General features: G+C 62.2%; 101 protein-coding genes and 1 pseudogene (2 of these 102 running past the window's edge). 49 read left to right on the top strand and 53 right to left on the bottom strand.

Translation table 11 applies throughout. The annotated features are described in order from the left end of the window. From NCS02_RS25165 to NCS02_RS25140, 6 genes are all read left to right on the top strand, one after another. Positions 1-364, top strand: the 3' portion of a protein-coding gene (locus NCS02_RS25165; RefSeq protein ID WP_250503613.1) for a sigma-54-dependent Fis family transcriptional regulator. 1,580 nt of this gene lie to the left of the window's left edge; 364 of the gene's 1,944 nt are visible here — the last part of the coding sequence; its start codon lies off the left edge, out of view; it ends in the stop codon at positions 362-364. A gap of 206 nt (positions 365-570) precedes the next feature. Further along, a complete protein-coding gene (gene pqqA, locus NCS02_RS25160; protein ID WP_008347847.1) occupies positions 571-645 on the top strand; it encodes a pyrroloquinoline quinone precursor peptide PqqA in 75 nt (24 codons plus the stop codon). A 66-nt stretch (positions 646-711) separates the two neighbouring features. Further along, positions 712-993: a pyrroloquinoline quinone biosynthesis peptide chaperone PqqD gene (pqqD, locus tag NCS02_RS25155; protein WP_175980691.1), complete on the top strand. Its 282-nt coding sequence runs from the start codon at positions 712-714 to the stop codon at positions 991-993. Between the two features lie 240 nt (positions 994-1,233). Next, positions 1,234-2,973: a methanol/ethanol family PQQ-dependent dehydrogenase gene (locus tag NCS02_RS25150; RefSeq protein ID WP_250457230.1), complete on the top strand. Its 1,740-nt coding sequence runs from the start codon at positions 1,234-1,236 to the stop codon at positions 2,971-2,973. A gap of 74 nt (positions 2,974-3,047) precedes the next feature. Continuing rightward, positions 3,048-4,244: a c-type cytochrome gene (locus tag NCS02_RS25145; protein ID WP_250503612.1), complete on the top strand. Its 1,197-nt coding sequence runs from the start codon at positions 3,048-3,050 to the stop codon at positions 4,242-4,244. Positions 4,245-4,489: 245 nt separating this feature from the next. Next, on the top strand, positions 4,490-5,539 hold the full coding sequence (locus NCS02_RS25140) for an FUSC family protein (RefSeq protein WP_250436432.1): 1,050 nt from the start codon (positions 4,490-4,492) through the stop codon (positions 5,537-5,539). Here NCS02_RS25140 and NCS02_RS25135 read toward each other — a convergent pair. The 7 genes from NCS02_RS25135 to NCS02_RS25105 all read right to left on the bottom strand — a co-directional run bounded on the left by NCS02_RS25135 (position 5,536) and on the right by NCS02_RS25105 (position 15,510). Then, positions 5,536-6,684, bottom strand: coding sequence for a DSD1 family PLP-dependent enzyme (locus tag NCS02_RS25135; protein ID WP_250503611.1), 1,149 nt, complete (start codon positions 6,682-6,684; stop codon positions 5,536-5,538). The genes NCS02_RS25140 and NCS02_RS25135 overlap by 4 nt on opposite strands. 93 nt (positions 6,685-6,777) lie before the next feature. After that, complete coding sequence (locus NCS02_RS25130) at positions 6,778-8,016, bottom strand: CaiB/BaiF CoA transferase family protein (RefSeq protein WP_250503610.1); 1,239 nt, start codon at positions 8,014-8,016, stop codon at positions 6,778-6,780. Between the two features lies 1 nt (position 8,017). Further along, entirely contained in the window at positions 8,018-8,827 is an 810-nt protein-coding gene (locus NCS02_RS25125; protein ID WP_284504388.1) for an enoyl-CoA hydratase/isomerase family protein, read from the bottom strand. A 65-nt stretch (positions 8,828-8,892) separates the two neighbouring features. Next, positions 8,893-10,182, bottom strand: coding sequence for an MFS transporter (locus NCS02_RS25120; RefSeq protein ID WP_008347831.1), 1,290 nt, complete (start codon positions 10,180-10,182; stop codon positions 8,893-8,895). Between the two features lie 253 nt (positions 10,183-10,435). Next, a complete protein-coding gene (locus NCS02_RS25115; protein WP_250503608.1) occupies positions 10,436-13,474 on the bottom strand; it encodes an FAD-binding and (Fe-S)-binding domain-containing protein in 3,039 nt (1,012 codons plus the stop codon). Between the two features lie 54 nt (positions 13,475-13,528). Then, positions 13,529-14,293, bottom strand: coding sequence for a 2-keto-4-pentenoate hydratase (locus NCS02_RS25110; RefSeq protein ID WP_250503607.1), 765 nt, complete (start codon positions 14,291-14,293; stop codon positions 13,529-13,531). After that, positions 14,290-15,510, bottom strand: coding sequence for a pyridoxal-phosphate-dependent aminotransferase family protein (locus tag NCS02_RS25105; RefSeq protein ID WP_008347825.1), 1,221 nt, complete (start codon positions 15,508-15,510; stop codon positions 14,290-14,292). The genes NCS02_RS25110 and NCS02_RS25105 overlap by 4 nt, the downstream gene beginning before the upstream one ends. 164 nt (positions 15,511-15,674) lie before the next feature. On the opposite strand from NCS02_RS25105, the gene NCS02_RS25100 reads away from it, so the two are divergent. Continuing rightward, on the top strand, positions 15,675-16,430 hold the full coding sequence (locus NCS02_RS25100; RefSeq protein ID WP_250503606.1) for a GntR family transcriptional regulator: 756 nt from the start codon (positions 15,675-15,677) through the stop codon (positions 16,428-16,430). A gap of 78 nt (positions 16,431-16,508) precedes the next feature. Continuing rightward, a complete protein-coding gene (locus tag NCS02_RS25095) occupies positions 16,509-16,871 on the top strand; it encodes a hypothetical protein (RefSeq protein ID WP_250503605.1) in 363 nt (120 codons plus the stop codon). A gap of 12 nt (positions 16,872-16,883) precedes the next feature. Here NCS02_RS25095 and NCS02_RS25090 read toward each other — a convergent pair whose 3' ends face one another. Continuing rightward, positions 16,884-17,051 carry a hypothetical protein gene (locus NCS02_RS25090; RefSeq protein ID WP_167561845.1) on the bottom strand — a complete coding sequence of 56 codons (168 nt, stop codon included), beginning with the start codon at positions 17,049-17,051 and terminating at the stop codon, positions 16,884-16,886. Between the two features lie 160 nt (positions 17,052-17,211). Between NCS02_RS25090 and NCS02_RS25085 the strand changes: the two genes are divergently transcribed. Beyond that, positions 17,212-18,135 (top strand): DNA-3-methyladenine glycosylase family protein, encoded by a 924-nt coding sequence (locus NCS02_RS25085; protein WP_250523323.1) that lies wholly within the window; start codon positions 17,212-17,214, stop codon positions 18,133-18,135. A gap of 193 nt (positions 18,136-18,328) precedes the next feature. Further along, positions 18,329-20,299 carry an MFS transporter gene (locus tag NCS02_RS25080; protein WP_250503603.1) on the top strand — a complete coding sequence of 657 codons (1,971 nt, stop codon included), beginning with the start codon at positions 18,329-18,331 and terminating at the stop codon, positions 20,297-20,299. Between the two features lie 5 nt (positions 20,300-20,304). Here NCS02_RS25080 and NCS02_RS25075 read toward each other — a convergent pair whose 3' ends face one another. Then, positions 20,305-21,414 (bottom strand): peptidyl-alpha-hydroxyglycine alpha-amidating lyase family protein, encoded by a 1,110-nt coding sequence (locus NCS02_RS25075; protein WP_284504395.1) that lies wholly within the window; start codon positions 21,412-21,414, stop codon positions 20,305-20,307. Between the two features lie 145 nt (positions 21,415-21,559). Between NCS02_RS25075 and NCS02_RS25070 the strand changes: the two genes are divergently transcribed. Both NCS02_RS25070 and NCS02_RS25065 read left to right on the top strand, forming a co-directional pair. Next, the gene (locus tag NCS02_RS25070) at positions 21,560-21,985 is read left to right on the top strand and encodes a hypothetical protein (protein ID WP_250503601.1); all 426 of its coding nucleotides are present in this window, start codon (positions 21,560-21,562) and stop codon (positions 21,983-21,985) included. A gap of 63 nt (positions 21,986-22,048) precedes the next feature. After that, a complete protein-coding gene (locus tag NCS02_RS25065) occupies positions 22,049-22,603 on the top strand; it encodes a TetR/AcrR family transcriptional regulator (RefSeq protein WP_250440893.1) in 555 nt (184 codons plus the stop codon). A gap of 1 nt (position 22,604) precedes the next feature. Here NCS02_RS25065 and NCS02_RS25060 read toward each other — a convergent pair whose 3' ends face one another. Then, entirely contained in the window at positions 22,605-23,558 is a 954-nt protein-coding gene (locus NCS02_RS25060) for a D-2-hydroxyacid dehydrogenase family protein (protein ID WP_250503600.1), read from the bottom strand. Positions 23,559-23,816: 258 nt separating this feature from the next. On the opposite strand from NCS02_RS25060, the gene NCS02_RS25055 reads away from it, so the two are divergent. The 3 genes from NCS02_RS25055 to NCS02_RS25045 all read left to right on the top strand — a co-directional run bounded on the left by NCS02_RS25055 (position 23,817) and on the right by NCS02_RS25045 (position 27,977). Further along, complete coding sequence (locus NCS02_RS25055) at positions 23,817-24,881, top strand: hypothetical protein (protein ID WP_250503599.1); 1,065 nt, start codon at positions 23,817-23,819, stop codon at positions 24,879-24,881. A gap of 171 nt (positions 24,882-25,052) precedes the next feature. Further along, on the top strand, positions 25,053-26,393 hold the full coding sequence (locus NCS02_RS25050; protein WP_502800898.1) for a TAXI family TRAP transporter solute-binding subunit: 1,341 nt from the start codon (positions 25,053-25,055) through the stop codon (positions 26,391-26,393). 69 nt (positions 26,394-26,462) lie between these two features. Next, positions 26,463-27,977, top strand: a complete 1,515-nt coding sequence (locus tag NCS02_RS25045) for a phospholipase D family protein (RefSeq protein ID WP_250503662.1) — start codon at positions 26,463-26,465, stop codon at positions 27,975-27,977. A gap of 6 nt (positions 27,978-27,983) precedes the next feature. Here the strand turns inward: NCS02_RS25045 and NCS02_RS25040 are convergent, their stop codons facing one another. From NCS02_RS25040 to NCS02_RS25025, 4 genes are all read right to left on the bottom strand, one after another. Then, the gene (locus NCS02_RS25040; protein ID WP_250503597.1) at positions 27,984-28,961 is read right to left on the bottom strand and encodes an aldo/keto reductase; all 978 of its coding nucleotides are present in this window, start codon (positions 28,959-28,961) and stop codon (positions 27,984-27,986) included. A 115-nt stretch (positions 28,962-29,076) separates the two neighbouring features. Continuing rightward, a complete protein-coding gene (locus tag NCS02_RS25035) occupies positions 29,077-29,973 on the bottom strand; it encodes a transglutaminase family protein (protein WP_008347810.1) in 897 nt (298 codons plus the stop codon). Beyond that, positions 29,970-32,594 (bottom strand): circularly permuted type 2 ATP-grasp protein, encoded by a 2,625-nt coding sequence (locus NCS02_RS25030; protein ID WP_250520036.1) that lies wholly within the window; start codon positions 32,592-32,594, stop codon positions 29,970-29,972. Before NCS02_RS25030 ends, NCS02_RS25035 begins: the two co-directional genes overlap by 4 nt. 37 nt (positions 32,595-32,631) lie before the next feature. After that, positions 32,632-36,066 (bottom strand): transglutaminase family protein, encoded by a 3,435-nt coding sequence (locus tag NCS02_RS25025; RefSeq protein WP_250523322.1) that lies wholly within the window; start codon positions 36,064-36,066, stop codon positions 32,632-32,634. 165 nt (positions 36,067-36,231) lie between these two features. On the opposite strand from NCS02_RS25025, the gene NCS02_RS25020 reads away from it, so the two are divergent. Beyond that, positions 36,232-37,302 (top strand): zinc-binding metallopeptidase family protein, encoded by a 1,071-nt coding sequence (locus NCS02_RS25020; protein WP_250503594.1) that lies wholly within the window; start codon positions 36,232-36,234, stop codon positions 37,300-37,302. Between the two features lie 10 nt (positions 37,303-37,312). On the opposite strand, the gene NCS02_RS25015 is transcribed toward NCS02_RS25020, so the two are convergent. Both NCS02_RS25015 and NCS02_RS25010 read right to left on the bottom strand, forming a co-directional pair. Continuing rightward, on the bottom strand, positions 37,313-38,308 hold the full coding sequence (locus NCS02_RS25015) for an alpha-E domain-containing protein (RefSeq protein ID WP_250436408.1): 996 nt from the start codon (positions 38,306-38,308) through the stop codon (positions 37,313-37,315). Between the two features lie 60 nt (positions 38,309-38,368). Beyond that, the gene (locus NCS02_RS25010; RefSeq protein ID WP_250440888.1) at positions 38,369-39,841 is read right to left on the bottom strand and encodes a circularly permuted type 2 ATP-grasp protein; all 1,473 of its coding nucleotides are present in this window, start codon (positions 39,839-39,841) and stop codon (positions 38,369-38,371) included. Between the two features lie 433 nt (positions 39,842-40,274). Here NCS02_RS25010 and NCS02_RS25005 point away from each other — a divergent pair, with 433 nt between their 5' ends. From NCS02_RS25005 to NCS02_RS24980, 6 genes and pseudogenes are all read left to right on the top strand, one after another. Continuing rightward, positions 40,275-40,982: a YceH family protein gene (locus NCS02_RS25005; RefSeq protein ID WP_250457206.1), complete on the top strand. Its 708-nt coding sequence runs from the start codon at positions 40,275-40,277 to the stop codon at positions 40,980-40,982. Positions 40,983-40,985: 3 nt separating this feature from the next. Beyond that, positions 40,986-41,714, top strand: a pseudogene (mnmC2, locus tag NCS02_RS25000) (tRNA (5-methylaminomethyl-2-thiouridine)(34)-methyltransferase MnmC2); the annotation flags it as partial. A gap of 269 nt (positions 41,715-41,983) precedes the next feature. Continuing rightward, on the top strand, positions 41,984-42,184 hold the full coding sequence (locus NCS02_RS24995) for a DUF3311 domain-containing protein (RefSeq protein WP_309780095.1): 201 nt from the start codon (positions 41,984-41,986) through the stop codon (positions 42,182-42,184). After that, positions 42,181-43,662 carry a monocarboxylate uptake permease MctP gene (gene mctP / locus NCS02_RS24990; protein WP_175980636.1) on the top strand — a complete coding sequence of 494 codons (1,482 nt, stop codon included), beginning with the start codon at positions 42,181-42,183 and terminating at the stop codon, positions 43,660-43,662. The genes NCS02_RS24995 and mctP overlap by 4 nt, the downstream gene beginning before the upstream one ends. Before the next feature lie 128 nt (positions 43,663-43,790). Then, a complete protein-coding gene (locus tag NCS02_RS24985; RefSeq protein ID WP_250503593.1) occupies positions 43,791-44,726 on the top strand; it encodes an LLM class oxidoreductase in 936 nt (311 codons plus the stop codon). A 26-nt stretch (positions 44,727-44,752) separates the two neighbouring features. Then, positions 44,753-46,225 carry an amidase gene (locus tag NCS02_RS24980; protein ID WP_250503661.1) on the top strand — a complete coding sequence of 491 codons (1,473 nt, stop codon included), beginning with the start codon at positions 44,753-44,755 and terminating at the stop codon, positions 46,223-46,225. Between the two features lie 14 nt (positions 46,226-46,239). Here the strand turns inward: NCS02_RS24980 and NCS02_RS24975 are convergent, their stop codons facing one another. Together NCS02_RS24975 and NCS02_RS24970 are read right to left on the bottom strand one after the other, a co-directional pair. After that, complete coding sequence (locus NCS02_RS24975; protein WP_250440886.1) at positions 46,240-46,641, bottom strand: H-NS histone family protein; 402 nt, start codon at positions 46,639-46,641, stop codon at positions 46,240-46,242. 296 nt (positions 46,642-46,937) lie between these two features. Further along, the gene (locus tag NCS02_RS24970) at positions 46,938-47,378 is read right to left on the bottom strand and encodes a DUF3331 domain-containing protein (protein ID WP_250503592.1); all 441 of its coding nucleotides are present in this window, start codon (positions 47,376-47,378) and stop codon (positions 46,938-46,940) included. 460 nt (positions 47,379-47,838) lie between these two features. Here NCS02_RS24970 and NCS02_RS24965 point away from each other — a divergent pair, with 460 nt between their 5' ends. Continuing rightward, positions 47,839-48,108, top strand: coding sequence for a DUF1488 family protein (locus tag NCS02_RS24965; protein WP_008347794.1), 270 nt, complete (start codon positions 47,839-47,841; stop codon positions 48,106-48,108). A gap of 9 nt (positions 48,109-48,117) precedes the next feature. On the opposite strand, the gene NCS02_RS24960 is transcribed toward NCS02_RS24965, so the two are convergent. The 3 genes from NCS02_RS24960 to NCS02_RS24950 are packed head-to-tail and all read right to left on the bottom strand — an operon-like array spanning position 48,118 to position 52,079. Then, positions 48,118-49,377 (bottom strand): c-type cytochrome, encoded by a 1,260-nt coding sequence (locus NCS02_RS24960; RefSeq protein WP_008347792.1) that lies wholly within the window; start codon positions 49,375-49,377, stop codon positions 48,118-48,120. A 10-nt stretch (positions 49,378-49,387) separates the two neighbouring features. Beyond that, complete coding sequence (locus NCS02_RS24955) at positions 49,388-51,622, bottom strand: xanthine dehydrogenase family protein molybdopterin-binding subunit (protein WP_250523321.1); 2,235 nt, start codon at positions 51,620-51,622, stop codon at positions 49,388-49,390. Position 51,623: 1 nt separating this feature from the next. Continuing rightward, positions 51,624-52,079, bottom strand: coding sequence for a (2Fe-2S)-binding protein (locus NCS02_RS24950; protein WP_008347788.1), 456 nt, complete (start codon positions 52,077-52,079; stop codon positions 51,624-51,626). Positions 52,080-52,849: 770 nt separating this feature from the next. Between NCS02_RS24950 and NCS02_RS24945 the strand changes: the two genes are divergently transcribed. After that, complete coding sequence (locus tag NCS02_RS24945) at positions 52,850-53,974, top strand: VIT1/CCC1 transporter family protein (protein ID WP_008347784.1); 1,125 nt, start codon at positions 52,850-52,852, stop codon at positions 53,972-53,974. Positions 53,975-54,094: 120 nt separating this feature from the next. Here NCS02_RS24945 and NCS02_RS24940 read toward each other — a convergent pair whose 3' ends face one another. Genes NCS02_RS24940 through NCS02_RS24915 form a run of 6 tightly spaced genes read right to left on the bottom strand, consistent with a single transcriptional unit; the run spans position 54,095 to position 60,170 of the window. Then, positions 54,095-55,165 carry an alcohol dehydrogenase catalytic domain-containing protein gene (locus tag NCS02_RS24940; RefSeq protein WP_250440884.1) on the bottom strand — a complete coding sequence of 357 codons (1,071 nt, stop codon included), beginning with the start codon at positions 55,163-55,165 and terminating at the stop codon, positions 54,095-54,097. A 41-nt stretch (positions 55,166-55,206) separates the two neighbouring features. Beyond that, positions 55,207-55,953: an SDR family oxidoreductase gene (locus tag NCS02_RS24935; RefSeq protein WP_008347780.1), complete on the bottom strand. Its 747-nt coding sequence runs from the start codon at positions 55,951-55,953 to the stop codon at positions 55,207-55,209. A 10-nt stretch (positions 55,954-55,963) separates the two neighbouring features. Next, positions 55,964-56,944, bottom strand: a complete 981-nt coding sequence (locus NCS02_RS24930) for a sugar-binding transcriptional regulator (protein WP_008347778.1) — start codon at positions 56,942-56,944, stop codon at positions 55,964-55,966. Between the two features lie 34 nt (positions 56,945-56,978). Further along, positions 56,979-57,830, bottom strand: a complete 852-nt coding sequence (locus tag NCS02_RS24925; protein ID WP_008347776.1) for a carbohydrate ABC transporter permease — start codon at positions 57,828-57,830, stop codon at positions 56,979-56,981. Positions 57,831-57,841: 11 nt separating this feature from the next. After that, positions 57,842-58,771, bottom strand: a complete 930-nt coding sequence (locus tag NCS02_RS24920; RefSeq protein ID WP_235366216.1) for a carbohydrate ABC transporter permease — start codon at positions 58,769-58,771, stop codon at positions 57,842-57,844. Between the two features lie 28 nt (positions 58,772-58,799). Continuing rightward, positions 58,800-60,170 carry an ABC transporter substrate-binding protein gene (locus NCS02_RS24915; RefSeq protein WP_008347772.1) on the bottom strand — a complete coding sequence of 457 codons (1,371 nt, stop codon included), beginning with the start codon at positions 60,168-60,170 and terminating at the stop codon, positions 58,800-58,802. A gap of 190 nt (positions 60,171-60,360) precedes the next feature. Here NCS02_RS24915 and NCS02_RS24910 point away from each other — a divergent pair, with 190 nt between their 5' ends. Both NCS02_RS24910 and NCS02_RS24905 read left to right on the top strand, forming a co-directional pair. Continuing rightward, positions 60,361-61,482, top strand: a complete 1,122-nt coding sequence (locus tag NCS02_RS24910; RefSeq protein ID WP_250457200.1) for an ABC transporter ATP-binding protein — start codon at positions 60,361-60,363, stop codon at positions 61,480-61,482. A 454-nt stretch (positions 61,483-61,936) separates the two neighbouring features. Continuing rightward, positions 61,937-62,806 (top strand): EAL domain-containing protein, encoded by an 870-nt coding sequence (locus NCS02_RS24905; protein ID WP_008347768.1) that lies wholly within the window; start codon positions 61,937-61,939, stop codon positions 62,804-62,806. 77 nt (positions 62,807-62,883) lie between these two features. On the opposite strand, the gene NCS02_RS24900 is transcribed toward NCS02_RS24905, so the two are convergent. Beyond that, the gene (locus NCS02_RS24900) at positions 62,884-64,791 is read right to left on the bottom strand and encodes a M60 family metallopeptidase (protein ID WP_250503590.1); all 1,908 of its coding nucleotides are present in this window, start codon (positions 64,789-64,791) and stop codon (positions 62,884-62,886) included. Between NCS02_RS24900 and NCS02_RS24895 the strand changes: the two genes are divergently transcribed. Beyond that, on the top strand, positions 64,790-64,972 hold the full coding sequence (locus NCS02_RS24895; protein ID WP_008347765.1) for a hypothetical protein: 183 nt from the start codon (positions 64,790-64,792) through the stop codon (positions 64,970-64,972). The genes NCS02_RS24900 and NCS02_RS24895 overlap by 2 nt on opposite strands. A 45-nt stretch (positions 64,973-65,017) precedes the next feature. On the opposite strand, the gene NCS02_RS24890 is transcribed toward NCS02_RS24895, so the two are convergent. Then, complete coding sequence (locus NCS02_RS24890; RefSeq protein ID WP_008347763.1) at positions 65,018-65,305, bottom strand: DUF4148 domain-containing protein; 288 nt, start codon at positions 65,303-65,305, stop codon at positions 65,018-65,020. An 87-nt stretch (positions 65,306-65,392) separates the two neighbouring features. Beyond that, positions 65,393-65,836: a MarR family winged helix-turn-helix transcriptional regulator gene (locus tag NCS02_RS24885; protein ID WP_008347760.1), complete on the bottom strand. Its 444-nt coding sequence runs from the start codon at positions 65,834-65,836 to the stop codon at positions 65,393-65,395. A gap of 145 nt (positions 65,837-65,981) precedes the next feature. Between NCS02_RS24885 and NCS02_RS24880 the strand changes: the two genes are divergently transcribed. After that, positions 65,982-67,523, top strand: coding sequence for a DHA2 family efflux MFS transporter permease subunit (locus tag NCS02_RS24880; RefSeq protein WP_250523320.1), 1,542 nt, complete (start codon positions 65,982-65,984; stop codon positions 67,521-67,523). Positions 67,524-67,606: 83 nt separating this feature from the next. On the opposite strand, the gene NCS02_RS24875 is transcribed toward NCS02_RS24880, so the two are convergent. From NCS02_RS24875 to NCS02_RS24865, 3 genes are all read right to left on the bottom strand, one after another. Further along, positions 67,607-69,676 (bottom strand): putative bifunctional diguanylate cyclase/phosphodiesterase, encoded by a 2,070-nt coding sequence (locus NCS02_RS24875; protein WP_008347756.1) that lies wholly within the window; start codon positions 69,674-69,676, stop codon positions 67,607-67,609. A 106-nt stretch (positions 69,677-69,782) separates the two neighbouring features. Then, a complete protein-coding gene (cls, locus tag NCS02_RS24870) occupies positions 69,783-71,054 on the bottom strand; it encodes a cardiolipin synthase (RefSeq protein WP_250503588.1) in 1,272 nt (423 codons plus the stop codon). 78 nt (positions 71,055-71,132) lie between these two features. Further along, complete coding sequence (locus NCS02_RS24865; protein ID WP_250503587.1) at positions 71,133-71,912, bottom strand: DUF4410 domain-containing protein; 780 nt, start codon at positions 71,910-71,912, stop codon at positions 71,133-71,135. 258 nt (positions 71,913-72,170) lie between these two features. Between NCS02_RS24865 and NCS02_RS24860 the strand changes: the two genes are divergently transcribed. Beyond that, positions 72,171-72,959: an SDR family NAD(P)-dependent oxidoreductase gene (locus NCS02_RS24860; RefSeq protein ID WP_008347750.1), complete on the top strand. Its 789-nt coding sequence runs from the start codon at positions 72,171-72,173 to the stop codon at positions 72,957-72,959. Between the two features lie 5 nt (positions 72,960-72,964). Here the strand turns inward: NCS02_RS24860 and NCS02_RS24855 are convergent, their stop codons facing one another. Beyond that, positions 72,965-74,386, bottom strand: a complete 1,422-nt coding sequence (locus NCS02_RS24855; protein ID WP_250520035.1) for a UdgX family uracil-DNA binding protein — start codon at positions 74,384-74,386, stop codon at positions 72,965-72,967. Next, a complete protein-coding gene (locus tag NCS02_RS24850) occupies positions 74,386-75,597 on the bottom strand; it encodes a putative DNA modification/repair radical SAM protein (RefSeq protein ID WP_250440877.1) in 1,212 nt (403 codons plus the stop codon). The genes NCS02_RS24855 and NCS02_RS24850 overlap by 1 nt, the downstream gene beginning before the upstream one ends. Before the next feature lie 113 nt (positions 75,598-75,710). Between NCS02_RS24850 and NCS02_RS24845 the strand changes: the two genes are divergently transcribed. From NCS02_RS24845 to NCS02_RS24835, 3 genes are all read left to right on the top strand, one after another. After that, the gene (locus NCS02_RS24845) at positions 75,711-75,932 is read left to right on the top strand and encodes a hypothetical protein (protein WP_008347744.1); all 222 of its coding nucleotides are present in this window, start codon (positions 75,711-75,713) and stop codon (positions 75,930-75,932) included. 107 nt (positions 75,933-76,039) lie between these two features. Continuing rightward, on the top strand, positions 76,040-76,345 hold the full coding sequence (locus NCS02_RS24840; protein ID WP_250503586.1) for a hypothetical protein: 306 nt from the start codon (positions 76,040-76,042) through the stop codon (positions 76,343-76,345). 308 nt (positions 76,346-76,653) lie between these two features. Continuing rightward, the gene (locus NCS02_RS24835) at positions 76,654-76,953 is read left to right on the top strand and encodes a hypothetical protein (protein WP_008347741.1); all 300 of its coding nucleotides are present in this window, start codon (positions 76,654-76,656) and stop codon (positions 76,951-76,953) included. A gap of 10 nt (positions 76,954-76,963) precedes the next feature. On the opposite strand, the gene NCS02_RS24830 is transcribed toward NCS02_RS24835, so the two are convergent. Both NCS02_RS24830 and NCS02_RS24825 read right to left on the bottom strand, forming a co-directional pair. Then, complete coding sequence (locus tag NCS02_RS24830) at positions 76,964-77,896, bottom strand: aldose 1-epimerase (RefSeq protein WP_250503585.1); 933 nt, start codon at positions 77,894-77,896, stop codon at positions 76,964-76,966. Beyond that, complete coding sequence (locus NCS02_RS24825) at positions 77,893-78,693, bottom strand: phytanoyl-CoA dioxygenase family protein (RefSeq protein ID WP_008347737.1); 801 nt, start codon at positions 78,691-78,693, stop codon at positions 77,893-77,895. The genes NCS02_RS24830 and NCS02_RS24825 overlap by 4 nt, the downstream gene beginning before the upstream one ends. Positions 78,694-78,904: 211 nt before the next feature. Between NCS02_RS24825 and NCS02_RS24820 the strand changes: the two genes are divergently transcribed. The 5 genes from NCS02_RS24820 to NCS02_RS24800 all read left to right on the top strand — a co-directional run bounded on the left by NCS02_RS24820 (position 78,905) and on the right by NCS02_RS24800 (position 84,714). Continuing rightward, entirely contained in the window at positions 78,905-79,993 is a 1,089-nt protein-coding gene (locus NCS02_RS24820; RefSeq protein ID WP_008347735.1) for a LacI family DNA-binding transcriptional regulator, read from the top strand. Positions 79,994-80,131: 138 nt separating this feature from the next. After that, positions 80,132-81,148 (top strand): ABC transporter substrate-binding protein, encoded by a 1,017-nt coding sequence (locus tag NCS02_RS24815; RefSeq protein ID WP_008347733.1) that lies wholly within the window; start codon positions 80,132-80,134, stop codon positions 81,146-81,148. A 71-nt stretch (positions 81,149-81,219) separates the two neighbouring features. Further along, positions 81,220-82,782 carry a sugar ABC transporter ATP-binding protein gene (locus tag NCS02_RS24810; RefSeq protein ID WP_250503584.1) on the top strand — a complete coding sequence of 521 codons (1,563 nt, stop codon included), beginning with the start codon at positions 81,220-81,222 and terminating at the stop codon, positions 82,780-82,782. Further along, positions 82,772-83,752 carry an ABC transporter permease gene (locus NCS02_RS24805; protein ID WP_008347730.1) on the top strand — a complete coding sequence of 327 codons (981 nt, stop codon included), beginning with the start codon at positions 82,772-82,774 and terminating at the stop codon, positions 83,750-83,752. The genes NCS02_RS24810 and NCS02_RS24805 overlap by 11 nt, the downstream gene beginning before the upstream one ends. A gap of 8 nt (positions 83,753-83,760) precedes the next feature. Beyond that, positions 83,761-84,714, top strand: coding sequence for an ABC transporter permease (locus tag NCS02_RS24800; RefSeq protein WP_250503583.1), 954 nt, complete (start codon positions 83,761-83,763; stop codon positions 84,712-84,714). 111 nt (positions 84,715-84,825) lie between these two features. Here NCS02_RS24800 and NCS02_RS24795 read toward each other — a convergent pair whose 3' ends face one another. Then, positions 84,826-86,247: an MFS transporter gene (locus tag NCS02_RS24795; RefSeq protein WP_250503582.1), complete on the bottom strand. Its 1,422-nt coding sequence runs from the start codon at positions 86,245-86,247 to the stop codon at positions 84,826-84,828. A 278-nt stretch (positions 86,248-86,525) separates the two neighbouring features. Further along, positions 86,526-86,780 carry a DUF6723 family protein gene (locus tag NCS02_RS24790; RefSeq protein ID WP_008347724.1) on the bottom strand — a complete coding sequence of 85 codons (255 nt, stop codon included), beginning with the start codon at positions 86,778-86,780 and terminating at the stop codon, positions 86,526-86,528. Positions 86,781-87,074: 294 nt separating this feature from the next. On the opposite strand from NCS02_RS24790, the gene NCS02_RS24785 reads away from it, so the two are divergent. Next, on the top strand, positions 87,075-91,946 hold the full coding sequence (locus NCS02_RS24785) for a response regulator (RefSeq protein ID WP_250520034.1): 4,872 nt from the start codon (positions 87,075-87,077) through the stop codon (positions 91,944-91,946). Positions 91,947-92,051: 105 nt separating this feature from the next. Here NCS02_RS24785 and NCS02_RS24780 read toward each other — a convergent pair whose 3' ends face one another. Then, the gene (locus tag NCS02_RS24780; protein ID WP_008347720.1) at positions 92,052-93,170 is read right to left on the bottom strand and encodes a 3-deoxy-7-phosphoheptulonate synthase; all 1,119 of its coding nucleotides are present in this window, start codon (positions 93,168-93,170) and stop codon (positions 92,052-92,054) included. A gap of 176 nt (positions 93,171-93,346) precedes the next feature. Here NCS02_RS24780 and NCS02_RS24775 point away from each other — a divergent pair, with 176 nt between their 5' ends. Together NCS02_RS24775 and NCS02_RS24770 are read left to right on the top strand one after the other, a co-directional pair. Then, entirely contained in the window at positions 93,347-94,021 is a 675-nt protein-coding gene (locus NCS02_RS24775) for an HAD family hydrolase (RefSeq protein ID WP_250523335.1), read from the top strand. A 13-nt stretch (positions 94,022-94,034) separates the two neighbouring features. Beyond that, entirely contained in the window at positions 94,035-95,063 is a 1,029-nt protein-coding gene (locus NCS02_RS24770; protein WP_250503581.1) for an aldose epimerase family protein, read from the top strand. A gap of 7 nt (positions 95,064-95,070) precedes the next feature. Here NCS02_RS24770 and NCS02_RS24765 read toward each other — a convergent pair whose 3' ends face one another. The 6 genes from NCS02_RS24765 to NCS02_RS24740 all read right to left on the bottom strand — a co-directional run bounded on the left by NCS02_RS24765 (position 95,071) and on the right by NCS02_RS24740 (position 102,175). After that, entirely contained in the window at positions 95,071-96,207 is a 1,137-nt protein-coding gene (locus tag NCS02_RS24765) for a porin (protein WP_008347714.1), read from the bottom strand. A gap of 207 nt (positions 96,208-96,414) precedes the next feature. Further along, positions 96,415-97,929 (bottom strand): ATP-binding cassette domain-containing protein, encoded by a 1,515-nt coding sequence (locus tag NCS02_RS24760; protein ID WP_175980604.1) that lies wholly within the window; start codon positions 97,927-97,929, stop codon positions 96,415-96,417. After that, positions 97,926-98,852: a branched-chain amino acid ABC transporter permease gene (locus NCS02_RS24755; RefSeq protein ID WP_250437188.1), complete on the bottom strand. Its 927-nt coding sequence runs from the start codon at positions 98,850-98,852 to the stop codon at positions 97,926-97,928. Before NCS02_RS24755 ends, NCS02_RS24760 begins: the two co-directional genes overlap by 4 nt. A 2-nt stretch (positions 98,853-98,854) precedes the next feature. Next, the gene (locus NCS02_RS24750) at positions 98,855-99,730 is read right to left on the bottom strand and encodes a branched-chain amino acid ABC transporter permease (RefSeq protein ID WP_008347709.1); all 876 of its coding nucleotides are present in this window, start codon (positions 99,728-99,730) and stop codon (positions 98,855-98,857) included. Positions 99,731-99,843: 113 nt separating this feature from the next. Continuing rightward, entirely contained in the window at positions 99,844-101,082 is a 1,239-nt protein-coding gene (locus NCS02_RS24745; protein ID WP_372492505.1) for an ABC transporter substrate-binding protein, read from the bottom strand. A gap of 196 nt (positions 101,083-101,278) precedes the next feature. Further along, entirely contained in the window at positions 101,279-102,175 is an 897-nt protein-coding gene (locus NCS02_RS24740; protein WP_008347704.1) for a LysR family transcriptional regulator, read from the bottom strand. Between the two features lie 92 nt (positions 102,176-102,267). Here NCS02_RS24740 and NCS02_RS24735 point away from each other — a divergent pair, with 92 nt between their 5' ends. The 5 genes from NCS02_RS24735 to NCS02_RS24715 all read left to right on the top strand — a co-directional run bounded on the left by NCS02_RS24735 (position 102,268) and on the right by NCS02_RS24715 (position 106,939). Beyond that, positions 102,268-103,044: an NAD(P)H-dependent oxidoreductase gene (locus NCS02_RS24735; protein ID WP_250457183.1), complete on the top strand. Its 777-nt coding sequence runs from the start codon at positions 102,268-102,270 to the stop codon at positions 103,042-103,044. Positions 103,045-103,103: 59 nt separating this feature from the next. Beyond that, entirely contained in the window at positions 103,104-103,730 is a 627-nt protein-coding gene (locus tag NCS02_RS24730; protein WP_008347701.1) for a glutathione S-transferase family protein, read from the top strand. Between the two features lie 15 nt (positions 103,731-103,745). Beyond that, entirely contained in the window at positions 103,746-104,381 is a 636-nt protein-coding gene (locus tag NCS02_RS24725) for a glutathione S-transferase family protein (RefSeq protein WP_175980593.1), read from the top strand. A 120-nt stretch (positions 104,382-104,501) separates the two neighbouring features. Continuing rightward, on the top strand, positions 104,502-106,145 hold the full coding sequence (locus NCS02_RS24720) for an acyl-CoA synthetase (RefSeq protein WP_250503580.1): 1,644 nt from the start codon (positions 104,502-104,504) through the stop codon (positions 106,143-106,145). A gap of 14 nt (positions 106,146-106,159) precedes the next feature. Continuing rightward, a complete protein-coding gene (locus NCS02_RS24715) occupies positions 106,160-106,939 on the top strand; it encodes an enoyl-CoA hydratase (RefSeq protein WP_175980589.1) in 780 nt (259 codons plus the stop codon). A gap of 3 nt (positions 106,940-106,942) precedes the next feature. On the opposite strand, the gene NCS02_RS24710 is transcribed toward NCS02_RS24715, so the two are convergent. Beyond that, positions 106,943-107,332 carry a DUF779 domain-containing protein gene (locus NCS02_RS24710; RefSeq protein WP_033536247.1) on the bottom strand — a complete coding sequence of 130 codons (390 nt, stop codon included), beginning with the start codon at positions 107,330-107,332 and terminating at the stop codon, positions 106,943-106,945. A 56-nt stretch (positions 107,333-107,388) separates the two neighbouring features. Further along, positions 107,389-108,909, bottom strand: coding sequence for an aldehyde dehydrogenase (gene adh, locus NCS02_RS24705; protein ID WP_250457182.1), 1,521 nt, complete (start codon positions 108,907-108,909; stop codon positions 107,389-107,391). 552 nt (positions 108,910-109,461) lie between these two features. On the opposite strand from adh, the gene NCS02_RS24700 reads away from it, so the two are divergent. Both NCS02_RS24700 and NCS02_RS24695 read left to right on the top strand, forming a co-directional pair. Further along, positions 109,462-110,859 (top strand): L-lactate MFS transporter, encoded by a 1,398-nt coding sequence (locus tag NCS02_RS24700; protein WP_008347689.1) that lies wholly within the window; start codon positions 109,462-109,464, stop codon positions 110,857-110,859. Positions 110,860-110,880: 21 nt separating this feature from the next. Further along, positions 110,881-111,018, top strand: coding sequence for an MFS transporter small subunit (locus NCS02_RS24695; RefSeq protein WP_250503579.1), 138 nt, complete (start codon positions 110,881-110,883; stop codon positions 111,016-111,018). Positions 111,019-111,100: 82 nt separating this feature from the next. Here the strand turns inward: NCS02_RS24695 and NCS02_RS24690 are convergent, their stop codons facing one another. Further along, complete coding sequence (locus tag NCS02_RS24690) at positions 111,101-111,400, bottom strand: type II toxin-antitoxin system RelE/ParE family toxin (protein WP_250437176.1); 300 nt, start codon at positions 111,398-111,400, stop codon at positions 111,101-111,103. Further along, entirely contained in the window at positions 111,397-111,540 is a 144-nt protein-coding gene (locus NCS02_RS24685; protein ID WP_250437175.1) for a type II toxin-antitoxin system ParD family antitoxin, read from the bottom strand. Before NCS02_RS24685 ends, NCS02_RS24690 begins: the two co-directional genes overlap by 4 nt. A 384-nt stretch (positions 111,541-111,924) precedes the next feature. On the opposite strand from NCS02_RS24685, the gene NCS02_RS24680 reads away from it, so the two are divergent. Further along, positions 111,925-112,230 (top strand): high-potential iron-sulfur protein, encoded by a 306-nt coding sequence (locus NCS02_RS24680; RefSeq protein ID WP_034471001.1) that lies wholly within the window; start codon positions 111,925-111,927, stop codon positions 112,228-112,230. 7 nt (positions 112,231-112,237) lie between these two features. Here NCS02_RS24680 and NCS02_RS24675 read toward each other — a convergent pair whose 3' ends face one another. Continuing rightward, on the bottom strand, positions 112,238-112,723 hold the full coding sequence (locus NCS02_RS24675) for a DUF4019 domain-containing protein (protein ID WP_175980585.1): 486 nt from the start codon (positions 112,721-112,723) through the stop codon (positions 112,238-112,240). A 173-nt stretch (positions 112,724-112,896) separates the two neighbouring features. Here NCS02_RS24675 and NCS02_RS24670 point away from each other — a divergent pair, with 173 nt between their 5' ends. Next, complete coding sequence (locus tag NCS02_RS24670) at positions 112,897-113,769, top strand: endonuclease/exonuclease/phosphatase family protein (RefSeq protein WP_250503578.1); 873 nt, start codon at positions 112,897-112,899, stop codon at positions 113,767-113,769. Here NCS02_RS24670 and NCS02_RS24665 read toward each other — a convergent pair. Continuing rightward, positions 113,766-114,833 carry a M14 family metallopeptidase gene (locus tag NCS02_RS24665; protein WP_250503577.1) on the bottom strand — a complete coding sequence of 356 codons (1,068 nt, stop codon included), beginning with the start codon at positions 114,831-114,833 and terminating at the stop codon, positions 113,766-113,768. The genes NCS02_RS24670 and NCS02_RS24665 overlap by 4 nt on opposite strands. A 9-nt stretch (positions 114,834-114,842) precedes the next feature. Beyond that, positions 114,843-115,343, bottom strand: the end of a protein-coding gene (locus tag NCS02_RS24660; protein ID WP_008347674.1) for a M20 aminoacylase family protein. It continues 693 nt past the right edge of the window; only the last 501 of its 1,194 coding nucleotides appear in the window; the start codon falls outside the window, past its right edge; it ends in the stop codon at positions 114,843-114,845.

The following is a 115,343-nucleotide window of genomic DNA, read 5'->3' as shown; positions in this document are numbered from 1 at the left end:
GCGCCTGTCCATCGACGATGACGTAATGGCGCTCTTCGAGCGCTATGCGTGGCCCGGCAACTTCAGGCAACTGTGCAACCTGCTACGCACTGCTGCAGCGATGGTCGACGACGACGGCTGCATTCGCCGGCAACATCTACCGGAAGACTTCTTCGATGAACCTCGCGCCAACGTGCATCGCGTGTCCGAAGCATGCGCTCCATCGGCGCTCGCTTCGGGACGCCTGCAGGAAGTCACGGCATCCGTGATCGCGGCGGCGCTCGCGCAACATCGTGGCAATGTCTCCGCCGCCGCGCGCGCCTTGGGCATATCGCGCAACACCATCTATCGAAAGATGCCCGCATGTTCATCGATGGAGCAATGAGTTGTTCAGTGCAGTGTTTCACTTCGGTACACCCTTGTTGCGAAGCGGAACAACATCGTCACATCCATTGCGCGTCATCGAAATCGAATTGAAAGGCAAAGAGCGTGCATATGCACTGTCGATGATCGAAGGCATGGACCTTGCATTTCGAGGACCGGTCGCGAAACGGCTCGCGATCCAACTCGAACATCATCAAGGAGATGAACATGCAATGGACGACACCCGCCTTCACCGACCTGCGCTTCGGCTTCGAGATCACGATGTACATCGCTACACGTTGATCCTTCGATGACGGCAAGCCTGGGGCGAATCTGCCCCGGGCCTGCACCCTTCCCTTTCCGTCCCACATGAACTCTACGACCGCGCATGCGGACGCATGCACGCGCCCGCGCCTGCGTGCGTCATTCAAGCTGCATTGGCATGCGGACATGCAAACGTGCGAGATCGTTCATCGGCACGGCAGCGTCGAACTGAACCGCAGCGCGGGCGAGATACTCGCACGCTGCGATGGCACGCGCGCGCTCGACGAGATCATCGGCGAACTGGAGACGCGCTTCGGCATCGCAGGTCTCGCCGCGGATGTCTATCGCTTCGTCGATGCAGCACGTCGACTAGGTTGGCTCGACTGAGCTCGCGTTGTCACATCGGGCAACACGTCAAACGTCCCACTGCTCCACGATGCAACACCTCTTCAATAACGCCTCAATGCGCCCGCATTGAGCGCTTTGGACGCGACAACCGCGTACAGCAAGGCGATTGCGCGTATCGGTCGTCGATGGCACATGACTTGCCTTGATGACGTCGCAACTGCTTCGCATCGCTATCGAGTTTCAATAAGACGTTGCATCGACAATATCCAGGAGACAACGATGAACATTCGCTTCAGTCCGGCCCTGCGCGTCGCGGCCCTTGCAGCAGGTGCCGTCGCTGCGTTCGGCGTGGCGCAGCATCTTGCCATCGCGGCGGAAGGCACACCGGCGCAGTACCCGGACGTCAGCTATGAACGCCTCGCGAACGCGCAAGACGACCCCGGCTGGCTCACGTATTACCGCACGTATAACGGTCATGGGCATTCGCCGCTCAAGCAGATCGATACGAGCAACGTGAAGAACCTGAAGCAGGTGTGGAGCTACAAGTTTCCAAAGGACTTGCAGCAAGGCTTCGAGGCCACGCCCATCGTCAACGGTCGCTTTCTCTTCGTGACGACGCCCAAGGACAACGTCTATGCATTCGATGCCGCAACGGGCAAACAACTCTGGAAATACGAGCCGAATCTCGATGCGAAATCGTTCAAGACCGCATGTTGCGATGTGGTCAATCGCGGAGTCGCGTTATACGGCAAGAACGTTTATGTCGCGATGTTGAACGGCGAAGTGGCCGCGCTCGATGCGCAAACGGGCTCGCTCGTGTGGAAGAAGGCGATGTTCGATCCGGGCGTCGGATATGCGTTCTCGCTCGCACCGCTCGCACTCGATGGCGCGCTCGTCGTCGGCAGCTCGGGCGGCGAGTATGGCGCGCGCGGCTTCATCGCAGCACTCGATCCCAACGACGGCAAGGTGCTGTGGAAACGCTATACGGTGCCCGGCGCGAAGGAGCCCGGCGGCAACACATGGCCCGATGGCATGCAGGAGCATGGCGGCGCCCCCGCGTGGCTCACCGGCACCTATGATGCGGCGAGCAAGACGCTTTATTGGGGCGTCGGAAATCCGGGACCGTGGCTCGCCGATCTTCGTCCTGGCGACAACCTCTATTCCGACTCGTTGCTCGCGCTCGATCCGAAGACGGGCGACCTCAAGTGGCACTATCAATACACGACGAATGACACGTGGGACTATGACGGCGTCAATACGCCGGTACTCGCGAACATCAAGTATCAGGGCAAGGACTACGACGCGATCATTCACGCAGACCGCAATGGCTTTTTCCATGCGATCGATCGCAGCAACGGCAAGCTAATCTATGCGCGGCCCTTCGTCACCGCGACATCGGTCACGGGCTATACGGACGATGGCAAGCCGATTCAGGATCCCGCCAAGTATCCGAAGACCGGCACGACCATCGAAACGTGTCCGAGCTTCCTCGGAGGCAAGAACTGGTGGTCCGTTTCATACGATCCGCAGAAACATATAGCCTTCGTGCCGGCGCTGCATGCGTGCATGTCCCTGTCCGGCAAATCGGTGAACTACATGGAAGGCCTGCCCTATCTCGGCGAAGGCTTCGAGATCAAGCCGGAACCGAACAGCAAGGGCTACGGCGAACTGCAGGCGATCGATGTCGACACCGGCAAGAAGATCTGGAGCCACTGGACCAAGCTGCCTTGGAACGGCGGCGTCGCGACGACGGCGGGCGGCCTCGCATTCAGCGGCTCGCTCGACGGCCATCTCTACGCGTTCGATGAAAAGACCGGCAAGGTCTTGTGGCAAAGCCCCAAACTCGCGAGCGGCATCATCGCCCAGCCTTCGGTGTACGAGATCGACGGCAAGGAATACGTTGCCATTCTCGCGGGATACGGTGGCGCCAATCCGATCTGGGGCGGACCGATGGCGAAGGCCGCGGACAAGGTGCCGCGCGGCGGCACGCTCTATGTGTTCGCGCTCAATCGCGCCTGACCCATGCTGATCGAACCGCGAGCGCGCATCGCCGCGCGCTTGCGGTGCTCACCGACATCACCGGACGCTTCGACATGAATCATTCGCTCAACTCCATTCGCGCAGCAGGCATGCTGGCCGCATGCATCGCGCTCGCACCATCGGCTTCCGACGCGGCCGTGAAGATCTGCACGTTTCCCGGCAGTCCTTCGGCCGCGCTGGACCGCAGCGTCGCGCAAGCGGTCTTCGCCCGCGCCAACATCGCAGCAACGTTCGTATCGCACGGTATCGGCGAAGGCGACGACGACGGCGTGTCGCTTCACGAACTCGACAAGACGCTCGCGCGCGATTGCGATGTGATCGCTGGCTTTCCCCGTTCCACCGTCGCCGATGCATCGGGTGGCAAGATGCAATTCTCGCGCGGCTATCTGCGTGCGGGCTATGTCAGCATCGAAGCGCCTGACGTGGTCCTGAACGATGCCGCAAAGCGCACGGTCGCCGCGACCTATGCAAGCCCCGCACAACTGATCGCCGTGCAGCAGCGCGACGTGACGCTCGATCTGGAGAACACGTCGGCATCGACGGTCGATGCAGTCGCGAACGGACGCGCTTATCGTGCGATCGTGTGGTATCCCGCTGTCGTGGCTTATCGCATTGCGCATCCGCAACAGAGCTTCACCGTCGCAGCCGCGAATTCGCCCTACGCGGACTGGCATCTGGCATTCGCATTCGGCGACAGGAGCGCTGCGTTGCGTCCGCGCATCGACGATGCGCTCAAATCGATGATCGACGAAGGCCGCCTTCAGGCGCTCACGAAACAGTGGACGTTTCCCGTGCAAACTGCATCGTCTTCTGCAGCACCGTCGAAGCACTCGGGCATCATGCTCGCCGACATGAATGGCGCGCGCGCCGGCCGCTTCATCAAGGTCGCGAATGAGGGAACCGTCGAGCCGCCGACGTTCGAACAAGCGCAAACGACGCACGGCAAGGCGCTTTATTCGAGCTCGTGCGCGAAGTGCCATGGGGCACAGTTGCAAGGCATCACAGCGCCCGCGTTGCAAGGTCCGTCGTTCGCACCGCCGTCGAATTCGCATCTCACCGTGGGCGGCATCTTCACCTACATGGCCACCAACATGCCCGCGGACCGTCCAGGCAAGATGAAGGACCAGGACTATGCCGACATCATGGCCTACCTGCTGATGTCGAACGGCTACAAGCCCGGCGGTGCAAAGATGACAGCCGACAGTGCCCGCGCGTCGAAACTCCCGCTCAACGCCGGGCCGGCCCGATAAGGTCGCCATGCCAGCACCGGCCACTCAGGCTCATATAGCGACGCTGGTGGAAGCCGTGCCGATGCTTACGTCGCGACACGAAGGCGGCACATGTGCCCCGGAAACATCGGGCATATGTGCCGCCTTGTCTTTCCCTTCCTGAACAGCTTCATTTTTTCGCACCGTGCACATTGGCATAATGCAGCACGGGCGCGCATGCTTCGCGTCTCCTTCGCTTGTCCCGTTTCGTCAACGACCGAGACCGCATGACTTCGATCACTCGTACTCGAGTTCAGGTGCGCGCCTTCTTCGGCGCACCCGAAGCAAGACGCCTTCTTCGCACACTGATGAGTTGCGCGATCAGCTATGCCGCCGCACGACTGGCCGCACTGCCCGAAGGTTACTGGGCACTTATCACGACGCTCGTCATCGTGACGCAACCGAGCCTCTCGCAGGCGGTCGATATTGCTCGCGACCAGATCATCGGCGCATTCATCGGCGCGATCGCGGGCGTGCTCGGCATTGTCGCGATGAACCGCGGCGCGCCGCCGCTCGCGGTGTTTTCGGTCGCGCTCGTGCCGCTTGCCGCGTTGAGCGCGAAGCGGCCTGCGTTCAGGCTTGCGTGCGTGACGCTCGTGATCGTCGTGCTGATTCCGGCGGGACCGGGATCGCCTTTCGAGCGGCCGATGCATCGCGTGCTCGAGATTCTGATCGGCGCGGCTTCGTCGTTCGTCGTGTCGGCGCTCTGGCCCAATCGTGCGCTTACGGCCGCGCATCGCAGCGTCGCCGATACGTTGAAGAGCCTCGGCCAGTTGATCGCGCTCCATCTTTCGGGCGAGCGGGATGATGCTCGCGCGACGCGCCTCGAAACGCAAAGCACCGAGGCGCAAAAAGCCTTCGACGATGCGTTGAAGGAAGCCGAACGCGAACACATCATCGTGCTCGTGCAGAACCGCCGCTCGGATGCCATCGACAAGGCCGCACCGTTTCTGCGGCGTCTCCATAGCGATGCGCTCTTTCTCGCGAAAGCTGTATCGCGCCTCGATCGCGATACTTGCGCGGCTCGGCTCGGCGCGGCCGGCCGCGAATTGCAGGCTTTGTTCGAGACGCTCGCGAGCGTGCTTGCAGCGAATCGTCAGGACGATGAGAAGCTCGCGCGCGCACGTTCCGCCGTGAACGAACTCAAGGCCATGCTCGAGCAACAGGAAGCGACGCACGGCGCGCAGGAAGTGGCGCAGTTCGTGATCGGACTGATCGTTGCCGACGTCGATGCGCTGATCGCCACGATCTATCCGCCGAAGGAGTCACGGGCTTAGCGCGAAAGACCGCGCGCGTCGATCGGCCATATGTCGGTCACGCGTTCGTCCCGATAGCAGACGTATTCATCGTAGAGATTCACGGTCGGATCGCAATGACCCGGCGGCAACAGCACACGCTTGCCGACGAGATCTGCGAAATCGCCTTCAGCATCGTGCTGGGCTTGCAGCATGCCGTGCTCATCGTTCGCGGAGATATAACTGAACGTGGGCTTGGCGCCCGCACCGAGCCAGTTCACGCTGCGCGGCAAGCCCGAATCGACCGCGAGCCCTTTCAGGCCGACATCGCATACGGCCATGCCGGGGCGCGTGGCGCTCATGACCGTCGACAGCACGAAGAGACTGTGACGCCAGCGCAATTCGCCGCCCCAACCGATGCCGCCATAGTCGCCGTCCATGAACAGATACGAGCCCGGCTGCAATTCGGTGAAGACGCCACTCGCAGCATCGAACTCGACAGTGCCTGTGCCGCCGCCCGTCACGATGCCGCAACGCACGCCGCGAACATCGAGCGCGCGGACGTAGCGCGCGGCGATATCGGCGGCGCGGCTTGCTTCGGCCTTGCGTGCAATCCAATCCGCGACGTGCTGGATGCCGCCGTGATACGCCTGCAATCCTGCGAAGCGCAGCGCGCTCTGCGCTGCGATGCCGTCGACGAGCGCGAGCAGCGCATCTTCGCTCGTCACGCCGCAGCGATGCCGACCTGCATCGACTTCCGGCAGCACGTCGATCGTGACGCCCGCGCGTGCCGCTGCGTCGCCGAGGGCCTGAACTTGCGGCAACGCATCCACGCATACCGAAAGATGCACATGCGATGCGAGTTCGACGGCCATCGCGAGTTTGTCCGCGCCGACGAACTCATTGCTGACATGAACGCTCGCGATGCCCGTCGCCGCGAACGGATACGCCTCCGACAGCTTCTGACAACACACGCCGACCGCACCCGCGCCGACCTGACGCTTCGCGATCTCGCTGCACTTGTGCGCCTTCGCATGCGGACGCAACGCGACGCCATGACGCGCGGCGAACGCCGACATCGCCGCGAGATTGGCGTCGAAGGCATCGAGATCGATCATCAGGGAAGGCGTGGCGACCGAAGCGAGCGAATCGCCCGCGCGAGCGGCGGGAGGAGGTGCGAGCGTCATGGCAGAGGGTGTCGATGAAGTTGGATCAGACATCGATCATAGCGCTGCATACTGCATGATGAATGCATAAAACCATTTGCTCGCCCGTCGCTTTCACGCGGGAACCTCCGTTTCCAGAATCGCGCCTTCGTCCTTGAGCGCCTGAATGCGCGCCTCGTCGAAACCGTATTCGTCGAGCACTTCGCCGGTGTGCTGACCGAGCAGCGGCGCGGGACGCGAAGCCTTCGTGCAGCCTTCGGAGAAGTGAATCGGCAAGCCGATGCCGCGCATCGGGCCGGCAAGCGGATGCTCCGTTTCGATGATCATCCCGCGCGCCATGGCCTGCTCGTGCGACGACGCTTCCGGCACGCCCAACACCGCGCCGCTCGGCAATCCGATGGCATCGAAGGAAACGAGCCACTCGTCGGTCGTGCGTTCGATGAGACGCGCCGTCAGGATATCGACGAGCGCCTCGCGATGCTTCAGACGTCCCGCGTTGGTCTGGAAGCGCTCGTCCTCAGCGAGTCCCGGAATATTCAACACGCCGACGAGACGCTCGTAGTTGCTCTGATTCGCCGCGCCGATGTTCACCCAGCCGTCGCGCGTGCGAAACGCCTGATACGGCGCGCTCGTGGGGTTGGCCGAGCCGGCTTTAGGCAGGACGGTGCCATCGGCGAAGTAGTTGGCGAAGGCCCAGTACATCTGCTGCAGGCCGGCTTCGAAGAGCGACGTATCGACCATCTGCCCGAGACCGGTCGCCTGCTTGCGCGCATAAGCCGCACTGATGCCGAGCGCCGCAAGGATGCCCGCGTTGATGTCGGTGACGGGCGAGCCCGCCTTGATCGGCGCCTGCCCCGGCTCGCCCGTCATGCTCATCAAACCGCTCAGCCCTTGCGCGATGAGATCGAAGCCGCCCTTGTCGGCCATCGGCCCGCTGCGGCCATAGCCCGATATCGCGCAGTAGATGAGTCCCGGATTCACGGCCTTCAGCGTTTCGTAGCCCATGCCGAGCTTTTCCATCGTGCCGCGCCGATAGTTCTCCGTCACGACGTCCGCGCTCGCGAGCATCTTCCTCAGCACTTCCTTGCCGCCCTCGGTCTTGAGATTGAGGGCGATGCCGCGCTTGTTGCGGTTCACGATCATGAACGACGCGGATTCGCCGCTCGCAAGAATGGGTGCGAAACGACGGCAATCGTCGCCGCCGGGGATCTTCTCCACTTTGATGACATCGGCGCCCATGTCCGCGAGCATCATCCCGCAGATGGGCCCCGACATGATGTGCGCGAGTTCGATCACGCGCATCCCCGCAAGCGGTCCCGAGCCGGGCGCTGCTGTCGATTTCGTGTCTGCCATGTCAACGTCCCTTGAATTGCGGTTTGATCTTGTCGAGGAAGGCCTGATAGCCGATGCGAAAATCCTCAGTGCCGAAGCATGCGAAGCCTTCATCGCGCTCTTCGTCGGTAAGCGGCTGAGGCTCCATCACGCGGCGCACGAACTGCTTGTGCCAGCGCGCGACGAGCGGTGCGCCGGCCGCGATGCGCCGCGCGGTTTCATACGCGTTCGCCGTCACCTCCCCATCCGCGACGACACGCGTGACGAGTCCTTTTGCAAGCGCTTCCTTTGCATCGAAGATGCGTCCTTCGAGAAGAATCTCGAGCGCGACGGCAGGCCCCGCAAGACGCACGAGCCCTTCCATTTCCGCATGCGCCATCACGAGGCCGAGATTCTTGATGGGGACGCCGAAGCGGCTCGATTCGCCGCAAATGCGCAGATCGGACATCGCCGCGATCTCGAGACCGCCGCCGACGCAGATGCCATGAATCATCGCGACGATAGGATGCCGGCACTCGCGTAATGCATGCAAAGTGCGATGCATGATCGCGCCGTACGTACGCGCCTGTTCGACGTTCGAGCGATCCGTGCGGAACTCCGCGATGTCGTTGCCCGGCGAGAACGCTTTCTCGCCCGCGCCGCGCAGCACGATGCAGCGCAGCGTGTCGTCGCCGGAAAGCGTCTCGATGGTCTCTCCGAGCGAGCGCCACAAGTGCTTGGTCATTGCGTTGAGCTTCTCGGGCCGGTCGATCACGACTGTCGCGATATCGCCGTCACGCTCGATCAGGATGGATGGTTCCGCCACGTCGCCTCCAAGAATTGAATGCTGCATGCTGAATGCTTTATTCGATGCGGTTCAATGCATGCAAAATGCACCGAACCGCCGCGTGCGCAGAGTCAGACGAACTTGCGGGTGTCTGCCGCGTCGCTCTTTTCCTCCTCGACTTCCAGAGCACGGTCCGGGCGCATCATGAACGAAAGGACGATGCCGGCCGCCATCAGGATCATCGACACGGTGAACGGCAGGTTCCAGTTGCCTGTGCGGTCGATCAGCCAGCCGCCCACGACCGGGCTGATGATCGCCGCAAGCGCCGAACCGGAATTCATGATGCCGGCCGCGGTGCCCGAATGCTTGGGCGCGATATCCATGGGCACGGACCACATCGGGCCGATCGTCATTTCGTTGAAGAAGAAGCCGGCCGAGAGGCACACCGCCGCGAGCGTGATGGAGATATTGGAGATCAGCATGATCGGCGCGAGCGAGAGCAGCGTCAGCAGCATGCACACGCCGACCATCACGTTGCGCGCAAGCCGCACGTTGCCGCTCTTTCTCAGGATGCGATCGGTGAGCGAGCCGCCGAGCCAGTCGCCGAGTACGCCAGCGAAGAACACGCCCGAGGCGAACAGCGCCGATTTGCCGAGCTGCATGTGATAGCTGTGCAGAAAGTATTGCGGAATCCAGCCGAGAAAGAGCCACAGGACCCAGCCATAGCAGAAATACACGGCCGTGACGGGCGCCATGCGGCCGAGCAGCGTGCGCCACGGCACAGGCGTGCGTTGCTTCACACCCGAATACGTCGCGAGCGTCGCGCATTCTGTTTCCGTGATGCGCGGATGATCGCGTGGGTTATCGCGGAAATAGAAGACCCATGCGAGCGCCCAAAGGAAACTGATGACGCCGGTGATGATGAACGCGCCGCGCCAGCTCGTCGCGACCATCAGCCAGACGATGAGCGGCGGCGCCACTGCATTGCCGATGCGTGATGCTGCATGCGTAATGCCTTGTGCAAAACCACGCTGATCGGCGGGCATCCAGTTCGACATTGCGCGCGTCGCGGTCGGAAAGGTCGCGCCCTCACCGAGGCCGAGCAGCACGCGAGCCACGATCAGCGACACGAAGCCGCCCGCGAGACCGGAGAGGACGGTGGCTCCCGCCCAGATGATCGCGCATAGCGTGAGCGTTCGCCGCGGTCCGAACCGGTCGCCGACCCATCCGCCGATGATCTGAAACACGAGATACGGATACGCAAAGGCGGAAAACACGAAACCGACTTGCGTGTGCGAGAGGCCAAGCTCCGCGCCGAACTGGGCCGCCGCCGTGCTGACATTGACCCGGTCGATATAGGTGATGAAATACATCGCGCATAGCAATAGTAGAACGCGCGTCGTGGCTCGACGGAACATCATCGTCTCCTTGTTGGCCGCGTGCGTGCGCGAGCCACCTTCGAATGTCGAAAGGCGCCCGATGTCACGGCATGCGGAACTTCACGTGAATACGTCGGATGAGGACTGCAGCTCGGTATGAGCCTGCCTATTGCGTTCTGCGGCGCAGTTTGCGAATGCGTGGTTTGCGCGGTGATGTCATGGTTCGTCTCCTGATCGCGGCTCGTCGATGTCCGCTTTCTTTGCTTCGGTGAATGAAACGCTTGTCCTGCTCTTTTCAATCCATCGCATCGAGCGCCATGGCGAGAACTCGCGCGACATGAAGCGCCTCACGTTGTGCACCATCCGCGATCTGGTGACGGCAACTCGTGCCGTCCGCCACGATCAGCGCATCGTGTGCGGCGCGAACAGCCGGCAGCAGCGACAACTCCGCCATCGCCTGCGATGCGTCGTAATGTTCCGCTTCATATCCGAAGCTGCCCGCCATGCCGCAGCATGATGATTCGATCGTTCTCACATCGAGCCCCGGAATCCAGCCGAGCACTTTCTCGATGGGACGCACGGCATCGAATGCCTTCTGGTGACAATGTCCGTGCAACAGAGCCTTGGATCGACCGAGCGGTTTGAGCTTCAGTTGCAATCGCCCTTCCGCTTCTTCGCGCACGAGAAATTCCTCGAACAGAAACGACGCTTGCGACAGCTTGCGCGCGGCATCGCCATAGCCGTACCCGAGAAACTCGTCACGCAGCGAGAGCAGACATGAAGGCTCCAGGCCGACGATCATCACGCCGCGCTCGACATAAGGCATGAGTGCGTCGAGCGTGCGGCGTGCTTCGACCTTCGCTTCATCGACGAGACCGGCGGAAAGAAACGTGCGCCCGCAACAGAGCGGCCGCTCGGCCGCCTTCACGTTCAGATGAACCGCATAGCCTGCCGCTTCGAGCACGCGCTTGGCTGCGCGCGCGTTCTCGGGTTCGATGTAGTTGTTGAACGTGTCGACGAAGAGCAGGACTTCGTTAGTTACAGACGCAACCGGTTTGTCCGTGGCATTCGCGAGAAACGGTTTTTCGAAACGTGGAAACGCACGTTGCCGCGCGAGACCGAGTTTCGACTTCAGCCAGCGCGCCACGCCCGGCATGTTCGATTCGAAAACATGCGACAGCGCAGGCATGCGGCTCGCATACGGCGCATAGCGCGGCAGGAACGCAATCAGGCGCTCACGCAATCGAACGCCATGACGCTGCGTCCATGCGGCGCGTGCCTCGATCTTGATGCGCGCCATGTCGACACCGGTCGGGCAATCGCGCTTGCAACCCTTGCACGAGACGCATAGATCGAGCACGTCCTTCACATCCTGACTCGCGAGGCCGTCATCGCCCAATTGTCCCGACAATGCGAGCCGCAACGTGTTCGCACGGCCGCGCGTGAGATGCTGCTCGTCCTTCGTGATGCGATAGCTCGGGCACATCGTGCCTGCATCGAATTTGCGGCAATGGCCGTTGTTGTTGCACATCTCGACCGCTTTCGCGAGCCCGCCGGACAGATCGCCGCCCGATCCCGGCACGCCGTGCTCGCCCGTCAATGGATCGCGGGTGACGTTCCATGCCGACCAGTCGAGACGAGGGGTCAATCCACGCTCGCGATAAGAAGGCGGAAAGCGGAAGTTGCGCGCATCATCCATCTTCGGCGGCGCCACGATGCGATCAGGGCTCAGCCGGTTCTCCGGATCGAAGAGCCGCTTGATCTCGCGAAATGCCTCGTTGATGCGCGGGCCGTATTGCCACGCCACCCATTCGCCGCGGCACAGACCATCGCCGTGCTCACCCGAGAACGCGCCCTTGTATTCGCGCACCATCGCCGCGGCTTCTTCGGCGATCGCGCGCATCTTGATGGCCCCGTCGCGGCGCATGTCGAGAATCGGCCTTACATGCAGCGTGCCGACGCTCGCATGCGCGTACCACGTTCCTTCGGTTCCGTGCTTCCTGAATACATCGGTCAATCGACTGGTGTATTCGGCGAGATGTCCGAGCGGCACCGCGCAGTCTTCGATGAAGGACACCGGCTTGCCATCGCCCTTCATGCTCATCATGATGTTGAGACCGGCCTTGCGCACTTCCCACAGGGCCTTCTGCGGCCCCGCATCGGGCATTTGCACGACCGATCCCGGCAGGCCGAGATCGCTCATCAACGCGACGAGCTGCGCAAGCTTTGCTACTTGCGTATCGCGATCCGCGCCCGCGAACTCGACGAGCAGAATGGCTTCCGGCTCGCCGACCAGAGCCTTCGCGATGACGGGACGAAACGCCGGATTCGACATCGCGAGGTTGATCATCGTGCGATCGACCAACTCGACCGCCACCGGCCCCAGCTTCACGATGTGCTGCGTCATGTCCATCGCATCGTAGAAGCTCGGGAAGTTCACGACGCCGAGCGTTTTGTGCGCGGGCAACGGCGCGAGCGTCAATGTCAGTTGACGGCTGAACGCGAGCGTGCCTTCGGAGCCGACCAGAAGGTTTGCAAGATTCGGCTCGCCGTCGTTGGTGAATGCAAGCGGGCTCTGACAATCGAAGAGATCGAGGTTGTAACCCGCGACGCGTCGCAGCACCTTCGGGATGCGTTCGCGCATCTCCTGTTGCTCGCGCATGGCGATGCCCCGCACGCCATCGACGAGATCGCGCGTGCGTGCATCGGTCGTCATCGACGACAGCTTGCCGAAGCGCGCTTCGTGACCGTCGGCGAGGATCGCGTCGATCGCGTCGACGTTATGCACCATGATCCCGTATTCCATCGATCGCGAGCCGCACGAGTTGTTGCCCGCCATGCCGCCGATCGTGCATTGCGCGCTCGTCGATACGTCCACCGGAAACCAGAGGCCATGCGGCCTGAGCCACGCATTCAGGTGATCGAGCACGACGCCCGGTTCGACCGTGACCGTGCGCGCGTCCTTGTCGAAGTGAATGATGTTGTTGAGCCACTTCGTCGTGTCGATGACGAGCGCTTCGCCCACTGTCTGCCCGCATTGGCTCGTGCCTGCGCCGCGCGCCAGCACGCTCGCGCGGCTGTCGCGGGCAATCTGCAGCGCAACGCGCAAGTCGTCCTGATCCTTCGGCACGACGACGCCGAGCGGCACGATCTGATAGATCGACGCATCGGTCGCATAGCGTCCGCGCGATGCGCGATCGAACAACACATCGCCTTTCAGCTCGCGCTGCAATCGCGCCTGCAGCGGTGTCGCCGTTGACGCGACCCGCGCACGCGCGGAAGCGGGCATCAGATGAATCGGCTTGACGAGCCGGTCTGTGGGGGAATTGAGCATCGTCGCTGTCGGTGAGTGCCGGAGTGCCTTGCGGTTCCTGGCCTTATGAATGCGTTATGCGAAATGCAATTCGACGGCGGGCAAGCCTTCGATCGCGCCGATGGCCGTGCCGGGCACATCCGGAAACGCCATGCCGGTGTAAGAACCCGCCGTGAGCACGGTCCCGCGTTCGACCGCGAGCCCGCGCGCCACGCTGTGATTGACCGTCCACGCGAGCAGGCGCCGCGGGTCGCCCGCAGGATTCGCCGGAACGCCGTCGAAAAGCGACGCGCCGTCGAACGTGAACGCCATCGCGGGCGATACGAACGGGAACGCCGCGTCGTAAGGCACGCCCTCGCCCACGATCAACGCGCCGTGATTCTGCAAATCGGCGAGTTGCCACGGCTTTTCGACATCGGGCCACGCGGCGAAACGGCTCGCGACCACTTCGATGGCCGCATGCACGGACTCGATCGCAGCGACCACGTCTTCATCGCTATACGGTCCGCTGTTCGGTTCGAAGCGCCGGCCGATCCTGAATGCCACTTCGAGTTCGAGACCGGCCTTGCCGAACGCGAGCATCGAGAGACGCGCACCGGTTTTATGCATGCCATCGGCGGGAAGCGGTGCACCCTGGATCGGCCCGTCGTGCGTCTTCGCGCCGACCTTCCATCCGCCGATGTCTGCGTTCAGCGCACGCAGCGTCGCGTCCTGCGCCGCGTAGGCATCGTCGGCGTCGGACGGACGTGCGCCCAAGGGCAGCGCGTCGACCTTCGCCCGATGCGCGCGCGCGTCGACGAGAAGCCGCGCGAGCGCATCGGCGTCGAACGCGGCGCTCATGCGGCCGCCTTCAACGCGGGCTTCGCGACGTGGCTCGTCAGATAGTCCATCGCCGCCGCCACGCCGCTGTCCTTCAACGCGATACCCGAGAGCTTCAGTCCCATCTCGCAACCGGTGAGCGCGGCCATCAGCGTGAGGTCGTTGCAATCGCCGAGATGACCGATGCGGAACATGCGGCCCTTCGCCTTGCCGAGCCCCGTACCGAGCGACAGATCGAAATGCTCGTAGATGAGCTTGCGCACCGCATCGGCATCGACGCCTTCGGGTGTCATCACGCCCGTCAGCACCGGCGAGTACACGGCGGGATCGGCGCATTGAATCTCCAGTCCCCACGCGTTCACCGCCGCGCGGCACGCGGCCGCGAGCCGTTGATGGCGCGCGAACACGTTGTCGAGCCCTTCGCCAAGGATCATGTCGAGCGCTTCCGAGAGGCCGTAGAGCAGGTTCGTGTTCGGCGTGTAAGGCCAGTAGCCTTGCTTGTTCATCTCGATGATGTCGGTCCAATCCCAGAATGCGCGCGGCAACGTGGCGCGCTTCGACGCCTCGCGCGCCTTCTCCGATACCGCATTGAAGCTGATCCCCGGCGGCAGCATCAAACCTTTCTGCGAACCGGAAACGGTCACGTCGACGCCCCATTCATCGTGACGATAGTCAGCCGATGCCAAACCCGAGATCGTGTCCACCATCAACAGCGCGGGATGCTTCGCGGCGTCGATCGCGCGCCGCACGGCGGCGATATCCGATGTCACGCCCGTCGACGTTTCGTTATGGACGACACACACGGCCTTGATAGCGTGATTCGTGTCGTCACGCAGACGCTTCTCGATCATGTCGGCCTGTACGCCGCGCCGCCAGCCTTCGATGCCGGGCAGACCGAGAAACTCCGGCTTCAGCCCGAGGCTCTCGGCCATCTTCTTCCATAGCGTTGCGAAGTGGCCCGTCTCATACATCAGCACCGTGTCGCCGGAACTAAGCGTGTTGCAAAGCGCCGCTTCCCATGCGCCCGTGCCCGATGCCGGATAGATCACCACCGGTTGGCTCGTCTTGAAGATCTTCTTGATGCCATCGAGCACTTTGAGACCCAGCGCGCCGAACTCCGGCCCACGGTGATCGATTGTCGGATAGCTCATCGCGCGCAGGATGCGATCGGGCACAGGGCTCGGCCCCGGGATCTGCAGGAAGTGACGGCCAGCAGGATGGAAATCGAGCTTCAACATGGGTCCGCGTCCTTATAAATGTAATTTTGCATGCAAAATACAATAACGCAGCGACAACCGCAGGTAAAGGAATACATAGACCGAACGGCCTAGGGATAACCCGCTGGCGGTTTTTTCCGCTGGCACTGCGTTAAAATTGCCGCAAATAGATTGCGAGGTATTGAATGCAAAATCCCGATTTACCAGACGTGCACGTTTCGTCCTCGCTTCCGAAGCTAGAGCGCCTGCGTCTGCACGACACCGTCGTCGATCACTTGCGCGGCTTCATCGTCGAAGGCTTGCTTGCTCCCGGCGTCAAGCTCAACGAGCGCAAGCTGTGTGAGACGCTCGGCATTTCGCGCACGCCGCTGCGCGAGGCGTTGAAGGTGCTCGCGGCCGAAGGACTGATCGAGATTTCGCCGAACCGGGGCGCGTCGGTATCGCAGATGAGCGAGTTCGAAATTCGCGAGATGTTCGAATTGATGAGCGGGCTGGAGGCGTTCTCAGGCGAACTCGCGTGCGAGCGCATCACGCCGCTGGAGATCGCCGAGATCAAGGCGCTGCATTACGCGATGCTCTCGTGCCGCGCGCAGAACGATCTCTCCGGCTACTACAGCCGCAACCAGGCCATCCACGACAAGATCAACGAAGCGGCGCGCAATACGGCCTTGCGTCAGACCTACGTATCGATCAACCGGCGTCTCATGGCATTGCGCTTTCGTTCGAATTTCCAGACACCGAAGTGGGACAGCGCGATTCGCGATCACGAAGAAATGATCGAAGCGCTCGAAACGCGCGATAGCCGACGCATGGGCGAGATCCTGCGCAAGCATTTGCTCTCCAAGCGCGATGCGGTGCTCGCGGAGCGCACGTTGACGACGGTGAAGCCGGCGCCATCGAGAAAGCGCTCAACGGCCAAGCCGACGCCGGACGGGCGGTAGCGAATAGAACGGTCGCGTGATTTCGCGGAAGGTAAGGTATGGCGCGAAGGGCGTCAGAGCCTACCATCGGGGAAAACGATGACCAAGATTCGAGGGGCATGCATCGCACTCGGCGCGGCGTTCGTCATCACGGGCATTACTTTCTATCACTCGACGGACTTCGACACTGCCCAAGCGGGAATGGACCGCGAGACCGTCGACTGTCTAACACGCGGACTCACGCGTGACGAGAAAGTCCGCATCGCCCGACTCACCACGGCGCACGACCGCGAAGGGCTTGATGCGATCTACGGCGATGTGCTCGCGCGCTGCGTCGTGCGCTCCGATCAGTGGGAGCGTCGCCCGCAACTGCTCACGAGCGCGCGCCAGATTCTTTCCCACGATCCCGAATTCAGACAGATGCTCAACGCGAGCACGATGGAACTGGCGACGCGCCGCTGATCGGCGCATCGATCACGCCGTCAGTCCGCTACCCGAGCCGATTTGGACTTCGGCGCGCGTGTTCGCGGCATGGGCGCTCAGCACGGCGATCTCACGCTGCGTGAAGTGCGTGACCGGCGCGATGGCCGCGAGCGCAGCGGTGATGACGATGGCGACGATGCTGATCGAGATGGCGTTCATGTTCGGCTCCTTCGGTTGGCTGAGATGGACTAGCTGCTGTCGATGTGAGGCATTGTCGTCGCCGAGGGTTAGCGAAGAATGAGCTTGGCGCCGCGACGGGCATCCGGTTCGCCGGAGTAACATTCGCATTCATTCGACCATCGCGCATTCGGCATTCAAAATGCATTCGACCATCAGCACATCGACCGCCACGCTCGAGCTGCCCTTCAAGCGGCCTTTCGACTGGACGCGGATGCTGGAATTTATCGGCGGTCGCGCGTCGGCGGGCGTCGAGTCGGTCGAGGACGGCGTGTATCGGCGCGCGATCGAATGGCAAGGCGCCGAGGGCACCGTCGAAGTCCGGCCGCATGAACGCAGGCATCGGCTCGTCGTGAATGTCGAGGGTGCGGTGGCGCAGCACGGCGGCGACCTCGCCGCGCCGCTCGCGCGCATGTTCGATCTGCACGCCGATCCGCACGAAATCGCTCGCTGTCTCGCCGGCGATCCGGTGCTCGCGCCGCTCGTCGAAGCCGCGCCCGGCCTGCGCGTGCCGGGTGCGTGGTCCGGCTTCGAACTTGTGGTGCGGACCATCGTCGGGCAGCAGGTGAGCGTCAAAGGCGCGTCGACGATCATGAACCGCATCGTGCAGCGCGCGGGCAAAAAGATCGAAGGCCATCCGCATGAGGGCACCGCGTGGCGCTTTCCGACGCCCGCCGAACTCGCCGCAGCGGATCTGGAGAAGATCGGCATGCCGACCAAGCGCATCGAGACCGTGCAGCGTTTCGCGCACGCGGTCGCAACCGGCGCGCTTCCTCTCGATGAACCCGGCGCCGATCCCGAACGCGTGAAGCGCGACATGCTCGCCATGCCAGGCATCGGGCCGTGGACCGTCGGCTATGTCGCGATGCGTGCGCTGCGCGATCCCGACGCCTGGCCCGAAGCCGATCTCGTCCTGATGCAGGCGATCGCGCGCCGCGACCCATCGCTTGTGAAGCCCGCCCAGCAGCGCGCGCGTACCGAACGCTGGCGGCCCTGGAGAGCGTATGCGGCGATGCATCTGTGGAACGGCGTGGCAATGGAAACAGGACTTGCACACGGCGGCTGAACTCTCGGGCATGCAATCGACCGCTGTTGCATCCTGCATTCGGCATCACGCATGCAAAGTGCAAACACGGCGCCGATCATTTCGCACTATTGTCTAAAAAATGAACTAATCTGCTTCGAGCGGCCGGGCCGCTGCCGAAGCCGCAAAGCCGTGTACGTGAAAAGCGCTGACGAACCGCCATCGGGAGACGCTCATGGACGCATCATCGCAAACGACGCCCGCGCCCGAACTGCCGACAGCGCCGCGCGTGCAGAAGATCGTCGTCGCGATACACGGCATCGGCAATCAGTTGCACAGTGACACGGTGCGCTCGGTCGCGAGCCAGTTCGGCGCGCGTTATGACCCGCCGCTTCCCGTGATGCCGCTCGGCTACTTCGATATCGCGGGCGTCGGCGAAGTCGACGTGCGCCAGCTCGATCTGCCGCCGGGCGGTCCCTATACCGCGGAACAACGCGACTTCTATTCGGCGCTCGGTTTCGCGGAAGTGTATTGGGCCGACATTCCGCGCGAAGTCGTGAAGCAGGACGACACGCTCGAAGAGAGCAAGGCGTGGGGACTGTCGATCGTGAGTCGCGCGCAAGCGACCTACATGCTCAACGTCGATGAACGCAAGCTCGAACCCGCGGACTTTTCGCTCGCGTCGGGCGTCGTCGAAGAGATCGTCGAAACGGTGGCCGTCATGCAAAGCCTGCTCGCGGTGACGGAGAAAGCCGGCATTTTCAAGTTCGATCTCGCGCCGATGCTGCGCGATTATGTCGGCGACGTGCAGCTCGTCGCGGATTTCAGGCAGCATCGAGAGACCATCGTCTTTCGCTTTCATCGTGTGATGGAGCGGCTTGTCGCGCTCGCCACCGCGCGTTGTCAGTGTGCGCCCGAGGTGTATATCGTCGCGCATAGCGAAGGGACCGTGATCAGTTTTCTCGGCATTCTGCAGGCGCTATCGAGACCGACCGTCACCGACCCGAAGGACGGCAAGCAGATCATCGGTACTGACTGGGTGCAGAGTCTGCGTGGCTTCATGACCATCGGCTCGCCGATCGACAAGCACATCCTTTTATGGCCGAAGCTATGGGAAGGCATGGCGCTAAAGAGCGAACGCAAGGGCGATGCCGTCACGCAGATCGAGCGTCCCGGCGGCCCGATCACGCTGCCTTCACGCATCAGGTGGCGCAACTATTATGACTTCGGCGATCCCGTCGGCTTCGCACTCGATACGGCGCGCGCCTATCTCGGTCGTCATGGTTGTCTCGCATTCGAATTCGAGCCGGTGCATGACATTGGCTTTTCGCGCTACTGGCTGCCGGGGAAAGCGCACACCGATTACTGGACCGACGGCGATGTCTTCGGCCACTTCATCGAGAACGTCGTGCTCGACCGAAGCACCGCGAAAACCCCTCAAAACAGGCATTTTCGCGGCATCGTGAGCACGGCAATTCCTTATCTTCTGAGCTTCGCGCTGCATCTGCTCGCGGTGTTCTTCATCTATAAAGCTGTCACCGCAACTTCCGATTCGGGCGCGGGCGGCACGAGCACCGCGCCCGAATTCATCTATCTCACGCGCTCGGTGTTCGCGCTCGCCTGCCTTTTGATGGGAACGACGGTTGCCGCACGCCTTCCGCGTCTCGTCAAGGCGCGAGGCACAAATCGCACGGCCGCATGGCTGCGTTGGCGCATCGTCGCGCTACTGTCGTTCGTCGCGGGTGCGCTGATCTTCTGGTTCGTGCTGTTGAGCGGCGTGGCGGCTTTTCTCGCGAGCCCGTTCGCCGATATCCTGCATCGCGATAGCGCCGATCCTGTCGTCGGCAAGGCGGTCTTCGTACTTGCGGGCCTCGTCTGCGCAATAAGCGGCTGGCTCGCGCCGCGCAAACCGCACTGGGGACGGCGTATTCTCGTCGCGCTCGGCACGCTGATGATGGTGCTGATCGTGGGCGTCAGACTATGGGGCGATCTCGCGGGCAAACCCTTGTGGCCCGTCGTGCTTGGTGGCGCTTTCTTTCTCTATGCGTGGTGGCTCGCGATCCTGATCTTCGATCTCGCATTCGTGTGGCATCGCTATGTGCGCAATTCCGTCGCGCTCGATACGTTGCGCGCGTGGCGCGAAGATCGATGCGACGCGCAGCCCAAGCCCATTATGTCGATGCGATCGAAGCCCTCGAAGCAGTGATGCGATCACCCATGCAGTAGGAGCTTCTGCACGCGCCAATTGAGCAACTCCGCGACGAACAAAGTGCCTTCTGAAGGACACGCCATTTCATGAATCCATCCGAACTGCTTCAATTGCTTGCCGGATCGTCCGAGTACGCCGAGCAATTCTCCGTCGAGCGATAACTTGTAAATCCGGCCGGGAAACGCATCGGCGGAATACAGCACTTGATTCGGCCCCGGCGAAATGCAAATGGCCCAAGGTGAACCCGGCGCAAATGTTCCCGCTGCTATCGCCGCTTCGTCGGGCATGTTGCCGATAGCCGGACGCGCATCGGGCGGCACGGGTACATCGATCGTGATTTGCCGCTGAAAATTGCCTTCGCGGTCGAATACCTGAATGCGCCGGTTGCTTCGATCGGCGACATAGACGAGCCCGTTTCTATCGACAGCAATGCTATGCGGCGTATGGAATTGCCCCGGCTCCTTCCCGCGCTCGCCCCACGACTTGAGCCAGTTGCCGTCCTTGTCGACCTTCGCGACGCGCGAGTTGATGTATCCGTCGCTGATATAGGTATTTCCCGATGCGTCCCACGCGACGTCGGTGACTTGCCGGAAACGCCCCGGCTCCGAAGGCAGCGGCGGATTCGGATGCTTGAGCGGCGCAGTCTCTTCGTCCGACGCTTCCTGCTTGCGACCGAACACCATCGCGACGCGGCCTTCAGGCGTGAACTTGATGATCATGTCCGAGCCCTTGTCCGTTACCCAGACATTGTCTTGCCGATCTACTTTCACAGTATGGGCGAACGACCAGGCATAAAGGTTATGGCCGATTTCGCGCACGAAGCGTCCATTGCGATCGAATTCGAGCAGTTGCGCGGCGGCGGCGCCATAAGCGGGACCCGTGCTATTGCCGCGGGATAACACGAAGATATGCCCGGCCGAATTCAACGCCACGCCCGAGCATTCGCCGAAGTACATATCGCGAGGCAGGCGTACAGGGTCGGGGACGGAATCGTAGGCGATGGACGGTACGTCGTTATCGGCGTATGCGAGATGCGGAAAGAGCGCGAGCGCGGCGGCGCTTTGACCCGCGAGCGCAAGAAAGCGGCGGCGGCTTGCGGCGTTCGGCGCCATGTCGCAACATGGGCAATAGATCGAATGTCGAAGACTCACTGTTACTCTCCTCTTGTTCGATTCGCGATGCGAGAGGAAGTGTAGTGCATGAACTGCATTATTCACACGCGAAGTTATCAATAGCTTTCAACATGAAAAGGGCGTTATGACTGAATCCTTGCAATATCAAGTTCGAATCCGTCTCGCGCCCGAGTATGCGATGCTGGCGCGTCGAGATCCGGCAAACGAAAAGCTCGCGGCGATCAATGCGCTGCTGATCGAACACGACGCTCAATTGAAATGCCAGTACGACGCCTTCGTGGATTACGTCGCGCAGGCCGAAAGGGATGGCATCGAGCACTATCCGCTTTATCGGTGGACACGCGAAACCATCGAAAACCCGGCTAAAAAAGCGAAATATCTCGAAGCGTTCACGCTCTACGTGAATGGCGACGAAGTCTATGACAAGGCACTCGCCGATGCGCTCGAAGCCGTTCTTCGATCGCTCGCGAGCGCTGCGATCACCGATATCCGCAAGTTCGACACGAACCCCGCGCATAATCCGCAACCACCGTCGTATGACAATTCATAAGGTTGACGCCGTGCATCGCCCGCGCTAAGGTTTGGTAATTCAACCAAACGTGGATCGCGCCCTGTGCAGGATCGTCGACAGACCATACTCGAAGCCGCCCTTGCCACTCTGCGCGAAGAAGGTTATTCGGGCTTCACGCAACCGCGCGTCGCTGCACGCGCGGGTCTGCGCCAGAGTCATCTGACTTATTATTTCCCCACGCGCCTCGCGTTGATCGAAGCTGTCGCGCGTACGGCCATCGATGGCCAGCTCGCCGCCGTCGATGCCTTCGCGGGCGAAGCATCGCCCAAGATCACAGCTGCATCGATCGCCAATGTCGCGATGCGCCACGAAAACACGCGCGTATTGATGGCGCTCGCGCAAGCCGCCGACGAAGAGCCAACCATTCGCAGCCTCTTTCGCGAGCTCGCGGAAGGCGTCGCGGTACGCATCACGCGCATGCTCGAAGCAATGGGTCTCGCCGTCACGAAAGAACATGTGTCGATGGTGCATGCGCTTGTCGTCGGGCTTGCGGTCATCGATCTCGCGATGGGCCGCGCGGATGGCAAGCGCCGCGCGAGCGCCGCGATCGAAACGTTGTTCTCGCTTCTGCCATCCGACAAATGGGGCGCGTCGTGATTCAACCCTGACGCGCATCGAGCCATTCGACGATATTGCGCACCGTATCGCCATAAAACGTGCGATACAACTCTTCCGCCACATAGCCGATATGCGGCGTCGCGAGCACGTTCGGCAGTGAACGCAGCACGTCGTTCGCAGCGAGCGGCTCTTCATCGTAGACGTCGATTGCCGCGCCCGCGAGCTTGCCCGACTTCAACGCATCGACGAGCGCGGCGCTATCGACGATCGGTCCGCGCGACGTGTTGACGATGCGGCTCGTCGGCTTCATCTGCGCAAATTCCCGCGCACCGACGAGATGATGCGTGCGCTCGCTGAGGCGAACATGAATCGAGAGCACGTCGGAGGTCTTGAAGAGCGTGTCCTTGTCCACTAGTTGCACGCCCTTTTCTTCCGCGCGCTCACGTGTGAGGTTCTGGCTCCACGCGACCACGTTCATGCGAAACGCGCGGCCGATCACGCCGACGGCCGACCCCACGCGACCGAGACCCAGCAAGCCGAGTGTCTTGCCCGCGAGTTCGGTGCCGAGCGCAATCTGCCAGCCGCCCTCCTTGAGCGAGCGATTCTCGGCGGGAATGTTGCGCATCATCGAGAGAATGAGCGCCCACGTGAATTCGATCGTCGGTGTGGACGTATAGCCCGTATGCCGCACTTCGACGCCGCGTTCGGATGCGGCATCGAGATCGATCGATGCATTCGCCGCGCCCGTCGATGCAATCAGCTTAAGGTTAGGCAGGCTCTCGATGATGTCGCGCGAGAACGGCGTGCGTTCGCGCATCGCGCAGACAACATCGAAGGGGCGCAGACGTTCGAGCAACGCGCCGCGCTCCGCGATGTGATCGTTGAACACGGTAATTTCAGCGCGAGCCTCGAGCGGCGACCAGTCGGCCATCGAGAGCGCGATGTTCTGATAATCGTCGAGAACGGCGACTTGGATCGGAGTAGATGTGGCCATGATGATTTCGATTGTTATGACGATTAAGCCGGACGGCAGCAGCAGTGTGACGCAATGCGCGAAATCGTGTTGCGCGCGGACTTCGCAAAGTTATTGGAAATGCTGCAAAAGCCCGTGCCATAAGGCATAGCACGATGCCATCAGCCATGACATGGCGTGAAATAAGTTACCGCGGGACTTCGCAAGACCGTTTCTCTATAGTCACTTCCGTCGCCACTCGAAACGCAACGTGGCCTAAGGAACCGAGAAGGACATCCCGTGAAAAACAGATCGACTTTCGCTTCAAACGCCCACGTTGCGTTCGCCTCCGACGCGCCCTCAAGCAAGCGCCGCGTGCGCAAGTTGCTCGTCGTCGCGGCGGCCGCCGCGCTTACGCTGTGCAGCAGCTCCGCCTTCGCGGGCTGGGCGCGTGGCGGCACGGCCTACACCGGTCGCGGCGAATACCAGGGCGCGCACGTCGGCTCGTGCGGCGGCGGCAGTTGCTCGCATGCGGGCGGCGTCGAGAATCCATGGGGCCGCGTCGGCACCAACTCCGGAACCGTTACGCGTACCGCGCCGGGCCAGTTCTCCAACTCCGGCACCGCATACGGCCCGAACGGCCGCTCGGTGCAACATGCGGGCGACACGAGCTGCGCGGGCGGCAGTTGCTCGCACACCGGCAGCGCGACCGGCCCGAACGGCAAGACCGCCACCGGCAGCGATACCGTGACGCGTACCGCGCCCGGCCAATACTCGTCATCGGGATCGGTGACGGGACCGAACGGCAACACGTCGACGCACTCAGCATCGACGAATTGCGCGGGCTACACCTGCAATCGCTCGGGCACGGTCAACACGGCCAACGGCGGCACCGTCACGCATTCAGGCAGCGCGACGAGCGTCGCGCCGGGCGTGGTCACGACGTCGGGCACCGCGACGGTCTCGAACGGGTCGCATAGCACGACGGTAGTCGGCGGCGGCACGGTGACGTCGAGCACGACGGTGGTCGCGACGGCGCCGGTCGTCACCGGAACAACCGTCGTCGCTGCGCCCGTGATCGTGCCGCCGCCCCCGCCGCCTGCGACGACCGTGGTGGTCGCACCGCCCCCGGCTTCGTCGACGGTCGTCGTCACACCGCCTCCGCCGCCGCCCGCCAAGACGGTGGTCGTCACACCGCCGCCGGCCAAGACCGTGTACGTCGCGCCCGCGCCGGCTCCAGTCAGGACGGTGTATGTCGCGCCGCCCCCGCCGCCCGCGAAGACCGTCTACATGGTCCCGCATCGCGCGGTCCTGATTCCGGGCCACTGGGTCGGCAGGTTCTGGATTCCCGCACACTGGGCTTGATCGAGGATCGATTGAAAGCGAAGGCCGGCCGCATGCGAGCCGGCCTTGTCGTTTTGACCGCGCCGCGCGTTACACTGCGAAGCAACGCCGCTTCCGACATAGGCACGACATGCTCGATGTCTTTCCAGTCACGCACGCAGTCACGAACGCACGCTCATGACGAGGCATCGCATGAAACGCCCGCATCTGCCTCGCGATCATGCGAAAGGCGTCCTGCATGACATCACATGGACGGCCGGTCCTGTCTTGCTGGTCATTGCGATCGTCGTCGCGCTCGTCTACTGGCTCGTCGATCCGGCGCCGCCCAAAACCATCACGATGAGCGCGGGTCAACCCGACAGCTCGTTCTACGTCATCTCGCAGGAATACGCGAAACTGCTCGCGCGTAATGGCATCACGCTGAAGGTGCTGCCTTCGGATGGCTCCGTGCAAAATCTCGAACGCTTGCTCGATCCGAAGCAGCACGTCGACCTCGCGCTCGTGCAAGGCGGGATCGCGACGAAGGAACAGGCATCGCAACTGATGTCGCTCGGCAGCGTGTCGTATGTGCCGCTTGTCGTGTTCTATCGAGGCAAGGGTCTCACCCTCCTCTCGCAACTGGAAGGCAAGCGCATCGCGATAGGCCGCGAAGGCAGCGGCACGCGCACGCTGTCGCTCAAGCTGCTGGAAGCGAACGGCATCTATCCTGGCGGCGACACGCAGCTTCTTCCGAGCGACGGCCTGCAAGCCGCGACGCAACTCGTCAGCAACGAGGCCGACGCAGTGTTTCTCTCCGGCGATTCCGCAACGCGCGGCCTGATGTTGCGCCTCTTGCGCGTGCCCGGCATCTCGGTGATGGACTTCAAGGAATCGGGCGCCTATACGCGTCTTTTTCCCTATCTCGACGATATCGAATTGCCGCCCGGTGTGCTCGATCTCGGCCGCCGCATCCCGCCGGAGACCGTGCATCTGATCAGCCCCACGGTCGAACTCGTCGCGCGGCCAAGCCTGCATCCGGCGCTATCGGACTTGCTCATCGAAGCCGCGCAGGAAGTGCACGGCTCTGCCGGTCTGCTGCAACGCGCGGGGCAATTTCCGAGTCCCGTCGCGCATGAGTATCCGATCAGCGAAGACGCGAGCCGCTATTACCGCTCGGGCAAGAGCTTCCTCTATCGCACGCTGCCGTTCTGGCTCGCGAATATCGCGGACCGCGCCCTTGTGCTGTTGCTTCCGGTCGCCGTGCTCATCTTTCCTGCGCTGCGGCTCGTGCCCGCGCTGTATCGCTGGCGCGTGCGCTCGCGCATCTATCGCTATTACGGGGCGCTGATCGCGGTGGAACGCGGCGCGATGCGCGTCACCAGCGAAGACGAAGGGCGGGCGCTCGTCATCGAACTCGATTACATCGAGGAATCGCTCGATACGCTCAAGCTGCCGCTCGCCTACGCCGATGCACTCTATGTGCTGCGCGAGCATGTCAGCTTCGTGCGCGCGCGTTTGAACGAAAATTCGCGGAAGGAAAAGAACATGGCATAGTACGGACTCCGTAATTGAGGTCACGCAGTGAAACTTCGTACCTGGATCGCCCTTGCTTTGACACTGTTGATGAGCGCATGCGCGAGCCTTCCGCCGCAGACAGGACGCGTGCAAACGCATGCACTGGCCGACACCGGGAACACGCGCCTCGGCACGGCCTTCGCAGCGAGCGAAGCGGCGCATCCCGGCGACAATGCGTTTCATTTGCTAGCGAACGGCATGGACGCGCTCATCGCGCGCGTGATTCTGAGTGAAGCCGCGGAGCGCACGCTCGACCTCCAGTACTACATCTGGCACGACGATCTGACTGGCCGCGAAATGGCCGCATCGATCATGCGCGCCGCCGATCGCGGCGTGCGCGTGCGCCTCCTGCTCGACGACCTCGGCACCAATGCGGACGATCAGTTCCTGCTCGCGCTCGCTTCGCATCCGAACGTGCAGGTGCGGCTTTTCAATCCCGTATCGAATCGCACGTTCAAGAAGCTAGGCTCCGCGATCGAGTTCTTTCGCGTGAATCGGCGGATGCACAACAAGGCGCTCATCGCCGATAACCAGGCCGCGATTCTCGGCGGACGCAATATCGGCGACGAATACTTCGGCGCGTCGAGCACGGTCGCGTTCGGCGATCTCGATGTGCTCGTGCATGGCCCCGTCGTGCGCGACGTATCGAGCGCATTCGACCTGTACTGGAACTCGGATGCAGCCTATCCGATCGATAACCTGATGCGACGTCACGCCGACCCCGGCGCGCTCGCCGGTTACCGCCAGAAGCTCGACACGTATTTGTTGTCGGAACAGAGTTCGCCCTATGTCGCGCAAGTTCGCGAGCGTTACACCAAAGTTATCGAGGCGCACGACACGGCTTTTTCGTGGGGCAAGGCCACGCTTCTGTATGACGATCCCGCAAAGATCACGCGCGCGCCCGGCGACAGCGAAGGCCATCTGATGTCGCAATTCAAGGCGTTGGATTTCGAACCCGCGCAGGAAATGCTGATCGTGTCGCCATACTTCGTCCCGCGCAAGGAAGGCGTGCGATGGCTGCAATCGATGACATCGCGTGGCGTGCGTGTCACCGTGCTCACGAATTCTCTCGCCGCCACCGATGTCGCCGCGGTGCATGCGGGCTATCAGCGCTATCGAAAGGATATGCTCGAAGCCGGCGTGAGGCTATATGAGCTGAAGCCCGTTGCATCGAGCGACGCCGACAAGACCGCGAAGAAAACGACATTCGGATCGTCGAAGGCGTCGCTCCATGCGAAGACATATGTGTTCGATCGCAAGCGCATCTTCATCGGCTCGATGAATCTCGATCCGCGTTCCGTTGAGTTGAACACGGAAATCGGCGTCTATTGCGATAGCGCGGATGCGGCCGAGTATGTGACTGACGGCATCGGCACGAACATCGATCGCATTGCGTGGCGCGTCGAATTGCACGATGACGGCAACGGCGGCAAACGCATGGTGTGGATCGACACCGACGCAAACGGCAACACGACCGAACTCGATAGCGAGCCGGACGTGCCTGCGCTCAAACGCGCAGGGATCTGGATGCTCGGGATCTTGCCGATCGAATCGCAGTTATGATTCGCGTCATTTGAAACCGGACACGGCATGCGGCACATACGGTGCTTCGAGTTGCGCGATCTCGTCCGCCGTGAGATTCAGCGATAAGGCCGCGACCGCATCGCTCACATGTCCCGGTTTCGATGCACCGATGATCGGCGCGGTCACTGGCGCCTTCTGCGTAACCCACGCGAGCGCCACTTGCGCACGCGGCACCCCGCGCGCCTTCGCGACTGCAGCCACGGCTTCGACGACCGCGCGATCGGCATCGTCGGTGCGATACAGCGTGCTGCCGAAGGTATCCGATTCCTGACGCGCGCTCGTCGCGTCCCATTCGCGCGTGAGACGGCCGCGCGCAAGCGGACTCCAGGGCAACACGCCGATGCCCTGATCCCTGCAAAGCGGCATCATCTCGCGTTCTTCCTCGCGATACAGCAGATTCAAATGATTCTGCATCGTTTTGAACTCGGTCCATCCGTTCGCGCGAGAGGTATAGAGCGCTTTGCTGAACTGCCACGCATACATCGACGATGCGCCGATATAACGCGCCTTGCCCGCCTTCACGACATCATGCAGTGCTTCGAGCGTTTCCTCAATCGGCGTCGTGTAATCCCATCGATGAATCTGATAGAGATCGACGTAATCGGTCCCGAGCCGCTTCAGGCTGTTATCGATTTCGTTGAAGATCGCCTTGCGCGAGAGCCCCGCGCCATTCGGACCGGGACGCATGCGATTGAATACCTTCGTCGCGATGACGATGTCGTCGCGCTTCGTGAAATCGCGCAGCGCACGTCCGACGATTTCCTCCGACGTGCCGTCCGAGTAAGTATTGGCCGTGTCGAAGAAATTGATGCCCGCGTCCAATGCTTCCTTGATGAGCGGACGGCTCTTTTCCTCATCGAGCGTCCAGGGATGCGTGCCACGATCGGGCGCGCCGTAGGTCATGCAACCAAGACAGAGCCGCGACACCTCGAGACCGGTCGAGCCCAGTTTCACGTATTCCATCGTGCGAATCTCCTTGCAAAGCGAAAGGCATGCGCTAAAGCCTGCGCATGGCGACGAAAGCCCTAAACATTAACGCAGTATGGAATCGCGTGCTTTCTTTGCATGGACATGCACCTTATAACGCCAGCACATTCACCGCCACATCCACATGGTGCGCGCCTCCGCCGAGAATCATCCCGCGCAGCAACGACACATCGCTGTAATCGCGCCCCGTCGCGAGCGTCACATGGTCGAGGTCCGCGAGCACATCATTGGTCGGATCGAGGTCGATCCATCCGCTTTGCGGACAATGCACCGACACCCACGCATGCGAAGCATCGGCGCCGATCAACCTCGGGTGCCCCGGCGGCGGATCGTTGCGCAGATAGCCGCTCACATAACGAGCAGGCAATCCAAGCGCACGCAGGCAGCCGATCATCACTTGCGAGAAGTCCTGACACACGCCATGACGCAATTCGAACGCACGCGATGCGGGCGTATCGAACGCAGTCGCAGACGGTTTGTAGTCGAAGTCCGCATGAATGCGATGCATCAGATCGATGGCGCCCGCGACGAGCGGCGTGCCCTTATCGAAGCTCGCTTGCGCATACGCGCGCAATGCATGATCGAGCGAGATATTGGGCGACGCATAACAGAATTCGCTTTCCGGATAGAACGAACCACTCGCGCTGTAGCGCAAGCGATCCGCGACATCTTCCCAAGGCGGCGTCGCTTCGGCATCGAGCGCATCCCAGCGCGGCGTAAGCCGGACCGTGGTTTCGCTCGTCATCGAAAGCCGTTCGTGCGGCGCATCGAGCGAGAAGTACAACACGTCATTGCCGAATGCATCGACGCGGCTATGCACATAAGACGGTACCGGATCGATGCGCTCGGTATGCGAGATAACCTGCTGCCAGGGGCAATGCAGCGGACGGATCGTCGCCAGGTGCTGCGCGATTTCGACGGGCGTCGAGTATCGATAGGTGGTCCGATGCGTGACCGCGAGCACGGTATCGTTCAGGCCAAGGCTCATGACGACACCTGTGCGGCAAGCGTATTCGCGTGACTGAAGTAGCGCGCGCTGACTTCGTTCGATGCCGCGCTGACCGACGCAACGAGCCGGTCGCATACCGCGATCAGCGCATCGTGACGGCCATCGGCCCGCGTTTCGCAAAGCGCGGTGAGATCGGGCAACGCATCGGCGTGAACGAGAAGATCAGCGAAACGTGTCGCTTGTGCGCGGCGTGCGCCACCGGCTGCGGCAGCGATCTCATCGAGCTTCGTACGCAAGCGCGAGTACACCCCATAGAGTCCGCGCGGATTGGTTTGATCGACGACGATGAGATCGATCAACGCCGGCACTTCGAGTCTTCCCGGATAAAGCGAGCGATACGTGAGCGTGCTGTCGAAGAGTTGCAAGAGAAGATCGAAGCCCGCGGGCGACGCGAGCGTGCCCCGCTCGGCGACGACATGCAGGATCGTAGCCATCGTCGATACGCGTTCGATATGTCTTCCGATGAAGAGCAGCCGCCATGCTTCATCACGCGTCATGCGATCGCCTTGCGCGCCGCTGATTGCGGACAATTGCGTCGCAAGATGTTCGAGCGCGCCTGCAAGCATCACGCGATCGTAATCGCGGCCGATGCGAACCGTGCCTTCATCTGCCTTATCGCTCGGCGAGAGACGCGCGAGCGCATCACGGAAGTCGTTGCGCGATGCGAGGATCGTGCGCCAGTGGTCCGTCGAAAGCCGGTCGCGAATTTCGCCACATGCGCGCGCCTGATCCGCGAGATTGTCGCCGATGCTCGTCGCTTTGCTCGATTCCGGCAAGCCCGCGACGAGCACACGTTCGAACGCTTGCGGCGTGCTGCGCGCGAGCGTTTCGCCCGATGGGATGAGTCCGCATTGCGATGCGAGTTCAGTGAGCGTCGGAAAGAGTTCTTCAGCATCGTTGCCATCGAGCATGCCGAGCAGAAGGCGGCACAAGCGCACGTTGTTTTCCGCGCGCTCGCCATAACGACCCGCCCAGAAAAGATTCTCCGCGGCTCGGCTCGACACGATGCGATGCTTGCGCAGCTCGCCCGGCTTCATCGGCGTCGGTTGCAACGACACGGCGCTGCCGGGCTGGCTCGACATCACCCATGTATCGACGCTGCTGCCGCCGAACTGCATGGACACGGTCGCGCGCTTGTCGGCCGCGAGCCGCGTGAAGCCGCCTGGCATCACGCTCCAGCTTCCGTCGATGTTGGCGATCGCATAGGCGCGCAGCACGCATGGACGCGAGCCGAGCGCGCCATCATGAAAGCGCGGCGCCGTGGAGAACGGCAGATTCTCCTGCACCGTGAAGACATCCGGCGCGCGTTCGATGCGTTCGCGCCATGCCGAAAGCGCCTGCACGCCCGCATCGATGCCCGGTGCGTGATCGGCCTGCGCGCCAGGCCATGTCGGCGCGATGAGCGCGTGATCGAGGCGCTCGAATACTTCGGACCGCGCGGCTTCTTCGCCGCACCACCATGTCGGCACCGTCGGCAATTCCAGGGTTTCATCCAGCAAGGCTTGCGCAATGCCCGGCAAAAACGCGTTGAGCGCGGGGGATTCCGTGAAGCCCGCGCCCGGCACGTTCGACACCATCACATTGCCCGCACGCATGACCTGCAGCAAGCCGGGCACGCCGATGGTGGAGTCCGCGCGCAATTCGACGGGATCGCAGAACGCATCGTCAAGACGCCGTATCACTGCGTGCACGCGCGACAGGCCGGCAAGCGTCTTCAGATAGAGCTTGTCGTGCCGCACCGTGAGGTCCTTGCCTTCGACGAGCGTCACGCCCAGATATCGCGCGAGAAACACATGCTCGAAGTAAGTCTCGCTGAATGGGCCGGGACTCAGCAACGCGATATGCGGCGCATCGTTCGATGCATCGCTGCGGCCGTCGTCGTCATCGTGCATCGTCGCGCGAGCCGCTTGCGCGATCGTCGCGATGAGTTGCGAATAGGTCGCCGCGAGACGGCTCACATGCATCGCGCGAAAGGGATCGGCGAAGAGGCTCGAGACGATCAATCTGTTTTCGAGCGCATAACCCAAACCGGAAGGCACTTCGGTGCGATGCGCGATGACCGTCCACGAGCCGGATGGCGCGCGCGCGAGATCGACAGCGACGATCTGCAGAAAGCGGCCGCACGGCGGCATGAAACCCTTCACCGCGCGCAAGTAGCCGGGATGCCCGAAGACGAGCGCGCCCGGCAGCAGGCCGCGATGCAGCAATGTCTGCGGACCATAGACATCCGCGACGATCGCTTCCATCAAGCGCGCGCGTTGCGCAACGCCGCGCTCGATCAGCGCCCACTCTTCTTCATCGATGATGAGCGGCAGGAGATCGAGCGACCACGCACGCGGCTTGCCGTTATCGGCATACACGTTGTACGTGATGTCGTTGTCGCGCACCTGCTGCGCGACGGCGGCGACGCCATCGTCGAGCCGCTCGACGCCCTGCTCGCCGAGCAATTCGAAAAACTGACGCCAGGGCTCACGCAACTGGCCTGCCGCGTCGCGCCATTCGTCCCAATGCCCTTCGCGCGCGGGCAGCGTGCGCAGCAGCGCGAGCGCATCGATGCGGGCCGAGGCGATGTCGAAAGGCAAGGTCGATTGATAGGCCAATGTCGTCTCTGTTCTTTATTCGAATGATGAATGCACTTTAACGATAGCGCAGGTCGAGCGTGAACGGGAATTCGAGGCTGCGTTCGCGGGCTTCGACACGCATCGCACCGGGCGTGTGTCCTGTCGCGAAGAAGCGTGCGCGCCTGCGGCTTTCGGCTTCATAGGCGTTGACCGGGAAGGTTTGATAGTTGCGTCCGCCCGGATGCGCGACGTGGTACTGACATCCGCCGATCGCGCGTCCGGTCCATGTATCGACGATATCGAAGGTAAGCGGCGCATGTACGTCGATGGTCGGATGCAGGGATGCGGCTTGCGACCACGCGCGAAAGCGCACGCCGGCCACGTATTCGCTTACGCGCCCTGTAGGTTGCAGCGGCAGCGTCTCGCCATTGACAGTTACGACATGCCGATTGCCATTCAGGCCGAGCACGCGCACTTCGAGACGTTCGACGGATGAATCGACGAAACGCACCGTGCCGCCGATCGCGCCCTCTTCGCCCATGACGTGCCACGGTTCGAGTGCATTGCGGATCGTGAGCGCGATGCCGTTCGTATCGTATGCGCCGACGAGTGGGAAGCGGAACTCGAAATGCGGCGCGAACCAGCTTCGCTCGAATGCGAAGCCCGCTTCGCGCAACTCGCTGAGCACGTCGTCGAAATCCATTTGCACGAAAGTGCCGAGCATGAACCGGTCATGCAGTTCGGTGCCCCAGCGCGTGAGTCGCGCGGTATAGGGCGCGTTCCAAAATCGTGCAACGAGCGCGCGCAACAACAGTTGCTGCACGAGACTCATGCGCGCGTGCGGCGGCATTTCGAAGCCGCGCAGTTCGAGCAGGCCGAGCCGGCCAGTGGGTCCGTCGGGCGAATACAGCTTGTCGATGCAAAACTCCGCGCGGTGCGTGTTGCCGGTTACGTCGATCAGGATGTTGCGCAAAATGCGGTCGATAAGCCACGGCGGCACAGTGGCATTGCCGCGTCCGCCGAGCATGTCGAGTTGTCTTTGCAGTTCGGCGAACGCGATCTCGAGTTCATAGACCTGATCGTTGCGTGCTTCATCGACGCGCGGCGCCTGACTCGTCGGACCGATAAAAAGCCCTGAAAACAGCATCGACAGCGATGGATGGTTATGCCAGTACGCGATCAGGCTCGCAAGCAGATCGGGGCGACGAAGGAATGGACTGTCGGCGGGTGTCGCACCGCCAAGCACGAAGTGATTGCCGCCGCCGGTGCCGGTGTGCCGGCCATCGAGCATGAATTTCTCGGGGCTTAAATACGACTCGTGCGCCGCGTTGTGCAAGAACTCCGTGTGTTCGACAAGATCGTTCCAGTTCGCAGCCGGATGAATGTTCACCTCGATCACGCCCGGATCCGGCGTCACCTGGAGCATCTTGAGACGCGCATCGCGCGGCGGCGGATAGCCTTCGACAATGACCGGAATCTTCAGATCGGAAGCCGTGGCTTCGATGGCCGCAAGCAGATCGAGATAGTCGTCGAGTTCGGTGAGCGGCGGCATGAAGACATGCATCAGCTTGTTGCCGTTGCCGAGCTTTTCGAGGGCGTCGGCTTCCGCTTTCGGACCGGCCGCGCGCGCGGGGTCACGCGCTTCCACGCACACAGCGGTCCGCGCGATCCAGCCAGCCGACTCGCCGCGTTGCGGGACGCGCTCCCGCGACGGACCCGTTGCCATTGCATGCCGCGTTCCCACCGCATCGGCATTTTGCATGCGCGATTCATTATCCAAATCCGCATATTGCATGCGTAATTCAGTCGCGGTGCGCAATGGCGTCGACGGCGCGAACGGATCGTGCGCGTGCTGCCACGGATAATCGCCTTCCGAAACCCACGGCAGCGAGTCGAGCGGCAAGCGGTAGCCCATCGGCGAATCGCCCGGAATCAGGTACATGCGTTCGTCGCGGAAGAACCACGGACCGCTGGTCCAGCGGCCCGGCTGCATCGTGGGGGCGTCTTCGCGCGAAATCGGCAGCGCGTAGCCCGTAATCGACGGAAGTCCTGCATCGAACACGCGCCGCAGCCGGGCGCGCTCGAGTTCGTCGTCCAGACGCGAGTCGAAAGGATCGACGTTCACCGGCAAGCGGCGTTCGCGCCACAGGTAGTACCACGTATCCTCGTAGGCGGGTTGAATGTATTTTGAATCCAAAGACAACTTGCCAGAGAGATGACGAATGAAGCGCGCGGCGTCATCCGATGTGTAAGACGCGGGCTGCCGCTCGTCCGCAAAAAGCGACGGATCGTGCCAGCACGGTTCGCCATCCGCGCGCCAGAAAAGCGACAGCGCCCAGCGCGGCAATTGCTCGCCCGGATACCACTTGCCCTGTCCGATGTGCAGGAAGCCGCTTGCGCCGTACTGCGCGCGCAGCTTGTCCATCAGCGAAACGGCGTAGGCGCGCTTCGTCGGGCCCAGCGCATCGGTGTTCCATTCCGGTTCATCGCGATCGCGAACCGAAACATAAGTCGGCTCGCCACCCATGGTGAGACGCACATCGGATGCATTCAATCGCGCATCCACCTGCTCGCCCATACGCAGCACCGCGTTCCAGTCTTCCTCGCTATAAGGCTTCGTCACGCGCGGCGTTTCGAGCACGCGCTCGATCGACATCGCATGAACGAATTCGACTTCGCATTTGTCAATCGCGCCAGAGACCGGTGCCGCACTGTCCGGCTCCGGCGTGCACGCGACCGGAATATGTCCTTCGCCGGCGAGCAGGCCGGAAGTAGGATCGAAGCCTATCCAGCCCGCTCCAGGCAGGAACACTTCGCACCACGCGTGCAGGTCGGTGAAGTCCACTTCGGTGCCGCTCGGGCCATCGAGCGATTTGGTATCCGGTGCGAGCTGCAACAGATAGCCCGACACGAAGCGCGCCGCCAGCCCGAGATGACGCAGCGTTTCCACGAGTAGCCAGCCCGAATCCCGGCACGAACCCGCCGCGCTTTCAAGCGTTTCCTCGGGCGTCTGCACGCCCGGCTCCATGCGGATCAGATAGCGAATCTCGTGGGATAGCCTTTGATTCAATTCGACGAGAAAATCGATCGTCGCGCGCGGGGAGCGATCGATACTTTCGACAAATGCGGCAAAGCGCGGAGTCGGCTCACGCTTGACCATGTAAGGCGCGAGATCATGCAGCAATTCTGGCGCATAGCTGAATGGAAACTTTTCGGCGGCCGGTTCGAGAAAAAAGTCGAACGGGTTATAGACGGCCATTTCCGCAACGAGATCGACCGTTACCTTGAATTCGCGCGTTTTCTCGGGGAAAACCAGTCGCGCCTGATAGTTCGCGAACGCGTCCTGCTGCCAGTTGATGAAATGATCCTCTGGCTCGACACGCATCGAATACGACACGATCGGCGTCCGGCAATGGGGCGCAGGCCGCAAGCGCACGACTTGCGGCGAAAGACCGACGAGCCGGTCATAGCGATAGTGCGTGACATGGTTCAACGCGACACGAATGGACACACCGGACTCCTTTGCTCAATTGACGCCGCGCACACAAGCCGCGCTGCAACGCGTTTTTCTGCTTGTCATGGAAAAAACGTTCTGACTACGGCACGATGTTTGCGACTGCTTCGCCGATAGCGCGCACACCGAACCTCGCGCAATAACACTTCCGCCGACCACACGATGAAGACCTTTCACTGCAATCGCTGCAACCAGCTCGTGTTCTTCGAGAACACGCATTGCGAAAACTGCGGCGCGCGGCTCGGCTATGTGCCCGAGATCAGTCAGATCAGCGCCTTCGAAGAAAACGGGGACGGTCGCTGGCGCAGCCTGCATCCGCTCGCCAAAGATCTCCTCTATCGGCCGTGCCATAACTACGTGGTCGAAAATGTCTGCAACTGGGTCGTTCCTGCGCCCGACGTCGATCCGACCGACCCGCTGTGCTGCTCGTGCCAATTGACGAGCACCATTCCCAACCTCTCGAATCCGGAAAACCGCGTCTACTGGTATCGCATCGAAGCCGCGAAGCGCCGCCTGCTGTACACGTTTTCCGAGTTGGGCCTGCCCGTGAAGTCGCGTCAGGAAGATCCCGAGCGCGGCCTCGAATTCCAGTTTCTCGAAGCCGATGCGCAAGGCCATGGCGTAATGACGGGCCATAACAACGGCATCATCACGCTCAACATCGCTGAAGCTGACGATGCTCATCGCGAGAAAACGCGCTCTGCGCTTCACGAGCCGTATCGCACCTTGCTCGGTCATTTCCGTCATGAATCCGGGCACTACTTCTTTGATCGCCTGATCGCGGACACCGCTCGCATCGCACCGTTTCGCACTGCATTCGGCGACGAACAAGCCGACTACGCCGCCGCACTCGACCGCCATTACCAGGAAGGTCCGCCCGCTCAATGGGAAGACAACTTCATCAGTGCCTACGCCACGATGCATCCGTGGGAAGACTGGGCGGAGACCTGGGCGCATTATCTGCATATCGTCGACACGCTCGATACCGCCGTATCGTGCGGCCTCGTGCTCGTGCCCGATAGTCCGCACGAGCCGACGCTTACCGATCAGACGCCCGTCGACGAAACCACGTTTGATAACCTCATGAAACGCTGGTTTCCACTCACTTATGTCCTGAATAGCCTGAATCGCAGCCTCGGCATGCCCGACGGCTATCCGTTCACGCTCGCGCCGCCTGTCATCGACAAGCTCCGCTTCGTGCATCGTGTCGTCGCGGGGGCGGCCAAGCGCTGAACGCACGCGCTCAGCCTTTGCTTTGCGACTGCGACTGCGTTTGCGATTGCATCGGCGGTTCCGGCGCGATCGGCAACAGAAAGTCGCGGCTCACACGGCCTGCGAGATCGTTCACGCGCGCGAGGAAATCCACGAGATAAGCGTGCAATCCGCCTTTCAGGATGTCGACGATGCGCCCGTTCTTCAGTTCCGAACTCAATTGCGCGGCGAGCCTCGCCGCTTCCGTATCCCGCCCTTTCGTCACGTGGCCGATCAACTGCTCCACTTCTGCGATGCTCGCTGCAAGGGAACGCGGCCAGTCGCCATAAAGAATCAGCAGCCCCGCCACGCGTTCGGGCGTAATGACATCGCGATAAACGCGGCGATACACCTCGAAACCCGATACCGAACCGAGCACCGCCACCCAATGGTGATAATCGAACGGCTGTGCGGAAGTATCCGCGCGCTGTTCCATCATTTCAAACTTGACGTCGAGAATGCGCGCTGTATTGTCCGCCCGTTCGATGAAAGTGCCGAGACGCATGAAATAGAACGCATCGTCCTTTACGAGCGTGCCGAGCTGCACGCCGCGCGAAAGATGCGAGCGGAACTTCACCCATTCGAAGAACGTATAGGGTTCGCGCTCGAGAATGCCGTCGGCAAGCATGCGCTGACAGTCGAGCCACGTCGTGTTGAGCGATTCCCATAACTCGCTGTTGGTCGAACTGCGCACGGCCCGCGCATTTTCGCGTGCAGCACGCAAACAACTGACGATGGACGAAGGATTCGACAGATCGCGCGCCATGAAGTCGATCACGTCGCGGCTTTTCATGCCGTGATGCGCGGCTGAATAAATTCCGCTCAATTCCGATATCGACAACATCGCGCGCCATCCCAGTTCCGCATACTCATCGGACTGCGGCAAAAGCGAGAGCTGATAGTTCGCATCGAGCATCCGGGCGGTGTTTTCGGCGCGTTCGGTATAGCGCGCCATCCAGAAGAGATGATCCGCGGTACGGCTCAGCATGGGTGATCCCGGTTGTTTGTCGTTGTCTTTGGTGACGCAGCGCTTTATTTATGACTGACCTCAGCGCTCGAGTACCCACGTATCTTTTGTGCCTCCGCCTTGCGATGAATTCACGACGAGCGAACCTTCCCGCAATGCAACCCGCGTCAGGCCTCCCGGCACCATTCGCACTTCAGTGCCCGATAGCACGAACGGACGCAGATCGATGTGACGCGGCGCGATTCCTGTCTCCACATATGTCGGACAGGTGGAAAGTGCGAGCGTCGGCTGCGCGATGTACTTCTCCGGATGCGCTTCGAGCACAGCACGAAACTCGGCAATCTGCGCCGCGGTCGAAGCCGGGCCGACCAGCATGCCGTAACCGCCCGCGCCATGCGTCTCCTTTACGACGAGTTCGGGAAGATGGTCGAGCACATACTTCAGATCATCCGGCTTGCGGCACATCCACGTCGGCACATTGTTGAGAATCGGCTCTTCGCCGAGATAAAAGCGCACCATGTCCGGCACATACGGATAGATCGATTTATCGTCCGCGATGCCCGTCCCCACCGCGTTGCATAACGAGACGTTACCCGCGCGGTATGCACCGATCAGACCCGGCACGCCGAGCGCGGAATCCGGCCGGAACACGAGCGGGTCGAGAAAGTCATCGTCGATGCGGCGATAGATCACGTCGACGCGCTGCGGCCCTTGTGTCGTACGCATATACAGATAATCGTTCTCGACAAAGAGATCCTGCCCTTCGACGAGTTCGACACCCATCTGCTGCGCCAGAAACGCGTGCTCGAAATAAGCCGAGTTATACATCCCCGGTGTCATCACGACGATGGTCGGATTTTCGACTGCCGCGGGCGCGGCCGCGCGCAAGGTATCGAGCAGCAAGTCCGGATAGTGCGCCACCGGCGCCACGCGATTGCGCGCGAATAGATCGGGAAATAGCCGCATCATCATCTTGCGGTTCTCGAGCATGTACGAAACGCCCGATGGCACGCGCAAGTTATCTTCGAGCACATAAAACTCACCCTGCCCGGCTCGCACGATATCGATGCCCGCGATGTGCGCGTAAATATCGCGCGCAACATCGACGCCACGCATCTCGGGACGATATTGAGCGTTGCCGAGTATCTGCGCCTCGGGAATGATGCCCGCGCGAATGATGTCCTGCTGATGATAGATATCATGGATGAAGCGGTTGAGCGCGTTCACGCGCTGCCGCAGGCCGCGCTCCAACGCGCGCCATTCATCGGCGGGGAAGATGCGCGGAATGACATCGAATGGAATCGTGCGCTCCGGAATGATGCCGGGCAGATCGCTCGTTCCGTAGACCGCGAAGGTTATGCCGACACGCCTGAAGTTGAGATCCGCTTCGGCGCGTTTGAGATCGATCTGCTGCTCGCTTTGAGCGGAAAGCCAGGCCATGAAATCGCGGTAATGCGAGCGTGGATCACCCACGCCGCGAAATGCCACCGCCGGCAACCCGCGCGCCTCCAGATCGCTGCGCTCGAACATCTCGTTGAAGAATGCTTGCGTCATAGCCGGTCTTCCAAATGAAGTGCATGCCGGGGCGTCGATTCCCCTTCGCTCGTATTCCTGGTTGCACTCGCAAACGCTTGAAGAGCCCGAAAGACGCGACGTACCCGACCGCATGGTACGTCGATAGGCGACCTCGAAGCGCGATGCTCACTTATCCGTCACACCATTGCTGTGTGAAGCATCGATTGCGCGGGCAGCCCAGTGCCGATGCAGAAAAAGCAACTTCGATGCCAATGATTAAAGCGGTTCGCCTCCTTATATAAAGCACGCTTCGAATACGCCGTCGTCGCGATCTTTTGCACCAAAACAGCGCATCGCTGCCGGACAATGCACGTGCGTTGGATGAACTTCATGCTGCATCGAGGTGCGCGAATGACAGAGGCTTCCTACGGCGCCGGTATGATAAGCGTCTTACTGCACGTCAATCACGCTTATGAACACGCCCTCTGAAGCAACACCCCGTCCCGCACTGCGCGAACTCACGCCGCTTGAAGCCCGCGTGCTCGGCGTGCTCGTCGAGAAACAGCATACCGTGCCTGACACCTATCCTCTTTCGTTGAATTCCCTAACCGCGGGATGCAATCAGAAGACCGCACGCGCCCCGGTGATGAGCGTAAGCGAGGACGAAGTGCTGACGACGATCGATGGCCTTAAACGCCTGAGTCTCGTCATCGAAGGCAGCAGCAGCCGTGTGCCGCGCTTCGAACATAACGTGAACCGCGTGCTCGGCGTGCCGAGTCAGTCAGTCGCGCTACTTGCCACGCTATTCCTGCGGGGCCCGCAAACCGCGGCGGAGTTGCGCGCGAACAGTGCGCGGCTGCATTCGTTCGCGGATATATCATCGGTCGAGAGCTTTCTGGATGAACTCGCCGCGAATGATCCGCCGCGTGTTGTGAAGCTGCCGCGCACACCGGGCGAGCGCGAAAGCCGCTGGATGCATCTGCTTTGCGGCGAAGTAAGCTTGAGCGATATGCCTTCGCGCGAAACTCAAGGCGGCGAATCTTATTCCCTTTCCGAATTCGAAGCGTTGAAGTCCGAGCAAAAGCGCCTTGCTCATGAAGTCACGCAATTGCGCGCAATGGTTCAGCAAATGGCAAGCGAACTGGGCATCACGCTCGATCAATCGTCGCCCGATGCCTGAACGATGGAAGCGCCGCTGATTCCGGCATCGCTCGTGTTCCGTGACGGAACCCCGTATTCGCCGCGTCACGACGACATCTATCACAGCGCGGCGGGCGCGCTGGCTCAGGCGCGCCATGTCTTTCTCGATGGCAATGACTTGCCCGCGCGCTGGCGCGGCAAGCATGGCTTCACGGTGCTCGAGACCGGCTTCGGCATGGGCATCAATTTCCTTGCGACGTGGGCCGCGTGGCTCGACGATGCACATCGGCCGCCGACGCTCGAATACGTATCGATAGAAAAGCATCCATTCCGCGCAGACGATCTACGCGCGGCGCACGCGGCGATCATCGACGATGCCGCTATCGCGCCACTGGCCGACGCGCTCATTCGCGCATGGCCTCTGCTCGAAGGCGGCGTGCATCGGCGAACGTTCGTTGCCGGCGCGGTCAGGTTGACGCTTGGCTATGGCGACGCCGCCGACTTCTTGCCACGCCTGGCCGATCATGGCGTTGCAGCGGACGCCATCTATCTCGACGGCTTTGCGCCAGCCAAGAATCCGGACATGTGGACGCCCGCCGTATTCGCTTCGCTGGCGCGCATGGCAAAAGACGACGCAACCTTCGCCACGTTCACCAGCGCGGGCATTGTCAAACGCGCACTCATCGAAAGCGGATTCGAATATCGCAAGCTTGCAGGCTTCGGCGGCAAGCGCGCGATGCTCGCCGGCATGCGAGCGAGTTCTCCGCGCGTCATAACTTCGTAAGCATAGATCGCGCTTTTTGAAGGCATGAAATGACCAAAGCTATCGGCGATTCGTCGAATTCGGCAGACGCGGAAAGCCTTGCGTAAGCATCGATTGGCACAAGCCCTTTCCATCTCTTAGGCGTCCGGCAATAAAAGCGAATTAGTTGGATAATGCGCAGCCGTTCGCGGCGCGGCGCTCACTCCCATCGGCAGAACATTCGCGGAGGCCGCGCGCCGGCAAGTTCTTATCAGCGCCGATTCACGAGGAGAATAGCTTTGGAATCCGATAACGATGCGCCCCGTGGCCCATGGCTTTGGGTTGCGCTTTTGATACCCTACGTCGCACTGCTTTGGCTGCCGTTCTATAACGACACACGGCCTTCCTTCGCGGGCTTTCCGTTTTTCTATTGGTATCAGTTCTTGTGGGTGCCGCTCACTTCGCTCCTGCTTTACATCGTGCACAGGGGCCTGAAATGAACGATCTCACGCCAGTCGATCCGGTCGCGATGACCATCTTCATCGCGTTCTTCGTGCTCGTGACCGTCGTCGGCTTCTTCGCCGCGCGCTGGAAGCGAGGCGATCTCACACAGCTTCACGAATGGGGCCTCGGCGGCCGCCAGTTCGGCGTATTGATTTCATGGTTTCTCGTCGGCGGCGATTTCTATACGGCCTATACCGTGATTGCCGTCCCAGCACTTGTGTATTCGGTCGGCGCGTATGGCTTCTTTGCACTGCCCTATACGATCATCGTCTATCCGTTCGTGTTTGCGGTGATGCCCAAGCTGTGGAAGATCGCCCATGCGAAAAATCACATCACGGGCGCAGATTACGTGCAGGGCGAATACGGCGGCAAATGGTTTCCTGCTGCGGTGGCGATCACGGGCATCGTCGCAACGATGCCCTATATCGCGCTTCAGCTCGTCGGCATGCAAGTTGTCATCAAGGGCCTCGGCGTGACGGGCGAACTGCCGCTCATCATCGCATTCGTGATTCTTGCGCTTTATACCTATACGAGCGGGCTGCGCGCCCCCGCGATGATCGCCTTCGTGAAGGACATCATGATCTATATCGTCGTGATCGCGGCGGTATGGCTGATTCCTTTGAAGCTGGGCGGTTACGCGCATGTATTCGATTCGGCCGATCAATACTTCAAGGCGAAAGGTGGCCCGACGGGCATCATTCTCAAGCCGGGACAATTCACGGCTTATGCATCGCTCGCGCTCGGCTCCGCGCTCGCCGCATTCATGTATCCACATACGATGACGGCGGTGCTCTCGTCTTCATCCGCGATGACGGTGCGCAAGAACGCCATCTTCCTCCCAGCCTATACGCTGCTTCTGGGCTTGATCGCGCTGCTGGGCTATATGGCGATCGCGGCGGGCGTGCATGTGAAGTCGGCATCGGATGTCGTGCCGGCGTTGTTCGGCACGCTGTTTCCCTCGTGGTTCGTGGGCTTCGCGGCTGCGGCTATCGCGATCAGCGCACTCGTGCCGGCGGCGATCATGTCGATCGGCGCAGCGAATCTGTTCACCCGTAACTTGTGGCGTCCACTCGTATCGCCTGACATGTCATCCACGGCTGAAGCATCGACGGCGAAGCTCGTATCGCTCGTCGTGAAATTCGGCGCGTTGCTATTCATCGTGTTCCTGCCGACACAGTATGCGATCGACCTGCAGTTGCTCGGCGGCGTATGGATTCTGCAGATATTCCCGGCCATCGTGTTCACGCTCTATACGCGCCGATTGACCACGCCCGGCCTATCTCTGGGTTGGCTGTTCGGTATCGTGCTGGGCACCGGTCTCGCGATCTCGCAAGGCCTCAAGCCGGTTTATGTCGTCCATCTCGGTGATGCTTCGTGGCCGGTCTATATCGGCCTGATTGCACTCGTCGTGAATGTCATCGTCACGTATCTCGTATCGCTCGTCACTCGGCGCAGCCTAGTGCCCGCTGCTTAAAAACTCGCGCTTTAACGATGCCTGGTGCCTTATCGCGCCGGGCATCGTTTATCAAGGCAGTGATACCATCAGCGTCGGACCCTTTCCTCGACGCAACGCGTGTCATGAACGCTAGCGAAAACACTCCAATGTCGTCTTCGATCGCGAACTCGGTTTTCGCGCAAGACAAGCTCTCTATCGGCATCACGCTGCCGATCACGCGCGATAACGATAGCGTCGTCGACTACAGCGAACAGCTATCGCTGGCGCGGCTGGCCGACCGGCTCGGCTTTCGTGCGCTCTGGGTCCGCGACGTGCCGCTCAATAGTATCGAGTATCCCGATCCGGTCGGACATCTCGACCCTTGGGTGCTGCTCGGCGCGCTGGCATCGAACACGGAACGCATTGCGCTCATCAGCGGCGCAATCGTGTTGACGCTCAGACATCCCCTTCATGTCGCCAAAGGCGCAATCTCCGTCGACGCCCTGTCTCGGCAACGCTTCATACTGGGCGTCGGTTCAGGCGATCGTCCACCGGAATACGCCGCGTTCGGCCGCGATCCGGATACACGGCGCGATCTGTACAGGCAACATTGGGAAACGCTCGCCGCTGCCGTCACCGTGCCCTCTCGCGTGATCCCCGATCATGCACCTGGAGGCGCGCCCGACTTCTATCTTTTGCCTCGCCATAACACTTCCATTCCAATGCTCGCCGTCGGTTCGGGCGGTCAGAGCGTCGACTGGATTGCGCGTCATTCGCTTGGCTGGATGACTTATCATCGCGAGCCGCAAGCTCAGCGCGGGCGATATAGCATGTGGCGTGCTGCGGTCGATCGCGCGGCGTCCGGCGCTTTTCGTGCATTCGGCGTCGCAATGCGGCTCGATCTCAGCGAAGATGCGAACGAACCCGCTGTCGACATATCGCTCGGCTATCGCACGGGACGTCGCGCGCTCGTTGCGCTCTTGCGCGAGATGCGCGAGAACGGAACGCATCATGTGACGCTCAACATCACATCGGAACGACGAGCCGCGCGCGATATCATCGAAGAAGTCGCCGCACATGTTCTTCCCGAGTTTCATTGCTGAATCCGTCTGCCATTCACGACATAGCCATGACCGCACTCGACGCAAAGTCCGTCTCAACGCCCGATAAGGATATTGTTTCGCTCGAAGCTATCGCGCTGACTCGAGCAATTCATGCGCGCGACGTCTCGTGCGTCGAAGTGATGAACGCCTATCTAGCGCAAATCGATCGCTTCAATCCTGTCGTGAATGCGATCGTTGCGATGCAAGATCGCGATGCACTACGCTCTCTCGCCGCCGAGCGCGATGCACAGCTATCCCGCGGAGAGAGCCTTGGACCTCTGCATGGCTTTCCACAAGCGCCCAAAGATATCCTTCCCGTCGCGGGAATGGTCACGACGAAAGGCTCTCCTCTCTATGCAGGCGAACTTTCGAAGATGGACGCCGTCATCTTCGAGCGCATGCGCAACGCGGGCGCAATATTCATTGGCCGCACTAATTCGCCGGAATTCGGCTTGGGCGGACATACCTATAACCCGGTGTACGGGACCACGCGCAACGCCTTCGACCAATCGCGTTCGGGGGGCGGAAGCAGCGGCGGCGCGGCGGTTTCCGTCGCGGTGCACATGCTGCCCTTCGCGGACGGCACCGACATGATGGGCTCACTGCGCACGCCCGCTGCATTCAATAACGTCTTCGGCTTTCGCACGACGCCAGGATGCGTGCCGTATGCGCCAAGCGACGACGTCTTCTTCCAGCAATTCAGCGTCGCCGGGCCGATCGCGCGAACCATTCCCGATCTGGGACTATTGTTGTCGGTACAGGCCGGCTTCGACGTCCGCGCGCCTCTTTCACGCAGAAACGACAAGCCCGCCGACTTCGCGAACGCGCTCGAGCGCGATGTGCGCGGCACGCGTATTGGCTGGCTCGGCGACCTGAACGGACATCTGCCGATGGAAGCGGGGTTGATGGAGACGTATTTATCGGCGCTGCGTCACTTCGAAACGGCGGGCTGCATCGTGGAGGCTGCCGATATCGACTTTGATCTCGACTGTCTATGGAAAGCCTGGATCGATTTGCGCAGCCTTACCTTCTCCGGCACCAATGCGCCGCTTTATCGCGACGCCGCCAAGAGAAAGTTGCTCAAACCGGAAGCGGTATGGGAGATTGAACGAGGTCTGAAGTTATCGGGAGAAGATGCGTCCCGTGCAATTCGCGATCGGACGGCCTGGTATCAGGCAATCAATGCGCTATTCGATCGTTTCGACTATCTCGTGTTGCCTTCGGCGCAGGTCTTTCCGTTTGATGCGGACTTGGACTGGCCGCATGTTATCGACGGCCGCGAGATGAATACCTATCATCGCTGGATGGAGACCGTCGTTCCGGCGACGATGGCATCGCTGCCCGCGCTAAGCGCGCCAGCCGGATTGGGTGCCGGCGGCTTGCCGGCCGGATTGCAAATCATTGGACCGACGCAAGGCGATCTTGGCGTATTGCAGATCGGGCTTGCTTATGATCGGGCAAGCGGTTTTTCCCGCGTGCGCAGTCCTTTGCTCGCCTAAGCCTTCCCTTACCTTTAGGCAGCGGCGTTCCGTGCACTCTTTCTTTTGCGCGCGCCGTTCTTGCTGGCAGCACCATTGATCAGATACACGCTGCGGTCAGGTGCATCCTTGATCCAAGCGGGCGGACGAGCATGTCCGCTCCAGGTGGCGCCCGATTCCGGGTCGCGATATTTCGGCGGCAACTTGGACTTGGTCGCTCCTTTTCTGGAAACGGCCGATTGACCAGAACCCGCAGGACGGCCGCGTGTTTTTCGCGTGCCTGAACCGGCCTTGGCGAGATCGGCAATGGTCAAGCCGAACTCGTCCATCATTGCCCGAATTTTGGCGATGACCTCGATCGACTTTCTTTCCCGCAATACATCCGCGCGACGCTGCAATTTCTGAATCTGGCTTTCCAACTGTGCCAATGTGGCCATAACTCCTCCCATAGATTTCTGCAAGCGGCGAATGGAATGAGCAATGTAATGCGTCCGCGCGACGCACGATTGCCATCCTTTGCAGATCTTATATGGATAACGCCCAAGCCAAGCGCTCTTGCAAGAAAAACGCAGATGTCGTTAGCGCGCTCGCAGATACACCTGAACTTGAACGAGCTTGGTCATCGTCCGCTCATCAGACGATACGCGATATCGCATCCCTTTGAATCATCAAGGCAGTTCGCGCATGGCCACAGACGCTTGCTTCGCGCACGCGTCTCGCGGACGAAAGCCGATCACTCGGAAACGAGGCTCGCTTCCTGTTCATCCGGAGTGAGCGCAAGCGCCAGAATCATTGCGCCGCTATTGAGCGGGACCGAACTGCCGACACGCCTCGGCCTATAAACAGGCTGTCCGCGCCTGATCGCCTGACCGCTCAAGGCACACGTTCCGCGCTTGCGGGCAGTGCAAAGGGCCCAGACCTGCTCCGAGTAATTGAACGACGTGGGATCGTGCCAGGATAGCGAGAGCGTCGATTCGCTCAAGCGCTCCAGCACGCGAATATTGACGCAATGCCCGTCGGTGGATCCGATGCATGCGGTCTTGCCTTGGACATTCCGTACGAGCGGTCGTGTCATCAGTGAGAGCTTCTCGTTCGCTTCCGAAGGGCGGTTCGGAAGGCTGTCGAGCATTGCCAGGGTACGGCTCCAGGGATCCATCAACGATGGATGCTTCATGTTCCGCTCCTGCTGGCGACAACGCCCGCCGCAACAGAAGCCGCGTAGACGTTGCCGGTGAAGTTCCGGGAATGCGCCGCACGCCCCGCTTGCTGATGCGGTGTGCCGCGCCGCTTCGGATGATCGTTCCTAGAGTAGTACACCTGAGCATGCTTTTCTTTTCATTTTTCATGGACATTCATGGACAACCGCGCCAGTCTTGCCGGTATGGGATCTCGCGCGGCGTCGAATCCCGCAGGTTGCACCTCAGACTACTCCGCAAATCTTTAACGTCGGTGAACGCCGAATACGAACGTTCGATTCATTCATATGAAGTTTGTCCCCCGCGTTGGAACCGCCTTGAAGCGAAAAACGCCTGCTTCTGGCCGTTTGCGCACGTTTCGCGCTCATTCGAGGATTCGCGAGTTCACCAAATTCTGACACAATAAAATTCAGCGAAACGTATCTCTCCTGCCGAACCATGACGAGCAAGCTCCTGATCCATGCCACTATTTCGGCGGACCGCGCCTCCGTCAGCTTCGTCGCGTTCTCTCGCGAGCAGGCCATTCAATGCAACATCACGCGCAAGGCGTTGGAACAGTGCTTTTGGGCACCGACAGGAGCAAGCGACGAGCGCTTGCTAAAAGCCCTGAGCGATGGTTATGAGCGCATCAGTGCACGTGTGCATCGCAAATTCCTCGCGCATCCATCCAGTTCGATTCACCTGGATGTCATCGATTTTTCTTCCTGACCCATACAGTCACTGCGTCGCCTTGCGCATCTTCGTCACGTCCGATGCCTGCACAGCCGGCGTGCCGTTGTTCCACGCGCCCCGGATGAAAGTAAGTACGTCCGCGATCTGCTGATCGTTCAGCACGGGTGCATAGCGCGGCATCGGGTAAGGCGCGGGCACGCCGCCGATAACCAGATCGCCGGTGCCGTTCAGCGTCACGTTGATCAGCGACGATGCATCCTTTTCCAGAACGTTTGGATTGCCCGCGAGCGGCGCAAGCATGGGTGCGAAGCCACGGCCGTCCGCACCATGACAATGCAAGCAATAGGCGGTATAGACCCGCGCTCCCGAATCCGATGCGGCCGGACGCGACAAGGACACTTTCGTCGCTTTGGGATCATATGAATAGCGCGGTCCACCATTGCCCCCCGACGCGGGCAACGACTTCAAATAGCGCGCCATCGCGGCAAGATCGTCGTCACTCAACATCTGCGTGCTGTTGTTGACGACGCTCGTCATCGAGCCGAATGCAGACGCGTGCGCGTTCGCGCCCGTCTTGAGAAAGCTGGCAATGTCCTGCTCCGACCAGCGCCCGAGGCCGGTATTGTGCTCGCCCGTCAGGTTGGAAGCGAACCAGTTATCGAGCAAGCCGCCCGTCAAATAGGCGCTATTGCTTTCGTCGAGTCCTTTTTCCTGAAATGCGATGCCCCGCGGCGTGTGGCATGAGCCGCAATGTCCGAGTCCCTGAATGAGATAAGCGCCACGATTCCACGCGACATCCTTTCCGGATTTGTTCTGATAAACGCCCTTTTCCAGAAAGACCGCGTTCCATAGCTTAAGCGGCCAGCGCATATTGAGCGGCCATTTCATGTCCGGCTCACGATTGGCCTGCTTGACGGGTGTGACGCCATGCATGAAATACGCGTAAAGCGCATGCATGTCCTCGTCGTTTATCTTTGCATAAGAAGGGTAAGGCATCGCCGGATAAAGGTTATGCCCATCCTTCGCAACGCCTTCGCGCAAGGCGCGCGCGAAGTCCTCTTCCGTGTAGCGGCCGATTCCCGTGTCCGGATCGGGCGTGATATTGGTCGTATAGATCGCGCCCAACGGCGTCATCATCGGCAAACCGCCTGCGAGCGGCTTGCCCTTTTGAGTCGAGTGACAAGCGACGCAATCGCCTGCTCGCGCGAGATAGGCGCCACGCGTGACGAGTGCATCGTCGGCTGCATGAGCCGAGGACGCCAATGCAAACAGCATCGCAAAGAGAGGCTTGAATGCGTTCTTCATGACGGGCTCCTCAGGCGCTACGCAATTGATCGCCTACGGGCAAGCGCCTCAATCGCTTGCCCGTTGCGGCATGGATCGCATTCGTGATAGCCGGCGCAAGCGCCGCTGTGCCTGGTTCGCCGATGCCGCCAGGAGCTTCCGTGCTTTTGACGATATGCACCTCCACCGGCGGCGTTTCGTGAATGCGCAGCATTCGATAGTCGGTGAAATTGCTTTGTTCGACGCGTCCGTCCTTGATCGTGATTTCGCTATAGAGCGCGGCGGTAATGCCGAATATGATGCCGCCCTGCACTTGCGCTTCAACCGTATTGGGATTGACGACCATGCCGCAATCGACGGCGCACACGATGCGATTCACCTTCACCTCGCCGTCTTTGTCGACAGCGACATCCGCGACGATGGCGAAGAAACTGCCGAATGCGTGCATCACCGAAACGCCGCGCCCTTGTCCCTGCGGCACGGATTGCTGTCCCCAGCCCGCCGCCTGCGTCGCGACATCGAGCACGTTGCGTGCGCGCGGCGACTTGCCAAGCAGATCTCGCCGATACTTGACGGGGTCGACTTTCGCCTGCACGGCCAATTCGTCGATAAAGCTTTCCACGACGAACGTGCCACGCGTCGGTCCCACGCCGCGCCAGAATGCGGTGGGCACGTCATGCGGTTCGAGCCGCACATAGTCGACGAGCTGATTGGGCAAGTCGTACGGAAGATCGGATGCCACTTCGACGGCATCGGGATCGACCCCATCCTTTACTGCCGGCGGCGCAAAACGCGCGAGCACAGACGACCCGACGATGCGATGCGTCCATGCAACCGGCTTGCCGTTGGCATCGAGTCCCGCAGATAACTTGTCGTAATAGCACGGCCGATACATGTCGTGCTGAATGTCTTCCTCGCGCGACCACGTTACTTTGACCGGAACGCCGAGCGCCTTGCCGATCTTGAGCGCCTGCGTGGCCATGTCGAATTCGAGCCGCCTGCCGAAGCCGCCGCCGAGCAAATGGTTATGCACATGAATCTTTTCCGCAGGCAATCCAGTCGCTTTCATTCCGGCATCGCGGATACGCGTGGGCACTTGCGTGCCAAGCCAAATATCGCAACCGTCCGGGCGCACGTGCACCGTGCAGTTGATCGGCTCCATCGTCGCATGCGCGAGAAACGGCTGAACGTACACCGCATCGACGCGCGTCTTCGCATTGGAAAACGCATTGTCGGCATTCCCTTCCTTACGCGCCACCGCGCCCGTGCGCTGCGATGCATTGGCCATGTCGTCGACGATCTGCTTCGTCGATACGTTGGCGCTCGCGCCTTCGTTCCATTGAATCTGCAAGGCAGCCGCGCCGCGTTTGGCGGCCCACGTATGATCGCCGATCACCGCGACGCCATTGTCGAACTTTACGATCTGACGCACGCCGGGAATCTTCTTCGCATTGCTGTCGTCGACGGATGCGAGCGTTCCGCCGAACACGGGGCAATTCACGATCGCTGCATACACCATGTCGGGTAAGCGCACATCGAGACCGAACATTGCAGTGCCATCGACCTTCTCTGGCGAATCGAGCCTTTTCGCCGGCGTGCCGACGATCTTGAAGTTATTCGGATCCTTTAATTTGATGTCTTGCGGAACGGGCAATTTCGCGGCCGCTTCGGCGAGCTCGCCATAACTCGCGCTACGTTCTCCCGATGCATGCATAACCTTGCCGCCTTGCGCCTGGCAAGACGATGGATCGCATTTCCATTCCTGCGCCGCCGCCGCGACGAGCATCATGCGTGCGGCCGCGCCCGCTTTGCGTAACGGCTCCCACGCATAGCGCACGGACGTCGAACCGCCTGTCAATTGACCGCCCAACAGCGGGTCCGTGAAAAGTTTTTCGTTCGGCGGCGCATGATCGATCGTGACGCTATCGAGCGGCACTTCGAGCTCCTCGGCTATCAACATGGGCAACGCGGTATAGACGCCTTGTCCCATTTCGACCTTCGGCATGATGAGCACGACCTTGCCGCTCTTGTCGATCTGCACGAACGCATTCGGTGCGAATACGCCTTCTTGCGCGGACTCGACGCCATCGCCTCCGATAACCGACTTGCCTTTGCCCTGATCCTGGCTCGCGGCCGGCAAGCTGAAGCCGATCAGCAATCCGCCGCTTGCAGCGACGCCGGCGGTCACGCCGAACTTCAGAAACGTGCGGCGCGCCAATCCCGCGCGAGCCGCATGACGCCCCGCCTCGATCAATCCTTGCGACATGTCACGCCTCCTTTGCGGCCTGCTTGATGGCGGCGCGAATGCGGTGATAAGTGCCGCAGCGGCAGATGTTGCCCGCCATCGCGGCATCGATATCGGAGTCGTTGGGATCGGAGACTGTCGCGAGCAATGCCGCGGCGGACATGACTTGTCCAGACTGACAGTACCCGCATTGCACGACATCGAGCGAACGCCAGGCCGCTTGCACTTTCTTGCCGGCGGGTGTTTCGCCGATGCCTTCGATCGTCGTCACCTTGCGATCGCCAACGGCGGCAATCGGTAAAACGCATGAACGAACCGCGACGCCATCGAGATGAACGGTACACGCACCGCATTGCGCAATGCCGCAGCCGAATTTGGTTCCTGTGAGTCCTACGATGTCGCGCAATACCCAGAGAAGCGGCATGTCGGGTGGCGCATCGACCGAATGGTTCTGGCCGTTAATGGAAAGCGTGGTCATGAGCGCTCCGGCTTTTGAGTGGTTTCAGCGGATATCGCAAATAGCCGACTGTGTGGGGCGCCAGTCGGTTTTAGGCATCGGGATTGTAGCGCCGCTTTAAAAATCGAGCTTGGATCGCGTAGCGCTTGCGGATAGCGTCGCTAATACGCATCGATTTGGTGCGCGGCCTTGAAGTAGTTCTTTGATTGCCTAAAACTCCGACTGCTCGCTTATTTGATTCTTTTGCGCTGGCCTGGGCTCGGATTCGAAGTGGATAAGCGCAAAGGACAGTTAGTTGCATCGCTAATCGATTGATACCGATTAATACCTTCGCCTAGCGTCGGCATCGTTTCGTTCAATAAAGCTCGCAAGCGCGCGACTCGCCTGAGATCGCGGTGATAACCAACCATACGTCTCTTCCGGCTGGCGCTACACCAACATCGAAGCGCTTGAGGCGCGCATCGGCATCGCCTAACGGACACGGCAATACCGCATAGCCGGCACTCGATGCGCACATCGTTGCCTGCGCATCGCGATTGTTGCTGCCGAAAACGATCTTCGCTTTAGGCGAAACACGCTCCTCGCTGCCGCGCCGAACGTACCGCTTCGCGCAGTCGCGAGAAAGATTCGCACGTCGCTCCATTCGAGATTTAATCAAGCCCCATCTAAACAATGACGACGATGAGACGCGATTCAATTCTCACTCAGCGCGCATCGTAGGGCTATTAGCAACGCGACATGTCGTTCGTCTTTACTCTTGAATCAACGAGACGAACGATAAAGGTGACGTCATGGCGTCCCAGACAGAACTCAAGCGCTTTACCTCCAATCTCGCGGACGAACTCGACAGCGCCGCGCTCTACGACACGCTCGCACGAGCGGAAAAGCAGGACGACAAGCGGCGCGTCTATGCCGAGCTGGCCGAAGCGGAGCGCCGTCATGCGGACATATGGGCCGCGAAATTGCGCGCGAATGGCGTGTCCGTTCGAACGCATCGCATCAGCGCAAAAACGCGGATCATGCGTACGCTCGCACGCGCGTTCGGACCGGACTTCGTGTTGCGCTCGGTCGCCGCAAACGAAATGGCCGATCGCGATAAATATGCCGGCCAACCCGATGCCGCGCAGATGTCGGCGGAAGAGCGGCATCACGCGGATATCGTGCAGGAAGTCGCGAGTCGCAGCAAAGGGCTGAGTAAAGGCGGTGCGATCGCAGCGGCCGAGTCGTGGCATCGCGGCGTCGCATCGGGCAACGATTTACGTGCCGCAGTGCTCGGCGCGAACGATGGCCTCGTGTCGAACTTTTGCCTCATCATGGGCGTCGCGGGTGCAGGCAGCGATAGCAAAACGGTCCTGCTCACGGCGTTCGCGGGACTCATCGCGGGCGCGGCATCGATGGCGCTCGGCGAATGGCTCTCTGTCACGAATGCGCGCGAACTCGCGCGCACGCAAATCGCGCGGGAGAAGGACGAGCTCGATCATATGCCCGACGCGGAGCGGCATGAGCTCGCGCTCATCTATCAGGCAAAGGGCATCGATGCAGCCGAAGCGAAACGCGTCGCCGCGCAAATCATGCGCGACAAGGACAAGGCGCTCGACACGCTGACGCGCGAAGAACTCGGCCTCGATCCGCGCGAGTTGGGCGGCAATCCCTGGACGGCCGCGCTCGCATCGTTCACGTTGTTCGCCGTGGGCGCGATCATTCCGGCCATCGCCTTTCTTTGGGCAAGCGGTACGGAAGGCATCGTGCAATGCATCGTTTTGAGCGGACTCGGGCTTGCGGGCATCGGCGTGTTCACGTCGCTGTTCAATGGACGCGGCGCGCTGTTTTCCGCTGTGCGACAAGCGTTGATCGGAATGATCGCGGCCGCTTGCACATATGGAATCGGCAAGTTGCTGGGCGTGTCGCTTTCGTGAACGATGCGCCATGCAATGCAACGCATGGCGCATGGTTTTCACATCATCAGATCCTGAACGACCCGAACGTCTCCGGCGCGAACGCATGCATCGGAATCGCGACGCGCACGCCGGCAGTCGTTACGGCTTGAGCAGCACCTTGATCGAATCGAGCGAATTCGCGATCCTGATGGCTTCGTCCCACTCGTCGAGCGTGAAGCCATGCGTGACGATGCCCTTCGACGTGACGAGTCCGCGCGCGAGCAGATCGATCGCGATCGGATAGCAATACGGTCCGAGATGCGCGCCGCGCACGTCGAGCTCCTTGCGATCCCCGATGATCGACCAGTCGACGGTTGTATCCGCGCCGAACACGGAGAACTCGACGAAGCGGCCGAGCTTGCGAATCAGCTCCAGTCCTTGCGTAACGCCCGCAGGAACGCCGGTCGTTTCGATATATACGTCGCAGCCATAGCGATCGGTGATCGAGCGAATCGTTTCGAGCGCATCGTCGGTCTTCGGGTTGATCGTGATGTCCGCGCCGTACTCGCGCGCCAACGCGAGCCGCTCTTCGACGAGATCGATCACGACGAGCTTCTTCGGCGTCTTCAGATGCGCGACTTGCGTCATCATCAGACCGAGTGGCCCCGCGCCCGCGATCACAACGACATCGCTCAACTGGATATCGCCGCGATTTACCGTATGGATCGCGCACGCAAGCGGCTCGATGATCGCCGCATCTTCCAGTGAAATGCCGTCCGGAATCTTATGCACGATCGCCGTCGGCGGAAAGCGCATGTATTCGGCCATGCCGCCATCGGCGACTTCGCGCTGGAAGCCGAAGATGTTATGCACTTCGCACATCCAGTACTCGCCCGACTTGCAATAGCGGCATTTCGCACAAGGCACGATTTGCTCGGCAATCACGCGATCGCCCTTCTTCACGCCAAAATGTTCTTCCGCGCCCTCGCCCAGTTCTTCGACATAACCGAAGAACTCGTGTCCCGGAATGACCGGCGCCTTGACCCACGGATTCGGGCCGCCCCAGAACATCTTCGCGCCCGACCAGCATTTGCAATCGCTCGCGCAAATGCCGCATGCCGCAATGCGGATCACGAGTTCGTTTCTCGCCGCGCTCGGGCGTTGCACGCGTTCGACGCGATAGTCTTTCGGCGCGCGGCATACGATCGCGGTCATCTGTGAATCGGTCATTACAAGTCTCCGGTGTCGTTGATTGAATCGCGAAGCTAATCTCAGCGCGCCTGAAATCCGCCATCGACCAACAGGCTCACGCCGCTGACCATGCTCGAATCGTCGGAAAGCAGATAGGCAATCGTGCGCGCGACTTCCACCGGCTCCACGAAGCGGTTCATCGGAATGCGCGCAAGCATCGGTTCGGATTTGGCGGGATCGCTCCACGCTCTTTCACCCATCGGGGTCATCGTGACGGTCGGGAGCACCGCGTTCACGCGTATGCCGTGCGGGCCGAGCTCGTTGGCCATGACGCGCGTCATCGCGTCGAGTCCGCCTTTCGATGCGCAATACGACGCGTGCAGCGCGAAGCCCACATTCGCCGACAGGCTCGATACGTTCACGATCGAACCGCCCGCGCCACGCGCGATCATGTTCTTCGCGCACTCTTGCGCGACGATCATCGCTGCGCGCACGTTGACGTTCATCGTCAGATCGAAGGCTTCGACGGTCGTATCGAGAAACGGCTCCAACACCGCGATGCCCGCGTTGTTCACGAGCAGATCGACGGGCTGAACGGCGCGCGCCGCTTCGCGTGCGGCGTCGGCATCGGCGAGATCGGCGGCAATGATCTCGCAACCCGTCTCCTTCTTCAGCAGATCGAGATCGGCTGCGCTGCGGCTCAATGCAATGACACGCGCGCCACGCTCGATCAGCAGATGAACCGTTGCATGGCCGATGCCCTTGCCCGCCCCCGTGACGAGCACGGTCTTGCCCGCGAATTCGCGATTTCTGTCGATGGTCGTCATGGTGTCGTCTTCAGGGCTCGTCGCACAGGCGTCTTGCGGTGTCCTCGTCGGTCACGAGCACGGATGGATAACGCCCGCGCAATGCCGCGCGCGTGACATGAAATTTCTTCTTGCCGCCGCTCACGAGAATCACGCGTTTGATCTTGCGCAGGTCGTCCAGCGTGATCGCAACGGTGCGTCGATTCAACGGATGATCGATCAGCTCCCCGTCTTCATCCATGAAGTGGCCGAGCATGTCGCCGACCGCGCCCGCCTTCTGCAACGTGCGCAATTGCTCCGGATTGTCGATGCCGTATGTCACGACGAGCGATTCCGTCAGATCGCCGCACGTCAGCAAGGCGAGATCGGCACTGCGCGCGAGTTCATAGGTCTCGCGCACGGTTTCTTCCTGCAGGATCACGTCGCGCGCTTTCTGGCTGCTCACGTAGATCGGCGCGGCGAACAGATAACTGTCGGCGCGGCAGATGTTCGCGAAGTCCGACACGATATCGAACGTATTGATACTCGGGCAATGCGACAGCCCGCCCTGCAGCGACACCGCCGACACCGCGCCGTACGTGCGCTGCGGCAGCGCGCGCAACACGGCGCGGATCGTGCGGCCCCAGCCGAGGCCGATAGTTTGCCCTGCAACTATCTGCCTCGCGAAGTACGACGCCGCGCCGATGCCGAGCGCCGCATTGTTCGCCTCGTTGTTCGCGCCGCTCGGCACGACCACCGCGCATTCGAGGCCGAAGCGTTTCGCGAGCGCTTCTTCCAGCGCGACGCATGGCACGATCTTGCTATTGATCGTGATCTGCACGAGGCCGGACTCGCGGCTCGCCGCAAGCAGCCGGTTCACGCGCACGCGATTGCTGCCGATGCGCTGCGCGATTTCCTGCTGCGTCAGATTGCCGACGTAGTAATGCCACGCGACGCGCGCCTGCAGTTCTTCTTCCGAATCGATGGAATCGTCCGCTTCCGCGATGGCGATGGGCGGTGCGCTCTTGCTCATGTTGTCCTGTTGTTCAATGAAAGGCCGCGCGATTTTATTTCACCGCGCCCATCGTGAGCCCTTGCACCAATCGCCCGGACACGGCCAGCGCGAACACGACCATGGGCAGCACGATCAGCGTGCCCGTCGCCATGATCTCGCCCCAGGGCAATTCATAACCGCTCATGTAGCTCGTCGCCGCAACCGGCGAGGTAATCGCGTCGCTGCGCGTGAGCACGAGCGCATAGAGCAGATCGTTCCACGAGAAGATGAACGCGAAGATCGCCGATACGACGATGCCCGGCATCGCGAGCGGCAGATTGATGCGCCAGAACACGCGCCACGGCGATGCGCCATCGAGACGCGCGGCTTCGTCGAGCTCGACGGGAATGTTGCGGAACTGGTCCGTGCAGATCCATACGACGATGGGCAGCGAGAACGTCAGATACAGCAGGATCAGCACGATATGCGTATCGACGAGATCGAGCTTCGTCGCGATCAGAAAGAACGGCACCGCGAGCACGACGGGGCTCACCATGCGGTTCGAGATGAACCAGAACCAGAGGTCTTCCTTGCCGCGAAATTCGTAGCGCGCGAGCGCATAAGCGGCTGGCGTGCCAAGCAGGATAGCGAGGACGGTCGTGCTGCTCGCGATGATGAGCGAGTTCAGCAGACTACTCGCGACGTCATGTTCGAACAGTGCTGCCGAGTAGTGATGAAACGTCGGCGAGAACAGCCATTTCGGCGGATACGCGAGCGCATCGGCCTGACTCTTGAGGCTCGTCGTGACCATCCAGTAGAACGGAAACACCGACGACATGAACACTACGACGAGGCCCAGAAAGTGCCATACAGTAGCGCGTTTTCTTGCCGCGCGTGCGCGCTTTGCGCGTTGCGTGCCTTGCATGCCTATCGAACTCACGCGGCCTCCCGATACACGAAGCGAATATAGAGACGCGACAGCACGATCGTCAGAATGAGCAGGATGATCGCCTGTGCGGAAGCCATGCCCTGATCGAAGAGACGAAAGCCGACGCGCTGGATATAGACGCTGATGAATTCCGTCGCGGCGCCGGGCCCGCCGCGCGTCATCGTGAAGACGGCGTCGAACATCTTCAGCATATCGGCGGAACGAAGAATAAGAATCGCAGTGAGACCCGGAAGAAGATACGGACGCTGCAGGTGCCACAAAATCATGCTCCACTTCGGCGTTTCGAGGCGCGCTGCTTCTTCGGCTTCCTTCGGCACCATCGAAAGCCCGGCAAGCAGGATCAGCGCGCAGAAGGGCGTCCATTGCCAGATATCCATGATCATCACGGAGACGAACGCGAGCGTCGGGTCCGCAAGCCAGTCCTGCGGCGGAATGCCGATGAGACCTGTCAGATAGTTCGCCACGCCGAACTGCCGATTGAATATCAGGCGGCCGATGAGCCCGACCACCGCATACGTCGTCGCCATCGGAATGACGAGACTCACGCGCGCCGCCGCCCGCATCCACGGCAGCTCCGTGCGATGCAACAGCAGCGCTGCAAAGAGCCCGAGCGCGACTTCGATCGGCAAGGTCACGCACAGGAACAATGCCGTGCGTCCGAGCGCTTCCCAGAAGGTCGGATCGGTCAGCGTCGCGATGTAGTTATCGACGCCGACGAACGGCGTGCCCGAGGCCAGGTCCGCGAGCTTGTATTGATGAAACGAGTTATAGAGCGCAAGCAGCAGCGGATAGATGCCGATGATCGCGAGCGCCGCGATCGCGGGTATCAGGAACCAGAAGGCGGGCGAACGCGGCAGGACGCCGAAGTAGCGCGCGGGCTTGCGCGGTCCGCGCGCATGCATTACAGGTGATGCCATTCGATCGCCTCCGGTCCCGTGAACAGAATTACTTCAGCAAAGGCTTCTTGCCGTCGTAATAGCCCGCTTTCTTCAGGATGTCCTCGGTCTTCTGACCGATGGTCTGCGCGCCCTCCTTCACCGTCACCTGGCCGAGCATCATCTTGCTGCCCCATTCGCCGATGACTTCTGAAATCGCCGGCCACTCCGGGAAGCGCGGACGATAATCCGGCACGCCGCCCTGCCACGATTCGACCATCGGCTTCACGAACGGATACTTGTCCTGCACGGCCTTGTCCTCATAGATCGCCATGCGCGCCGGCACGCCGCCCGCTTCGAGATAAGGCTTCGCCATGGCTTCGGACGTGATCCATTGAATGAAGAGCCACGACGCGGCCTGCTTCTTCGCATTCGACTTCGCGTTCACTGCAAGCGAGAAGCCGCCGAGCGCGGGCTTAAGTCCGGCCGGTCCCTTCGGTTCGGTCGTGATCGCGAGACAGTTGCCGATCTTCGACTTGCTCGGATCGGTGAGCGTGGGATAGAACGCGGACCATTCGGTAATCATCGCGACCTGTCCTTGCGCAAGCGCGTTGACCGCTTCGGCGTGATCGAAGTCGACGATGCCCGGCGGCATGTACTTCATCAGCTTCTGCCGATATTCGAGGCCCGCCTGCGATTGCGGCGACATCAGATTCGACTTGAACTTCGCATCGAGAAGCGACCCGCCGTTCGGCCACAGCACGCGCATGAAGCTATCGGCCGACTGCGTTTCGCCTCGCCGCGATTGCAGCGCGAACGCGAACTTGTCGCCCTTCGTGAGCTTCGGCGCGTAGGTGTTGAGCAAGTCGTCCCAGGTCTTCGGCGGCTCGTCGAAGCCCGCGTCCTTCAACATGCACTTGTTGTAGAACATCAGGCCCGAGTAGTTATCGAACGGCAGGCCGTAGGTGACCTTGTCCCAGGAGCCGAACGAATCGAGCAGGATCGGAAAGAAGCCCTTCAGGTTGAGATTCGGATCCGCGAGCTTCGGATCGTCGGTGAACTTCTTGATCGGCACGAGCCACTTGTTGCTCGCGAATTCGCCGATCCACACGACGTCCACGAGCACGATGTCCTGGTCGCCGCCGCCGACGAAGTTGAGCACTTCCTTTTCGCGCGTATTCTCATAGGGAATCACTTCCCAGCGCACCTTGATGCCCGTTTCCTTTTCGAACTGCGGAATGAGTTGCTGCGCGGCCTTGTAGCCGGGACGATCGAGAAAGATGGCCTTGATCGTGGTGCCCGAATACGGCTGCGCCGCTTCCTTCAGAGTCCAGGCCTGCGCGTTCGATGTTGCGAACGCCGCGCTCGCCGTGAGGAGCGCGACTGCCGCGGCGTGTTTGATCGGACCGGCTTGCATGGCCGGAATGAAGCGCTTCTTCATGCCTGTCTCCTTGGTATTTTTCGAGCGGATACGGCTTCTCTGGTGCGTTCGTTCGTGATCCCTGGTGCGCGTCGTTTCACTTGTAATTTCGGTTTTACAATTGTATATTTTGGCGCGAACAGCTTGTCAAGAACAAATTCGACGACGCATCGGATGCTGCGCTGCCGCAGCAGCAAACGGGAGACAACGCATGAGCGCAGTTCATTTGCAGCAGATCCGCAAGGCATTCGCTGGCGTCGACGTGCTGAAGGGCGTCGACATAGAAGTGACCGATCGCGAGTTCATGGTTTTCGTCGGTCCTTCGGGATGCGGAAAGTCGACCTTGCTTCGCACCATCGCCGGACTCGAACGCTGCGACTCAGGGCAAGTACTGATTGGCGGCGAGGACGTCACCGAACTCGAGCCTTCGCAACGCGGCGTCGCGATGGTGTTTCAGTCGTATGCGCTTTATCCGCACATGTCGGTGTACGAGAACATCGCGTTCGGTTTGCGCATGCTCAAGTTGCCCGAAGCGCAGATCAAGGAACGCGTGCATCGCGCGGCCGAGATCTTGCAGATCGGCCAGTTGCTCGAACGGCGTCCGCGCGCGCTGTCGGGCGGGCAGCGTCAGCGCGTGGCGATCGGCCGGTCCATCGTACGCGAGCCGAAAGTCTTTCTCTTCGACGAGCCGCTCTCCAATCTCGACGCCGCATTGCGCGTGCAGATGCGCCTCGAACTCATCAAGCTGCACAAGCAGCTCAATGCGACGATGATCTACGTCACGCACGATCAGACCGAAGCGATGACGATGGCCGATCGCATCGTCGTGCTGAATCATGGACGCGTCGAACAGATCGGCTCGCCGCTGGAGCTGTATCGCACGCCGCACAATCGCTTCGTCGCGGGTTTCATCGGCTCGCCGAAAATGAACTTCATGGATGTGCGCGTGATGCGCGTGGATGCTATGGGCGTCACCATCGAATTGCCGGGCGGCGAGTCGTTGACGCTGCCGTTCGCGGCTTCGTCCGTGCACGCGGGCGAGACGCTTACGCTTGGCATCCGGCCCGAGCATTTCGTCGAATCGGGCGGCGGGGATATCGACAGCGGCCTTGCAGGCGAAGTCATGGTGATCGAGCATCTCGGCGGCGAGACGCTGCTGCATGTCCGTTTGCCGAACGAACTCGTGATTCAGGTGAAAGGCTCGGGCGAATCGACGGCCGTCGAAGGACAGCGCCTGAACGCGGGCTTCAGCATTCGCCATGTGCATCTGTTCCGCGAGGATGGCAGCGCGCTGGAACGCATGCGCCCTGTCGCCGAAACCGCGACCGCCTGACGATCGACGTCGCGGAAAGACTCTCGTAAGCGAAGACAGCGGCATACCCATGCTCATCGACCGGCGGTCGCCTGTGCGGAAGCGCCGCGTGTCCCATTTTTGGTGCGCGCCCGCCGTTCGCAGCGATCATTTTCCCGGCGCCGGCACTAGTCGGGATTACAAATGTTCCGGAATCGCTATATACAAAACTGCAAAACGCCATGCCGATGCAGCGCAATATGTGCTTGCGTTATGTGCGCCAGCCCACACAGATCATCACGCGTTACGGTTGCGTTACGTGACTCGGGATGGCTGAACGATGCGTCCACACGCAAGCGCAAACGCTCCCCTTAAGAGGCAAACGTTGTCTCCAAGGGGCTCACCGAATTTACTTGGATTGGACGACGCGCGATCATAGTTTCTGGCACGACTCGTGCAACCGCTTCCACGACCAACTGGGAGGGATGGCTAGAGCATGAAAAGAACGACACACGGCTCGCCTGTCGCGAAAGCCGCGCCGGAGTCAGATCATGCATTCAGGCATCGCATACTCGAAGGCCTCAAGGCCGGAGAATTCTGCATCGCCTATCAGGGAATCTACCGAGTCCACGGCGGCGAACTCGCGCAAATGGAAGCGCTTATTCGCTGGCGTCATCCGGAATACGGCGTATTGCTGCCAGGCGCATTCAGCGAGGCGTTCAAGGACGCCGACATCATGCGCGAACTGACATGGTTCGTGCTGGACGCGGTCGCGTCCGAGATTGGCGAGTGGCGCGAAAGTGGCGGCGCACACTATTCGGTCGCCGTGAACGTCCCGCCATCGGTCGCGGCGTTGCCGGGCTTCGCCGAGCGGATGGAATCGATTTGCCGCGCGCACGACATCACGCCCGATTGCATCGAACTCGAACTGCTGGAAAGCGAAGATCTCGCGCGCATGCCGGCGATGCGCAAGGTCGTGCGGCGTCTCAAGAACAAGGGCGTGAGCGTCGCGATGGACGATTTCGGCACCGGCTATTCATGTCTCGCCGCGCTCGGACCGATCGACTTCGGCACCGTCAAGATCGCGAAGGAACTGCTCGCCGAAGCGCCGCGCTGCCCGAACGCGTGTCTGGTCTTTTCGTCGGTGCTCACGCTTCTTACGCGGCTGAAGGTGGCGATCGTCGTCGAAGGTGTGGAAACGGCCGCGCAGGCGCAATGGATTGCGCAGTGGCCGCACGTGCTCGCGCAGGGTTTCTTTCTCGCGCGACCCGCGTTCGGCATCGGTAATGTGCCGGGCGCGCTCATCGGCCGGCCGGGGACGCGGCGCAAAGAACAGCAGACCATTCGGCTCGCGGATGCAGCATGAGGAACTGAAGCGTTTCTGGCAGCCCTCGTAAAAGCCAGGACTTCGCCGACGCGTGCATGCGTCGGCGTTTTTTTGCCTTAAATCCGCGTGCGCGTCAAATCGGTCTTCGGCGCGCTCAGCTTCAGCCCGGCAATCGCCGCACGCGTGCCAGCATCGACCGGCAGTCCCCATCGCTCGAAGAAATCCGTCAGATCGAGATTGGCCGCCATGCACGCACGCAGCACGAAGCGTTGCACTTCGTTCTGGTCGCCGCCTTCATCCTCCGTCAGCGGATGCCGCCGATACAGCTTGTGCAGCCGCGCATAGAAGCCGTTGCCGAGTGCGCGGCGCAACTGCTCGTACATGACGAGCCTGATCCAGAGCGCTTCCGATGGCATCGGAAACGACGCATCGTCGAGAAAATTGCGTGACGGCTGCGCGAAATACTGCGCCGCGAGATCGATGCGATTCTTCTTGCCGCGCGCGTCGACGACTTGCAGCAGCGGCGAAGGCATCGGCGTGCCGAGGCGTTCCAGCGCATGCAGCGAATAGACGTTCACCGTCGTCTCCGTCACGCCCGGCCATGTCCAGTCCCATTGCTGATACATGTGTCCCATCTCGTGCCATACGCCCCATTCGTCGGCTTTCGCGGGCTTGAGCAAGGTCTCGGCCGCGCTATTGAGCGGCAGGCCGATCATGTAGTACGTCGCGTAGAGATACGTGTTCTGCAACTCGGCGTGGGTCGAAATCGCGTCCTGCACGAAATGCACGCGCAACGGCGACGGCGCATCGAGTGCTTCCGTGCCATCGAGTCCGGACAGTTCGTCGTGATAGCCCATGATGCGCTCGACATAATCGAGCAATGCGGCCGGATCCGCTGCGCCCGACTTGTCGTACATGGCGCGCGCGACGGTGAACATCGTGCGCTTGCCGACCATCTCGACGAGCGGCGCATCCGCATGACGCTGCAGCATCGCGCGCCATTCGGCGGGCGTCGTCGCACCTTCGACATAGAACGGCACCGGCTTGCCGCCTTCGCGCACGATGACATCGATCGACGTACGTGGCCTCTCGTTGTATCCGCTGTCGATGTATTCGAAGTAGAGCAAGCCATCGCGCGATGCGACGAACGCGTTGCGTCCTTCGGTCGCGAGGATCGTTTGCGGATCGCCCGCGGCTTGCCGCCGATAGAAGCCGTTCTTGTTGCCGACCATGACGATGAGGCCATCGGGACCATCGTCGGCGAGACCGTTCACATCGATCACGACGGTTTCGCCCTTCGACACATGCAGCCCCGACGGATGATAGTCAGTCCAGCGAAAACCGCCGAGCCGTTCGGCCTCGATCGCATCGGGTGCATACGCGCTCAAGTGATAGCGCCTGCCGATGTTGTCGTAAGTCGAGCGCGCCGAAGCATCGAGCGTGCGATACGCATGATCGCCGCCATCGCTTCCGGTCTTGTACAGACGCCACTGTCCGGCCTGCGCATTGACTTCGACGGACGCACCGTCGCGCAACGCATGATGCCCGACGACGAGTCCCGTCTTCGTGCCGGTGGCCGCGATGGTCACGACGTTCGCATCGGCTTCGATGCTCCAGTTCTGCCGCGCATCGCCCGATGGCGCTTCGAGCTCGACACGCGCGCCGAGCGTCACGTAACGTCCATATAGCTTCGAGTAAAGACGAAAGCCGCTGCCTTCCTTGTCGATGGTCCAGATCTGGCTCGCGGCGCGTTCGGGCGTCCACTCGGACTGCACGAGCGCGATCGTGCCATCGCGTTGCACTTGCGCGGTCAGCGCCTTGAAAGTTGCATTCGAAACGATATAGAAGTCGCCTTCCTCGACTTTCGCGCCTGCGCCGTAAGGCACCTGCATCGCCCCGGTCTTCGATGCGAAACGCGATACCCGCACCGCGTCGTGCGGATAAAACGTCACGGGCGCGTAGTAGCGCGATGCCGCGTGTGCGTCGCACAGGGCGAAGATCAACAGCCATGACCGCCATCGCATGCGTGGCCTCCCCGATACATCGGCCGTATTCCGGCTCTTCGTCGCATATCTGGAGCTTGCGCCTGATGCCGAGATACTGCCGTATCCCGCCGTCGGCGTCGAGCCCGGACATCACGCGATTGCCGCATCATGCGTCGCGCGCTTTGCGATCAACGCGATCTCGTCGTATCGACTGCCTTAATGAAGCGGATGGCGTTTTCCGCGTCGTCCCGGAACAAGCGTCCGATTACGGCGTCGATGCCGGCGCCGGCTTGCCCGCCTTCTGCGCATTGATCTTCGACTGCGCGTTTTGCAGATTCTGCGGATAGTTGGTCTGCTCGCCAGCGGGGTTGTAGCCGTTCTGCTCGAGTTGCTTCAGCTCGGCGTTCTTCTTCGCGCGCGCTTCCTTTCGCTGGGCTTTCTTGATCTGCTTCGGCGTGGATGCGGCCGTGTCTTGCGCCTGCGCGATGGGCATCGAGACGAAAGCGGCGACGGACAGCGCGAGGACGGCCAACGGTGCGGTGCGTTTGTTCATGATCGATCTTCTCCGGATGGATGGCGGCACTGGACAACGACGCTTGCGGACAACGCTGAAGCAATCGGCGATCCAAGCGCGGATGAATCACCGATCGACGATACGGCTCAGATTGCCGCGCACGCGTTGCAGAAGCGCGATCAATTGCTCGCTTTCCTGCCGGCTGAAGCCCGCGAGCGCTTCTGCTGCGATCTCGTCGCCGACGCGCCGCGCGCGGTCGAGCGCCTTCTCCGCCTTCGCGGTCATGCGAACCTGACGCTCGCGACGATCGTCGGGATTCGGGCGGCGCTCGATCCAGCCGCCCTCTTCCATGCGATCGAGCAGACGGCCGGCGGAAATCGGCGCGACTTCCAGCAGCTCGGCGAGCCGCGCCTGATTGACCTCGCCGTAATGCGAGAGATACGCGAGCACGCGGCATTGCGCGCGCGTCAGATTGAGCGATGACTTCGCCAGCACGTCGAAGCGGTTGCCGCACAGGCGGTCCACGTCCGCGACCAGAAAGCCGAAGCGTTTGTCGAGTTGGGTTTCCATCGCGCGATTATATGTAACGCCTTTCGATGCGCGCATCTCGTGCACACCCGGTAATTGACCGCATTGCGCGAGATCGCGGCCGCTCTATAATAAGCCTGCTTATCATCATCGTACTTACAAAAGCCGCCGCCTTGCGGCCACGTCCATGTCCCTCGAAGTCCCCACGGAACGCGCCGCAGCGCCATTGAACCGCGGCATGCTGACTGTCTCGATCATGCTCGCCACGCTGATCCAGACGCTCGACAGCACCATCGCGAACGTCGCGCTGCCGCATATGCAGGGCACGCTGTCGGCGTCGCAGGACGAAATCACCTGGGTGCTGGCCTCGTATATCGTCGCCGCCGCGATCGCTACGCCGCTCACTGGCTGGCTCTCGGACCAGTTGAGCGTGAAGAAGCTGCTGTGTATTTCGATTGCGGGTTTCACCGTCGCGTCGGCGTTTTGCGGGCTGTCGGAGACGCTCACGCAGATCGTCGCGTCGCGGCTGTTGCAGGGCGTGTTCGGGGCGTCGCTCGTGCCGCTGTCGCAATCGATCCTGCTCGACATCAATCCGCGCGAGAAACAGGGCCAGGCGATGGCCGTCTGGGGCATGGGGGTGATGGTCGGTCCGATTCTCGGTCCGACGCTCGGTGGCTGGCTCACGGACAGCTACAACTGGCGCTGGGTCTTTTTCATCAACGTGCCGATCGGTGCGTTCGCGCTCTTCGGCGTAGTGACGTTTCTGCCCGCGCAGGTCGCGCGCCGCGCGGTGAAGTTCGACGCGTTCGGCTTCGCGACGCTCGGCCTTGCGATCGGCGCGTTCCAGGCGATGCTCGATCGCGGCGAACAACTCGACTGGTTCGGATCGATGGAAATCCGCATCGAGGCGATTCTCGCGGCGCTGAGTTTCGTGTTCTTCATCGCGCATACGGCGACGGCCGGGTCGCGCTCGTTCTTCAAATATCAGTTGCTGAAGGACCGCAACTTCGCGACCGGAACGTGCTTCATCTTCGTGATCGGCGCGGTGATGTACGCGACGCGCGCGCTGTTGCCGCCGATGTTGCAGAACCTGATGAACTATCCGGTCGCGACGACAGGCCTCGTCACGGCGCCGAGCGGCGCGGGCACGATGATCGCGATGCTCGTCGCCGGACGCCTGCTGAAGCACATCGATGCGCGTGTGCTGCTGCTGTCGGGATTTCTGATTTCGGCGTTCGCGCTCTGGCAGATGATGCATTACACGATCGTGCTGTCGGCATCGGATATCGTTTGGCCGGGCGTGATTCAGGGCTTCGGGCTGGGACTCGTGTTCGTGCCGCTGTCGGCGCTGACGTTTTCGACGCTCACGCCCGAGTTGCGCGCGGATGGCACCGCGACTTACAGCCTGATGCGCAATATCGGCAGCAGTATCGGTATTTCGATCGTGCAGACGCTGATGACGCGCAACACGCAGGTCGCCCACGCGGACCTCGCCGCGCAGGTGACGCCGTTCAATCCGGCGATGCAGCCGATGCTGTCCGGCGGCTCGATGACGGACATGGCGATGCTCAATCAAACGATCACGCAGCAGGCTTCGATGATTGCTTATCTCAACGACTTCAAGCTGATGTTTGTCGCGACGTTGTTGGTGGTGCCGTTGCTGCTGCTGATCCGGCCGGCGAAGAAGACCGCGGCGGAGGAGTCGGTGGCGCATGCGGCGATGGATTGAGGTTCGTGTTTGCGTCTTTTGTGTGGCTTTCCCTCGGGCTCGTTTCGTGAAATCCTAATTTCACAGGATTCCACGACCAAAAATCAAACACCGACAGCAGCCTTCTCCAGCATCCCCCCAAACGCATCCGCCGACAAAGGCATCGCCAGCAAAAACCCCTGCATCTCATCGCACATCATGTCCTGCAAGCGATCGAGCTGCGACCCGGTCTCGACGCCTTCCGCCACGACATCCATATCGAGCGAATGCGCGAGCGCAATAATCGCCGATACGATCGCGCGCCCCTCCTGCCCGTTCTCATCCAGCCCGTTCGTGAAGAACCGATCGATCTTCAACTGCTTCGCCCGAAACCGCTGCAAATACGCGAGGCTCGAATATCCGGTGCCGAAATCGTCGATTGCGATCTCGAAACCGTTCTCCTGAAACGCGCGAATCATCTCGATGGTGCGCGGCGCGTCCTGCATCGCCACCGACTCGGTGATCTCGAACATGATCTGCTCGCTCTCGACGCCTTCCTCGCGCACGATCGTCATGATGTTCGCGACAAGATCCGCCTCGTGCATCTGCCGCGGCGACAGGTTGATCGCCACCTTCACCGGCGGACGCCCTTCCGCGCGCCAACGCGACATGTGCCGGCACGTTTCGCGCACGACCCAGTATCCGATCTGCACGATCTGTCCGGAACGCTCCGCGATCGGGATGAACTCGAGCGGCGTCAACGTGCCGATCTCCGGATGATCCAGCCGGATCAACGCTTCCGCGCCCGCCAGCTCGCCGCTTTTGCCTCGGAACTTCGGCTGAAACAGAAGATAGAAATGGCCGCCATTCAGCGCCTCGTGCAACGCCTGCTGAATCTGCAGCGTCCGCACCGCCGCCTCGTTCATGCTCGCCTCGAAGAAGCGATAGGTGCTGCGCCCGCCGCGCTTCGCTTCGTACATCGCGACGTCCGCGTGCTTGAGCAGCGATTCGACGCTGTCGCCATCCTGCGAAAAGAGCGCAATGCCGATGCTCGGCATCACCTGCAACGGATGACTCCCGACGACGAGTCCCTTTTTCATCGTATCGAGGATGCGTTCGGCCATCTTCTCGGCATCCGTCGGCGCGTGCAGGTGTTCGAGCATCACGACGAACTCGTCGCCGCCCAGACGCGCCACCGTGTCGCCGCCGCGCACGCATTCCTGCAGACGTCGCGCGAATGCCTTCAGCACTTCGTCGCCGACCGTATGGCCCAACGAGTCGTTGATCGTCTTGAAGCCATCCAGGTCCATGAAGAGAATCGCGAAACGGCTGTCGCTGTGACGCGCGTTTCGGATCGCGCGATCGATGCGCTCGTTCATCGTGCGGCGGTTCGGCAGGTCCGTGAGCGTATCGAAGGTCGCCATGCGTACGATCTGCCCGTTCAGCCGCGACACCGAACCTGCAAGCAGCGCCGTGCGCGCATCGAAGCGCGACAGCACGAGCGTGATGATCAGAATGGTCAGCGTGAATAGCACGACAGTCGTCGCGAGCCAGCGCGAGTCGATGTCGTTGGCCGCGCCGCAGATCGAGCCCGGCAGAAACTCCGCCGCCGCGTTGCCCGTGTAGTGCATGCCGGTGATCGCGAGGCCCATCACCAGCGCCGACCCGAGTCGCTTGGCGAGCACGTTGGTCTGGTTCGCATCCGAGAGCGTATGGGCGATCCACAACGCCGCCCCCGATGCGACCACCGCAATCACGATCGACGCCGCGAACAGCAGCGGATCGTACGTGATCGCGGGCTGCATCCGCATCGCGGCATCGCCCGTGTAGTGCATCGCCGCGATGCCCGCGCCCATCAAGAGACTGCTCGCGACGAGGCGCTTCATCGTCAGACGCCTGCTCGTGATGACGAGCAGCGCGAAGAACGACACGAGCACCGCGATGCCGAGCGACCCGGCGGTGATCTTCAGGTCATAGCCGAGCGGGATAGGCAATTCGAACGCGAGTACGCCGATGAAATGCATCGACCAGATGCCGATGCCCATCGACGCCGCACCGCCCGCGAGCCAGACGTGCCGCGTGCGCGACTGCGCAAGCGATGCGATGCGGCCCGAGATATCGAGCGCAGTAAAGGAAGCGAGCGTGGCGACTACGAGCGATGCCGCGACCAGCCAAAAGTTATAGGTGCCGTGCATGATTGCCGTAGACCGAGAGACCCGTTTGCGTGAGCGTCTTATCGGCTTTCGTCAGGCGATCTTTAGGCCAAGATGAGAAATATTCGCAACACGGAATGCGCGAAAGTCAAAGCTGCGGATCGAGCAGCGCGGCCACGCGCTCCAGCAGCTTCTCGGTGAGCGAACGGCGGCGCCAGTCTTCGAGCGTGATGCGTTTCGCGCGGGCGACGTCGTCATCGAAAATCGCCGTTTGCTGGCGCGCGAAGTCGCGGTCGTAGATGTTCAGATTGGCTTCGTCGTTCAGCTTGAAGGAGCGGCTGTCGAAATTCGTCGAGCCGACCGACACCAGATACTCATCGACGACGATCAGCTTGCAGTGGAACATCGTCGGCTGATATTCGAACATTTCGACGCCCGCCGCGAGCAGGTCGCCCCAGCACGCGCGCGATGCCTCGCGCACCGTATGCGTGTCGATGCGCTTGCCCGGCGTGATGATGCGAACCCGCACGCCGCGCCGCGCCGCCTCGACGATCGCGTTGATCGTCAGCTTGTCCGGCACGAAGTACGCGCTCGACAAGTGGATGGAACGCGTCGCCGCGGTGATCGCCATGAGGTACATCAGCTGCATGTCGTCGCTGCCGCCGGACGGCGAGCTGCTGAACATGTGCGCGAAGCCGTCGCCCGCATCGTCGATGTCCGGGAAATAGCGCGGGCCGTGCAGCACGTTGCCCGTCGTCTTGATCCAGTTGTCCATGAACACGGCCTGCATCTGCCCGACGGCCGGGCCTTCGACGCGAAAATGCGTGTCGCGCCAGTGCTTCTCGTCCTGCGCGTGTCCGGTCCATTCCTCGGCAATGCCGACGCCGCCCGTGAAGCCGATGCGCCCGTCGATTACGAGCAGCTTGCGGTGCGTGCGGTCATTCATGCGGCCGAGCCCGGTCCAGTGCGGCTTGTGATACTGGATCACTTCCGCGCCCGCGTCGCGCAGCATGCGCAGATAGCGCTTGTCCATCTTCGACGTGCCGACCCAGTCGAGCAGCACATGCACCGATACGCCCGCGCGAGCCTTGTCGGAGAGCGCCTGCGCGATTTGCTCGCCGATCGCGCCCGACCAGTAGATGAAGGTTTCGAAGGTGATCGTCTCTCGCGCCGCGCGAATGCCTTCGAGCATCGACGGGAAAATCTCGTCGCCGTTCACGAGCACCTCGAAGCGGTTGCCGCCGACCACGGGCGGACCGAGCAGCAAACCCATCGAACGGAGAAACTGCGGGTCGTCGCTCGCGTACAGCCGTTCGATCCTGTGCTCGATCTTCTTTTCGCCGCTCGTCAGATTCGCGATCACCAGCACGACGACGAGCGTCACGACAACGGTCAGGACAATCAGGGCAATCGTCGGCATGCGCAGCCTCGCGAAGCGAACATTCGTCCGGATTCTAGTGCAAGCACGTTCCGGACCGCGCAACGGCCGCCGCTTTCCTTAGCTCTTCGCCGGCATCCAGCCCTGCTCCTGGCCGAGCTTGGCGATCTGCTTGGCGATGGTGTCGCCGAGGCGCTTTTCATCGGACGACACATCCGCGTGCTTCGTCTCCGACACCGCGTGCAGCCCGCCCGACACCGCGAGCGATGTCGCGACGTGCCCCGCCGCCGCGCCGACGCCCGCCATTTCCGCGACGCCCGGCGCGTGGCCGCTGTCGGCTTTCGCGTCGAATTGTTCGAGCAGTTGCGGCACGCCGTTCGCGGGCTTGAGGACGACCTGCACCGTCGCGCCGACCTTGCTTTCGCCCGCGCCGAGGCCGATCACCATGCGGCGGCGGCGATTGCCCGCATCGATCGTATTGATGCTTCCTTCGACGACGAGCACGCTCCGATCTTGCGGCGGCGGCACGTCGGCGCGGATCGCGGGCAGACCCATCGATTGCAGTTTGGCGACGATTTCGTTCGCGACTTCCTGGCGCGCCGCGATGGCGTCTTGCGTCTGCTTCCGCGCTTGCGAATCGCCGGACATCGCCGAGCCGAGCTTCGAAATCAGGCCGTGATTGTCGAGCTTGACGTCGTTCGCGTCGCTGGCGAATGCGTAGACGTAGATCGTGTCGGGGCGCACGGCGGGCGCAGCCGCGACGGTCTGCACGTACTGCCCGTACTGATTCGATGCCTGCGCCGGATTGCTCGCGCATCCCGCAAGCAGCGCCGTGCCGACGACGAAACCGGCGAGCGCCGCGCCGCGCACTTTCTTGAACAAGTTGATCGGGCTGGACATGTTGCACCTCCTGTGTGGATTCGTGGATGCGTGACACGGCTCGGTTCTCGCTGCTGCATCTGCTTCGTTTCACGCTGGACGCAACTATGGACGATGACCGCGGCGGAAGCCATCGAGCATTTATGTCGCGGGGTTTCACGGGCGGCGAACGCTTGCCGGACGCGGCTTCAGCAACGTACTGCGCTTATGGCTAACATCCCGGAACGCGTCGTGGCGAAATCGCCGGCGCATTCCGCCAACCCAATCGAAGGAGCAGATATGGATCTCAAGATCGGCAACAAGCTCGCGCTGGTATCCGGATCGACGAAGGGCATCGGACATGCCATTGCCGTGGCGCTCGCGCGTGAAGGCGCGCGCGTGATCATCAACGGCCGTTCGCAGGCGTCTGTCGATGCGGCGCTGGCTAAACTGCGCGAACTCGTGCCCAACGCGCAGGGCGAAGGCTTCGCCGGCGACGTCTCCGACGCAGCGCAAGTCGACGCGCTCGTAAAGCGCTTTCCGCACGTCGATATTCTCGTGAACAACATGGGCATCTTCGATCCGAAGCCGTTCGAAGAGATTCCCGACGACGAATGGCTGCGCTTTTTCAACACCAACGTGATGTCGGGCGTGCGCCTGTCGCGCGCGTATCTGCCGAAGATGAAGGAGAAGAACTGGGGCCGCGTCGTGTTCATCAGCAGCGAGAGCGGCATTCAGATTCCCGTCGAGATGATTCATTACGGCGTGACCAAATCGGCGCAGATTTCGCTCGCGCGCGGCCTCGCGGAAACCTGCGCGGGCACCGGCGTGACCGTCAATTCGGTGCTGCCGGGGCCGACGAGTTCCGAAGGCGTCACCGAGTTCGTCGAGAAACTGTCGGGCGGCAAGAGCTTCGGCGAATTCGAGAAGCAGTTCTTCGAAGAAGCGCGGCCCACGTCGATTCTCAAGCGCTTCATCACGCCCGAGGAAATCGGCAGCATGGTGGCGTACGTGTGCTCGGAGCTTTCATCGGCGACGAACGGCGCGGCGTTGCGCGCGGATGGCGGCGTCGTGCGCGCGGCGTTCTGAGCGCGCTAGGCCTTCAACGACGACGCCAGCTCCAGCGCCGCAACGATAGCCGCGACGGTTTTTTCGCGCGCGGCTTCGTCGTTCTGGCGCAGCGCGTAGGACGGGTGATACGTCGCGACGACCAGCTTGTCCCGATACGGCACGACGCGCCCGACATGCGCCGAAAGCGTCGCGCGCCGTCCGAAAAGCGCGGCCAACGCGGTCGCGCCGAGCGTGACGATCACCTTCGCGCCGACGTCGTGCAGTTCCTGTTCGAGCCAGTACGAACAGGCTTCGACCTCCTGCTGCGCGGGCGTCTTGTGCAGACGGCGCTTGCCGCGCGGCTCCCATTTGAAGTGCTTCACCGCATTGGTCAGATAGACATGCTCGCGCACGACGCCGGCACGCTGCATCGCGTCCTGAAGCAGTTGCCCGGCCGGTCCGACGAACGGCTCGCCCTTCAGATCCTCCTGATCGCCGGGCTGTTCGCCGAGCAGCATGATGCGCGCATCGGACGGACCGGCGCCGTGCACTGCCTGCGTCGCGTTGCGCCACAGATCGCAGCGGCGGCAAGTATCGAGCGATGTGGGCGCGTCCCGCTCCGGCTGCGCTGCGAGCGCATCGACCTGAACCGCCTTGCCGCCGAGCGCGCCGACGTTTTGCGCCTGCGCGACGCGTCGCGCGCCGCCGCGCGCATCGCTGACGAGCTTCGGGATCAGTGCGCCTTCCGGCAGCCCTTTCCAGAAACGCACCGGCATATGCTGTTCGAGCGCGGATTCGTTCAGTCGCGCCGGATTGAAGATGCTGCGGTAGTAGGTCATCCAGAGCGCTTCGGCGGCATCCGGCAAGACCGCCGCATGATCCGACGCCCGCGCGCGGCCGCGCTCCAGTTGCAGGCGCTCGCCGTCGAACATCGCGGCGCCGTCGGGCGTTGCGATGAGCCACGTCGAGCGTCCCATGCGCGCGGCGAAATGCTCCGCGCCCCACGCGAGCACGTCGTGATCCGGCTCGTACCACGCGACGAATTCCGGCGCGCCGAGCGACGCGTCGCGCTGCCGGAAGCGCACATACGCGATCATGTCGTGCTGCGCGCGGCGCACCGCCTTCGCCATCTTGTAGAGGCGCGCGCCGTCTTCATCGGCGGGCGATGCCACCGAGCGGTCGCCCTGCGCCCAGCGCCACAGCACGCGATATAAAAAGCTCCAGCGGCGCGCGTCGCGAAAATGCGCGGCGTCTTTCAGCAGCGATGCGAGTTCGCGCGACACGCGGATAGGCGGCGCATCCGCTGCCTTCGCCGCTTTTGCCGATCGCGCCGACTCGTTGAACAACGCCGGCTCCGCCTGAGCCGTACGCCAGTCGATCGATTCGGGCGGGAGCTTTTGCGCGAGCGCATCGAGCGCGGCGACGCGCCAGGCGTCGAATTCGTCGTCGATGGCGATGACGTGCATCAGATCAGCGAGAGCTGCACCGGGCCGGTCGCGAGCGCGCGCCGCAGACTGTCCGAAGGCGCTTCGTCGAGCGGCGGCCGGTAATCCGCCGTGACGACGAACGGCTTCACCTTGTCCATGCCGCAGCGCAGCCGCACGAGATCGTGATAGCGCACGCGCCGCTCGCGCCGCAACTCCACGATGCGCTTCGCGTTGCGCATGCCGATGCCCGGCACGCGCGCGATCATGCGCGCGGGCGCGGCGTTCAGATCGACGGGAAAGCGCTCGCGATGCGCAAGCGCCCACGCGAGTTTCGGATCGACATCGAGCGGAAGGTTGCCGGCATCGCCGAGCAGTTCGGCGGCGGCGAAACCGTAGCCGCGCATCAGAAAATCCGCCTGATACAGCCGATGCTCGCGCAAGAGCGGCGGCGCTTTCGACGGCACGCCCGAGGGGCTGTCAGGAATCGGGCTGAACGCCGAGTAATACACGCGCTTTAGCTGATAAGAGCCGTACAGCGTTTCGGCGGTGCCGAGGATCGTGCGGTCGTCGGTTTCATCGGCGCCGACGATCATCTGCGTGCTCTGCCCCGCCGGCGCGAACTTCGGCGCGCGCGGCTCCGCTTCCGATTCCTCGCGCGCGACGCGGATGTTGCCCATCGCCAGCTTGATCGTGCGGCCGCTCTTTTCCGGCGCGAGCCGCTCGAGGCTGATTTCCGTCGGCAATTCGATGTTTACGCTCAGACGGTCGGCATAGCGTCCCGCTTGCGCGATGAGTTCTGGATCGGCATCGGGAATCGTCTTCAGATGGATGTAGCCGCGAAATCCGTGCTGCTCACGCAGCAATTTCGCGACGAGAACGAGCTGCTCCATCGTGTAGTTCGACGAACGAATCACTCCGGAACTGAGAAACAACCCGTCGATGTAATTGCGACGGTAGAAATCCAGCGTGAGCGTAACGACTTCTTCCGGCGTGAAGCGCGCACGCGGCACGTTACTGGACCGGCGATTGATGCAGTACCGGCAGTCGTACAGACAAAAGTTCGTCAGCAAAATCTTGAGCAGCGAGACGCAGCGCCCGTCGGGCGTGAAGCTATGGCAGATGCCGGAGCCGGTGCTCGCGCCGAGGCCATCGATGCCGCGCGACTCGCGTTTGGGCGCGCCGCCGCTCGCACACGACGCGTCGTATTTGGCGGCGTCGGCGAGAATTTCGAGCTTTTCGGAGAGATCCATCTTGATTATGGTACTGTATGTTTATACAGTACCTCACGAGAGGCGCGGAGTCAAAGGTAATCACGGCATCGCACGCTTCGCGCCTGCCCTCGCAATCTCTTTCGGAGCCTTTCATGCGATTCGACTACAAGACGTTTCACATCGACTGCACCGCCCATCACGACGAAGACGGCAGCTACTACGCGCACGCACGCATCACGCGTCCGGCGGACGAGCGCACCGCGCATGCGGAAGTATTCGAATCCGGCGAGCTGGATGCGTTCGCGAGCGAGTCGGATGCCGTCCATTGCGCGCGGGCGTGGGCCATCGAGTGGTGTGACGAGGCGACTGCATGACAATTCGATTTCTTCCCGCGGCACGGTGATTGCGCAATGTAATCGGCGACGCCGCAGCTTTGCGCAAGGCGGCGCGCATCGAGATCATTGATCAACGGGAGGAAACCATGAAGAACGCCAAGAGAAGTTTGATTGTGTCGGCCATGATTCTGGGCTTGTCGGGCGCGGCATTCGCGCAAGGCGCGGGCGGCGGTGCCGGCGGCGGCGGCGCGGGTGGCGGCACGGCGGGCGGCAACGGGGCCGGTCAGGGCGGCACCGGAATGGGCACGCCGAACAGCAACGGTGTAACCGGCTCGACGTCGGGCGCATCGGGCTCGAACACGATGGATTCGTCCAAGGGCAGCAGCAAGATGCACAAGAAGGGCAGCTCGGGATCGAACATGTCGAGCGGCACCTCCGGCAAGTCGGAATAAACGTATTGAGTTTCCACGTTTCGGCGCGCCCGGACTTTCGCAAGTCCGGGCGCGTTTTTCGTGCTTCTTCTTTAAACCCGCACGCCTATCCCCACCAAGGTATCCCTGCCAGATAGGGATTTCTCGCGCCTTCCCATCGCCGTAAGGTAATCCCCGAGCGCCATTCGTCGCGCCCGGTGCGTCGTCATTTGTCGCGTCGGACGAAGCGAGCCCGCGCTCGATCCATTCATCCGTCCATCGGCAAAGCGGCAAGGAGTCCGAGACTCGCGTTCCCGGCTGCTTGTGCATTCGTTTCAAGGAGCTGGAACATGAAGGCAAAGATCAACCCGAAATTTCTCGCGATGATGGCAGCATGCGCGGTCGTGTCAGGAATCGGTGTCGCGCACGCGCAAGGCATGCCCGCCGATGCGCAGCAACTCGTCCAGACGATGCGCCCGATGTACATGTCGCAGGCCATGCCCGATGAATCTCAGACGCAAACCGCCGCGACGCCGCAACAAGCCTCCGGCGGCGACTCCGCGTATGGCGGCATGAAGCCCGCCTCCGCGAGCGGACATCGCGATAGCGACTGCAGCCCGGCGAACTGCAACGTTTTCTTCGGTCAGTAGGCGCGACGCCTTATTCCGTGTGAGTCGTCCAGGCGAATGTCGCGCTGACCGACTCGCCCGGTTCCAGCACCGCGCCGCCCTTCGCGGCGCGGTCGACATCGAGATTGACCCAGTCCGCCACGTTGCTCACCGGCTCAACGCAGAGCAAATCGGGATGCGACTTCGGTGCATACACCACCAGGGCATCGAACGGCGCTTGCGCGCTGAGCGTGACCGCGCGGCGTTCGTCGGGCCACGCGATCGTCGCCGTGCGCGACCAACCGGCGAAGTTGTTGTCGAGATCGAAGGCATCGGCGGGCATGCCTTCTTGCGACGCCATCGCATCGACGCACGGATGCGCGCCCGCATGCGTGGGCAGCAGATCGGGCGTGCTGTGCCACATCGACGCGACGCGTGCGTGAACGCGCGTATTGCGCGTGCGCGGATAGTACGGGTGATGTCCCATGCCGAACGGCATCGGCCGATCGGACAGGTTGCGCGCGGAGAGCGTCACGCTTAGCGTGTGGTCATCGAGCGCGATGTCCTGCGTCGCCTCGTATGCGAACGGCCAGTGACGCGCGGCATCGCGCGAGGGTTCGTGCAAAAAATGCAGACGCGCGCGCGCGTCCGACACATCGCCGACACGCCACGGCAAGCGCCACGCGTTGCCGTGCAGCGCGTGCGCAAAGGCGTTGCCGTCGCCGGAAAGATCGATGAGCGCACCGTCGAACACGAAGCGCGCATCGCGGATGCGATTGCAGTACGGCAGGAGCGGAAAGCTCGCCATGCCGAGCGGATCGCGTGCGGCCAGCGCGGCGGGCGTCGCGGGACGCAACCAGTCGATCGTACGTCCGTCGCGCGTTTCGTCGAAGGCCGCGATCGATCCGCCCACGTGCGGCGCAAGCAGCACGCGCCGCGCGCCATGACGCAGTTCGACGAGGGGATCGGACGGCGCGGCGCTCAATATGCAAACTGCCGATAGCTTTCGTCGAAGGTGCGCGCCGTCGTTTCCACCTGAGGATTGAAGCGCAGCAGCCGCCGCGCGCGCGGAGGCAACGCGGCGAAGACGTCGCGCGGCACGTCGATATGCACCTCGGGCCGGAAATACCACGCGCGGCTGTAGCCGATCACGACCATCGGACGCGGCTCGCCGATGAGATTCGGCGTACCGCGATGCAGGCCGCGCACATCGCGAATCATCACGTCGCCGACTTTCATCGGCACGCGCTCGGCGGGGAAGCGCCCTGCTTCGAGACCGGCCAGCGCCTCATCGCGCGACATGCGATGCGTGCCACGCGTCGTTTCGAGCGGACCGTTGCGGTCATCGACATCGACGAGCGGGAAATTCACCGCTAGCTGAAACGAAGGCGTTTCCGGCGCATCGTCGAAGAGCGGCGGCGTATCGCGATGCCAGTCCTGGAACTCGGAGCCGAGCACCGGGGTGTCGGTGGCGAGCTGGCACATCACCGGATCGCGCCCGGCCACGCGTTCGACGATCCCGACGATGTCTTCATCGCAAAAGACCGACGGGTCCGCGAACTCGCCTTCGAACGGCAGGGTGACGTAATAGCGGCCCGGTCCGCGATTGCCGCTCGCCGACGCCTCGCGCGCTGCATCGACGTGCGGTTGCAGAAGCGGCGCGAACGCATCGCGCCATGCGTCGATCGTCGCGCGCGGGAAATGATCGCGCAGCAGGACGAAGCCGTCTCGTTCGAACGCTTCGGCGAGCGCGTCTCGCGCGCTCTCATCGTACTTGCCCATGCACTTTCTCCTCGTTGCGAGTCCGAAAACAGAATCGCATGCGTGTAATCCGCTCGTCAATATTATTAGTAATAACCAGTGAAAACCCTGAGCAGAAATGACCAATAAAAACGTGCTTTCCGCGTCGTTCATCACTAATATTAGTGGCAAGTTTCTCCGGCCCGCGAGACAGGTTTCGCGCAGAGTTCAGCCGCCCGGCGCGGCACGCACAATGAAAAAATCCACGCAACGCCGCCCGACGATGACCGACATCGCGAAGCTCACCGGAGTCTCGCAATCGACGGTCTCGCTCGTGCTGAACAACGCAAGCGGCGCGAAGTTCTCCGACACCACGCGCGACAAGGTGCTGCGCGCCGCGCAAGATCTCGGCTATCGCATGACGCAGCGCGAACCGGTCGCCGCGCTCGATAGCCAGCGCGAGCGCAATCTGATCGTCTATCTCGCCGACGAAATTTCGACGAGCCCACATCCGGTCGTAAGCATCGACGGCGCGCGGGACGCGGCCTTCGCCAACGGGCGCATGCTCGCCGTCTATTCGACGCACGGCAATGCGGAGATCGAGGCGCGCGTGCTCGACGCGACGCTCGGCAATCCGAACGTGCTCGGCGTGATCTACGCGACGGTCTATACCCGCCGCGTCACGCTGCCGGCCGTGCTCGCCAAGGTGCCGACCGTGCTGCTCAACTGCTACACGAGCGATGCGAGCGTGTCTTCGGTGGTGCCGGCGGAAGTCGCGGGCGGGCACACCGCGACGGATCATCTGCTGGCCGCGGGGCACAAGCGCATTGGCTATATCAACGGCGAGCCGTGGCAGGACGCGGCCCGCGATCGTCTGAAGGGCTATCGGACCGCGCTCGCCACAGCCGATCTGCCGTTCGCGCCGGAACTGGTGCGCGAAGGCGACTGGAGTCCCGACACCGGCTTCGAACAGACGCTCTCGCTAATGCGCGAGCCGAATCCGCCGACCGCGATCTTTTGCGCGAACGACCTGATGGCGCTCGGCGCGATCGAGGCGTTGAAGCAGCTCGGACTGCGCGTGCCCGACGATGTATCCGTGCTCGGCTACGACGATCAGGAAATCGCGCGGCATACGCATCCGCCGCTTTCGACCGTCGTGCTGCCGAACTATGAGCTAGGGCGCTGGGCGGTCGAGACGCTGCTGCAGGAAGAAGAGAACCGGGCCGCGGGCGCGCCCGTTCGGCGTCGCACCGTGAAGCTGGACGGACCGCTGATCGAGCGCGGCTCCGTCGCGGAAAACACCGAGGCGAAACAGTTGGCCATTAATAATATTAGCGATTGATCGTTAATGAAATGCGCTGAAGCAATCGCCGCATTCGCACGGAACGCGGTACGCAGTTTGACTCTCGCAGCAGGCAGACCGGGCAACACCAAGCATCGGCGTCATTAGAAAAAGCCTAACCATTCAATGGAGGAAGACATGCTGTCATTAGATAAGAAATCGCGCCTGGGCCTGCGCCCGCTCGCTGCCGCACTGACCGCCCTGACCGCACTCACGCTCGCGGCCGGCTTCACCGCCGCCCACGCCGCCGACGACGGCCTGCCGAAGATCCCGAACAAGAAGCCGTTGAAGGTCGGCTTTGCGCAGACCGAGAGCAATAATCCGTGGCGTCTCGCGGAGACGAAGAGCTTCAAGGACATCGCGGCGAAATGCGGCTGGCAGATGGTCATGACCGACGCCAACAGTTCCGCGGCGAAGCAGGTCTCGGACATCCAGAGCATGATCGCGCAGCACGTCGATCTGCTCGTCTTCCCGCCGCGCGAGGAAAAGCCGCTCGTGCCGGTCGTGATGCAGGCGAAGAAAGCCGGCATTCCCGTGATTCTGGTCGACCGCAACATCGATCAGTCGATGGCGAAGGCGGGCAAGGACTACATCACGTTCATCGGCTCGGACTTCATCGATCAGGGTCAGCGCGCCGCCGACTGGCTCGTGAAGGCGACCAACGGCAAGGCGACCATCATCGAGCTGGAAGGCTCGACGGGCGCGTCCGCCGCGAACGATCGCAAGAAAGGCTTCGACGATGTCATCGCGAAGAATCCCGGCATGAAGATCGTTGCGTCGCAAAGCGGCGACTTCGCGCGCGACAAGGGCCGTCAGGTGATGGAGACGCTCTTGCAGGCGCATCCCGACGTGACCGCGGTCTACGCGCACAACGACGAAATGGCGCTCGGCGCGATCGCGGCGATCAAGGCGGCGGGCAAGCAGCCGGGCAAGGATATCGTTCTCGTGACGATCGACGGCACCAAGGGCGGCCTCGAAGCGATCAAGGCGGGCGAGCTCGGCGCGAGCGTGCAATCCAGCCCGTTCTTCGGACCGCTCGCATGCGACGTCGCGCAGAAGTACGCGAAGGGCGAAACGGTGCCGCCGTGGGTGAAGGTCTCGGATCGCTTCTACGACAAGAGCAACGTCGACGCAAGCATGCAGTACGGGTACTGAGCGAAGTGTGTGTGTGACTTGCGGGCGTCTGATCGGAGGCGCTCGCTTTTTCATTTCGACGGATATCACGCATGGCTCAGACTCCCCTTCTCGACATGCAGGACATCGATATCGCGTTCGGCGGCGTCGCTGCGTTGAAGCGCGCGCGCCTGACCGTCGCAGCGGGCGAAGTGCACGCGCTCATCGGCCAGAACGGCGCGGGCAAGTCCACGCTCATCAAGATTCTCACGGGCGCGTATCGCAAGAGCGCGGGCACGATTCGCTTCGATGGCCGCGAAGTCGATTTCCGCACGCCGAAGGAAGCGCGCGAAGCGAGCATCAGCACGATCTATCAGGAGATCAATCTCGTGCCTTTCCGCTCCGTCGCGGAAAACATCTTTCTCGGGCGCGAGCCGCGCCGTTTCGGTCTCATCGACTGGAAGATAGTGCAACGGCGTGCGAGCGAATTGCTCGAATCGTTCGGATTGCGTATCGATGTGAGAAAGCCCGTGCGCGACTATTCCACCGCGATTCAGCAGATGGTCGCGCTCGCGCGCGCGGTGTCGTCGGATGCGAAGATGGTCATCATGGATGAATCGACGTCCTCGCTCGACGAGCGCGAAGTCGAGCTGCTCTTCACCGTCGTGCGCCGCTTGCGCGACGACGGGCGCGCGGTCATCTTCGTCTCGCATCGGCTCGATGAACTCTATGCGCTGTGCGATCGCGTCACGGTGATGCGCGACGGCCAGACCGTCGCCGAAAACACGATGCAGCAGATGGACAAGCTGAAGCTCGTCACGACGATGCTCGGCCGCACGCTCGCCGCCGTCGTGCATGAAGACAGCGCGGTGAAGGAAGCGAATCTCGCGAAGCGCGGTCCGGTCGCGCTCGCGGCGCAAGGGCTCGCGGCGGGCGCGAAGGTCACGGACGTATCGCTCGATGTTCACGCGGGCGAAGCGGTCGGCCTCGCGGGCCTGCTCGGCTCGGGCCGCACGGAAACGATGCGCCTGCTCTTCGGCGCGGATCGCCCGGCGAAAGGAACGCTCGATATAAACGGCGAGCCAGCATCGTTCAAATCGCCGAAAGATGCGATCGCGCGCGGCGTCGCGTATCTGACGGAAGATCGCAAGGCCGAAGGCATCGTGCCGGAGCTTTCCGTGCGCGACAACCTCACGCTCGTCTGCCTGCCTGCGCTGACGAAACGCGGCGTCGTCGATGTCGCGAAGCAGCGCGAGATCGTCGATGGCTTCATCGAATCGCTCGGCATCAAGCTACGCTCGCCCGATCAGCCGATACGCGAACTTTCCGGCGGCAATCAGCAGAAGGTGCTGCTCGCGCGCTGGCTCGCGACGCACCCTCGCCTCTTGCTGCTCGACGAGCCCACGCGCGGCATCGACGTGGGCGCGAAAGCCGACGTCGCGAAGATCGTGCGCGAATTGCGCGATGCCGGCATGGCGGTGCTGCTGTCCGCATCGGAACTGGAAGAACTCACGGCAGTGGCGGATCGCGCAGTCGTGATCCGCGACGGCGAAACGGTCGCGCAACTAGACGGCGCGCAGATGAACGAGGCGTCGATCATGGATGCGATCGCGTATGGCGCGGGCGCGGAGTCGACGCTCGCCGAGGCGGTAGAGGAAGCGAAACATGATCGATGATACGCAACGGGCCGCGCCGATCGTGCAGGCATCGGCAAAGAAGAAGCGTGGCGTGGCGATTCAGCGCGAAGTCGCCGTGCTGCTCGCGATGATCGTCTTCAATCTGATCTTCACGCAGCACTTCGTTTCGCTGCAGACGTTCAACGTGAATCTCACGCAAGTGGTGACGATCGTGATCGTCGGCATCGGCATGACGCTCGTCGTCGCGACGGGCGGCATCGACCTGTCCGTGGGCGCGTCGATGGCGATAGCCGGTGCGCTCGCGCCGATGCTCTTCATGAACATCGACGGGCCGCTCGGCATCGTGCTTGCGTTCACGCTGCCGATCGTCGCCGCCGCGTTATGCGGCGTCTTCAACGGCTTTCTCGTGACGCGACTGAACGTGCAGCCGATCGTCGCGACGCTCGTGCTCTTCATCGCGGGCCGCGGCATCGCGCAAGTCGTCACCGATGGGAGCCTTCAGGCGTTCACGAATCCCGCGTTTCAATGGATCGCGCTCGGCAAGATCGCGGGCGTGCCGTTCCAGATTCTCTTGATGCTCGTGCTCGTCGCACTCTTTACGTGGATCGTGCGCAAGACGCTGTTCGGCAAGTTCCTGCTCGTGACGGGCGGCAATGAGGACGCCGCGTATCTCTCGGGCATTCCGACCGCGCGCGTGAAGATGATCGCGTACACCGTATGCGCGGCGCTCGCCGGGCTAGCCGGGCTGATTTCGATCTCGGTGAATTCGTCGTCGGATGCGAATGTCGTCGGTCTCGGCGTGGAGCTCGATGCGATCGCGGCGGTCGCGGTCGGCGGCACCGCGTTGACGGGCGGCAAGGCGTATATCACGGGCACGCTGATCGGCGCGCTCATCATCCAGTTGCTGCGTTATACGCTGCTCGCGCACGGCATTCCGGATGCCGCCGCGCTGGTGCTGAAGGCCGCGATCATCATCGTCGCGGTGTACGTGCAACGCAAGCGAGGTTGAACGTCGACATGAAAAAGAACTTGCCGATTCTCATCGCGCTCGCGGCGCTGCTCGTGCTCGGCGTCATGCGTTACGAACATTTCGCGGACGCGTACAACATCACGTCGTTCTGGCGATACAACTCGATGTTCCTGCTGATCTCGATCGGCATGGCGTTCGTCATCATCACGGGCGGCATCGATCTGTCCGTCGGCGCGGTGGCCGCGCTCGCGAGCGTGGTGTCGGCGCTGGCGAGCCCGCATGGCGGGCTGGCCGCGGTGCTTGCCGGCTCGCTCGCAGGCCTCGCGGTGGGCGTGCTCAACGGGCTCGTCATCACGCATATGCGGATCCTGCCGTTCATCGTCACGCTCGCGACGAGTCTCGGCGCGCATGGGCTTGCGTTGCTGCTCGGGCATAACGACGCGGTCGGCATTTCATCGGATTCGAACTTCGCCGCATTCGGTCAGGGCGATCTGTTCGGCTTGCCGATACCGGGCATCGTGTCGGCGCTGACCGCGTTTGCCGGATGGATCGCGCTGCGCAGTTCGCGCTTCGGGCGGCATGCGCTCGCCATCGGCGGAAGTGAGGAAGCGTCGCGGCTGATGGGCTTGAACGTGGACCGCACGCTCGTCATGGTGTATGCGCTGAGCGGCTTGCTTGCGGGCATCGCCGGTGCGATTCTGGCCGCGCAGTTCGGCGCCGGACAGCCGAATGAAGGCGTCGGATGGGAGCTGTTCGCGATTTCCGCGGTCGTGCTCGGTGGCACGCGGCTGACCGGCGGCGATGGGTCCATCGCGATGACCGTCGCGGGCGTCGCGTTGCTCGGGCTCGTGTTCAATCTGCTCAACTTCGAGAACGGGCTCGGGTTCATTTCGCTTTCCGCCTACTGGCAGTCGGTGATTCGCGGTGCGTTTCTACTGCTCGTGATCTTGCTGCAGGCGCGGGTTTTGAGTGGGAACGATAAGGTGAAAGTGGCGCACTGAGGTTTGCTTTCTCTACGGTGGATTTCGCCGGATCCCGTTTTGCTTTCGGTTTATTAGCGTTGCCCCTGCGCTAATGGTCCAACGCGAAAACGGGATCCGGCGAAAAAAACATCAAGCATGCCGATGCTCGGGCAACACGTCATGCGCCATATCGTCCCGCTGCGTCCCGGCACCAGCACCAGTCCCGGCCCCAGGAATCCCCCGCCCGCGCAGCGAACACCCGACCGTCTCGGTAACGAACACCAACGCAACCGCGCCAACCGCACAAGCCCCCATCATGTAATACGCCGGCACCAGCGTGCTGCCGGTGCGTCCGATCAGCCAATCGGTGACCATCGGCGCGGTGCCGCCGAAGATCGACGTCGACACGTTATAGGCGATCGCCATCCCCGCATACCGCGCCTGCGTCGGGAACATCGCCGGAAACATCGCGGAGATGCTCGCGAGTTGCGGCACATACAGCAGCCCCAGCACCGCAAGCCCGATCAGCGCGCCGGCAATGCCATGGGTCATCAGCGAGAACATCGGCACGGCCGCGACGAAGATGCCGACGAGCGAAAGCCACCACACCTTCTTGCGTCCGATACGATCCGACAGCGCGCCCGCGAACGGCAGCAGCACCATCATCGACAGCATGCCGATGAGCGGCAGCAGCAGCGAGAGGTTGTCGCTCATGCCGAGCTCTTTCTTCATGAACGTCGGCATATAGGCGAGCAGCACGTAGTTCACGACGTTGAGCGCCACGACGAGCCCGCCGAGCTGCAAGAGCGGCTTCCAGTAGCTCGCGAACAGTTCGCCCAACGACACACCCGTCTGATGCTCTCGCTCCGCCGCTTCGGCGCATTCGCGAAACACCGGCGTGTCCTCCATCTTCGAGCGCAGATACAGTCCGATGAGACCGAGCGGCGCCGCGACGAGAAACGGCAGGCGCCATCCCCACGCGTGCATCGCGTCGTTGCCGAGCAGCACCGAGCAGCCGAGCATCAGGAACGCGCCGAGCGAAAAGCCCGCGAGCGTGCCGAATTCGAGAAAGCTGCCGCAAAAGCCGCGCTTGTGATCGGGCGCGTATTCGGCCATGAACGTGGCCGCGCCGCCATACTCGCCGCCCGTCGAGAAGCCCTGGATCATGCGCAACGCGACGAGCGCCACGGGCGCCCATATGCCGATGCTTCCATATGAAGGCAGCAAGCCGACGAGCAGCGTCGCCATCGACATGATGATGATGGTCAGCGCGAGCACATGCTTGCGGCCGAGACGATCGCCGAGCGGTCCCCAGAAGACGCCGCCGAGCGGACGCACGAGAAACGAAATCGCGAACGTGGCGAGGGCGAAGAGCGTGGCTTGCGCGGTACTGCCGGGAAAGAGCGCGGCCGAAATGTAGGTCAGGCCGTAGCTGTAGATGCCGTAGTCGAACCACTCGGTCGCATTGCCTATTGCCGAGGCGGCCATGGCGCGTCGAATCGGCGCGCGCGAGGGCGTCTCATCGGGCGCCGCGTGTTGACCCTGCCTCGTGGATGGTTGCACGTCACTCATAGTCGTCTTCCGGATGCGTCATGGACCCGGTGCTGCGCTCGAGTTCGCGCGCCATGCACCGCCTTGAGATCAAGATACAGACGCATGCCGCTTGCCTGGCATGTCCTAGGACGATGACGGCGCTGGGGTTTTCCCGAGCGCGCGGGCCATTCTTGCCGATCATCTATGGAATCGCCGGGGCTTCTTACCGCGCGGCTCGCAGCCTCGACGCGCTCACGGGGATGAGACGTTCCGCCTGCGTCGAAAGCGCATGTCATAGGACAATGCGCGAGCGCGGATCATGGCTCGGGATTGGCGAGATCCGCGGCGACGATGCGGTGGCCGAGCGCTTCGGCTGCCCGCCGCGCGTCCTCGCTCGATTCGAACGGGCCGATGGTCTCGCAGCCATCGAACGGATAGAGCACGCGCTTGTCGCGCTTTCTCACGACCTTCAGCGTGCCGATGTGCAGGCCCGTCGCATTCACCACATACGACGCGTAGATATCGAAGTCTTCGTGCGCGCCTGCGCCTGATGTCGAGGGGGCTTTAGGCATCGGTCTGGACATGGTTTCGCTTGATGTGATGCTGGCGCCTGACGGTCACGCGCACGTTATCGATTTGAGCGACACGTCCAGCAAATCCCGTGCCGCACTGTCCCGAACGCCTTGCAGGACGGGGCTGACGCGCGTGCGGCCATTGCAAGAAAATGGGTTTTCCGTGCGAGAATCCGGTATCGTTCGCACCCGCGTCCGGAAGCGCACATGAACGATTCGAACCCTACGACGGGCAGCGTCCCTGACAAACCTGCATCGCCCCATCGAGAGGCCGGGCGAGGAGATCAAGCGTCGATGAAAGCCGAAAACCTGATCGCGGATACGAGGATGAACGGGCTCGACCCGAGCTTCCTCCTGGGCGGCGGCGAAATGGGCGCGCTCATCCGCGGTTTCGACTGGACGCAGACCGCGCTCGGCTCGCCCGAAAACTGGCCGCAAAGTCTCAAGACGGCCATCCGCATCATGCTGACGTCGCGCCAGCCGATCTGGGTCGGCTGGGGGTCGGACCTGCTTTTCTTCTACAACGACGCGTACAAGTCGATCATCGGCGGCAAGCATCCGCATGCGCTCGGCCAGCCGACCTCGGTCGTGTGGCGCGAAATCTGGAACGATATCGGCCCGCTGCTCGACACGGCGCTCGCGGGCATCGAAGGGACATTCGTCGAACAGAAGCTCCTCATCATGGAGCGCAACGGCTTTCCCGAGGAAACGTATTACACGTTCTCCTATAGCCCGATTCCCGATGACCGCGGCGGCGCGGGCGGCATCATCTGCGCGAACAGCGACGACACGCAGCGCGTCCTCGGCGAACGTCAACTTAACGTGCTGCGCGAGCTGGCCGCATCGGCGGCGGATGCGCGCTCGTGGCGCGAGGCATGCGAACTGTCGATGAACGCGCTCTCAGGCGCATCGCGCGACATGCCCTTCGCGCTGCTCTACATCGCCGAGCCGGGCGGCGACATGGCGACGCTCGCCGGCGCGTGCGGCATCGCGCCGGGCCATGCGGCCGCGCCCGCAACGCTGCATGCGTCGCACGCGGAGCTGTGGCCGTTTCAAAGCGTGCTGCGCGACGGCCAGCCGCGCGTGGTGACGAACCTCGAACGCCTCGTCGATGCGCCGTTGCCGACCGGCGCGTGGAACGTCGCGCCTTCGAGCGCGGTGCTCGCGCCCATCGCGCCTTCGGGCGAGACGGGCCGCGCGGGCGTGCTGATCGCGGCGTTGAACCCCTACCGGCTTTTCGACGACGCCTATCGCGCGTTCATGAATCTGGTCGCGGGCCAGATCGGCGCGGCGATCGGCTATGCGCACGCGTACGAGGAAGAGCGCCGCCGCGCCGAAGCGCTCGCCGAAATCGACCGCGCGAAAACCACGTTCTTCTCCAACATCAGCCACGAGTTCAGGACACCGCTCACGCTGATGCTCGGCCCGCTCGAAGAACTGCTGGCCAGTCCCGGACGCGTAGGCCGCGAGGATTTGCGGCTCGTCGAGATCATGCATCGCAATGGCCTGCGGCTCCTGAAGCTCGTCAACGCGCTGCTGGATTTCTCGCGCATCGAGGCCGGGCGCATCGAGATGCATCGTCAGCCGACCGATATCGCCGTATTCACCGCCGAGCTCGCGTCGCTGTTTCGCTCGGCGATCGAAACGGCCGGCCTGCGCCTCGAGATCGATATCGCGCAGGCGCCGGTGATCGCGGACATCGACCGCGACATGTGGGAAAAGATCGTGATGAACCTGCTGTCGAACGCGTTCAAGTTCACGTTCGATGGCGCCATCCGCATCTCGCTGCACGCGAACGCCGATCGCAGCATCGAAATGAGCGTGCGCGATACCGGCATCGGCATTCCCGAAGACGAGCTCACGCGCGTGTTCGAGCGCTTCCATCGCGTGACGGGCGCGGCGGGCCGTTCGGTGGAAGGCAGCGGCATCGGCCTTGCGATGGTGCACGAGCTCGTCAAGCTGCACGGCGGCATGATCCGCGTGCAAAGCACGCTCGGCGAAGGCGCGTGCTTCACCGTCACGCTGCCCTCGTCGCGCGAATCGGCGTTCGATGCGCAAGCCGCGCCCCATGCCGAAGCGAGCATCCGCGCGCGCTCGTATGTCGATGCCGCCATGCGCTGGATGCCGGACGGAGAGCCGCCGGTCGTCGAAAGCGAGGAAGACGCGCCGCTCGGCGCGGACGCGGCCGACGACCCGGCGCTCGCCAATGCGTTGCCGGGCCGCGTGCTGATCGTCGACGACAACGCCGATCTGCGCGACTACATGCGCCGCATGCTGATCGCGGCGGGCCACGACGTGAACGTCGCCGCCGACGGCGAAGCCGCGCTCGCGATCGCGCGCGACGTGCGACCGGAAGTCATCGTCTCCGACGTGATGATGCCGCGCCTCGACGGCTTCGCGCTCGTGCGCGCGCTGCGCGAAGACGAAGCGCTGCGCGAAACGCCTGTCGTGCTGCTCTCGGCGCGCGCGGGCGAGGAAGCGCGCGTCGACGGCCTCGAAGCGGGCGCGGACGACTATCTGACCAAGCCCTTTTCCGCACGCGAACTGCTCGCGCGCGTGGCGAGCAATCTGCGGCTCGCGCGGCTGCGTCGCGCGACCGAACAGAAGCTGCGCGACGAATCGCGCACGCTGGAGATTCTCAATCGCGTCGGCACGGCGGTCGCGGGCGAACTCGATCTGAGCCGCGCGGTGCAGGTCGTCGTCGATGCCGCGACGGAGCTGACCGGCGCCGCCTTCGGCTCGTTCTTCTACAACGTGCTCGACGACAAGGGCGGCAGCTACACGCTCTACACCCTGTCGGGCGTGCCGAAGGATACGTTCGCCAAATTTCCGATGCCGCGCAACACGGCCGTATTCGGTCCGACGTTCGCGGGCGAAGGCATCGTGCGCTCGGACGACATCACGAAAGATCCGCGCTATGGACACAACGCGCCGCATCACGGCATGCCGAAGGGCCATCTCGCGGTGTGCAGCTATCTCGCCGCGCCGGTCCTCTCGCGCACGGGCGAAGTGCTCGGCGGGCTGTTCTTCGGGCATCCCGAGCCGGGCGTCTTCACGGAGCGCTCGGAGCGCATTCTGACGGGCATCGCGTCGCAAGCGGCGATCGCCATCGACAATGCACGGCTCTTTCAGGCCGCGCAGGACGAGATCGCCCAGCGCACGAAGGCGCAGGACGCGCTGCGCGATCTGAACGAAACGCTGGAACGCCGCGTCGCGGATGCCGTCGCGGATCGCGATCGTTTGTGGGAGTTGAGCGAAGATCTGTTCTTCGTCGCGAGCTTCGAGGGCGCGCTGCTGCGCGTGAGTCCTTCATGGACGACGGTGCTCGGCTTCGACTCGCAGCGCCTGCATTCGCACACGGTGATGGACCTCCTTCATCCCGACGACGCGTCCGCCGCCGCCGAGGAACTCGGCAAGCTGCGCGCGAACGGCTTGCCGGTGCGCTACGAATGCCGGATGAACCGTTCGGACGGCGGCTGGCGCTGGATCGCGTGGACCGTATCGCTCGATCCGGCCACGCGGCGCATTCATGGCGTGGGCCGCGACGTCACATCCGACCGCGAAACCGCCGACGCGCTGCGCCACGCCGAAGAAGCGCTGCGCATGGCGCAAAAGATGGAAGCCATCGGCAAGCTGACGGGCGGCGTCGCGCACGACTTCAACAATCTGCTGCAGGTGATCGGCGGCAATCTGCAATTGCTCGCGAAAGACGTCGCCGGACAGGACAAGCCCGAGCAGCGCGTGCGAAGCGCGCTCGCGGGCGTCGCGCGCGGCGCGAATCTCGCGTCGCAATTGCTCGCGTTCGGCCGACGCCAGCCGCTCGCGCCGAAGGTCGTGAATCTGGGCCGCTTCGTGCGCGGCCTCGACGACATGTTCCGCCGTGCGCTCGGCGATGGCATCGAGATCGAAACCATCGTGTCGGGCGGATTGTGGAATACGCTCGTCGATCCATTCCAGGTCGAGAACGCGCTGCTCAATCTCGCGATCAACGCACGCGACGCGATGAACGGTCACGGCAAGCTCACGATCGAAGCCGGCAATGCATCGCTCGACGAAACCTACGCGATGCGCAACGCCGACGTCGCGCCCGGCCAGTACGTGATGGTCGCCGTGACCGACACCGGTTCGGGCATGTCGCCCGAAGTGCAGGAACGCGCGTTCGAACCGTTCTTCACGACCAAGCGCGAAGGACAAGGCACGGGCCTCGGCCTTTCGATGGTGTACGGCTTCGTCAAGCAGTCCGGCGGCCACGTGAAGGTGTACAGCGAGCAAGGGCACGGTACGACGGTGCGTATCTATCTGCCGCGCGCGCGCGAGGAAGAGGATATCGAAACGACCATCGATGCCGGTCCGGCCAAGGGCGGCAGCGAGACCATTCTCGTCGTCGAGGACGATGAGGAAGTGCGCGCGACCGTCGTCGAGATGCTCGCGGATCTGGGCTATCGCGTACTGCGGGCAAAGGACGCGCAGAGCGCGCTGGCGATCGTCGAAAGCGGCGTGCCCGTCGATCTGCTCTTCACCGATGTCGTGATGCCCGGCCCGCTGCGCAGCAACGAAATGGCGCGCAAGGCGCGTGAACGCGTGCCGGGTATCGCGGTGCTGTTCACGTCGGGCTATACGGACAACGCGATCGTGCATGCGGGGCGGCTCGACGAAGGCATCGATCTGCTGAGCAAGCCTTATACGCATGAGGCTTTGGCGCGCAAGGTGCGGCAGGTTCTGGGACAACGCATGAGGGCATCGGCGGGCGCGCCTGCCAGCGCCGATGTCAGCGTGCCGAGCGTCGCGCAAAACGATGCGCTCTCGCGAATGCGCGTGCTGTTCGTCGAAGACAACGAACTCGTGCGCGATAGCACCGCCGAATTGCTGCGCACCTTCGGGCTGGATCTGACGGAAGCGGGCAGCGTCGATGAAGCGCTGGCGCTCATGCGCGAGCATCGCTTCGAATTGCTGCTGACGGATGTGGATCTTGCCGGGCAGTCCGGCGTGGAACTGGCTATCGCGGCGTGCCGCAAAACGCCGGGACTGGGCGTCGTGTTCGTGACGGGCTACGACCTCGCGCTCAGCGAGGACGAGCGTCGCGCATTGCCGAAGTCGATTCAGTTGAAGAAGCCATTCGATCCGCTGGCGTTGCTCAATGCGCTGAATGCGGCGGTGGCGCGGTAGGGGCTTGTCACATCACGCGATCATCGAACTCCGATGCATCGCCCGTCGTCGCCGTGAATGCGGCGAACGGAAACGCTTCCCTTGCCGCGCCCACGCTTCTTGTCATCAGCCCGCGCGGCGTTTTCTCACTGCTTGAGCGAGCAGTTCGAGCACAGGTTCGCTTTGCGTCCAGCCAAGGCATGCATCGGTGATCGATACGCCGTGCTTGAGCGGCACGCCCGGCTTCTGATCCTGACGGCCCTCTTCCAGATGACTCTCGATCATCACGCCGGTAATGCGCCGTTCGCCCGCCTCCAGTTGCCGCGCGATGTCCTGCGCGACATCGACCTGACGCAGATGCGACTTGTTCGAGTTGGCGTGCGAGCAATCGATCATCACCTGTTCGCGCTGGCCGAGCTTGGAGAGCGCGCCGCACGCCGCCGCGACGCTTTCGGCGTCGTAGTTCGGCCCCTTCTTGCCGCCGCGCAGAATGACGTGGCAGTCGTCGTTTCCGCGCGTCTCGAAGATCGCCGCCATGCCCATCTTTGTCATGCCCATGAACGCGTGGCTCGCGCGCGCCGCGACGATTGCGTCGGCGGCAACCTGCACGCCGCCATCGGTGCCGTTCTTGAAGCCGATTGGACAAGAAAGCCCCGACGCAAGCTGACGATGACTCTGGCTCTCCGTCGTGCGCGCGCCGATCGCGCCCCACGCGATGAGATCGGCGATGTATTGCGGGCTGAGCAGATCGAGGAACTCGGTCGCGGTGGGCAGACCGAGGCCGCTGATGTCGAGAAGCAGTTCGCGCGCGCGGCGCAGTCCTTCGTTGATGCGGAAGCTGCCATCGAGACGCGGATCGTTGATATAGCCCTTCCAGCCTACCGTCGTGCGCGGCTTTTCGAAGTACACGCGCATCACGATGAAGAGATCGTTACGCAGTTCGTACGCCACTTTCTTCAGACGCTCTGCGTATTCCATCGCCTGATCGTGATCGTGGATGGAACACGGACCGATGACGACGACGAGCCTGTCATCGCGGCCATGCAGAATATTCGCAATGGCCGCGCGGCTTTCCTCGACGAGGGTCTGCACGCCGGGCGTGACCGGCAGTTCATCGAGCAGCAACGCGGGCGAGATCAGCGGACGCACCGCGCCGATGCGCGTATCGTCGATGCGGGTCGTGTCTTGCGTGGAGTCGGCCACGCCTGCCTCCTGATCGCGGGAGGGATTGTCGATGCGGGTCAAGATAGGCTCCGTGATGCGTAATTGATGCAAAATTCAGGGACTTCATGCGGCGATTCCGCGGTATAACCGGCTCGCGGCGCAAACATCCATTATCGCACCTGGAACAGCCTGTTCGCCCGATCGTGCGTATGATGAAGCGATACGACACGCCCGAACTCGATCAAAGGGAGCAGACCATGCGCATCGAAACATCATTTCTATTCGACCTCGACGGCACGCTCGTCGACAGCGTCTATCAACATGTGCTCGCGTGGAAAGAAGCGCTCGACGCCGAGGGCATCGAGTTGTCGGTGTGGCGCATTCACCGCAAGATCGGCATGAGCGGCGGACTCTTCACCAATCAGTTACTGCGCGAGACGCACGGCGAGATCAGCGCGGATCGCGTCGAGCGGCTGCGTCAGTTGCATGCGGAGGCGTACAAGCGGCTGCGCGCGCAGGTGTGTCCGCTGCCCGGCGCGCGCGAATTGCTGCAGGCGTTGACGAACGCCGGCACGCGCTGGGCCATCGCGACGAGCGGGCGCATAGAAACCGCGCAGGTCAATCTCGAAGCATTGGGCGTCGATCCGTCGAAGCAAGTGGTCGTTACGCGCGACATGGTGAAGTACGCAAAGCCCGATCCGGATCTGTTCCTCGCCGCCGCCGAGCGTCTGAACGTGCCGATCGAGCATACGGTCGTCGTCGGCGACAGCATCTGGGACATGCTGGCCGCGCGCCGTTGCCGCTCGCTCGGCGTCGGCTTGCTGTCGGGCGGTTATGGCAGCGATGAACTCGAGCGCTCCGGCGCGTTGCGCGTGTATGAAGATCCAGCGGACTTACTGTTGCATCTCGATGAAGTCGCGGCGCGGCCATGAGATGATCTCGCGCATGACGACCTCTTCTTCCATCGACGTTCGCCCCTGGGGCGACGCGAATCTCTACACGTTGCGCAATGCATCGGGCATGTCTGTCGATATCAGCGACCTCGGCGCGACGCTCGTTTCATGGCTCGCGCCCGATCGCGATGGACATCTCGCCAATGTCCTGCTCGGTCACGACATGCCCGACGATTACCGCAACGGCAGCGCGTTCATGGGCGCGATCATCGGGCGCTGGGCGAATCGCATCCGCGATGCGCGCTTCGTGCTCGATGGCATCGCGCATCAGGCGGAGCGCAACGAAGGCGCGAATCTTCTGCATGGCGGCTCGGCGGGTTTTCATCGGCAGATGTGGCGTGTGCAGGCGGCGAACGGCGCGCTCGTCATGACGCTGCAATCGCCTGCGGGCGCTTCTGGCTTTCCCGGCAATGTGGATGTGACCGTGCGCTATGCGCTCGATGACGACGGCACGTTATCGATCGATTACGAAGCTCGCACCGATGCGCCGACGCCCATCAACCTGACCAATCACGCGTACTTCAATTTGAACGACGGCGCGAGCATTCGCGACCATGAGATATCGATTGCATCGGATACGTACTTCGCAATCGATGCGACCTCGATTCCAATCGCGCGCGAGAGCGTCGGGGACAGCGCGTTCGATTTGCGCGCGCCTGCATCGATCGGTACGCGTCTCGATGCGGTTCATCCGCAACTCGCGATCGCGGGCGGCTTCGATCATTGCTACGTGTTGAGCGACCAAGCGAACGAACCGCGCACGGTCGCTGTGCTGTTCGATCCATCGAGCGGACGCGAACTGAGCGTGTCGACCGATGCGCGCGGCTTGCAGTTCTACTCGGGGAATTATCTGGAAGATGTGCCCGCGCGCGGCGGTTCGCGTTATCGCAAGCAGGCGGGACTGTGCCTGGAAGCGGGCGGCTTTCCCAACGAGATCAACATGCAAGACAGCGAGCGCGCTGTCTTGCGGCCCGGCGACGTGTATCGTCAGCGCACGCGCTATACATTGCGCGTGCGCTGAAGCGTCATCAGAAGATGTTGCGCAAGCCGATCGACACGCCGGTCTGATTCGAGCGGCCCGGCAGTTCGACATCCGCCGCGCCCGTCACCTTGTTGAAGTCCACGGTGCCGTAGACTTCCGTGCGCTTCGACAGCGCGTACTCCGCCAGCGCGACGCCCGTATAGCGATTGCCGCTGCCCGTCGCGCCGCCGCCGATGGCCGCGTTCTTCATGTGGTCGTAGTAGAACGCGCCCGTGAGCAACAGCGCCGGCGTGACCTGATAGGTGACGCCCGCGAACGGGCCATCGTCGCGACGGCCCGAGCCTTTCAAAATATCCGTGCCCGATACGAGGCCACGCTGTTGCAGGATGCTGTCGACGAAGCCGGTGTCATCGGTCGAATGCAGATAGCCGACATAGAGCTTCGCCGCGCCGATCGCATAGACCGCGTTCGCGTTCCAGATCTTCTGCTTGTTCGCGGCGTTGTCGCTGTTCTGCTGATAGCCGCCGCCGATGGACAGCGGGCCCATCGCATACGACGCCGTGAAGCCGTACATGTTGCCCGCGCCCATATGACCCGGAACCTGGCCCGAGAAGCCGCCCGCGCCCGTCGACGTATAGTTCGTGCCGAACGAGTACATCGCGCCGATCGTGAGGCCCGCGAACGTGCCGTTGTACTTGACGGCGTTATCCGCATAGAGACCCGCGCCCAACGCAACCGGCAACCATGCGTTCTCGAAGTAATTGCCGACCGTGAGCGGATCGTAGACGTCACCGAGCATGTCGAAGAGCGGCGTCTTCTGACGGCCGAGCGTCAGCGTGCCATATGGATTCGACAGGCCGACGAAAGCCGCGCGATTGAATGCGCGAGCGCTGTCGGAGTATTGGCCGTTTTCCAGTTCCACGCCGCTTTCCAGCTGGAAGATCGCTTTCAGGCCGCCACCGAGATCTTCGACGCCTTTGAAGCCGATGCGGCTATTGGTAATGGCGCCGTTCGTCATGAACAGCTTGCCGTCGTTGTTGGCGTTGGCGTTCGTGAGGTAACGCACGCTGACATCGGCGACGCCGTACAGCGTGACCGAGCTTTGCGCGAATGCGGATTGACACGCGAGCGCGACGACCGACGCGCCGATGCCCGCGATGGCACGCGATGTGAATGTCTTCATGATGTATTGGGAGCGCGTATTCGTTAGCCGTTTTTCATGGCTTCGACGCGTCGCCTTTCAGATAACTGTCTTGGCTAAAGCAGCTTGGCGCGACGCATCGAAAGCTCGCGGTTTTTTAACACATCAAATGACGCGATGCCCATTCGGTGCAATACGTGTGGCGTTTTAGGCAACAAGGCGCGCGTGTTTAGTTGCGCGCGCTACGCTTCAAACTTTCGCCTGCGCAATTTGCGCTGCCTCCGACCGCACCGCTTCGAGAAAGCCTCGTCCCATCTCCTTCTCGAAGCGCGACGGACTGCCCTCCCACACGATGCGCGCATGTTCGAGCACATACACGCGGTCCGCATGGGGCAACGCGAACGTCACGTTCTGCTCGCCCAGCAGCACGGTGATCGGCGTGGTCTTCTGCAGCCGTTCCATCGCCTTCGACAGTTGCTCGAGAATCACCGGCGCGAGGCCGAGCGTCGGCTCATCGAGGATGAGGAGCTTCGGCTGCATCATCAGCGCGCGTGCGATCGCGAGCATCTGCTGCTCGCCGCCCGATAACGTGCGCGCGGTCTGCGCCTGACGCGATTCGAGTATCGGAAAGAGTTCGAAGAGCCACTTGAGCTGATCGGCGCGCATCTTGTCGGAAAGATGATAGCCGCCGAGATCGAGATTCTCGCGCACGGTCATGTCGCCGAACAGCTCGCGCGTCTCCGGGCACTGCACGATGCCGCCACGCGCGATCGCCGCGCCGCTCATGCCTTTCAAATCGCGCGAGCCGTAGCGAATGGTTCCGTGATACGCCACGAGTCCGGAAATCGCATTGAAGAGCGTCGTCTTGCCCGCGCCGTTCAATCCGACGACCGACACGAATTCGCCTTCGCGCACATGCATGTCCACGCTATCGAGCGCGCGCGCCTTGCCGTACAACACGCCGACACTCTCGACCTGAAGAATCGACGGCTTGTTGCTCACGACTTCCGCGCCACGCTCGCGTGCCTCGATCTTGCCGCCGAGATAGACGCGCCGCACGGTCTCGTTCTGCATCACTTCTTCGGCGGTGCCTTCCGCGACGTACTCGCCGAGATACATCGCAAGCACGCGATCCGCGAGCGCCGCGAGACTCTTCACGTTGTGATCGACGAGCAGCACCGCGCGCCCTTCCGCGCGAAAGCCGCGAATCAGTTCGGAGAACGCTTCCGATTCGGCGGCGGTGAGACCCGCGAAAGGCTCGTCGACGAGCACGACACGCGGATCGCGTGCGATCGCCTTCGCCATCTCCATGCGACGCAGATCGGCGAAGGGCAGCGTCGCCGGATGACGATGCATCACCTTGCCGAGTCCGACGCGCTCCGCGATCTCGCGTGCGCGGCGATTCACATGCGGATCGGCGGCGAGCTTCACGAGCGAATCGGGCAGTAGCGCGAGCTTGATGTGTTCGAGCACTGTCTGCCGATGCAGCGGCCGCGAATGCTGGAACACGATGCCCACGCCCGCGCGCGCGATTCGATGCGGCAGCCATCCGGCCATCTCGACGCCATCGACCTTGATCGATCCCGCGTTGGGCCGCTCGATGCCCATGATGAGCTTCATCACCGTCGACTTGCCGGAACCGTTCGGACCGATGAGGCCGAGTATCTCGCCGGGCTCGATATCGAAGCCGATGTCCTTCACCGCGACGAGACCGCCGAAGCGCTTCGTGAGGCCGCGCACCGAAAGCAAAGGTGTATCGCTCATTCGCGCTCCCTCACACGCAGGATGTTGCCGAGCAATCCATCGGGAAAGAACAGGATGACCGCGAGCGCGACAGCCGCGACCACGAACGTATTGATCTGCCCGAGCGGACGCAGGAATTCGCCCGCGACGATGAGAAAGATCGAGCCGAGCACCGCGCCGAGTATCGTGCGCCGGCCGCCGAGCACAGCCGCGATGATGATCTGCACGCCGATGCCGATATCGACCACCGTGCTCACCGACGCCGTGCCCTGATAGAACACGAGCATCGCGCCCGCGACGCCTGAGAACACCGCGCTGATGCAGAACGCCGCGAGCTTGTGCTTCACGACGTTGAAGCCGAGCGCCTGCGCGCCGACGGTATCCTGCCCGCTCGCCTGCAGAATGAGACCGATGGCCGAGCGCGACAAGCCGAACAGAATGATCGCGCAGACGATGAGGAACGCGAGCGCGATCCAGTAGTTGTGGCTCGCATCGACGGACATCACGTCGGGCACCATCATGCCGATCTCGCCGCCGGTGACGCCCGCGAAGATCACGATCGCGTTCTGCAGCAGCAACACCGCGACGAGCGTGACGAGACCGAAGTACGGTCCGCGCAATCGCAATGCGGGCACGGCGAGCAGCAGGCCGCCGACGAGAGCGACGAGGCCGCCGGCCATCACGCATACCGGTATCGGCGCGGCGGCGTGCGCGTTCAGTATCGCGGCGGAATACGCTCCGAGCCCGATCAGGAACGTCGGTCCGAAATTGACTTCGCCCGCGAAGCCGAAGAGCAAGTCCCACGACATCGCGAAGACGCCGAAGTAATACGCGACCGTCAGCACGCCGAGGATATACCCGGTGAGCCACCACGGCAGCGTCGCGGCGACGATCGCGAGCAGGACCGCGGACCAGATCAAGCGCGAACGAACGATGTCTTTCATGATTAGCGCCGTCCGAGAAAGCCTTGCGGCCGCACATATACGACGAGCACGAGCAGCAGCAGCGCGGGCAATGGCCGCAGCGTCGGCGAGATGAGGTACGCCGTGACGGTCTCCAGATAACCCACGACATACGCGGCCATCAACGAGCCCGACACGCTGCCCAGGCCGCCGAGCACGACGATGGAAAACGCGCTCGCCGTGAGCTGTCCGGTGTTGTTCGTGCTCACGCCAAGGAACGATGCGAGCAGCACGCCCGCGATGCCCGCGAGCACACCGTAGATGGTCCACGCAAGCAGATAGATATTCGACAGCTCGAAGCCGAGCAGCGTGAGACCGCGCGGATTCATCGACGCCGCGAGCAGCGCCTTGCCCGCCTTCGTGCGATTCACGAAGAGCCACAGCAATCCGATCACGACCCAGCACACGACCGCGATCATGATCTCGTTATAGGGCACGCGCACGCCCGCGACGCTCGCGACGCCGGGAATCAGCGGACGCATCGTGATGGGGTTATCGGAGAAGAGATACGCCATGCCCTGCTGGATCATGATGCCCCAGAGCAGCGTGCCCGTGAGCACGAAGATCTCTTTCTCTTCACGCGGAATCGCAGTCGAGCGTTGAATGGGCCGCACCACCATGAAATAGGTGACGTATGCGGCAATCATCCCGCAGACCACGCCGAGCGGCGTGCCGAGATAGGTGCCCAATCCGGCTTCGCCCGCGAGCGCCCAGCCGAGCAGCGCGGATACCAGCATCACGCCGCCATGCGCGAGATTGAGCACGCCGGATACGCCGAATATCAGCGTGAAGCCGATCGCGCCGAGCGCGTAGAGCGAGCTGATCGCGAAGCCATCGATGAGTATTTGCAGTGGCAACATAGCGGCCCTTTATGTCTTCCATGTCGATGCCAACGTGGAACCGGTCCCCGCAACATGCGCCGCAAGGCGCGCGCTATCGGCAGCGCACGCGCGTCGCGACGACGCAAACGCGCTTAGTTCGCGGCTGCCTGCACCTTCACGAAGGCCGGAAACTTGACCTTTGCGTTCGCCACCGACTTCGGCCATATCGCCACTTGCTTGCCGTTCTGCCATTGCAGGTTGATGCCGGTGATATAGCCTTCGCCGTACTTCAACGCGTGCGTGAACTGATCGTTCTTGCCGTAGAACTGCCAGCGTCCGATGGTGCCGACATAGTCGGTCTTTTCGAGCGCATCGACCATCTTGTCGGGATCGGTCGAGCCTTGATTGCGATGAATCGCATCCGCGATGATGTACACGAGGTCATAGCTCGTGAAGCCGTCATACGCGGGCGATACGCCGGCAAAGTGCTTCTGATACGACTCGACGAAGGGCACGGTCTTCGGCGTCAACGCGACGCCCGGCGCCGCCGCCGATGCGGTGATCACACCTTCGGTCGCGCCGTTGGTGTCCTTCCAGAAGCTCGTGGTCGTCGCTTGCGAGCTTTGCCCCGACATCGGAATCGGCACTTGCTGATCGTGCCACTGGACGGTCGGCTGCACGCCGACATGGCTGATGCCCGTCGTGATCGTGTCCGGATGCTTCGCTTCGATCTGATTGAAGATCGGCGTGAAGTCCGACGTGTCCGGATTGAAGCGGATGTGATCCAGCACCTTGAGGCCCGCTTTCGGCAGGCACTCGAGGTAGCGCTCGTCGAGCGGCTTGGTCCACGCGGCGTCCTCGCTCATCACGACGGTCGTCTTCATCTTGAACTCGCCGACAAGCACGTCATGCGAGAAATCGCAGATCGATTGCGCGATGAACGCAGACGTCATCCAGCCGTGGAAGGTGTACTTGTAGTGATCGTAGTCGTCATGCACGCGCTTCGAGATTTCGTTGCTCGCCGCGCCCGGCGTGATGAAAGGCATCTTCAGGCGCGCGGACCATGGCTCCATCGCGAGCGCGACTTCGCTGATGTAGCTGCCGATGATCGCGACTACCTTGTCCTGACTCGCGGCGCGCTGAAAGGCACGCACGCCGTCCGATGCCGACGAGTGATCGTCATACGCGATGATCTGGATTTGCCGGCCATCGACACCGCCCTTCGCGTTGATCTCCTCCGCTGCGAGTTGCGCGGCCTTGCTGATCGAAGCGCCCGCCACCGCGGACTCTTCGCTGATGACGCCGATCTTGATCGGCTCCCCTGCCGCGTGCGCCGTGACCGTGAGACTCAAGGCCGCCATCGCCGTACCCGTTGCAATGACGGTACTCATTCCCCGCCACGTCTTGCGCTTTGACATCATCAGTCTCCTCTGTGTATTCGATCGTGGAGCGACGCCAGCCAGACACATGACACATGCAGCAATTAAGGATTTGCCGACAAACAGTAGCACTCGCCTTTCGAGCACTGAATCAGTAATAACGATAAAGACGATCATGCGAAAAGATCATCAATGCAGCGTCATTCTTTCAAACAGCTTGCGCGATGAACTCACGCAGCCATCGATGCGCAGGATCGCGATGCACGCGTTCATGCCAGTACATCGACATCTCGTAGCCGGGCACGTCGACGGGCGGCGCGACGATGCGCAACTCCGGCCAGCGCTTCGCGAGCCTCGCCGGTTGCATCGAAACCAGATCGGTCGTCGCGAGCACGGAGCGCACGAAGAGGAAGTGCGGCACCGACAGCGCGACGTGCCGCTTCATGCCGAACGTTGCGAGCGTGTCATCCGTCGGGCCGAAGAATCCGCCGCCATCGGGCGACACGATCACATGCTCCAGTGCGCAGAACTGCGCGAGCGTCGGACGCCGCTTCAATCGCGGATGATCCTTGCGTCCCACGAGCACATAGCTTTCCGTGAAGAGCGCTTGCTGATGAAAATTGGCCATCTCGGGCGATGTGATGTGAAACGCGAGATCGATCTCGCCGTTCTCCGCCTGCTTCGCAAGACGCGGCGGCAACATCTCCAGCACGGCGATCCGCGTGTGCGGCGCGGCGGCGCGCAAGCCGCTCAACGCAGGCAGCAGCACGGTCGATTCGCTGTAGTCAGTGGCGGCGATGCGCCATGTGTTGTCGGCGATGGCGGGATCGAACGCGGCTTCCGGCGACACCGCGCGTTCGAGCGATGCCAGCGCTTCGCGCAACGGCTCCCGCAGACTTTCCGCTCGCGCTGTCGGGCGCATGCCACGCGGGCCGGGCAACAGCAGAGGATCGCCGAAGATGTCGCGCAGCTTCGACAGATGCACGCTCACGGAAGGTTGCGAAAAATGAAGGCGCTCGGCTGCACGCGTGACGTTCTGTTCGGCAAGCAAAACGTCGAGCGTGAGAAGCAAGTTCAGATCGAGCCTTCTCAAGGTATTAGTCATGGAAATTCCTGCAATTTCAGATATTCATTTCCAATATACCCGAGAGGCTCTTAAGCTGGTCTCCATTCCAGAAACGAAGTGGAGAAAGCCTCATGAATGTGCTGATCGTGTATGCCCATCCGGAACGCCGCTCGCTGAACGGCGCCATCAATGATTTCACCGTAGAGCGTTTGCGCGCGAACGGCCATAGCGTGCAAGTCTCCGACCTGTATGCAATGAACTGGAAGGCGCCGCTCGATGCGAACGACGTGCGCGACCGCAAGGCCGATACGCCGTTTCACGCGAGCCTCGATTCGAAGCACGCGTTCGAAAACGGCCTGCAAAGCCGCGACATCGAGCTGGAGCAGGACAAGCTGCGCTGGGCCGACGCGCTGATCCTGCAATTTCCGATGTGGTGGTTCTCGATGCCCGCGATCATGAAGGGCTGGGTCGAGCGCGTCTATGCGTACGGCTTCGGCTACGGCGTCGGCGAGCATTCGGACACGCACTGGGGCGACCGCTACGGCGAAGGTCTGATGGCGGGCAAGCGCGCGATGATCGTCGTCACGACGGGCGGTTGGGAATCGCATTACAGTCCGCGCGGCATCAACGGACCCATCGACGATATTCTCTTTCACATCCAGCACGGCATGCTTTTTTATCCAGGCTTCGATGTGCTGCCGCCGTTCGTTCTCTATGAAACGCATCGCATGGATGAAGCGCGCCTGCAAGCCACATACGATGCGCTCGGCCGGCGTCTCGACGGTCTCTGGGACGATGCGCCCATTGCATTCCGCAAGCAGAATCACGGCGACTACGCGATTCCTCAGCTCACGCTGCGCGACGAACTCGCAGCCGGAAAGACCGGTTTCGCGGCGCACATCGACTGAGGCAAAACGCGAAACACAGCTAAGATGGATCCTTCGACAAGTACGGAGGAAGACATCGAATGCTGACGATCTGGGGCCGGGCCAACTCGGTCAATGTGCAGAAAGTGCTGTGGTGCTGCGATGAACTGGGGCTCGCGTACGAGCGCATCGACGCGGGCCTGCAATTCGGGCGCAACAACGAGCCCGACTATCTCGCGATGAACCCGATGGGCCGCGTGCCCACGCTCGTCGACGGCGACTTCGTGCTGTGGGAGTCGAACTCGGTCATTCGCTATCTCGCGATGCAATACGGCGGTGCCAGCACGCTCTATCCCGCCGAGCCGAAAGTGCGCGCGAGCGCGGACCGCTGGCTCGACTGGACGCTTTCGACCCTGCAGCCCGCCGAACGTCCGGTTTTCTGGGGCTATATCCGCACGAGCGCCGCGGATCGCGATGCGCAGCAACTCGCTGCCGCCGCGAGCGAGGTGGAAAAGCTCTGGCGCGTTATCGATGCGCATCTGAAGGGCCGCGACTATCTCGAAGGCAACACGTTCACGCTCGCCGATCTCGTCGTCGCCGCGTATGCGCGCCGCTGGTTCGGCATCGCGGAGCTGGTTCGCCCCGCGCTTCCCGAACTCGAACGCTGGTATGTGGGCATCACGCAGCGTCCGGGCTTCGCGCGTCACGTCTCGCCTGCATTGACCTGAACGGGACGGATTGCCATGACCATCGAACTGCATACCTGGAACACGCCCAACGGACGCAAGATCAGCGTCGCGCTGGAGGAAATGCAACTGCCGTACACCGTGAAAACGGTGAACATCACGAAGGGCGAGCAGCATACGCCTGAGTTTCTGCGCATCAGCCCGAACAATCGCATTCCGGCGATCGTCGATCCGGACGGACCCGACGGCCAGCCGATCAGCGTGTTCGAGTCCGGCGCGATCCTGCTCTATCTCGGCGAGAAGACGGGCAAGTTTCTGCCCGCGAGTTTGCGCGATCGCGTGCCCGTGCTCGAATGGCTGATGTGGCAGATGGGCGGCTTCGGCCCGATGCCGGGACAGGTGCATCACTTCCGCATGGTCGAAGCGGAAAGCGACCGGCGTTATGGTTTAAAGCGCTATTCCGACGAAACGCGCCGCCTGTACGGCGTGCTCGACAAGCGCCTCGCGCAAGTGGAATGCGTCGCGGGCGATATGTCCGTCGCGGATTTCGCGATTCTCGGCTGGGCGTGGCGGCATGAACGTCATCAGGTTTCGCTCGATGATTACCCTAACGTCAAGCGCTGGTATGAGGCGCTTTTCGCGCGCCCGGGCGTGAAGCGGGGCTTCGAAGTCAAGCTCGACGATCTCGGCTGATCAGGGCAAACCATGAGTCGGAGCGTCAGGCTAACGTAAGTTGCGCGCGTGATAACGATCTTCTAAGAAACGTGAGCGACACTGACGCCATCCGATAGATTCGCGCCCGAGGAGACAATCATGACCGCCAGCATGTACGACGATGGCCTTCCCAAAACTGCCGCCAACTACGCGGCGCTGACGCCACTCATGTTCATCGAGCGCGCGGCGTCCGTATATCCGACGCTTCCCGCTATCGTGCACGGCGATGTCCGGCGCAACTGGGCCGACACCTACGCGCGCACGCGGCGGCTCGCATCGGCGCTGGCGGCACGCGGCATCGGCCTCGGCGATACCGTCGCCGCGATGCTGCCGAACACGCCCGAAATGGTCGAAGCGCACTTCGGCGTGCCGATGACGGGCGCCGTGCTCAACACGCTCAACACGCGGCTCGACGCCGCCACGCTCGCGTTCATGCTCACGCACGGCGAAGCGAAGGCGGTGCTCGTCGATCGCGAGTTCTCGGACGTGATGCGCCGCGCGCTGAAAGACGTGCCGCAGGACGTGCTGGTCATCGATGTCGACGATCCGCAATACGCGGGCGCGGGCGAGCGCATCGGCGAAATCGAATACGAAGCGCTGCTCGCGAGCGGCGATCCCGCATACGAATGGTCGCCGCCATCCGACGAGTGGAACGCAATCTGTCTGAATTACACGTCGGGCACGACAGGCAATCCGAAGGGCGTCGTGTATCACCATCGCGGCGCGTATACGAATGCGGTGAGCAATATCCTCGAATGGGACATGCCGAAGCATGCCGTGTACTTGTGGACGCTGCCCATGTTCCATTGCAACGGCTGGTGCTTTCCGTGGACCGTCGCCGCGCGCGCGGGCGTGAACGTGTGCCTGCGCCGCGTCGATGCGAAGACCATCTTCGATCTGATTCGCAGCGAGCGCGTCACGCATTATTGCGGCGCGCCGATCGTGCAGAACCTGCTCGTCAACGCGCCCGACGACATGAAGACCGGCTTCGATCAGAAAGTCCATGCGATGGTCGCGGGCGCCGCGCCGCCCGCCGCGATGATCGAAGGCATGGAGCGCATGGGCTTCGAACTGACGCATGTGTACGGGCTCACGGAAGTTTATGGCCCGGCCACGGTCTGCCCGCAGCAGGCCGCATGGAGCGCGCTCGATATCGGCGAGCGCGCGCGAATGAATGCGCGGCAAGGCGTGCGCTATCACTTGCAGGATGCGGTCACGGTGCGCGATCCGATATCGATGGAACTCGTGCCTTCCGATGGCGAGACCATCGGCGAGATCATGTTCCGCGGCAACATCGCGATGAAGGGTTATCTGAAGAACGCGGCCGCGACCGAAGAAGCGTTTCGCGGCGGCTGGTTCCATACCGGCGATCTCGCCGTCGCGTATCCGGACGGCTATGTACGCATCAAGGATCGCAGCAAGGACATCATCATCTCGGGCGGCGAGAACATATCGAGCATCGAAGTGGAGGACGTGCTGTACCGGCATCCGGCGGTGCTTGCCGTCGCGGTCGTCGCGAAGCCCGATACGCGCTGGGGCGAGACGCCCTGCGCTTTCGTCGAATTGAAAAGCGGCGCGCACGCGAGCGCGGAAGAGTTGATCGCGCATTGCAAGAAGCATCTCGCCGGCTTCAAGGTGCCGCGCGCGATCGAGTTCTGCGAACTGCCGAAGACATCGACGGGAAAGATCCAGAAGTTCGAGTTGCGCAAGCGCGCGGGGTCCGTCACCGCGATCGACGTCTGATGGAGACCACGACAATGAGCGAACTCGTTCTGATCGAACGCGATGCGTATGACATCAAGGGTGCCGTCAGGCTCACGCTGAATCGGCCCGATGCGTTCAATGCCTTATCTGAATCGATGCTCGAAGCGCTCGAACGCGCATTGAAGGACATCGCCGAATCAGATGCGCGCGTGGTCGTGCTCGCAGGAGAAGGCCGCGCGTTTTGCGCCGGGCACGATCTCAAAGAGATGCGTGCGGAGCCCGCGCTCGATTATTATCGCGAGCTTTTCGCGCACTGCTCGCGCATCATGCTGACGATCCAGCGCATGCCGCAGCCCGTTATCGCGCGCGTGCAAGGCATCGCGACGGCGGCGGGTTGTCAGCTCGTCGCGATGTGCGATCTCGCGGTCGCATCGAGCGAAGCGCGTTTCGCGGTATCGGGCGTGAATCTCGGGCTCTTTTGCGCGACGCCGAGCGTGGCGCTGTCTCGCAACGTATCGCGCAAGGCCGCGTTCGAAATGCTCGTCACCGGCGAGTTCATCGATGCGGCCACCGCGCGCGAACGCGGCCTCGTGAATCGCGTCGCATCGCCTGGCGAACTCGACGATACCGTGCGCACGCTCGCCGCGACCATCGCCGCCAAGCCGCGCGAAGCGGTCGCGGCGGGCAAGGGCTTGTTCTATCGGCAACTCGAAACCGGCATCGAAGCGGCATACGCGCTCGCATCGGAAACGATGGCCTGCAACATGATGGACGACGCCACGCTCGAAGGCACGCAAGCCTTCATCGAAAAGCGCGCGCCGCGCTGGAAATGACGCTCAGCTCACGTGCTCGACCGGATGCCTGTCGAGCCACGCGTTCTCTTCGTCGCTATACAGACGCGAGCGCGTAAGAAAGCGCAAACCGCTCGGGCGTTCCAGCGAAAACATGCCGCCATTGCCCGGCACGGCATCGATGATGAGCTGCGTATGCTGCCAGTACTCGTACTGCGATTCGGTCATGTAGAACGGCACGCCGCCGATCGCGCCGAGCTTCACGTCCGAGCCGCCGACCATGAATTCGCTGACTGGAAAGCACATCGGCGCGCTGCCGTCGCAGCATCCGCCGGATTGATGAAACAGCACCTCGCCATGCTCGGCCTTGAGCCTTTCGATCAAGTCGATGGCGGCGGGCGTCGCGGTCACGCGCTGCACTTCCTGTTCGCTCATGATGTCACCGTCGGTTTGATCGGCCGCCGCGGGAAGCAGCGGCGGCCTCACACGCTTTAGAAGAAGCCGAGCGGCTTGTCGCTATAGCTGACGAGCATGTTCTTCGTCTGCTGATAGTGGTCGAGCATCATCTTGTGATTCTCACGGCCGATGCCCGATTGCTTGTAACCGCCGAACGCCGCGTGCGCCGGATACGCGTGATAACAGTTGGTCCACACGCGTCCCGCCTGAATCGCGCGGCCGAAGCGATACGCCCGCGTGCCGTCGCGCGTCCACACGCCCGCGCCGAGACCGTACAGCGTGTCGTTCGCGATCTCGAGCGCTTCTTCCTCGGTCTTGAACGTCGTCACCGAAAGCACCGGCCCGAAGATTTCCTCCTGGAAGATACGCATCTTGTTGTGGCCTTTGAAGACCGTCGGCTTGACGTAATAGCCGTTCTTCAGTTCGCCGTCGAAGGTGTTGCGCTCGCCGCCGGAGAGGCACTGCGCGCCTTCCTGCTTGCCGAGATCGATGTACGACAGGATCTTCTCCAGTTGCTCCTGCGAAGCCTGCGCGCCGATCATCGTCTTCGTATCGAGCGGATGGCCCTGCGCGATCGCCGCGACGCGCTTGAGCGCACGTTCCATGAAGCGCTCGTAAATCGATTCCTGCACGAGCGCGCGCGACGGGCACGTACACACTTCGCCCTGATTCAGCGCGAACATCGTGAAGCCTTCGAGCGCCTTGTCGAAGAAGCTGTCGTCGGCGTTGAGCACGTCTTCGAAGAAGATGTTCGGGCTCTTGCCGCCCAGTTCCAGCGTCACCGGAATGAGGTTCTGGCTCGCGTACTGCATGATGAGTCGGCCCGTCGTGGTCTCGCCGGTGAAAGCGATCTTCGCGATGCGCTTGTTCGATGCGAGCGGCTTGCCCGCTTCCAGACCGAAGCCGTTGACGACATTGAGCACGCCCGGCGGCAAGAGGTCTTCGATGATTTCGAGCAGCACGAGAATCGACGCGGGCGTCTGCTCGGCCGGCTTCAGCACGACGCAGTTGCCGGCCGCGAGCGCGGGCGCGAGCTTCCACACGGCCATCAGGATCGGGAAATTCCACGGAATGATTTGCCCGACGACGCCAAGCGGCTCGTGGAAGTGATACGCGACCGTATCGTGATCGATCTCCGAAATGCCGCCTTCCTGCGAACGCGCGGCGCTCGCGAAATAGCGGAAGTGATCGATCGCGAGCGGAATGTCCGCGGCCATCGTCTCGCGCAGCGGCTTGCCGTTATCGATCGATTCGGCCAGCGCGAGACGCGACAGGTTCTGCTCCATGCGATCGGCGAGCTTCAGCAGCAGATTCGCGCGATCGGTGACGGAGGTTCTGCCCCACGACGTCTTCGCTGCGTGCGCGGCGTCGAGCGCGGCTTCGATGTCGGCTTCGCGCGAACGCGGAATCGACGTGAACGGCTCGCCGGTGATCGGCGAAATATTGTCGAAATACTCACCGCCCGTCGGCGGCACCCACTTGCCACCGATGAAGTTGCCGTACTGCTTCTTGTACGGATATTCGGTGCTCAGGAACTGCATCTCCGCGTGATTCATTTCTATGTGCTCCTCGCATGTCGACGTGAACGGGCCGGCACTGCCGATGTCCGGCGCCGGTCGCTTCTGTTTGCGAGTTCCATGCCATCGCGCGCGGCACGATGCGACGCCCGCGCGAGCCGCATCGTCATGCGGTTTCGCGGCACATCGTCAGGGTTTGTACGAGGGCGATGGGACCTGTTCACATTCAGAACACCTGCCCCGCTCTGTAGCGATGCGGTACAGCGGCATCGGCGGACGTCATCGCCTCCGCAATGCGCGCGGAGCGTGGCGCAAACCACAGACACGCTGCGGGCAAACGCTTATGGCACGAGTGTTCATATTGCAAAGGGCATCGCAGTTGTCTATGGTCATGCCCAACCGTGGCAAAGCGTCGCATCTATATGTGGTTCCATCGCATGTGAGCGGCGCGAAATGGCCTTGCGAGCGCGCGATGCGGACCGTATCGCCGAGCGCATGACCACGGCGGGCTGCTGTCCGGCGACCCCGGACGGCACGTCAAAGTAAACGATGTGCGCGCACGTGCATGCATGACGCGCCACGGAGACCACAATGAACAGCACAATCAATCAAGGGGCCGCCCACGGCCCGACAAATTTCTTTTCCAAGGAGGCGACTATCGCCCGGCCCGGATTTTCGCGCTGGATGGTGCCGCCCGCCGCGCTGGCTGTTCATCTGTGCATCGGGCAGGCATATGCGTTCTCGGTGTTCAATGCGCCGCTCACGAAGGTTATCGGTATCACGAAGTCCGCGCCGGATGACTGGTCGCTGACCACGCTCGGCTGGATTTTCTCGCTCGCGATCGTGTTTCTGGGCTTGTCGGCGGCATTCGCGGGCAAGTGGCTGGAAAAAGTCGGCCCGCGCCGCACGATGTTCACCGCGGCCTGCTGCTTCGGCGGCGGCTTTCTCGTCTCGGCGCTCGGCGTCTATCTGCATCAGATCTGGCTGCTGTATCTCGGCTATGGCGTGATCGGCGGCATCGGGCTCGGGCTCGGCTATGTGTCGCCGGTTTCGACGCTGATACGCTGGTTTCCGGACCGTCGCGGCATGGCGACCGGCATGGCGATCATGGGCTTCGGCGGCGGCGCGATGATCGCGGCGCCCGGCTCCGTCGCGCTGATGAACCACTTCAAGAGCGCGACGAGCTCGGGCGTTGCCGAGACGTTCCTCGTGCTCGGCGTGCTCTATTTCATCTCGATGACGATCGGCGCGCTCGCGATCCGCATCCCGCCGGCGGACTGGAAGCCGGCTGGCTGGACGCCGCCCGCGACGTCCAACAAGATGATCACGAAGAACCATGTGCATATCGATCAGGCGCTGAAGACGCCGCAGTTCTATCTGTTGTGGCTCGTGCTGTTCCTGAACGTGACGGCCGGCATCGGCGTGCTCGGCCAGGCGTCGGTGATGATTCAGGAAAGCTTCAAGGCGTCGATCACGGCGGGCGCGGCGGCGGGCTTCGTCGGGCTGCTGTCGCTCTTCAACATGGGCGGGCGATTCGCGTGGGCGTCGGCGTCGGACTGGATCGGCCGCAAGAATACGTACTTCGTGTTCTTCACGCTCGGCGCGGTGCTGTATTTCCTTGTGCCGCAATTCGCGGGCTCCGGCAATATCGCGCTTTTCGTGTTGGCGTACGGCATCATCCTTTCGATGTACGGCGGCGGCTTCGCGACGATTCCCGCGTATCTCGCCGACATGTTCGGCACGGCTTTCGTCGGCGGCATTCACGGCCGGCTTCTCACCGCGTGGGCGGCGGCGGGCGTCGCGGGTCCGGTGCTCGTCAACTACGTGCGCGCGTTCCAGGTTTCGCACGGCGTCGTGGGCGCAGAGGCGTACACGATGACGCTGCATATCATGGCGGCGCTGCTGGTGATCGGCTTCGTCTGCAATCTGCTCGTCTCGCGCGTGCATGAGAAGCATCACATGAACACGTCGGCGCAGACCGCAATCTAGGAATCAACGAGGAGATCCGCGATGAACGACCGCATCGAAACTCAGCAAGTGCATCCGTCGAACACGGGGTTGCTCCTGGTGTTCTGGGCCTACGTGCTGATTCCGCTCGCATGGGGCGTGACCAATACGCTCTCGCAGGCCGTCAAGCTGTTCCAGTAATTCTGTAGGTGAAGTCCACGCGCGCCGGATGGCCGATGTTTGAATCGGCTCACGGCGCGCGTTTTGTTTCTTGACGTCAATGCTATTCGGCTTCGCCGAGATGAGCGGGCAAATCCATCTGATGGAGAACGCGCAGGATCTGGATCGTGTCCGCGGCCTCCTTGAAGAAAAGCACGTGCATTCCGACGAGCGCCTTGCGATAACCGGGCCGAACGTGTTCTTCGGACAGGCTGCGTTGTCTGCCCTTACCGAGTCCCGTGCCTGTGTCCTGAATCATGCGCAGATAGCGCTCCGCCTGAGCCGGCCCCCACTTCTCGAACGTGTAGTCCCAGATGCCGTCCAGATCCTGGACGGCGGCAGGCGTGAATACGCACTGCCTCACCGAGCGGACTTGCGCTTGCGAGCGATGAAGGCATCGAAATCCAGCGGCTTGGCGGGGCCGGAGCGCTCGCCGGCTTCGAGCGCCGAGCGCAACGCATCGAGCTTCGCTTCCTGTTCGCCAGCGACGGGGACGTCGTGCACCGATGCTTCCGGGATGCTCAGTGCCCGCGATCCTCCACCTTGTTCAAGCTGCGGCGCGCGAGGACGCTCATGAAAAGCGTGCCGCACACAAGCGCTGCCATATAAACGCCGGCCATCATCCAGTCGAGTTCACTCACGGTTGTTCTCCTTCGAATTGATCCGCGGCCGGGGCGCCGCAGGGGTGATCCACACGATTGCAACTACGTTCTGGCCTGATTTACGGCACGCGCCCGCAAAGGTTTAGCGCGATGCAATGAACGACGTTGGCGGCGCGATGACCGAGGAAACCGACCGCTCGTTCGATTCGCCAACGTGGGCGTATCGTTCGACTAGCGCCCGAGAGCGCGCGACGACATCCCACATACGAACAACCGGTCCACGACAATGAACACGTCCCGCCGCAACTTCATGGTTGTCAGCATCGGCGCGGGCACGGCGCTATGGCTCTCGCGAGCACGCGCCGATGCGCCGCACTTAAGCGAATCCGATCCGGCGGCGGTCGCCGTCGGCTATAAGGAGAACGCCGCGAAAGTGGACAAAGCGAAGTACCCGAACTTCGCCGCCGATCAAACCTGCGCGAACTGCTCGCTGTATCAGGGCAAAGCGAGCGATGCCTGGGGCGGTTGCACGCTCTTCGGCGACAAGCTGGTAGCCGGAAAAGGATGGTGCTCGTCGTGGACGAACATGTGACGCGGCTTCAGCGCACCGAATAGCCGACGAAACGCCAGACCTTGTCCGAGTCGAGAATGAAGGTCACCATTTCTCGCGACGACTGACTCGCCTGGCCGAACTGAGTGTCGAAGAGAATGTTGATGTACGCGCCCGCGGGCATGTTGCCCGTGCCGTCATAACGGTAGTGCTTGACGCCCATCGGCATGCGCAGTCCCGGCGCGCCGAGCGGCGAACGGTCGCGCGCGACCTTCTTCATGAAGTCGTCGCGGGAAATGATCTGCTTTGCGATGGGCGAGGCTTGGTCCCACACGTCGCCCGCCCGGTTTTGATCGATCAACGCGATGATCTGCGACGCAACCTGCGCGATGTCCTGATCCTGTTTGTCGAGCGCGGCCTGCTGCTCCTTCGTGAGCGAACGAGTCGTCGAAGATTGAGTTTCCTGAGCGTGGCACGCAATGCTGCTCGATATCAGCAGGAACGCAGCCAGCGAAAAACGGATGCTTGCTTTCATGATTCGGACGACGTGAGGTTCTTTGGCGCCGATTGTATCGCCGCCCACGCTGCCTACGGTAAGAAATACTTATTTTCAGAATTTGGCAGTTCCGGCGTCCGTTGCCGGGCAAGCACACGCCTTGCTGCCGGAATAGCGAACGTCAACATCCGACGCTACCGTCGAGGTTCACCATGCGACTCGTCGACTGGAACATCCAATGGGGACGCGGCGTGGATGGCCGCGTCGATCTCGCGCGCATCGTCGCCGAGGCGAAAGCCCTGCACGACTTCGACGTCCTCTGTCTGCAGGAAGTGACGCGCGGCTTTCACGAAAGCGAGCAGGCCGGCGGACTCAAAGGCGGCCCCGGCGCCGACCAGTTCGCCGAGCTCGAAGCGCTGATTCCCGGCGCGACGGTCATCGACGGAATCGGCTCCGATCTTCCGCCGGTCGGTGCGGGCATCGCGCGCCGTCAGTTCGGCAACGCGATCGTGAGCCGTCTGCCGGTGCGCCAGGTGTTGCGCCATTCGCTGCCGTGGCCTGCCGATCCCGCGAAGCCGTCGATGCTTCGCGTCGCGCTCGAAGCCGTCATCGAGACCGACGTCGGATCGTTGCGCATCGTCAGCACGCATCTCGAGTTCTATTCGGAGAAGCAACGTCTCGCGCAAGTCGCGCGTCTGCGCGAGCTTCACGCCGAAGCGTGCGCGCACGAGCGTCAGCCCGCGAAGGCCGAGAGTCAGGCGAGCCCGTTCGCCGATACCGCGCGGCCCGTGTCCGCCATCGTCTGCGGCGACTTCAACAGCGCGTTCGATGGATCGGCGTATCGCGCGATGCTCGAACCGATTGCCGATGCGCCCGCGTTCGTCGATGCATGGACTTGCGCGCATCCGAACGAGCCGCGCGCGGCCACCGTCGGCCTGTACGATCGCGACCAGTGGCCCGACGGCCCGTTCGCATGCGACTTCATCTTCGTGAGCGAAGACCTGAAGGCGCGCATCGCCGGATGCGAAGCGGATCAGTCGAGCCGTTCATCGGATCATCAGCCGATGTGGCTCGAACTGCATTAAGCGCCCTCTTCGCGCGACAACCCGTATAGCGCCTGCAACACGGCAGCGCGCGCCTGACCCGCGATCATGCCGCGCCAGATATCGTCGTCGATGTAGAAGGCCGCGCGAATCTGGCGGCGAATGCCGGCTTTCAATGCGTCGGGCGCATCGGGATGATGACGCACCCAGACGTCCGCGCGCAGCATGTCGAGCATGTCGGTGAGCGGCACCGTCCCGTACTCGATCGCGATCGATGCGATCGCCGCATGGGCGCACGTCTGCCGCAACGTATCGAGCAACGGACCGGCTACATCGGCCGCGATCGACGTGCCATCCGACGGACTCGTCACGTCCGCGCCCCACCAGCGCCGCGCACGCGCGACATCGCCGACGCATATCTTCGCGCCGAAGCCGCTCGGCCCGAGTCCCGTATGAAAATCGATCCAGCCGATCGCCGTGCACGTCTCGCCGTATTCCGCGAGCAGATTGCGCATGGTGCGCGTGCTCCACGCCGTTTCCGCGCCGCCATAGAACATGCCTTGCGCATGCGTGTACTGACCGGTTGTGACCGCTTGCTGATAAGCCCATTGTCCATGCCTGCCGATATACGCGCGAATCGCCGCGATATTCGCTTCGTCGGGCGGCCACCTCGCGGGAATCAGCAAGTCGTGCAGTTCCGCGTAGCCGGGATTCTGCGGCAACGGCGCATCGAAATTCACGCTGTTGCGATTCAGATCGACATTGCCCTCCGTCGTGCGGCTCAGATAGGAAAAGCCATACGGATTGATCGCATGAACGAGCAGCATTGCGACGTCGAGCTTGTCCATCAACGCCGGCAATACTTCATCGCGCATCAACGCGATCTGCGCGCCCGAGCCGCAAAAGCCTTCGACGCCGTGCGTGCCGGACGTGAGCACGAGCAGGCGCTTTGCATCTTTGGGACCGATGCGAACGACATCGGTTGCGAGCGTCTCGCCTTCCAGACCATCGAAGCCTTCGAGCACGCGCGTATCGACAGCGAGTTTTCGCGCGGCGGCGGTATCGAGAAATCTCTGGCGTGCTTCGCGATACGTCGATGAAAACATGTCGCCTCCTCAGACGCGTGCGAGAAACTTCTCGACGAGCCGCACCCAATACGTCGAGCCTAGCGTGAGTACATCGTCGTTGAAATCGTAGCTGCTGTTATGCAGCATGCACGGTCCGATTCCGTGACCGTGATCGCGATGCGCGCCCAGTCCATTGCCGATATACGCATAGCAACCGGGACGCTCCATCAGCATGTACGAGAAGTCCTCCGCGCCCATCGTCGGATCGACGTTCGTGTTCACTTTGTCCGCGCCGGCGACATCGCGCATCACGCCGAGTGCGAAGTCCGTTTCCGCTTGCGTGTTCACCGTCGGCGGATAGTTGCGTACGAAACTGACTTCGGCCTTGCAGCGATACGCGGCCGCCGTCGCCGCGACGATCTCCTTCATGCGCGTCTCGATGAGATCGAGCACGTCGACGGAAAACGTGCGAACGGTCCCCGCGAGCGTCGCGGTCGTCGGGATCGCGTTGACCGCGTGGCCTGCCTGCATGCGCGTGATCGAGAGCAC

The sequence above is a fragment of the Caballeronia sp. NCF2 genome (assembly GCF_023631205.1).
In the GTDB taxonomy this organism is placed as follows: domain Bacteria; phylum Pseudomonadota; class Gammaproteobacteria; order Burkholderiales; family Burkholderiaceae; genus Caballeronia; species Caballeronia zhejiangensis.
Note: the sequence above shows the minus strand (reverse complement) of the source record. Positions and strands in the feature narration are given on the sequence as shown.

Bases quoted from the DNA above. Each gene is read 5' to 3' on its own strand.
- pqqD (WP_175980691.1), top strand. From the start codon at position 712: ATGAACTCTACGACCGCGCATGCGGACGCATGCACGCGCCCGCGCCTG.
- NCS02_RS25150 (WP_250457230.1), top strand. From the start codon at position 1,234: ATGAACATTCGCTTCAGTCCGGCCCTGCGCGTCGCGGCCCTTGCAGCA.
- NCS02_RS25145 (WP_250503612.1), top strand. From the start codon at position 3,048: ATGAATCATTCGCTCAACTCCATTCGCGCAGCAGGCATGCTGGCCGCA.
- NCS02_RS25140 (WP_250436432.1), top strand. From the start codon at position 4,490: ATGACTTCGATCACTCGTACTCGAGTTCAGGTGCGCGCCTTCTTCGGC.
- NCS02_RS25135 (WP_250503611.1), bottom strand. From the start codon at position 6,684: ATGACGCTCGCACCTCCTCCCGCCGCTCGCGCGGGCGATTCGCTCGCT.
- NCS02_RS25130 (WP_250503610.1), bottom strand. From the start codon at position 8,016: ATGGCAGACACGAAATCGACAGCAGCGCCCGGCTCGGGACCGCTTGCG.
- NCS02_RS25125 (WP_284504388.1), bottom strand. From the start codon at position 8,827: ATGCAGCATTCAATTCTTGGAGGCGACGTGGCGGAACCATCCATCCTG.
- NCS02_RS25120 (WP_008347831.1), bottom strand. From the start codon at position 10,182: ATGATGTTCCGTCGAGCCACGACGCGCGTTCTACTATTGCTATGCGCG.
- NCS02_RS25115 (WP_250503608.1), bottom strand. From the start codon at position 13,474: ATGCTCAATTCCCCCACAGACCGGCTCGTCAAGCCGATTCATCTGATG.
- NCS02_RS25110 (WP_250503607.1), bottom strand. From the start codon at position 14,293: ATGAGCGCCGCGTTCGACGCCGATGCGCTCGCGCGGCTTCTCGTCGAC.
- NCS02_RS25105 (WP_008347825.1), bottom strand. From the start codon at position 15,510: ATGTTGAAGCTCGATTTCCATCCTGCTGGCCGTCACTTCCTGCAGATC.
- NCS02_RS25100 (WP_250503606.1), top strand. From the start codon at position 15,675: ATGCAAAATCCCGATTTACCAGACGTGCACGTTTCGTCCTCGCTTCCG.
- NCS02_RS25095 (WP_250503605.1), top strand. From the start codon at position 16,509: ATGACCAAGATTCGAGGGGCATGCATCGCACTCGGCGCGGCGTTCGTC.
- NCS02_RS25090 (WP_167561845.1), bottom strand. From the start codon at position 17,051: ATGAACGCCATCTCGATCAGCATCGTCGCCATCGTCATCACCGCTGCG.
- NCS02_RS25085 (WP_250523323.1), top strand. From the start codon at position 17,212: ATGCATTCGACCATCAGCACATCGACCGCCACGCTCGAGCTGCCCTTC.
- NCS02_RS25080 (WP_250503603.1), top strand. From the start codon at position 18,329: ATGGACGCATCATCGCAAACGACGCCCGCGCCCGAACTGCCGACAGCG.
- NCS02_RS25075 (WP_284504395.1), bottom strand. From the start codon at position 21,414: ATGGCGCCGAACGCCGCAAGCCGCCGCCGCTTTCTTGCGCTCGCGGGT.
- NCS02_RS25070 (WP_250503601.1), top strand. From the start codon at position 21,560: ATGACTGAATCCTTGCAATATCAAGTTCGAATCCGTCTCGCGCCCGAG.
- NCS02_RS25060 (WP_250503600.1), bottom strand. From the start codon at position 23,558: ATGGCCACATCTACTCCGATCCAAGTCGCCGTTCTCGACGATTATCAG.
- NCS02_RS25050 (WP_502800898.1), top strand. From the start codon at position 25,053: ATGAAACGCCCGCATCTGCCTCGCGATCATGCGAAAGGCGTCCTGCAT.
- NCS02_RS25045 (WP_250503662.1), top strand. From the start codon at position 26,463: ATGAGCGCATGCGCGAGCCTTCCGCCGCAGACAGGACGCGTGCAAACG.
- NCS02_RS25040 (WP_250503597.1), bottom strand. From the start codon at position 28,961: ATGGAATACGTGAAACTGGGCTCGACCGGTCTCGAGGTGTCGCGGCTC.
- NCS02_RS25035 (WP_008347810.1), bottom strand. From the start codon at position 29,973: ATGAGCCTTGGCCTGAACGATACCGTGCTCGCGGTCACGCATCGGACC.
- NCS02_RS25020 (WP_250503594.1), top strand. From the start codon at position 36,232: ATGAAGACCTTTCACTGCAATCGCTGCAACCAGCTCGTGTTCTTCGAG.
- NCS02_RS25015 (WP_250436408.1), bottom strand. From the start codon at position 38,308: ATGCTGAGCCGTACCGCGGATCATCTCTTCTGGATGGCGCGCTATACC.
- NCS02_RS25010 (WP_250440888.1), bottom strand. From the start codon at position 39,841: ATGACGCAAGCATTCTTCAACGAGATGTTCGAGCGCAGCGATCTGGAG.
- NCS02_RS25005 (WP_250457206.1), top strand. From the start codon at position 40,275: ATGAACACGCCCTCTGAAGCAACACCCCGTCCCGCACTGCGCGAACTC.
- mctP (WP_175980636.1), top strand. From the start codon at position 42,181: ATGAACGATCTCACGCCAGTCGATCCGGTCGCGATGACCATCTTCATC.
- NCS02_RS24985 (WP_250503593.1), top strand. From the start codon at position 43,791: ATGTCGTCTTCGATCGCGAACTCGGTTTTCGCGCAAGACAAGCTCTCT.
- NCS02_RS24980 (WP_250503661.1), top strand. From the start codon at position 44,753: ATGACCGCACTCGACGCAAAGTCCGTCTCAACGCCCGATAAGGATATT.
- NCS02_RS24975 (WP_250440886.1), bottom strand. From the start codon at position 46,641: ATGGCCACATTGGCACAGTTGGAAAGCCAGATTCAGAAATTGCAGCGT.
- NCS02_RS24970 (WP_250503592.1), bottom strand. From the start codon at position 47,378: ATGAAGCATCCATCGTTGATGGATCCCTGGAGCCGTACCCTGGCAATG.
- NCS02_RS24965 (WP_008347794.1), top strand. From the start codon at position 47,839: ATGACGAGCAAGCTCCTGATCCATGCCACTATTTCGGCGGACCGCGCC.
- NCS02_RS24960 (WP_008347792.1), bottom strand. From the start codon at position 49,377: ATGAAGAACGCATTCAAGCCTCTCTTTGCGATGCTGTTTGCATTGGCG.
- NCS02_RS24955 (WP_250523321.1), bottom strand. From the start codon at position 51,622: ATGTCGCAAGGATTGATCGAGGCGGGGCGTCATGCGGCTCGCGCGGGA.
- NCS02_RS24950 (WP_008347788.1), bottom strand. From the start codon at position 52,079: ATGACCACGCTTTCCATTAACGGCCAGAACCATTCGGTCGATGCGCCA.
- NCS02_RS24945 (WP_008347784.1), top strand. From the start codon at position 52,850: ATGGCGTCCCAGACAGAACTCAAGCGCTTTACCTCCAATCTCGCGGAC.
- NCS02_RS24940 (WP_250440884.1), bottom strand. From the start codon at position 55,165: ATGACCGATTCACAGATGACCGCGATCGTATGCCGCGCGCCGAAAGAC.
- NCS02_RS24935 (WP_008347780.1), bottom strand. From the start codon at position 55,953: ATGACGACCATCGACAGAAATCGCGAATTCGCGGGCAAGACCGTGCTC.
- NCS02_RS24930 (WP_008347778.1), bottom strand. From the start codon at position 56,944: ATGAGCAAGAGCGCACCGCCCATCGCCATCGCGGAAGCGGACGATTCC.
- NCS02_RS24925 (WP_008347776.1), bottom strand. From the start codon at position 57,830: ATGCAAGGCACGCAACGCGCAAAGCGCGCACGCGCGGCAAGAAAACGC.
- NCS02_RS24920 (WP_235366216.1), bottom strand. From the start codon at position 58,771: ATGGCATCACCTGTAATGCATGCGCGCGGACCGCGCAAGCCCGCGCGC.
- NCS02_RS24915 (WP_008347772.1), bottom strand. From the start codon at position 60,170: ATGAAGAAGCGCTTCATTCCGGCCATGCAAGCCGGTCCGATCAAACAC.
- NCS02_RS24910 (WP_250457200.1), top strand. From the start codon at position 60,361: ATGAGCGCAGTTCATTTGCAGCAGATCCGCAAGGCATTCGCTGGCGTC.
- NCS02_RS24905 (WP_008347768.1), top strand. From the start codon at position 61,937: ATGAAAAGAACGACACACGGCTCGCCTGTCGCGAAAGCCGCGCCGGAG.
- NCS02_RS24895 (WP_008347765.1), top strand. From the start codon at position 64,790: ATGCGTGGCCTCCCCGATACATCGGCCGTATTCCGGCTCTTCGTCGCA.
- NCS02_RS24900 (WP_250503590.1), bottom strand. From the start codon at position 64,791: ATGCGATGGCGGTCATGGCTGTTGATCTTCGCCCTGTGCGACGCACAC.
- NCS02_RS24890 (WP_008347763.1), bottom strand. From the start codon at position 65,305: ATGAACAAACGCACCGCACCGTTGGCCGTCCTCGCGCTGTCCGTCGCC.
- NCS02_RS24885 (WP_008347760.1), bottom strand. From the start codon at position 65,836: ATGGAAACCCAACTCGACAAACGCTTCGGCTTTCTGGTCGCGGACGTG.
- NCS02_RS24880 (WP_250523320.1), top strand. From the start codon at position 65,982: ATGTCCCTCGAAGTCCCCACGGAACGCGCCGCAGCGCCATTGAACCGC.
- NCS02_RS24875 (WP_008347756.1), bottom strand. From the start codon at position 69,676: ATGCACGGCACCTATAACTTTTGGCTGGTCGCGGCATCGCTCGTAGTC.
- cls (WP_250503588.1), bottom strand. From the start codon at position 71,054: ATGCCGACGATTGCCCTGATTGTCCTGACCGTTGTCGTGACGCTCGTC.
- NCS02_RS24865 (WP_250503587.1), bottom strand. From the start codon at position 71,912: ATGTCCAGCCCGATCAACTTGTTCAAGAAAGTGCGCGGCGCGGCGCTC.
- NCS02_RS24860 (WP_008347750.1), top strand. From the start codon at position 72,171: ATGGATCTCAAGATCGGCAACAAGCTCGCGCTGGTATCCGGATCGACG.
- NCS02_RS24855 (WP_250520035.1), bottom strand. From the start codon at position 74,386: ATGCACGTCATCGCCATCGACGACGAATTCGACGCCTGGCGCGTCGCC.
- NCS02_RS24850 (WP_250440877.1), bottom strand. From the start codon at position 75,597: ATGGATCTCTCCGAAAAGCTCGAAATTCTCGCCGACGCCGCCAAATAC.
- NCS02_RS24845 (WP_008347744.1), top strand. From the start codon at position 75,711: ATGCGATTCGACTACAAGACGTTTCACATCGACTGCACCGCCCATCAC.
- NCS02_RS24840 (WP_250503586.1), top strand. From the start codon at position 76,040: ATGAAGAACGCCAAGAGAAGTTTGATTGTGTCGGCCATGATTCTGGGC.
- NCS02_RS24835 (WP_008347741.1), top strand. From the start codon at position 76,654: ATGAAGGCAAAGATCAACCCGAAATTTCTCGCGATGATGGCAGCATGC.
- NCS02_RS24825 (WP_008347737.1), bottom strand. From the start codon at position 78,693: ATGGGCAAGTACGATGAGAGCGCGCGAGACGCGCTCGCCGAAGCGTTC.
- NCS02_RS24820 (WP_008347735.1), top strand. From the start codon at position 78,905: ATGAAAAAATCCACGCAACGCCGCCCGACGATGACCGACATCGCGAAG.
- NCS02_RS24815 (WP_008347733.1), top strand. From the start codon at position 80,132: ATGCTGTCATTAGATAAGAAATCGCGCCTGGGCCTGCGCCCGCTCGCT.
- NCS02_RS24810 (WP_250503584.1), top strand. From the start codon at position 81,220: ATGGCTCAGACTCCCCTTCTCGACATGCAGGACATCGATATCGCGTTC.
- NCS02_RS24805 (WP_008347730.1), top strand. From the start codon at position 82,772: ATGATCGATGATACGCAACGGGCCGCGCCGATCGTGCAGGCATCGGCA.
- NCS02_RS24800 (WP_250503583.1), top strand. From the start codon at position 83,761: ATGAAAAAGAACTTGCCGATTCTCATCGCGCTCGCGGCGCTGCTCGTG.
- NCS02_RS24795 (WP_250503582.1), bottom strand. From the start codon at position 86,247: ATGAGTGACGTGCAACCATCCACGAGGCAGGGTCAACACGCGGCGCCC.
- NCS02_RS24790 (WP_008347724.1), bottom strand. From the start codon at position 86,780: ATGCCTAAAGCCCCCTCGACATCAGGCGCAGGCGCGCACGAAGACTTC.
- NCS02_RS24785 (WP_250520034.1), top strand. From the start codon at position 87,075: ATGAAAGCCGAAAACCTGATCGCGGATACGAGGATGAACGGGCTCGAC.
- NCS02_RS24775 (WP_250523335.1), top strand. From the start codon at position 93,347: ATGCGCATCGAAACATCATTTCTATTCGACCTCGACGGCACGCTCGTC.
- NCS02_RS24770 (WP_250503581.1), top strand. From the start codon at position 94,035: ATGACGACCTCTTCTTCCATCGACGTTCGCCCCTGGGGCGACGCGAAT.
- NCS02_RS24765 (WP_008347714.1), bottom strand. From the start codon at position 96,207: ATGAAGACATTCACATCGCGTGCCATCGCGGGCATCGGCGCGTCGGTC.
- NCS02_RS24760 (WP_175980604.1), bottom strand. From the start codon at position 97,929: ATGAGCGATACACCTTTGCTTTCGGTGCGCGGCCTCACGAAGCGCTTC.
- NCS02_RS24755 (WP_250437188.1), bottom strand. From the start codon at position 98,852: ATGAAAGACATCGTTCGTTCGCGCTTGATCTGGTCCGCGGTCCTGCTC.
- NCS02_RS24750 (WP_008347709.1), bottom strand. From the start codon at position 99,730: ATGTTGCCACTGCAAATACTCATCGATGGCTTCGCGATCAGCTCGCTC.
- NCS02_RS24745 (WP_372492505.1), bottom strand. From the start codon at position 101,082: ATGAGTACCGTCATTGCAACGGGTACGGCGATGGCGGCCTTGAGTCTC.
- NCS02_RS24740 (WP_008347704.1), bottom strand. From the start codon at position 102,175: ATGACTAATACCTTGAGAAGGCTCGATCTGAACTTGCTTCTCACGCTC.
- NCS02_RS24735 (WP_250457183.1), top strand. From the start codon at position 102,268: ATGAATGTGCTGATCGTGTATGCCCATCCGGAACGCCGCTCGCTGAAC.
- NCS02_RS24730 (WP_008347701.1), top strand. From the start codon at position 103,104: ATGCTGACGATCTGGGGCCGGGCCAACTCGGTCAATGTGCAGAAAGTG.
- NCS02_RS24725 (WP_175980593.1), top strand. From the start codon at position 103,746: ATGACCATCGAACTGCATACCTGGAACACGCCCAACGGACGCAAGATC.
- NCS02_RS24720 (WP_250503580.1), top strand. From the start codon at position 104,502: ATGACCGCCAGCATGTACGACGATGGCCTTCCCAAAACTGCCGCCAAC.
- NCS02_RS24715 (WP_175980589.1), top strand. From the start codon at position 106,160: ATGAGCGAACTCGTTCTGATCGAACGCGATGCGTATGACATCAAGGGT.
- NCS02_RS24710 (WP_033536247.1), bottom strand. From the start codon at position 107,332: ATGAGCGAACAGGAAGTGCAGCGCGTGACCGCGACGCCCGCCGCCATC.
- adh (WP_250457182.1), bottom strand. From the start codon at position 108,909: ATGAATCACGCGGAGATGCAGTTCCTGAGCACCGAATATCCGTACAAG.
- NCS02_RS24700 (WP_008347689.1), top strand. From the start codon at position 109,462: ATGAACAGCACAATCAATCAAGGGGCCGCCCACGGCCCGACAAATTTC.
- NCS02_RS24695 (WP_250503579.1), top strand. From the start codon at position 110,881: ATGAACGACCGCATCGAAACTCAGCAAGTGCATCCGTCGAACACGGGG.
- NCS02_RS24680 (WP_034471001.1), top strand. From the start codon at position 111,925: ATGAACACGTCCCGCCGCAACTTCATGGTTGTCAGCATCGGCGCGGGC.
- NCS02_RS24675 (WP_175980585.1), bottom strand. From the start codon at position 112,723: ATGAAAGCAAGCATCCGTTTTTCGCTGGCTGCGTTCCTGCTGATATCG.
- NCS02_RS24670 (WP_250503578.1), top strand. From the start codon at position 112,897: ATGCGACTCGTCGACTGGAACATCCAATGGGGACGCGGCGTGGATGGC.
- NCS02_RS24665 (WP_250503577.1), bottom strand. From the start codon at position 114,833: ATGTTTTCATCGACGTATCGCGAAGCACGCCAGAGATTTCTCGATACC.